Annotated in this window: 107 protein-coding genes (2 of these 107 cut by a window edge); 50 read left to right on the top strand and 57 right to left on the bottom strand. The window is 55.5% G+C overall.

The genetic code is table 11. The annotated features are described in order from the left end of the window. A protein-coding gene (locus ONV78_RS03840) for an NAD(P)/FAD-dependent oxidoreductase (RefSeq protein ID WP_279501257.1) crosses the window boundary here: on the top strand, positions 1–909 show its 3' portion. Its footprint begins 393 nt before the window's first position; the window shows 909 of its 1302 coding nt (coding positions 394–1302); its start codon lies off the left edge, out of view; its stop codon occupies positions 907–909. A gap of 98 nt (positions 910–1007) precedes the next feature. Here ONV78_RS03840 and ONV78_RS03835 read toward each other — a convergent pair whose 3' ends face one another. Further along, entirely contained in the window at positions 1008–1502 is a 495-nt protein-coding gene (locus ONV78_RS03835; protein ID WP_127974045.1) for a TIGR00645 family protein, read from the bottom strand. A 352-nt stretch (positions 1503–1854) separates the two neighbouring features. On the opposite strand from ONV78_RS03835, the gene ONV78_RS03830 reads away from it, so the two are divergent. Together ONV78_RS03830 and ONV78_RS03825 are read left to right on the top strand one after the other, a co-directional pair. After that, complete coding sequence (locus ONV78_RS03830) at positions 1855–2565, top strand: choice-of-anchor N protein (protein WP_279501255.1); 711 nt, start codon at positions 1855–1857, stop codon at positions 2563–2565. Positions 2566–2724: 159 nt separating this feature from the next. Next, positions 2725–3336, top strand: a complete 612-nt coding sequence (locus ONV78_RS03825) for a glutathione S-transferase (RefSeq protein WP_279501254.1) — start codon at positions 2725–2727, stop codon at positions 3334–3336. Between the two features lie 48 nt (positions 3337–3384). Here the strand turns inward: ONV78_RS03825 and ONV78_RS03820 are convergent, their stop codons facing one another. Genes ONV78_RS03820 through ONV78_RS03800 form a run of 5 tightly spaced genes read right to left on the bottom strand, consistent with a single transcriptional unit; the run spans position 3385 to position 8099 of the window. Beyond that, complete coding sequence (locus ONV78_RS03820; protein ID WP_216736098.1) at positions 3385–4152, bottom strand: SDR family oxidoreductase; 768 nt, start codon at positions 4150–4152, stop codon at positions 3385–3387. Positions 4153–4179: 27 nt separating this feature from the next. Further along, positions 4180–4878 carry a phosphoglycerate mutase family protein gene (locus ONV78_RS03815; RefSeq protein ID WP_279501252.1) on the bottom strand — a complete coding sequence of 233 codons (699 nt, stop codon included), beginning with the start codon at positions 4876–4878 and terminating at the stop codon, positions 4180–4182. A gap of 57 nt (positions 4879–4935) precedes the next feature. Beyond that, positions 4936–6003, bottom strand: coding sequence for a phosphotransferase family protein (locus tag ONV78_RS03810; protein ID WP_279501251.1), 1068 nt, complete (start codon positions 6001–6003; stop codon positions 4936–4938). Between the two features lie 5 nt (positions 6004–6008). Beyond that, the gene (locus ONV78_RS03805; protein WP_279501249.1) at positions 6009–6875 is read right to left on the bottom strand and encodes an SDR family oxidoreductase; all 867 of its coding nucleotides are present in this window, start codon (positions 6873–6875) and stop codon (positions 6009–6011) included. A gap of 15 nt (positions 6876–6890) precedes the next feature. Continuing rightward, the gene (locus tag ONV78_RS03800) at positions 6891–8099 is read right to left on the bottom strand and encodes an acyl-CoA dehydrogenase family protein (RefSeq protein ID WP_279501247.1); all 1209 of its coding nucleotides are present in this window, start codon (positions 8097–8099) and stop codon (positions 6891–6893) included. 152 nt (positions 8100–8251) lie between these two features. On the opposite strand from ONV78_RS03800, the gene ONV78_RS03795 reads away from it, so the two are divergent. Beyond that, on the top strand, positions 8252–9184 hold the full coding sequence (locus ONV78_RS03795; protein WP_279501245.1) for a LysR family transcriptional regulator: 933 nt from the start codon (positions 8252–8254) through the stop codon (positions 9182–9184). Positions 9185–9414: 230 nt separating this feature from the next. On the opposite strand, the gene ONV78_RS03790 is transcribed toward ONV78_RS03795, so the two are convergent. Continuing rightward, positions 9415–9945 carry a hypothetical protein gene (locus ONV78_RS03790; RefSeq protein WP_241566918.1) on the bottom strand — a complete coding sequence of 177 codons (531 nt, stop codon included), beginning with the start codon at positions 9943–9945 and terminating at the stop codon, positions 9415–9417. Between the two features lie 165 nt (positions 9946–10110). Next, positions 10111–10815, bottom strand: coding sequence for a hypothetical protein (locus ONV78_RS03785; RefSeq protein WP_279501242.1), 705 nt, complete (start codon positions 10813–10815; stop codon positions 10111–10113). A 216-nt stretch (positions 10816–11031) separates the two neighbouring features. Between ONV78_RS03785 and queC the strand changes: the two genes are divergently transcribed. The 3 genes from queC to ONV78_RS03770 all read left to right on the top strand — a co-directional run bounded on the left by queC (position 11032) and on the right by ONV78_RS03770 (position 13381). After that, positions 11032–11727: a 7-cyano-7-deazaguanine synthase QueC gene (gene queC, locus ONV78_RS03780; RefSeq protein ID WP_216736091.1), complete on the top strand. Its 696-nt coding sequence runs from the start codon at positions 11032–11034 to the stop codon at positions 11725–11727. After that, complete coding sequence (gene queE / locus ONV78_RS03775) at positions 11715–12368, top strand: 7-carboxy-7-deazaguanine synthase (protein ID WP_279501239.1); 654 nt, start codon at positions 11715–11717, stop codon at positions 12366–12368. The genes queC and queE overlap by 13 nt, the downstream gene beginning before the upstream one ends. Before the next feature lie 89 nt (positions 12369–12457). Further along, entirely contained in the window at positions 12458–13381 is a 924-nt protein-coding gene (locus ONV78_RS03770; protein WP_279501237.1) for an AEC family transporter, read from the top strand. A gap of 10 nt (positions 13382–13391) precedes the next feature. Here the strand turns inward: ONV78_RS03770 and ONV78_RS03765 are convergent, their stop codons facing one another. Then, complete coding sequence (locus ONV78_RS03765; protein WP_279501235.1) at positions 13392–15740, bottom strand: molybdopterin oxidoreductase family protein; 2349 nt, start codon at positions 15738–15740, stop codon at positions 13392–13394. A gap of 435 nt (positions 15741–16175) precedes the next feature. On the opposite strand from ONV78_RS03765, the gene ONV78_RS03760 reads away from it, so the two are divergent. The 4 genes from ONV78_RS03760 to ONV78_RS03745 all read left to right on the top strand — a co-directional run bounded on the left by ONV78_RS03760 (position 16176) and on the right by ONV78_RS03745 (position 19385). Next, positions 16176–16853, top strand: coding sequence for a DUF1722 domain-containing protein (locus tag ONV78_RS03760; RefSeq protein WP_164887409.1), 678 nt, complete (start codon positions 16176–16178; stop codon positions 16851–16853). Then, entirely contained in the window at positions 16853–17653 is an 801-nt protein-coding gene (locus tag ONV78_RS03755; protein ID WP_279501231.1) for an alpha/beta fold hydrolase, read from the top strand. Before ONV78_RS03760 ends, ONV78_RS03755 begins: the two co-directional genes overlap by 1 nt. After that, entirely contained in the window at positions 17650–18675 is a 1026-nt protein-coding gene (gene ansA, locus ONV78_RS03750; protein ID WP_216736087.1) for an asparaginase, read from the top strand. Before ONV78_RS03755 ends, ansA begins: the two co-directional genes overlap by 4 nt. 164 nt (positions 18676–18839) lie before the next feature. Further along, on the top strand, positions 18840–19385 hold the full coding sequence (locus ONV78_RS03745) for a hypothetical protein (RefSeq protein WP_216736086.1): 546 nt from the start codon (positions 18840–18842) through the stop codon (positions 19383–19385). Positions 19386–19516: 131 nt separating this feature from the next. Here ONV78_RS03745 and ONV78_RS03740 read toward each other — a convergent pair whose 3' ends face one another. The 4 genes from ONV78_RS03740 to dcm form a co-directional block, all read right to left on the bottom strand. Next, positions 19517–20251, bottom strand: a complete 735-nt coding sequence (locus ONV78_RS03740) for a hypothetical protein (RefSeq protein WP_279501227.1) — start codon at positions 20249–20251, stop codon at positions 19517–19519. Beyond that, positions 20245–21405, bottom strand: coding sequence for a hypothetical protein (locus ONV78_RS03735; RefSeq protein ID WP_279501225.1), 1161 nt, complete (start codon positions 21403–21405; stop codon positions 20245–20247). Before ONV78_RS03735 ends, ONV78_RS03740 begins: the two co-directional genes overlap by 7 nt. A 142-nt stretch (positions 21406–21547) precedes the next feature. After that, entirely contained in the window at positions 21548–21940 is a 393-nt protein-coding gene (locus ONV78_RS03730; RefSeq protein ID WP_216736084.1) for a very short patch repair endonuclease, read from the bottom strand. Between the two features lie 43 nt (positions 21941–21983). Then, complete coding sequence (gene dcm / locus ONV78_RS03725) at positions 21984–23198, bottom strand: DNA (cytosine-5-)-methyltransferase (protein WP_279501222.1); 1215 nt, start codon at positions 23196–23198, stop codon at positions 21984–21986. Between the two features lie 293 nt (positions 23199–23491). Between dcm and ONV78_RS03720 the strand changes: the two genes are divergently transcribed. Beyond that, positions 23492–24373 (top strand): DUF4922 domain-containing protein, encoded by an 882-nt coding sequence (locus ONV78_RS03720; RefSeq protein WP_279501221.1) that lies wholly within the window; start codon positions 23492–23494, stop codon positions 24371–24373. Positions 24374–24396: 23 nt separating this feature from the next. Next, complete coding sequence (locus ONV78_RS03715; RefSeq protein ID WP_279501219.1) at positions 24397–25143, top strand: TerC family protein; 747 nt, start codon at positions 24397–24399, stop codon at positions 25141–25143. Between the two features lie 13 nt (positions 25144–25156). On the opposite strand, the gene ONV78_RS03710 is transcribed toward ONV78_RS03715, so the two are convergent. Further along, positions 25157–25489 carry a hypothetical protein gene (locus tag ONV78_RS03710; RefSeq protein WP_216736080.1) on the bottom strand — a complete coding sequence of 111 codons (333 nt, stop codon included), beginning with the start codon at positions 25487–25489 and terminating at the stop codon, positions 25157–25159. A gap of 369 nt (positions 25490–25858) precedes the next feature. On the opposite strand from ONV78_RS03710, the gene ONV78_RS03705 reads away from it, so the two are divergent. The 4 genes from ONV78_RS03705 (at position 25859) to ONV78_RS03690 (ending at position 30170) form a co-directional block, all read left to right on the top strand. Then, a complete protein-coding gene (locus ONV78_RS03705; protein ID WP_279501216.1) occupies positions 25859–26617 on the top strand; it encodes a sulfite exporter TauE/SafE family protein in 759 nt (252 codons plus the stop codon). 115 nt (positions 26618–26732) lie between these two features. Further along, entirely contained in the window at positions 26733–28172 is a 1440-nt protein-coding gene (locus ONV78_RS03700) for a HAMP domain-containing sensor histidine kinase (RefSeq protein ID WP_279501215.1), read from the top strand. Positions 28173–28187: 15 nt separating this feature from the next. Beyond that, entirely contained in the window at positions 28188–28805 is a 618-nt protein-coding gene (locus ONV78_RS03695) for a hypothetical protein (protein ID WP_216736077.1), read from the top strand. A 24-nt stretch (positions 28806–28829) separates the two neighbouring features. After that, entirely contained in the window at positions 28830–30170 is a 1341-nt protein-coding gene (locus tag ONV78_RS03690) for a sigma 54-interacting transcriptional regulator (RefSeq protein ID WP_279501214.1), read from the top strand. Positions 30171–30304: 134 nt separating this feature from the next. On the opposite strand, the gene ONV78_RS03685 is transcribed toward ONV78_RS03690, so the two are convergent. The 3 genes from ONV78_RS03685 to ONV78_RS03675 all read right to left on the bottom strand — a co-directional run bounded on the left by ONV78_RS03685 (position 30305) and on the right by ONV78_RS03675 (position 32694). Then, the gene (locus ONV78_RS03685) at positions 30305–30571 is read right to left on the bottom strand and encodes a hypothetical protein (RefSeq protein WP_011400347.1); all 267 of its coding nucleotides are present in this window, start codon (positions 30569–30571) and stop codon (positions 30305–30307) included. A 364-nt stretch (positions 30572–30935) separates the two neighbouring features. Continuing rightward, entirely contained in the window at positions 30936–32045 is a 1110-nt protein-coding gene (locus ONV78_RS03680; protein WP_279501212.1) for a PQQ-dependent sugar dehydrogenase, read from the bottom strand. Between the two features lie 103 nt (positions 32046–32148). After that, on the bottom strand, positions 32149–32694 hold the full coding sequence (locus tag ONV78_RS03675) for a hypothetical protein (RefSeq protein ID WP_279501210.1): 546 nt from the start codon (positions 32692–32694) through the stop codon (positions 32149–32151). Positions 32695–32844: 150 nt separating this feature from the next. Between ONV78_RS03675 and ONV78_RS03670 the strand changes: the two genes are divergently transcribed. After that, the gene (locus ONV78_RS03670; protein WP_279501209.1) at positions 32845–33432 is read left to right on the top strand and encodes a GNAT family N-acetyltransferase; all 588 of its coding nucleotides are present in this window, start codon (positions 32845–32847) and stop codon (positions 33430–33432) included. 7 nt (positions 33433–33439) lie between these two features. On the opposite strand, the gene ONV78_RS03665 is transcribed toward ONV78_RS03670, so the two are convergent. Beyond that, complete coding sequence (locus ONV78_RS03665; protein ID WP_279501207.1) at positions 33440–34306, bottom strand: EamA family transporter; 867 nt, start codon at positions 34304–34306, stop codon at positions 33440–33442. A gap of 98 nt (positions 34307–34404) precedes the next feature. Here ONV78_RS03665 and ONV78_RS03660 point away from each other — a divergent pair, with 98 nt between their 5' ends. After that, a complete protein-coding gene (locus tag ONV78_RS03660; protein ID WP_216736073.1) occupies positions 34405–34923 on the top strand; it encodes a MarR family transcriptional regulator in 519 nt (172 codons plus the stop codon). 211 nt (positions 34924–35134) lie between these two features. Further along, positions 35135–36010: a transporter substrate-binding domain-containing protein gene (locus ONV78_RS03655; RefSeq protein ID WP_279501204.1), complete on the top strand. Its 876-nt coding sequence runs from the start codon at positions 35135–35137 to the stop codon at positions 36008–36010. Positions 36011–36034: 24 nt separating this feature from the next. Here ONV78_RS03655 and ONV78_RS03650 read toward each other — a convergent pair whose 3' ends face one another. From ONV78_RS03650 to ONV78_RS03635, 4 genes are all read right to left on the bottom strand, one after another. After that, positions 36035–36793, bottom strand: a complete 759-nt coding sequence (locus ONV78_RS03650) for an AraC family transcriptional regulator (RefSeq protein WP_279501202.1) — start codon at positions 36791–36793, stop codon at positions 36035–36037. 167 nt (positions 36794–36960) lie between these two features. After that, positions 36961–37821, bottom strand: coding sequence for a hypothetical protein (locus ONV78_RS03645; protein WP_279501198.1), 861 nt, complete (start codon positions 37819–37821; stop codon positions 36961–36963). 156 nt (positions 37822–37977) lie between these two features. Then, on the bottom strand, positions 37978–39042 hold the full coding sequence (locus ONV78_RS03640) for a hypothetical protein (RefSeq protein ID WP_279501196.1): 1065 nt from the start codon (positions 39040–39042) through the stop codon (positions 37978–37980). A 326-nt stretch (positions 39043–39368) separates the two neighbouring features. Beyond that, entirely contained in the window at positions 39369–39857 is a 489-nt protein-coding gene (locus tag ONV78_RS03635) for a GNAT family N-acetyltransferase (protein ID WP_279501194.1), read from the bottom strand. A 225-nt stretch (positions 39858–40082) separates the two neighbouring features. On the opposite strand from ONV78_RS03635, the gene ONV78_RS03630 reads away from it, so the two are divergent. From ONV78_RS03630 to ONV78_RS03615, 4 genes are all read left to right on the top strand, one after another. Further along, positions 40083–41072 (top strand): hypothetical protein, encoded by a 990-nt coding sequence (locus ONV78_RS03630; protein WP_279501192.1) that lies wholly within the window; start codon positions 40083–40085, stop codon positions 41070–41072. A 19-nt stretch (positions 41073–41091) separates the two neighbouring features. Then, positions 41092–41916, top strand: coding sequence for an SUMF1/EgtB/PvdO family nonheme iron enzyme (locus ONV78_RS03625; RefSeq protein WP_279501190.1), 825 nt, complete (start codon positions 41092–41094; stop codon positions 41914–41916). Between the two features lie 34 nt (positions 41917–41950). Further along, positions 41951–42262, top strand: coding sequence for a hypothetical protein (locus tag ONV78_RS03620; protein WP_216736065.1), 312 nt, complete (start codon positions 41951–41953; stop codon positions 42260–42262). A gap of 138 nt (positions 42263–42400) precedes the next feature. After that, positions 42401–43024 (top strand): DUF2799 domain-containing protein, encoded by a 624-nt coding sequence (locus tag ONV78_RS03615; protein ID WP_279501188.1) that lies wholly within the window; start codon positions 42401–42403, stop codon positions 43022–43024. 96 nt (positions 43025–43120) lie between these two features. Here the strand turns inward: ONV78_RS03615 and ONV78_RS03610 are convergent, their stop codons facing one another. The 4 genes from ONV78_RS03610 to ONV78_RS03595 form a co-directional block, all read right to left on the bottom strand. Beyond that, positions 43121–44257: a HupE/UreJ family protein gene (locus ONV78_RS03610; RefSeq protein WP_279501186.1), complete on the bottom strand. Its 1137-nt coding sequence runs from the start codon at positions 44255–44257 to the stop codon at positions 43121–43123. 126 nt (positions 44258–44383) lie between these two features. Continuing rightward, positions 44384–44947, bottom strand: a complete 564-nt coding sequence (locus ONV78_RS03605) for a cohesin domain-containing protein (protein WP_279501185.1) — start codon at positions 44945–44947, stop codon at positions 44384–44386. A gap of 56 nt (positions 44948–45003) precedes the next feature. After that, positions 45004–47661, bottom strand: a complete 2658-nt coding sequence (locus ONV78_RS03600; protein WP_279501183.1) for a fibronectin type III domain-containing protein — start codon at positions 47659–47661, stop codon at positions 45004–45006. A gap of 193 nt (positions 47662–47854) precedes the next feature. After that, the gene (locus ONV78_RS03595) at positions 47855–50125 is read right to left on the bottom strand and encodes a winged helix-turn-helix domain-containing protein (protein ID WP_279501181.1); all 2271 of its coding nucleotides are present in this window, start codon (positions 50123–50125) and stop codon (positions 47855–47857) included. 355 nt (positions 50126–50480) lie between these two features. Here ONV78_RS03595 and ONV78_RS03590 point away from each other — a divergent pair, with 355 nt between their 5' ends. Together ONV78_RS03590 and ONV78_RS03585 are read left to right on the top strand one after the other, a co-directional pair. Continuing rightward, a complete protein-coding gene (locus ONV78_RS03590; RefSeq protein WP_279501179.1) occupies positions 50481–51287 on the top strand; it encodes a hypothetical protein in 807 nt (268 codons plus the stop codon). 91 nt (positions 51288–51378) lie between these two features. Beyond that, positions 51379–53004 carry a PKD domain-containing protein gene (locus ONV78_RS03585; protein ID WP_279501178.1) on the top strand — a complete coding sequence of 542 codons (1626 nt, stop codon included), beginning with the start codon at positions 51379–51381 and terminating at the stop codon, positions 53002–53004. Positions 53005–53619: 615 nt separating this feature from the next. On the opposite strand, the gene ONV78_RS03580 is transcribed toward ONV78_RS03585, so the two are convergent. The 5 genes from ONV78_RS03580 to ONV78_RS03560 all read right to left on the bottom strand — a co-directional run bounded on the left by ONV78_RS03580 (position 53620) and on the right by ONV78_RS03560 (position 56401). Further along, positions 53620–53907, bottom strand: coding sequence for a GIY-YIG nuclease family protein (locus tag ONV78_RS03580; RefSeq protein WP_279501176.1), 288 nt, complete (start codon positions 53905–53907; stop codon positions 53620–53622). 343 nt (positions 53908–54250) lie between these two features. Next, positions 54251–55009, bottom strand: a complete 759-nt coding sequence (locus tag ONV78_RS03575; RefSeq protein ID WP_279501173.1) for a tRNA(His) guanylyltransferase Thg1 family protein — start codon at positions 55007–55009, stop codon at positions 54251–54253. Next, positions 54999–55445, bottom strand: a complete 447-nt coding sequence (locus ONV78_RS03570; RefSeq protein WP_279501172.1) for an AAA family ATPase — start codon at positions 55443–55445, stop codon at positions 54999–55001. The genes ONV78_RS03575 and ONV78_RS03570 overlap by 11 nt, the downstream gene beginning before the upstream one ends. Before the next feature lie 65 nt (positions 55446–55510). Next, positions 55511–55939 (bottom strand): NUDIX hydrolase, encoded by a 429-nt coding sequence (locus tag ONV78_RS03565; protein WP_279501170.1) that lies wholly within the window; start codon positions 55937–55939, stop codon positions 55511–55513. Between the two features lie 3 nt (positions 55940–55942). After that, a complete protein-coding gene (locus ONV78_RS03560) occupies positions 55943–56401 on the bottom strand; it encodes an HIT domain-containing protein (RefSeq protein WP_279501168.1) in 459 nt (152 codons plus the stop codon). 217 nt (positions 56402–56618) lie between these two features. Here ONV78_RS03560 and ONV78_RS03555 point away from each other — a divergent pair, with 217 nt between their 5' ends. From ONV78_RS03555 to ONV78_RS03545, 3 genes are all read left to right on the top strand, one after another. Continuing rightward, positions 56619–57689 (top strand): spermidine/putrescine ABC transporter substrate-binding protein, encoded by a 1071-nt coding sequence (locus ONV78_RS03555; protein ID WP_279501166.1) that lies wholly within the window; start codon positions 56619–56621, stop codon positions 57687–57689. Positions 57690–57692: 3 nt separating this feature from the next. After that, on the top strand, positions 57693–60191 hold the full coding sequence (locus ONV78_RS03550) for an EAL domain-containing protein (protein ID WP_279501165.1): 2499 nt from the start codon (positions 57693–57695) through the stop codon (positions 60189–60191). 73 nt (positions 60192–60264) lie between these two features. Beyond that, positions 60265–61248: a calcium/sodium antiporter gene (locus tag ONV78_RS03545; RefSeq protein WP_279501164.1), complete on the top strand. Its 984-nt coding sequence runs from the start codon at positions 60265–60267 to the stop codon at positions 61246–61248. Here the strand turns inward: ONV78_RS03545 and ONV78_RS03540 are convergent. Beyond that, the gene (locus ONV78_RS03540; RefSeq protein WP_279501163.1) at positions 61197–62099 is read right to left on the bottom strand and encodes a metallophosphoesterase family protein; all 903 of its coding nucleotides are present in this window, start codon (positions 62097–62099) and stop codon (positions 61197–61199) included. The genes ONV78_RS03545 and ONV78_RS03540 overlap by 52 nt on opposite strands. An 11-nt stretch (positions 62100–62110) precedes the next feature. Beyond that, positions 62111–63514, bottom strand: a complete 1404-nt coding sequence (locus ONV78_RS03535; RefSeq protein WP_279501161.1) for a sodium:proline symporter — start codon at positions 63512–63514, stop codon at positions 62111–62113. Between the two features lie 494 nt (positions 63515–64008). On the opposite strand from ONV78_RS03535, the gene ONV78_RS03530 reads away from it, so the two are divergent. Then, complete coding sequence (locus tag ONV78_RS03530; RefSeq protein WP_011400375.1) at positions 64009–64611, top strand: hypothetical protein; 603 nt, start codon at positions 64009–64011, stop codon at positions 64609–64611. A gap of 225 nt (positions 64612–64836) precedes the next feature. On the opposite strand, the gene ONV78_RS03525 is transcribed toward ONV78_RS03530, so the two are convergent. Genes ONV78_RS03525 through ONV78_RS03515 form a run of 3 tightly spaced genes read right to left on the bottom strand, consistent with a single transcriptional unit; the run spans position 64837 to position 69361 of the window. Beyond that, positions 64837–65733: a mechanosensitive ion channel domain-containing protein gene (locus tag ONV78_RS03525; RefSeq protein WP_279501158.1), complete on the bottom strand. Its 897-nt coding sequence runs from the start codon at positions 65731–65733 to the stop codon at positions 64837–64839. Further along, positions 65726–68674, bottom strand: coding sequence for a hypothetical protein (locus ONV78_RS03520; protein ID WP_279501156.1), 2949 nt, complete (start codon positions 68672–68674; stop codon positions 65726–65728). Before ONV78_RS03520 ends, ONV78_RS03525 begins: the two co-directional genes overlap by 8 nt. Positions 68675–68707: 33 nt before the next feature. After that, positions 68708–69361, bottom strand: a complete 654-nt coding sequence (locus tag ONV78_RS03515) for a glutathione S-transferase family protein (protein WP_279501154.1) — start codon at positions 69359–69361, stop codon at positions 68708–68710. Positions 69362–69729: 368 nt separating this feature from the next. Here ONV78_RS03515 and ONV78_RS03510 point away from each other — a divergent pair, with 368 nt between their 5' ends. The 3 genes from ONV78_RS03510 (at position 69730) to ONV78_RS03500 (ending at position 73151) form a co-directional block, all read left to right on the top strand. Then, a complete protein-coding gene (locus tag ONV78_RS03510) occupies positions 69730–70236 on the top strand; it encodes a hypothetical protein (protein ID WP_127974103.1) in 507 nt (168 codons plus the stop codon). A gap of 34 nt (positions 70237–70270) precedes the next feature. Next, a complete protein-coding gene (locus ONV78_RS03505; RefSeq protein WP_216736044.1) occupies positions 70271–72070 on the top strand; it encodes an ATP-binding protein in 1800 nt (599 codons plus the stop codon). Between the two features lie 280 nt (positions 72071–72350). Further along, complete coding sequence (locus ONV78_RS03500) at positions 72351–73151, top strand: class I SAM-dependent methyltransferase (protein ID WP_279501151.1); 801 nt, start codon at positions 72351–72353, stop codon at positions 73149–73151. Between the two features lie 41 nt (positions 73152–73192). Here ONV78_RS03500 and ONV78_RS03495 read toward each other — a convergent pair whose 3' ends face one another. Further along, entirely contained in the window at positions 73193–74245 is a 1053-nt protein-coding gene (locus ONV78_RS03495; protein WP_279501150.1) for a PLP-dependent cysteine synthase family protein, read from the bottom strand. A 522-nt stretch (positions 74246–74767) separates the two neighbouring features. On the opposite strand from ONV78_RS03495, the gene ONV78_RS03490 reads away from it, so the two are divergent. Further along, entirely contained in the window at positions 74768–75829 is a 1062-nt protein-coding gene (locus ONV78_RS03490) for a patatin-like phospholipase family protein (RefSeq protein WP_279501149.1), read from the top strand. 110 nt (positions 75830–75939) lie between these two features. On the opposite strand, the gene oadA is transcribed toward ONV78_RS03490, so the two are convergent. The 5 genes from oadA to ONV78_RS03465 form a co-directional block, all read right to left on the bottom strand. After that, positions 75940–77736: a sodium-extruding oxaloacetate decarboxylase subunit alpha gene (oadA, locus tag ONV78_RS03485; RefSeq protein ID WP_216736039.1), complete on the bottom strand. Its 1797-nt coding sequence runs from the start codon at positions 77734–77736 to the stop codon at positions 75940–75942. Positions 77737–77751: 15 nt separating this feature from the next. Beyond that, positions 77752–79224 carry an acetyl-CoA carboxylase biotin carboxylase subunit gene (locus ONV78_RS03480; RefSeq protein ID WP_279501148.1) on the bottom strand — a complete coding sequence of 491 codons (1473 nt, stop codon included), beginning with the start codon at positions 79222–79224 and terminating at the stop codon, positions 77752–77754. 145 nt (positions 79225–79369) lie between these two features. Further along, on the bottom strand, positions 79370–80251 hold the full coding sequence (locus ONV78_RS03475; protein ID WP_279501147.1) for an ABC transporter ATP-binding protein: 882 nt from the start codon (positions 80249–80251) through the stop codon (positions 79370–79372). A gap of 40 nt (positions 80252–80291) precedes the next feature. Beyond that, the gene (locus tag ONV78_RS03470; protein ID WP_279501146.1) at positions 80292–81308 is read right to left on the bottom strand and encodes an ABC transporter permease; all 1017 of its coding nucleotides are present in this window, start codon (positions 81306–81308) and stop codon (positions 80292–80294) included. Between the two features lie 48 nt (positions 81309–81356). Beyond that, complete coding sequence (locus ONV78_RS03465) at positions 81357–82718, bottom strand: CmpA/NrtA family ABC transporter substrate-binding protein (RefSeq protein ID WP_279501145.1); 1362 nt, start codon at positions 82716–82718, stop codon at positions 81357–81359. 256 nt (positions 82719–82974) lie between these two features. On the opposite strand from ONV78_RS03465, the gene ONV78_RS03460 reads away from it, so the two are divergent. Further along, positions 82975–84156, top strand: coding sequence for an ABC transporter substrate-binding protein (locus ONV78_RS03460; protein WP_279501144.1), 1182 nt, complete (start codon positions 82975–82977; stop codon positions 84154–84156). Here the strand turns inward: ONV78_RS03460 and ONV78_RS03455 are convergent. Next, positions 84153–85331, bottom strand: a complete 1179-nt coding sequence (locus ONV78_RS03455; RefSeq protein WP_279501143.1) for a hypothetical protein — start codon at positions 85329–85331, stop codon at positions 84153–84155. The two genes, ONV78_RS03460 and ONV78_RS03455, sit on opposite strands and share 4 nt — an antisense overlap. A gap of 140 nt (positions 85332–85471) precedes the next feature. On the opposite strand from ONV78_RS03455, the gene ONV78_RS03450 reads away from it, so the two are divergent. Further along, complete coding sequence (locus tag ONV78_RS03450) at positions 85472–86434, top strand: isoaspartyl peptidase/L-asparaginase (protein WP_279501141.1); 963 nt, start codon at positions 85472–85474, stop codon at positions 86432–86434. 149 nt (positions 86435–86583) lie between these two features. Continuing rightward, positions 86584–88527 (top strand): methyl-accepting chemotaxis protein, encoded by a 1944-nt coding sequence (locus ONV78_RS03445; RefSeq protein ID WP_216736032.1) that lies wholly within the window; start codon positions 86584–86586, stop codon positions 88525–88527. Between the two features lie 19 nt (positions 88528–88546). On the opposite strand, the gene ONV78_RS03440 is transcribed toward ONV78_RS03445, so the two are convergent. From ONV78_RS03440 to ONV78_RS03430, 3 genes are all read right to left on the bottom strand, one after another. Continuing rightward, positions 88547–89002, bottom strand: coding sequence for a DUF4124 domain-containing protein (locus tag ONV78_RS03440; protein ID WP_216736031.1), 456 nt, complete (start codon positions 89000–89002; stop codon positions 88547–88549). A 113-nt stretch (positions 89003–89115) separates the two neighbouring features. Next, positions 89116–89934: a DUF2310 family Zn-ribbon-containing protein gene (locus ONV78_RS03435; protein WP_279501137.1), complete on the bottom strand. Its 819-nt coding sequence runs from the start codon at positions 89932–89934 to the stop codon at positions 89116–89118. 22 nt (positions 89935–89956) lie between these two features. After that, positions 89957–90178: a hypothetical protein gene (locus ONV78_RS03430; RefSeq protein WP_279501135.1), complete on the bottom strand. Its 222-nt coding sequence runs from the start codon at positions 90176–90178 to the stop codon at positions 89957–89959. A gap of 167 nt (positions 90179–90345) precedes the next feature. Here ONV78_RS03430 and ONV78_RS03425 point away from each other — a divergent pair, with 167 nt between their 5' ends. Next, entirely contained in the window at positions 90346–92253 is a 1908-nt protein-coding gene (locus ONV78_RS03425) for a S41 family peptidase (RefSeq protein ID WP_279501134.1), read from the top strand. A gap of 42 nt (positions 92254–92295) precedes the next feature. On the opposite strand, the gene ONV78_RS03420 is transcribed toward ONV78_RS03425, so the two are convergent. Both ONV78_RS03420 and ONV78_RS03415 read right to left on the bottom strand, forming a co-directional pair. After that, on the bottom strand, positions 92296–92853 hold the full coding sequence (locus ONV78_RS03420; protein WP_279501133.1) for a 2OG-Fe(II) oxygenase: 558 nt from the start codon (positions 92851–92853) through the stop codon (positions 92296–92298). A 141-nt stretch (positions 92854–92994) separates the two neighbouring features. Further along, positions 92995–93648 carry a glutathione S-transferase family protein gene (locus ONV78_RS03415; protein WP_279501131.1) on the bottom strand — a complete coding sequence of 218 codons (654 nt, stop codon included), beginning with the start codon at positions 93646–93648 and terminating at the stop codon, positions 92995–92997. Between the two features lie 104 nt (positions 93649–93752). Here ONV78_RS03415 and ONV78_RS03410 point away from each other — a divergent pair, with 104 nt between their 5' ends. Next, positions 93753–94730, top strand: a complete 978-nt coding sequence (locus ONV78_RS03410; RefSeq protein ID WP_279501129.1) for a YafY family protein — start codon at positions 93753–93755, stop codon at positions 94728–94730. Positions 94731–94749: 19 nt separating this feature from the next. On the opposite strand, the gene ONV78_RS03405 is transcribed toward ONV78_RS03410, so the two are convergent. Further along, entirely contained in the window at positions 94750–95097 is a 348-nt protein-coding gene (locus ONV78_RS03405) for a hypothetical protein (RefSeq protein WP_279501127.1), read from the bottom strand. A gap of 367 nt (positions 95098–95464) precedes the next feature. Here ONV78_RS03405 and ONV78_RS03400 point away from each other — a divergent pair, with 367 nt between their 5' ends. Beyond that, positions 95465–96448: a haloacid dehalogenase gene (locus ONV78_RS03400; RefSeq protein ID WP_279501125.1), complete on the top strand. Its 984-nt coding sequence runs from the start codon at positions 95465–95467 to the stop codon at positions 96446–96448. A 102-nt stretch (positions 96449–96550) separates the two neighbouring features. Here ONV78_RS03400 and ONV78_RS03395 read toward each other — a convergent pair whose 3' ends face one another. The 4 genes from ONV78_RS03395 to ONV78_RS03380 form a co-directional block, all read right to left on the bottom strand. Continuing rightward, complete coding sequence (locus ONV78_RS03395; RefSeq protein ID WP_279501123.1) at positions 96551–97252, bottom strand: DJ-1/PfpI family protein; 702 nt, start codon at positions 97250–97252, stop codon at positions 96551–96553. A 66-nt stretch (positions 97253–97318) separates the two neighbouring features. Further along, the gene (locus tag ONV78_RS03390; RefSeq protein ID WP_279501121.1) at positions 97319–99262 is read right to left on the bottom strand and encodes an AGE family epimerase/isomerase; all 1944 of its coding nucleotides are present in this window, start codon (positions 99260–99262) and stop codon (positions 97319–97321) included. A 339-nt stretch (positions 99263–99601) separates the two neighbouring features. Continuing rightward, on the bottom strand, positions 99602–100117 hold the full coding sequence (locus tag ONV78_RS03385) for a lactoylglutathione lyase family protein (protein ID WP_279501119.1): 516 nt from the start codon (positions 100115–100117) through the stop codon (positions 99602–99604). 247 nt (positions 100118–100364) lie between these two features. Continuing rightward, entirely contained in the window at positions 100365–100730 is a 366-nt protein-coding gene (locus tag ONV78_RS03380; protein WP_253938213.1) for a helix-turn-helix domain-containing protein, read from the bottom strand. Positions 100731–100912: 182 nt separating this feature from the next. Between ONV78_RS03380 and ONV78_RS03375 the strand changes: the two genes are divergently transcribed. From ONV78_RS03375 to ONV78_RS03360, 4 genes are read left to right on the top strand one after another with little or no spacing between them, the layout of a single operon-like run. Further along, the gene (locus tag ONV78_RS03375) at positions 100913–101344 is read left to right on the top strand and encodes a MerR family transcriptional regulator (RefSeq protein WP_279501114.1); all 432 of its coding nucleotides are present in this window, start codon (positions 100913–100915) and stop codon (positions 101342–101344) included. A gap of 27 nt (positions 101345–101371) precedes the next feature. Then, complete coding sequence (locus tag ONV78_RS03370) at positions 101372–103984, top strand: heavy metal translocating P-type ATPase (RefSeq protein ID WP_279501112.1); 2613 nt, start codon at positions 101372–101374, stop codon at positions 103982–103984. Next, positions 103981–104340, top strand: coding sequence for a cupredoxin domain-containing protein (locus ONV78_RS03365; RefSeq protein WP_279501111.1), 360 nt, complete (start codon positions 103981–103983; stop codon positions 104338–104340). The genes ONV78_RS03370 and ONV78_RS03365 overlap by 4 nt, the downstream gene beginning before the upstream one ends. A gap of 39 nt (positions 104341–104379) precedes the next feature. After that, complete coding sequence (locus ONV78_RS03360) at positions 104380–104850, top strand: DUF411 domain-containing protein (protein WP_279501109.1); 471 nt, start codon at positions 104380–104382, stop codon at positions 104848–104850. 6 nt (positions 104851–104856) lie between these two features. Here the strand turns inward: ONV78_RS03360 and ONV78_RS03355 are convergent, their stop codons facing one another. After that, positions 104857–105792 (bottom strand): hypothetical protein, encoded by a 936-nt coding sequence (locus tag ONV78_RS03355; RefSeq protein ID WP_279501108.1) that lies wholly within the window; start codon positions 105790–105792, stop codon positions 104857–104859. 116 nt (positions 105793–105908) lie between these two features. Between ONV78_RS03355 and ONV78_RS03350 the strand changes: the two genes are divergently transcribed. Both ONV78_RS03350 and ONV78_RS03345 read left to right on the top strand, forming a co-directional pair. Continuing rightward, a complete protein-coding gene (locus ONV78_RS03350) occupies positions 105909–106358 on the top strand; it encodes a TerB family tellurite resistance protein (RefSeq protein WP_216736014.1) in 450 nt (149 codons plus the stop codon). 20 nt (positions 106359–106378) lie between these two features. Next, the gene (locus tag ONV78_RS03345; protein ID WP_279501107.1) at positions 106379–106744 is read left to right on the top strand and encodes a DUF393 domain-containing protein; all 366 of its coding nucleotides are present in this window, start codon (positions 106379–106381) and stop codon (positions 106742–106744) included. Between the two features lie 22 nt (positions 106745–106766). Here ONV78_RS03345 and ONV78_RS03340 read toward each other — a convergent pair whose 3' ends face one another. From ONV78_RS03340 to ONV78_RS03330, 3 genes are all read right to left on the bottom strand, one after another. Then, positions 106767–108101 (bottom strand): reverse transcriptase family protein, encoded by a 1335-nt coding sequence (locus ONV78_RS03340; protein WP_279501105.1) that lies wholly within the window; start codon positions 108099–108101, stop codon positions 106767–106769. Positions 108102–108375: 274 nt separating this feature from the next. Next, complete coding sequence (locus ONV78_RS03335) at positions 108376–109251, bottom strand: transporter substrate-binding domain-containing protein (protein WP_216736011.1); 876 nt, start codon at positions 109249–109251, stop codon at positions 108376–108378. A gap of 65 nt (positions 109252–109316) precedes the next feature. Beyond that, positions 109317–110522: an MFS transporter gene (locus ONV78_RS03330; protein WP_279501103.1), complete on the bottom strand. Its 1206-nt coding sequence runs from the start codon at positions 110520–110522 to the stop codon at positions 109317–109319. 114 nt (positions 110523–110636) lie between these two features. Between ONV78_RS03330 and ONV78_RS03325 the strand changes: the two genes are divergently transcribed. The 4 genes from ONV78_RS03325 to ONV78_RS03310 form a co-directional block, all read left to right on the top strand. Further along, positions 110637–111512 (top strand): LysR family transcriptional regulator, encoded by an 876-nt coding sequence (locus ONV78_RS03325; RefSeq protein ID WP_279501101.1) that lies wholly within the window; start codon positions 110637–110639, stop codon positions 111510–111512. Positions 111513–111723: 211 nt separating this feature from the next. Next, positions 111724–113124, top strand: a complete 1401-nt coding sequence (locus tag ONV78_RS03320; protein WP_279501099.1) for a hypothetical protein — start codon at positions 111724–111726, stop codon at positions 113122–113124. After that, a complete protein-coding gene (locus ONV78_RS03315; RefSeq protein ID WP_279501098.1) occupies positions 113124–113858 on the top strand; it encodes a hypothetical protein in 735 nt (244 codons plus the stop codon). The genes ONV78_RS03320 and ONV78_RS03315 overlap by 1 nt, the downstream gene beginning before the upstream one ends. A gap of 144 nt (positions 113859–114002) precedes the next feature. Further along, positions 114003–114117 carry the beginning of a hypothetical protein gene (locus tag ONV78_RS03310; protein ID WP_279501096.1) on the top strand. 617 nt of this gene lie beyond the right edge of the window, so only the first 115 of its 732 coding nucleotides appear in the window; its start codon is at positions 114003–114005; its stop codon lies off the right edge, out of view.

Here is a 114117-nt window from a genome sequence, read left to right as displayed (position 1 = left end):
GCCGCCGAGTACTGCGCGTTCCTCGACAGCCGCAAACAAGCCGACCTGTTCCACAAGAACCTCATCAACACTTACCTCCGCCTCAGCAGTCAGGCGTCGGAAGGTAAGCCGGTAGTATTGGAGATAGGCATCGTCGGCGCCGGCGCCACAGGCGTGGAACTGGCCGCGGAGCTGCACAACACCACGGCGCTGCTGGGCGCTTACGGTCTGAAATTAGGTCCCCAGAATCTGAAAGTGACCATCATCGAAGCCGGTCCCAGAGTCTTACCCGCCCTGCCTACGCGCATCTCCAACGCGGTAGTCGAAGAACTGGGCAAGTTGAACATCGCCATCAAGACCAACACCAAAGTCACCAAGGTCACGGATAAAGGCTTCGAAACCGGCGACGGCGAATTCATCACCGCGGACATGCGCGTTTGGGCGGCGGGCGTCAAAGCCCCGGATTTCCTCCAGGGCATCGACGGACTGGAAACCACCCGCAACAATCAGGTCGAGGTGTTACCCAGCCTGCAGTCAACCAAAGACGACCGCATTTTCGCTATCGGCGACTGCGCCAGCTGTCCCCAGCCTGACGGTTCCAAAGTACCGCCACGGGCGCAGTCCGCTCACCAGATGGCCAGCCATGTTTACGTTAACCTGCGTCACCTGTTGGCCAACAAGCCGGTAAAATCCTATATCTATAAGGATCACGGTTCACTGGTGTCGTTAAGCCGCTACTCCACCGTCGGTAATTTGATGGGGAATCTGACCGGCAAATCCATGATGATCGAGGGACGCATTGCGCGCTTCGTCTACATCTCCCTGTATCGTCTGCATCAAATCGCTTTGCATGGATACATCAAAACCGCGCTGATCATGTTTTCCGCGCGCATCAATAAAATCATTCGGCCACGTCTCAAGCTGCACTGAGACGCCAACGAAAAACCGGGGCTCAAAGGCCCCGGTTTTATCCGACATAAACGTATTTCGCTTAGCTTGCAGGCATTTTCGCCCGGCCGCGATGAGCGTTAGTGTTCCTTACGGGTGATCTTGTCCAGGTATCCCATGCAGAATGCGGACACTACAAAAGTCATGTGGATGATCACGTACCAAAGCAAATAGGTCTCCTCCACATTCTCCGCATTCATGAATATTTTCAGCAGATGAATAGAAGAAATAGCGACAATAGACGCCGCCACTTTGTTTTTCAGCGTGCCGGAATCCACTTTACCCAGCCAACTCAGTTTTTCCTGCCCTTCGGCGATATCCAACTGTGAGACAAAGTTTTCATAGCCGCTGAACATCACCATTACGAGCAAGCCGCCAACCAAAGCCAAATCAATCAGCGACAACACCACGAGCACCAAGTCCGCTTCTTTCATGGAGAAGATCACTGGCATTACATGGAAGATCTCCTGGAAGAACTTCACGCCCAACGCTAACAGGGCCAAGCTTAAGCCCAAATAAATCGGGGCAAGTATCCAGCGCGCTGAATACATCAAATTTTCAATAAAACGCTCCATGATCTCCGCCTAACTCTTACAAGATTGAGAAAAAGTGTCGTGTTTGGAATAACTTCCCGCTTGATGGGGGCTCAGCATAGCAAAAACAAGCAATTTACAGTGAACCTTGCGATAAGTTCATCCCCCACGCCCTTGTATTCCTGAGCTTTATGGATAAGGCCCTGTCAAATTAACAGCATTCAATTTCCGACATGTGTCACAAAAATTTACATTTACAATTTCTTTGTAACATCACGTAACTCGCCAAGTGCCTGTCCATGTTCATTAACTTTTAGTATGGCGAGGTAATTGCCTGTTTTCTGATGTAGTCCACCCTGTCATTAACCACACTCGCAGTACAGGCTCAAGAGTCATGAAACAAACAACAACCTCACTCAAAGCGTTTGTCTTTTCATCTGCCATGCTCGCCTCTACCGGAGCATTCGCTCTTCCGGCGCTGCAAATTGGAATTGAAGATGGAACCTATGACATGGCCTCCGAGGATTCGGTAACCAGCGCCACCGCCTTTACACTTTATGCCTTAGCCGATACAGGTATCGTTGACGCTGGTTTATTTGATTTCCGCCTTAGCATCGCCGTCACGCCCAAACTGTCGACGCCGACTGACTTAGGCAGCATTGTCGTCAATGGCATCACCATTGATATTACCGATGATATGACTTACGGCACTCCTCCTGTAGAGGTAGTCAGCAGCAGCGCTGACCTGCCAGGCCACGGTATTTACGACACTTATTACTACGAAGTCGACTTCTCCTTCGACACCGGTAATAAAGCCACGCCTTACAATGTGCAGGACGATCCCGATGGATTCGCACTGTACGGCGGATCAGGCGACTACCTGTACTACAACGCCTTTGACTTCGACGTTTCCGGCTTTACAGGAACTGGCCTGCACTTTGACCTGTATGCATTCGACTTCGACCTGAAAAAGCCGATAGTGGCGTTCGCTCCGTTCTCTCATGACGGTAGCTACAATCGCCGGGAAGTGCCAGAGCCAGAAACGCTTGCGCTGTTCGGTGTTGCTTTAGCCGGGCTGTTGGTATTCCGCCGCCGCCAAGCCTAATCAGAACTTAGATTTTTACACGCAAACGCCGGCATCCGCCGGCGTTTTTCGTTTCAGCGTCAGTATTTTTTACAGTGAACGAAAACAGTTGACGTCTACAGTCTAAGTTATTGACTATAGAAGACCTCAACGATAGGGAGTTGTTAACGGAGAAATCATATGCAGCTCATCGGCTCACTTACCAGTCCTTTTGTCAGGAAGATCCGCATACAGTTATTGGAAAAGGGGCTTCCGTTTTCCCTGCTGGAAGAGATTCCCTGGAATGCGGATACCTCCGTACCTAAATTTAATCCATTGGGCAAAGTTCCCGTATTAATCGACGAGCATGGCGAGATCTGGTTTGATTCGCCGGTTATCGCCGAATATATCGAGACCCTGGAAACCCGTCATCGTCTGGTTCCAATCAAGTCGATCGACGCAGTCAGAGTACGCCAGTTGGAAGCGCTGGCGGACGGCGTTTGCGAAGCGGCCATCGCCATCTTTCTGGAGAAAAAACGCCCATCGGAACGACAAGGCCCGGAATGGATCGCCCGTCAGGAGCAGAAAGTAGAGCGCGGCTTGGCCGCCCTGGAAAAGGCCACTGTCGGTAAGCATTGGGTATTTGAAGACCACCTTACGCTGGCGGACATCGCCATTGGCAGCGTAGTGGGCTGGTATGATTTCCGTTTCGGCGATTCCGATTGGCGCAATAACCATCCGCACCTTGCGGACTATGTGGATCGTTTGTTCAAGCGCGACTCATTCATTCAGACACAACCGCCTGAATCCTGAGTCGGCAATCCATGGGACGCAGCGACTTGGCGTTGCGTCCCATACGGTTTACGAAATCAGGTAACCGCCGTCCACCGCCAGCACGGAACCTGTCGTATAAGAAGCGGCGTCACTCACCAGATACAGCACGGCGCCCGCCATTTCCGTCGGCTCTGCGATACGATTCATCGGTACATGCTGCAGCAACTGTTTAAGTATTGCTTCATTCTGCGTGAGCGCTGATGCGAATTTGGTGTCTGTGCCCCCTGGCAGCAGCGCATTCACTCGAATCCCCAGGCCCGCGCACTCCTTGGCGAATGTTTTGGTCATGCTGATCACCGCGGCTTTGGTGATGGAATAGATGCCCTGAAAGTGTCCGGGAATGACGCCATTGACCGACGCCACGTTCACAATCTTGCCACTCTTCTGCGCGCGCATGAGTTTGCCGGCTTCCACGGACATAAAGAAGTAACCACGGATGTTCACATCAACGGTCTTTTGAAATACGCCCAGATCCGTTTCCAGCACATGTCCGAAATAAGGATTGGTGGCCGCGTTGTTAATCAGGATATCCAGCTTGCCGTGCTTTTCTTTTATCTGCTCGAACAATGAGGATATTTGCTCCATCTCACCGATATGACAGGCGATAGCCTCAGCGGAGCCGCCTGCGTCGCGAATCGACTGCGCCACGGATTCACAGCCTTCTATTTTGCGACTGGACACAATGACATGCGCTCCATACTGCGCCAATGTCCTGGCGATGGATTCGCCGATCCCGCGGCTGGCGCCAGTGACCAGCGCAATCTGTCCCGTCAGTTGAAATAAGTCTTTTTGCATAATAAGGCCCTTAATATTTGCGTCAGTTCAGCGCCAGGTGACATAACTGCGATCCCTGCCGCACTGCAAGTAACTGTAATTATTGAAATAAGCCAGCGAGCGACGCCCGCCGCCGCTGTACATGATTTTGGTGATGGAGGCGTTCACAATGGACCAGTTCATACTGAACGCCGCGGGTGAAGACAGGCCAAGTACTTTTTGCAGAATCGCAGTAATAACACCGCCAGAAGTCACGATAGCGATATTGCGGCCGCCGCCAACTTCCTCCAGTGTGGATTCAAATGTCTGAGCGGCCCTGTCGCTAAATGTCGACCAGGAATCCACGCCCTCCCATGAGTCTCTTTCCAGCCAGGCGGCAATCACCTTTTCAAACACTTTCTGAAAACTGCGCCGACGGTCGATATTTCCGCTCACAAAGGCCGCAGCATCCGCATCCCGTTGCGCCAGTTCAGGCAGCACTTTGGCCAATACAGCGACATGATCAAACTCATTGAAGCCATGGCTGCGAGCGACTTCCGCCTCTGCGCCCATCTCGTTGAGCGCAATGGAGGCGGTGTCTATCTGACGATTCAGCAAACCGCTTCGCCATGCATCCAGACGCAAACCTTTTTCAGCCAGATAAGTCCCCAGCCTCTGCGCCTGAACACGTCCAAGCTCAGACAATTTGTCGTAATCGTTATCGCCGAAACTGGCTTGTCCATGGCGAATTAAATAGACCGCGCCCATCAACCAATCTCGCCCGTTAAGTCGCGTACAAAATCGTGCATGACCATGTAAGCCAAATCAGGACAGAGAAGACGCATGAATCTTGTCTCGCAAATAGCCGTCCAGATACTGCACGGCCTGTATAAAGCTGGCGAAACGTTTGTCCTGCGTCTGGCCATGGTGGAAGCGGTAATAGATCTGCTGAATGATGACGACCAATCGGAACATGCCGTACACCTCATAAAAATCAAAGCTGGGAATACTCAGACCGGCTCGCTGCAGGTAATAGTCGACAATTTCCGCACGACTCATCATCCCCGGCAAGTGCGTGGGTTGACGCCGCAGCATATGCAAGGGGGCCGGGTCATCCCGTTGCACCCAATACGCCAGACTGTTGCCCAGGTCCATCAGCGGATCGCCAATGGTCGCCATTTCCCAGTCCAGCACGCCGATAATGTTCATCAGGTTATCGGCGTCCAAAACCAGATTGTCAAAGCGATAGTCGTTATGCACCAGGCATCGCCGTATCTGTTTCGGCTTGTGCTGCTGCAGCCAGGCCATCACTTCTTCAAAATCCGGCGCGTCATCCGTCCTGGAGCGTCGATAGCGATCACACCAGCCATCAATCTGCCTCTCGACGTAATCGCCTTCCTTCAATAAATCTTTCAGGGGCGTACTCTCCCAGTTCGCCTGATGCAGCTCGACCAGTCGGTCCACCATGTTATGACACAGTGCGCGCTGATCCGCTTCACTGAACGGCATTCCTGCTGGCGGATCGCCACGCAGAATGACGCCTTTGAGGCGCTCCATAACGTAGAATTCGCCGCCGATAACGCTCTCGTCCTCACAAAACGCCACCATCGCTGGCACGTAGGGATATATCCCTCGCAAGCCCTGCATCACCCGATATTCCCGGCCCATATCGTGAGCGGACTTGGCCTTGCGCCCGAATGGCGGGCGGCGCAACACAAACTCTTGATCGGGATACTGCAGCAAATAAGTCAGATTAGAGGCGCCGCCCGGAAACTGCCGAATCCGCAGTTCGCCAGACAGCCCCTTCATATGCTGCTTGAGAAAGGCGTCTATCGCCGCTGCGTCAAGTTCTTCACCGGCGCGAACCGCACCCGCGCTATCAGCAAATGTCATTGCACTCATCCTACCGCTCGCCCCTTTTCCGTCGTTTCCACGCTGTCATCGCAGTCCTGCCGCTTCGCCAAAAGACGACGCCCCAAGGTCTTCATGCTTCGCAAATAGACTCCGGGCGCATATCTTTTCAACCACCACAACAGCCGGTAATTGGCGTGAGGCAAAATGTAGAAATGCTGTTTATCCACCCCCTCATATAAGCGTTCCGCCACATCCGCCGCGCTCAGCTTGGAGCCTGCGAACAGCTTTTCCATGGTTTCTTTGAGTTTGGGATTAGGAGAGCGCGCCGTACTCGCCAGCCCTGTCGAAAAGAAGCCGGGACAAACGACATTTACGCCAACGCCAAAGGGAGACAATTCACCCACCAGTGTTTCCGAGAGCGCCACGACGCCGGCTTTGGCGGCGTTATAGGAGCCCATTTCCGGGGCATGCACCAGTCCCGCCATGGAAGCGATATTAACGATCTGGCCGGAGCGTTGCCGTTTGAACAACGGCGCGAATTCTTTACAGCCGCGCACCACGCCCATGAGGTCAATATCGATCACCCATTCCCAGTCTTCCAGCGGCGCTTCGCCAATTCCGCCATGAGCCGCCACGCCGGCGTTATTCACCAGGATATCCAGACCGCCCCACAGCTCTACAATTTTGCGCCGCCATGCCTGTATATCCCGTACCTTGGTGACGTCTACATGCTGATAAAAGGCGCGGTTTTCGGGCAGACCCAGCGACGCAACGATGGCGTTTCCGGTGTCGTCCTGCACATCCGCAAAGGCCACCCTCCACCCGCGGCTGAGAAAATGCCGCGCAGTGGCCAGTCCCAATCCACTGGCGGCGCCGGTAATCGCGACGCGCTTTTCTGGAAATCGATGCATATCCCCTCCTCTGGTCTATCGTTGGTATTTCTTAAGTTCATACTTGGCGATCAAAGCCCGATGCACTTCGTCGGGTCCATCCGCCAAACGCAGCACTCGCGCATAGCCAAACAACGCCGTCAGCGGAAAATCATCGGAGACGCCTGCGCCGCCGTGCATCTGAATCGCCTGATCCACAATACGCTGACACAAACTCGGCGCTACAACCTTGATTTGCGAGATCTCGCTCATCGCCGCAAACACACCGTACTTATCAATTTTATACGCCGCCTGCAGCGTCAGCAGGCGCGCCATTTCAGTATCCATACGCGCGTTGGCGATAATGTCCGCATTCCCTCCCAGCTTCGCCAATGGTTTACCAAAAGCAACGCGGCTCAATGACCGCTCGCACATAAGCTGTAACGCCCTCTCCGCAGCGCCAATAGCGCGCATGCAGTGGTGAATGCGACCCGGCCCCAATCGACCCTGAGCGATTTCAAATCCTCGTCCGGGACCGGCGATGATATTGGTTAAGGGGACGCGCACGTTTTCGAAATGGACTTCGCCATGACCGTATGGCTCATCCAGCTGACCGAACACCGGCAGCATGCGCTTCACATTCACACCCGGCGTGTTGCGCGGCACGATAACCATCGAATGACGTTGGTGACGATCGGCGTCAGGGTCAGTAACGCCCATAAAGATAAAAAATTCACAACGGGGATGGCCGGCGTTGGACGTCCACCATTTGCGGCCATTCACCACCACCTCATTCCCTTCAACGACAATGGTCGCCTGCATATTGGTGGCGTCGGAAGAAGCGATGTCCTTTTCCGTCATGGCGAACGCGGAGCGAATCTCTCCCGCCAGCAGAGGCTTTAGCCAGGCGTCCTGCTGCTCGCGGGAGCCATAGCGCGCCAATACCTCCATGTTGCCGGTGTCAGGCGCATTACAGTTGAAGACCTCAGGCGCTATAAACGACCATCCCATTTCCTCCGCCAGCGGCGCGTATTCCAGCGTGCTGAGTCCGGGGCCGTATTCCTCTTCCGGTAGAAACAGGTTCCACAAGCCTTCCTTCTTCGCTTCCGCTTTTAAGGTTTCCATGATCGGCGGTTGGGTCCAGGTCTGTCCGGGTTCGGCCAGATGGGCGTAATATTCTTGCTCCGCAGGTAAGACCCGGTCGCGGATAAAATCGCGAACTCGCTGAATGTAGCCCGCGGCGCGCGGTGAATGATCGAATTCCATTGCTCACCTCAAAATCAGAGTTTGGCCATTACAGACGAGCGTTTCTTTGCGCATCGCCCGCCGCGCTGGAAGCGCTTGAGTGAATGGCTAAACCATAGTCACCGCCATATAATTAAACAAATGAATAATAGAAATAGATAAATATAAAAATCATGCATATTAGCCGCATCGACCTGAACCTGTTTGTGGTGTTCGACGCTATTTATAGTGAAGGCGGCATCACTCGCGCATCGGAAGTGTTGCATTTGACCCAGCCAGCCGTGAGTCATGCTCTCAATCGTCTGCGGGAAGCGCTTGGCGATGAGCTGTTCATCCGCTCTTCCCGTGGTATGACGCCAACCCCTTACGCCCATCAATTAATCGGTACGGTGAGACAGGCGCTGAATCAGTTACAACGCGGTCTGCAACAGGGTCAGGAGTTCGCCCCTGCACAATTGGAAACCAGTTTCAGACTATGCGTGCGGGACCTGTTCGATGTGCTGCTGTTACCGGAGCTGATCAAAAATTGTAGGGCGATCGCCCCGAAAGTGATCTTTAACTGTCTGCGCTCGCCCCGCGAGCAGATCCTGCATGATCTGGCCAGCGGCCGCATTGATCTGGCGGCGGATGTGCTGATCAGTCACGACGACAGCATTTGTCATGAGAAACTGTTTGAAGATCGTTTGGCTTGTCTGTTGCGCAAAGACCATCCCGCCCTGGCCGGGGAATGGAATCTGGCGGAAATGTTGCGTTGGCCTCATGTGCAGGTTTCCTCCCGGGAGCATGGGCCTGGATATGAAGACATCCAGTTATCCCGGCACGGCCTGCAGCGTAAATTGGGACTGCGCACCCCTCACTTTTACGGCGCGGCGTTGACGGCGGCCAGCAGCGATTTGATCCTGTGCGCGCCGGAACAGGTTGCGCGGCGCCTAACGCAAACTATCCCATTGCAGGTCATGCCTTTTCCCCTGACGCTGGCCCCATTGGAGACTTATCTCTACTGGCACAGATCCACAGATCGCGAGCCCGCCCACATCTGGTTACGAGAGCAAACACAACGAGCTTTGGCGCAAGGATTACAGGGGATTGAGACAGGCCAAATCTAACGCCAGGCCTAGGGAAATAAGGGCCTCGGTATTCACCTACAGTAAAAGCAAGGTGGCTGAACCATACTTTTTAGCGTGTCAATTGTAGGGTTTAGAAGACACGGGAACGTTGGATTCCCAACGCACTCCATACCCTCTTGCATTTCCTTAATGTAGGCACAAAAGTGCTCTCCTGAGCGGGTTACTGCAGGCGCAAGCAGTCTCCCGCTTTTTTTGCGCCTGCAGTCAGATCACAAGCCTTGTTCGATGACCATTTTCCAGGTTGTGTAGAGAATCTGCGCGTCGTTGGCGGCGCGGTGAGTTTCCACGCCTAATGTCTCAATAGCGCGACGACGCGTCTCCGCCCAGTTGTTTACCTGTTGCGGAGCCAGAAGTGCGGCGATGGATTCCAGTTTAAAGGCGGGTTGTAGCTTGGCGGCCCGGAACAGACGATGCAGCCAAAAGCTGTCAAAGGTCCAGGCGTCGCAATAAACATGTTCGGGAAGCAATTCGTTGAGCGCATGCGCAACATCGACGACATTGACGCCTTCCTGCTGCAGTTGCTGGCGAGAGATGCCATGAATGGCGCAGGCGTCTTCAGACCAATCCGTCCACAAGGGGGCGGGACGCAGCAGCCAACTATGAATGGCGCCATCCGGCAGACAAACGCCCACTTCAATCGGATAACTGCAAATCAGATCCAAACTCGATGCTTCAAAATCGATAAAGCAGGGCTGTTGTTGTAATGCTTCTATCTGCGAAGCCATTGTCTCAAAAGACATATTCGGTTCGTTTTTCACATACTCCTCACGGCATCCTCTGTGCGGCGTCGTATCCGCCACGATCCCCTGTCGCAAGACGGGGCGCAAATACCGGCCACTTCTACAACGCGCCTTGTGGCGAACGGACCGATGTGGAGGACGTCGATCTTAAACACGGCGGAGCGCCTATCCCGCTCCGGCGTCGGCAAGTTCCTTTTCCAGCAGAATGACTGCGGCTTTAGCCGACGCTCCCGATATGGGCGTGTATATTATTTGGTCGCCGGCTACTTCAGGCCAGTAGACAAGCATACTCTGATCTTTAGCGCCGGAGGTATAGTAAATGACCGTAAGTATTCCAGGGCGCTCATCCGCGATGTACTTGATGGCGGCCTTGTCTGCGCGACTGGAGAGATCGATCAGCACCGGATCGGGATAACGGTCAAATTGCTCAGACTGCACCAACTCACTGGCGAGATAGTTGCGTAGACTGACGAAATCAGGATTATCCGGGAACAACAGCATCTCCTCCGCCAGACTGGCCACTCGCGCGGTCATCAACGCATTGTCTTCGGTGGAGGGATCGCTGAACTCGGGAGGTATGCCTGCCGCTGCGGCGGGCATCATGTTGAGCAGACTGGGCCAATCCTCCGCTTGCGCCGCCACCTCCCAGTTGCTGCGCTCTGGCGTCTGCAAATACGCCAGTCCGCCCCAGACTAATGCGCCGATGATAAACATGCCGCCCTGACGGCGACGCCGCTTTTCTTCCGTTTTGATTTTGATCGGCTGACGGCGCATCTTTTCCGCGCCCAATCCAAGCATCGCCAGAGCGGCGATCAGGCAGAGTACGACTGCAAAGATCTGACCCAACAGAGCTAGCTGAACCGGACTCATATGCGTTCCCCCTTGGTACTTCTCTCGCCCGGGAGCGGAGATCGCGATGAAACGACGCCGGGGCGGGGCGCATCACGGGACGCCGCCCCTTCTTTTCTGTATAGCAGATTTTCCCCAAATTGCCGCTTTTCCAACGTCCGGATCAGGGCATGAACGGACGACAGCCACTATAGCCCGCGGTATAATGCGCTTTTGTTCTCTCACAAGCGGTAGGCAATGAATCAGTCTGATACGTCCCTTATTCCAAATCGCGCCGTCGCCATCTTCTCCGGCGGTATGGACTCATTCACTCTTCTCAACGAGTTAGTGGCGGAAGGTAAAGAAGTTTTCGCCCTCTCCTTCAATTATGGACAGCGACACAGCAAAGAGCTGGAATGCGCCAGACAGGTATGCGAAAGCCTGAACGTCGCCCATAAGATCATCGACATCACCGCCATCAATTCGTTGCTGGCCGGCTCTTCTCTGACTGACGACATTCAGGTGCCGGAAGGACACTATGAAGAAGAGAACATGAAGTCCACCGTAGTACCTAATCGCAATATGATTCTGTTGTCTCTGGCGATTGGCTATGCCGTCTCACTCAAAGCCGAAGCCGTCTATTACGGCGCCCATGGCGGCGACCACGCCATCTACCCGGACTGCCGTCCGGCGTTCGTGGAAATCATGAGTGAAGCGTCCAAACTGGCCAACTACGAGCCAGTTGAAGTCCGCGCCCCGTATTTATACGAAACGAAAATTGAAATTCTGCGCAGAGGTCTGGCCTTGGGTCTGGATTACGGACAAACCTGGACGTGTTACAACGGCCGTGAAAAAGCCTGCGGCAAGTGTGGTTCCTGCGTCGAGCGCCTGGAAGCCTTTGAAAAGAATGACGCGGTTGATCCCGTGGCGTATGAGTCTGTATGTACCGGGTAAAAGAAATTTTCTACACCCTGCAAGGGGAAGGGGCGCACCAAGGGCGCCCCGCCGTGTTCTGCCGCTTCAGCAAATGCAACCTGTGGACAGGACGTGAAAAGGACCGCGCCAGCGCTGTCTGCAACTTCTGTGATACGGATTTTGTCGGCGTGGACGGTCAGAATGGCGGCAAGTTCGCGACAGCGGAGGAACTGGCGGAACGCATTCTGTCATTCTGGCCGCAGGAAGAAGGCGAGCGCTTTGTCGTCTGCACTGGCGGCGAACCTCTGTTGCAACTGGATGAGCCGCTGATTGAGGCATTCCACGCCAAGGGCTTCGAAGTCGCAGTGGAAACCAACGGCACCCTGCCCGCTCCCGCCGGCATCGACTGGCTATGCGTCAGCCCCAAAGGTCGAGCGGAGGTAGTGATAAAAGAGTGCGACGAGCTCAAGCTGGTCTACCCGCAACCGGAAGCGCCGCCGGAACGCTTCGATGATATTCACGCCGGCCGCTATTATCTGTCTCCCATGGCCAACCCGTTGGCGTTAGAGGGCGAAGATGAGCGCAAGATTCACAATACCAAGCTGGCGATGGATTTCTGTATGCGTTATCCAAAATGGCGCTTGAGCGTGCAGCTCCACAAAATATTAGGTATCGATTGATTCCGCCGATTAGCCATTACTGCGTATAGATCAACAGGGCGGACAGCTCCGACAATATTCATTTTCGAAACGCTAACGGACGCCTAACTATGCAGGTCAGCGCCGCCCTCATTCCCGTCTTTATACTTATCCTCATCGGGTACGGCATGCGCCGCCTTAACTTTCCCGGCGATAGCTTCTGGCCGCCGGCGGAAAAGTTTCTTTATTACTTCCTGTTTCCCATGATGCTGGTGGATAAGCTCACCTACGCCAAACGGGACGGGCTGATGCTGGATCGTTTATTCCTGGCGATTCTATTGGCGTTTGTCATCGCATCCGCCTTGATGCTGGCGATACAACACTGGCGGCGTTGGTCAGGCTCTCGTTTCACGTCCGTTTACCAAGGCGCCGTACGCTTTAACTCCTATGTGGGATTGGCCGCCGTGCAGGCGTTGCAGGGCGATCAGGGGCTGGCGCTGGCGGCGTTATCCATGTCCATTATGATCCCCCTGATCAATGTGCTGTGCATCGGCGCCTTCGCGCTTTATGTGGAGCAGTCAGCGCCCGGCTGGCGCGGCGTGGGCAAAGCGATCATCACCAATCCACTGATACTGGGAAGTTTGGCGGGACTGACCTTCAACAGTCTGGGGATTGGTTTTCCAGACGCCGTCAACCAAGTATTAAAGCTGGTGGGTAATATGGCGCTACCATTGGGCTTGCTGTGCGTTGGCGCGGCTCTGGACTTGCGTAACCTGAAAGGCGCCGGCAGCTCGCTCATGATCAGCAGCGCCTTCAAACTGGGTTTGTTCCCGCTCATATTCGTCGGCAGCGCGTTGGCGTTGCAGCTACCGCCGCTCAATGTCGCAGTGTTCGCCATACTTGGCTGCCTACCGACTGCGACAGCCTCCTATATCCTGGCTCGCCAGCTTGGCGGCGATGCGCCACTAATGGCGGGCATCATCAGCGCGCAAACGCTGATGGCCATGCTCACCATGCCGCTGGCGCTTTCCCTGCTGACGGCGGCGCTGCAGTGATGGGATTGAGCTAAACCGCCACAGAGCCGCCCTGCTTCTGCGCGCCAGCGCTTCGGCTTTTGCCTTTGCGACCGGTTGCAGACTTCACTGTCACGGGAACGCCATTCAGCGCCGCATTGCCGGACAGTGGATCAACCCATAGTTCGTCGGTCAGGTCGTTTACACTGACGCCCCCATGAGCACTGGCCGTGCACCAGTTGACGCCGCTGCGTTTGTGTCCCCACCCATGGGGAATACTAACGACGCCGGGCATGATGTCGTCCGTCACCTCCACAGGCAGAACCACAACGCCCACACGAGAGCGCACTTCCGCGTCTTCGCCGTCACGCACGCCATAGCGGCTGGCGTCGCGGGGATGCATTAGCAACGTACACCGGTTTTTGCCCTTCACCAGACGATGACTATTGTGCAGCCAGGAATTGTTAGAGCGGACATGGCGACGCCCGATCAACAGCAATGCGTCGTCCCCGCTTTCATTCAGTAACGCTTTCACCCGGGACAAGTCGCTGAGATAAATCTTCGGCGCCAGGTTAATGCGTTTGTCCTTGGTGAACAGTCGCTGCGGCAGGCAGGGGCGCAGAGGCCCAAGGTCCACGCCGTGCGGATGCTGTAGCAATGTCTTGATTGAGAGCCCTTTCGGCAGATCGCGATTTTCATCGCTTAAGGGGCCCTGTTTCCAGAGCTGTCGCAGCGGATGTCCGGGATGCAGCGCCTGCAACGCTCTCTCCAGGTAACCGGACCAGCGCTCCGACGCCGGCAGGTCGCGGCCATAGGGACCCAGCTGCAGATAGATATCCGCCAGACCATCTGGTCCCAGGCGCTTAAGCAGCTTGTATTTGAATTCCGCTTCGATCGACGAGCGCAAATCGCGACTGCTCAGACGCCGCGACAACTCCAAAAATATCTCCCAGTCGTGCAGCTCGTTGTCCTCTTTGGGAAACAGCGGCGGGGAGTATTTCACGGTGTTGCGCACCGCCAGCGCGGCGAACACGATGTCGATATGGCTGCGTTGCAAAGGGCCAGCAGGCGGGAGAATGATATCCGCATGACGAGAGGTTTCGGTGACGTACATATCAATACTCACCATAAACTCCAGGGACTCGAACGCTGCGTCCAGCCGTCCGCCATTGGGTGAAGACAGCACAGGATTCCCCGCCACCACCACCATGGCTTTAATCTGCTCAGGCCCCTCGGTCAGGATCTCTTCCGCCAGTGTCGCCGCCGGTAGTTCACCGCCAAATTCAGGCAAACCGCGCACGCTGCTGCGATAGCGACCAAAATGCCCTTTATGTCCGGACATCGCGCCGATGGCGGGAAGGTCAATGGCGGGCTGAGTAAACATCAGGCCGCCGCGACGATCCAGATGGCCAGTCAATATATTGATGCAGTAAATCAACCAGACGCACAAGCCGCCATAGCGTTGCACGCTGACGCCCATCCGCCCGTATAAAACCGCCTGACGGGTCTGCGCAAGCTCTCTGGCCAGCTTCCGAATGTCGTCCGCCGCAACGCCTGTCGCTTCCGCGACGCGTTCGGCGGGATAAGCTTCTCCCGCCAATCTGAGTAGCTCCACATCCTCCGTGATATCGGCGAGATGGCCCAGATTGACCAGGTCTTCATCAAACAGGACGTTGATAATAGCCAGCAACAGCAACACATCCGTCCCAGGTCTGATAAAGATATGTTCGTCCGCCACTTTCGCTGTTTCCGCCTTACGCGGATCAATGGTGACGACTTTGCCCCCACGCTCGCGAATGGCCTTGAGTCTGCGCTCAACGCCGCCTGCGCTCATCAGGCTGCCATTGGACGCCAGAGGATTGCCGCCAATGCAGACAAAAAGGTCGCAACGATCTATGTCAGGAACTGGAAACAGGCCCTGATTTCCAAACATCGTAAGGTTGGCCAGCATATGCGGAAGCTGGTCGAGGGACGTGGCGGAAAAGCGTTTTCTGGTGGCCAATGCGCGCAGGAACGGCAGAATAAAAAGAGTATTGCCATGGTCATGCACGTTGGGATTGCCCAAGTAGACTCCCAACGCATTGCGTCCATGCTCCTCACGCACTTGGATCAAGCGCTGCGCGGTATAATCCAGGGCTTCGCCCCAGGAAATTTCCTCCCAACCGTCAGCGGTGCGACGTAATGGTTGGCGCAAGCGGTCTGGATCATTCTGAAGATCCTGCAGCGCCACTGCTTTGGGGCAAATAAACCCCTCGCTGAAGGGATCCTCGGCGTCGCCTTTGATGCTGACCACTTCGTCGCCATGGGTTTCGATGCGCAGGCCGCACATGGCTTCGCACAGCGTGCAATTTCTAAAATGGAGTCGCCGGGATTCTTGTTCGGCGCCAGTATTCACAGTCATGCGCAGACCTCGCTCTTCTTGGTATTGTTATATCCAGTTCGGGTACCAAAGCTTTTTGGCTGACGCCAGCAGCGTCAAGCTGTTACTTTTTGTCTAACCTTTTTTTCATATTTACCGCTCAGGTCCCGATGCTTCAGAGTATGCGCCGCAACGCGGCGTAAAAACCATCATAAAAGTCCGCCACGCAACAGACCAATGGCCGAATAAGACATTTTTTAGGCCGAACCGCGGGACCACGGCGCTTTCACATCGCAACAGCAATACTTTTTTCACATAGTGCGGAAATTAATGTCGTTCTTTGCTGCACATGCGTCTACATTTTGCCTTTGCAAAACGTTATTTTGGGCGTCTGGCGCTGTAAATGACGGACTCATAAGAAAAACGACTATTGAGAACGAGACAACCAACCGAACAAGAGGCCATCTGGCGAACCCTATGCCACAATTTCTTTTTGACATCGATCCAGGCTACCTCAGCCTACCTCAGCTGCAGCACCAGCTAAATATGCTGCAGGGAGCCATCAGGAAACCGGAAAAAATCCAGCAGGATCCCCATCTGAAGTCGTGGCGGGGACACGTTGACGCATTGATGACCATGTATAACCTGGTGGTCAGTGAGATTAATCTGCGGCAGAACAGCACCCTTCCTTATATTCACGCCTCAGGCGAATCCTTGATCTGGCCCGCTCGCCCCGGCATGCCAGTGGAAGAGCAATGGCCGCAAGCGGAAGCCGGCGCGCGTCTTCCCAGTCCTCGCAACGACCAGGCCCTGTGGGCGCAGCATAAATACTCGGTCATGGCGCGTAATCAAGGCATGTATCAATCCCTTGGCCGCGCCGTCGCCGCCCGAGAAATCGCCTTGGGCGATCTGGCGGAAGAACTGGTCGCCGCCCTGCGCGTGCCGCCTCCTCTGGGAGGTTTACGCAACGCGGTCTGGCATATGTGGGGCTATATTTCCCAGTTTTCCCAGCTCAAACCGGACAATACGCCTCTTCCAACCGTATTCCGGGAGATTCAGCTGCTGGCGGGCAAACATCAGTCCGCCTATCTGCTAAACTCCACGGCTTTGGGCGAACTAGCCTATTGGTGTTGGTTATTCGAAGGTAAACATTAATGCTGCAGTTGCATCATCGCGTTCAGGGAAACACTCAGGAATCTGCTGGAGATAAAGCGCCCCTCGTTTTAATCCACGGCCTGTTCGGCTCTATGGAAAATCTGGGCGGCATCGCCCGATTGCTTGCCGACAATTTTGTCATTCACTCCCTGGACATGCGCAATCACGGCCGCTCGCCTCATGCGCAGATGATGGACTACCCCCTCATGGCGGCGGACGTCATCCGCTACATGGACAATGCTGGCATCGCCAAAGCCCACCTGCTGGGACACTCCATGGGCGGCAAGACCGCCATGCAGATTGCGCTGGAATACCCTCAGCGCGTTGAAAAACTGATCGTGGCGGATATTGCGCCAGTCGCCTATCCACCCCATCACAAAGACATTCTCGCCGGGCTCACGGCACTGGACCCTGCGTCGCTGTCCTCCCGACAGGAGGCCGACGAGCTGGTCAAACCCTATGTGCCTGAGTTGCCGGTGCGTCAGTTTCTACTGAAGAATCTGCAGAAAGGCGTAGACGGACGCTTTTCCTGGCGGATGAATTTACCGGCGATTCAGCAGAACTACATGAATATCATGGCGGGCCAGGATGCACAGCAGCCTTTCCCGGGACCCGTCTTGTTTGTCAAGGGTGGAAACTCCGACTACATCCAGCCCAAGCATCGTGAGCATATAGCGCGTTTGTTTCCCGCAGCGGGCTTGCGGGTCATTCCGCATACGGGACACTGGCTGCACGCGGAGAAGCCGGAACTCTTCGCTCGCGTGGCTGAACGTTTCCTGATGAACGAGGATTCCGAATGAGCAAACGCATATTCATCATCTACACCGGCGGCACCATTGGCATGGTGCGCTCCCCACAAGGCTATGTGGCCGTCAGCGGCCTGCAGAAGCTGATCGATGAAAAAATTCCTCCGCGCCTGTCCATGGACATGCCGGATTACGACCTCTTCGAATATCCAGACCCCATCGACAGCAGCAACATCAGACCGCCGGAATGGGCCCGTATCGCCAAAGACATCAGCGACCGCTATGACGATTACGACGGCTTCGTCGTTTTGCACGGCACCGATACCATGGCTTACACGGCCTCAGCGTTGTCCTTCCTGTTACGGGATCTGACCAAACCCGTCATCGTCACCGGCTCTCAAATTCCCCTCAGCGAACTGCGCAACGACGCCCAGACCAACTTGGTGACCGCGATTGAACTCGCCAGTTCCTACACTATTCCTGAGGTTTGCCTGTACTTTAACGGCGTCTTGCTACGAGGGAACCGTAGCAGCAAATTGCTCGCCACGGGTTTTGAAGCTTTCGCCAGCCCAAATTATCCCCATCTCGCCGATGTCGGCATCTATATTGAGCTGAATCAACACGCGCTACTGCCTGTTCCCGATAAGATCTGCTTCGAGCTGCCGGATTATAACTTCGCCCAGGTGCGCGTATTGTCGTTGTATCCTGGGATTGAAGCGGAGGTCATCGAGGCGATGACGCAGACGCCCTGTCGCGCGCTGATATTGCGCACCTACGGCGTCGGCAACGGACCCAGTCTCGATAAGCCCTTCCTGAAAGCGCTGGAGCAAGCCCACAAACGCGGCGTGGTCCTAACGAGCCTGACCCAGTGCACTTCCGGCAGCGTCAATCTGGGTAGTTACGCCGCTGGCTCGGAGCTGGCGAAGACGGGCCTGTTGGGAGGCGGAGATATGACCGTGGAAGCGGCCTTCGCCAAACTGCATCATTTGTGCGCCCTGGGCCTAAGTAGTGACGAAATTCGGACGGCAATGAGCAAGCCTCGCGCCGGAGAAATTACGGCGAAGAAAAATCAATAAAATCAAACAGATAAAGAATAGCTTGCGTAAAGTCCGGTTTTGACACATGCTTGCACACTCAACAGCGGGTACGTAGATCCACGTATCAAACGTTGGACCTAAGGGCCCGAGCAAAATAAGAAGAAGTACATCAAGCCTCACCATTAACTCAACGCGAGGTTGACATGGCTCAAAACCAACCAAAAGCTAGCTTGCCTGCTATCATCGATGTGGAAGCCTCTGGTTTCGGCCGGGGCAGCTACCCCATCGAAGTAGGTTTTATTCGCGCGGATGGATTTTCTTATTGCAGTTTGATCAAACCACAACCTACCTGGACGGATTGGGATGAAAACGCCCAACAGGCTCACGGCGTCAGCCGACAGACCCTGGCCGCCCGGGGTAAAGATGTACGGGACGTGGCCCGGGATCTTAACGCCCAATTAGCCGGGCAAACCATCTATAGCGACGCCTGGGGACAGGATTTCGCCTGGTTGTCTCTGCTGTTCGCAGAAGCTGGCGTACCGATGGAGTTTAAAGTAGAGCCGCTCAGCATGCTGATGTCGGAAACGCAGAAATCAGTTTGGGGCGCGACCCGCGCCAGAGTCGAACAAATGCTGGGACTGCCTCGTCACCGCGCCAGCGGCGACGCCCGTATTCTGCAGATGACCTACCACTGGTCCAGTGGCTCAGAGCAATGCCGATCTCAACACGCCGCGCTAGGCGCAGCCTGAGGTTAACGATCTCTATAAGCCGGCGTAAACCCGGTATGACGACATAAAATCAGAAACGTAAGTGCAGCGGATAGCCTGAATGACCTGAACTCTCAGGTCATTCAGGATTTAACTGACAGCAACGAAAAACCTCACTCCTTGCGCAGTTCAACCATCGACATGATTTTTTTGGCGTCTGTTAGCATGCGCTCCAGTCTTATAGATTTTTCCCCTAGCTCGGGCCTAGCTCTGAAGCCAACCGTAATATAATAGTTCTGGCTTATTGGATATCCCCAATAATAACTAGCGTGGGACCCTGTTGTTCCTTCTCCAACTAACGAATAAGTAAGCCAATCTATTTCATTTATCCGTTCGACTCGATATTCATCAGGAAGTTTTACTAAATATTGAGAAGGAGTGTCTCCATTGGTAAAAATATCATCTTTAAACTCCTGGCGACTTTCCCAGTTAACTCCTTTATCTCCTTCGTAATAGTCCCAGTAATCCTTCTTCAAATAGTCCGCTAAGCTTTGTAAATTATCTTGCTCAACTTGAGATTCGAAATTCGTACGATTCACATCAATATACATGCTGAGCTTCCCAAGAAGACCAAAGTAGCCCTGAAAAAAAGCGCCTCTATACGCCCACCACTCAAAGCCCACTCTCACACATTGCCGATTAGAATCTTCTTGAAGATAGGAATTAAACAAATCCGATTGCAAATTTACACAAGAGAGAAACTGCTCTTTCCTCCGATTCAAATTAATAGCACTCCCTGGCAGTTTGTAACCTATGCTGTATTTTCCAACCCCACACTCATTTTCCCTGAGTTCAGAAAAATCTGGTCCGCCGCCTGAAAAAAATGATGCAAGCCTTTTAGTTAACATTGCCCTAACCTGCTCTGCTCCTGAATGACCATTTTCGCTTTGTTCTCATATCCATTCATTTGGAGGTGTCTAATGCTGCACTCCAAACTAAGAAAAGGAAGTGTATGAGGACTGGTTTCCATTGGATTATTGCTGCTTATTATCATTCTCGCGAACTTATAACAGCGGCGAAAAGAAGACCATGACCAGTTGTTACCGCCAGCTAAATTAGGAACAAAATCAAAAGGGCTATCCCGATCCATATCGACAATATCCAGCCCAGCCATTACAAATGCGTCTTTCGCTCTTCGCTTTTTGTTCCCGCCAGCGTGTATCGCAACTTTTTGTCCTTCTAACTTGACTCCCATGCCATTCACTAGCTCTACCGCGCGAGTAAATATTATTCCACCTTGGCTATGGCAAACCCACTTCACCTTACGCCCTTTCCTTTGACAATCAACAAGAATAGAGGCGAGCTGTCTAGCCAGTTTAGATGCTCCTACTTTGTCCTGAATACATTCGAATACATCCTGAACAAAGCCAACTGTCGGGTTATGGAATAACGTATATCGATCCAGACTATCTCCCCAATACGCCGTATCTACATGTACTCCCATTAACCAGCGCGCTTTTTCGAGATCATTCTGCATTCCATTTACCGCAGCATGCTCGGTATTTACATCCACCACAACTTTGGGCCTTCCCCAGGCTCCCTCCAGCTTCTCAATGTCAGAAGTGGAAGACGTCTCACTGTATCGAACACTCGTCTTTCTATTGATTTCATATAAAGCCGCACGCTCCTTAGAAGCCACGGGCATTGGCCCCACAACGCTCTTATTCAACCCAATCGCATTAACCACAATCTTCTCCGAGTTCACTGAGTAGACCAGATTAAGAATCCCCGCCGCTGCGATGGCGTCGGTCTTTGAGCGCATGGCCATGGGCCGGGTTTTCAGGCCGCCGGTAGTGAGTCCATAACCGCCTTCGGAGACGATTTTGGATAGGGCGCGATAGACTTCATTTTTCTGATAGTCGTTCAAATTGAGTAGAAACTGGTTTGCTTCACGGGTGATGAACACCTGTTTGCCATGACGCTTTCTGCGCAGGCTCCAGCCAGTCTGAGGGTATTCCAACGGGATAAGTTGGTGAGAGGGAGGCAGAGTCCGTTCCTGCATGATACTGTCCTTGTAATAACCAGAAAGGCAATAATTCTAGTTAGTGGACAGTAAATAACCATCGTCTAAGCGCCCGAGGTCTTTGGGCTGATGGGGTATACCCTAGGGAAGTTGTAAATTAGAGACTTATATACAAATGCTATTAATCTTCTTTCAGAAACGTCTGTAAAGTGGCTTGCAACGCTTCCTCGTCCTTCAATTCACACTCCCACAATACCAGGCAACGCCACCCCAGATTATGCAGCGCTTCGTAGCCGCGTCGATCGCGCTCAATGTTGCGACCGATTTTCTTGATCCAGTACTCCGCGTTGGTCTTTGGCATGCGGGCGCCGCGTTTGCAGGGGTGTCCATGCCAGAAGCAGCCATGGATGAAGATCACTTTTTTGCGGGATCGAAAGACAATATCCGGCTTGCAGGGCAGATCGCCCGCATGCAGTCGGTAACGATAACCGAGGGAGTGGAGCAGTTTGCGAACTTTCAGCTCAGGGGTAGTGTCTTTCGACTTCACCGCCGCCATGATTTCGCTTCGCTTCATATCGCTAGCCACCCCGCTCCCTCTGCTGAATCCAGCTCCTGCGTCAGGCAGTACTGGAGGCGAACAAGTCCGCCTGAATACTCTCCTTACGGCTCTCCCGCAACGCCAGCGTGTGATATATCGGCTCCAAACAGTGACGGGCGATCCACTCAATAGCCGGCACGCATACCGCATCGCCAAAGCCGAACAACGCCTGGTTGACGCCTACGCTGATGGGAAAGTCCGACGCGCCTTGAAGTCGCGCATATTCAACTGGAGACATCCAACGCATCTTCAGTTTTCCCTTGCCCGCGACAAACACCATCTGCCGGCTGCTGCCCCCTCTTGGCGTACGCAAACAGCCTGCAATGCCGTCCGTACGTATTTCCGTTCTTGATTCGCCATTACGCACCCGGCGATACATACCGCCGACGCTGAATTCGTCCTGACGCTTCAATTCACTGAGCACATTCTGGTGCCCGGCGCTCATCTCATTCCAGTGTTTCTTGACCTGCTCCGGCTCCCACCACTCACCCGCGTCAACATCGATCAGGTCTCTCAGATTGGTCTTGACCGGCGGCAGGTCTTTAACGTCCTGGCAGAACAGACCGGTGGCCAAGTTCATGCCTAATAAAGCCGCTCTGACACTCTTGGGGCGTATCCCTTCCTGGGCGTCGATGCGGCGACGCCATTCCGAATCGGCGACGCCAACCACATCATCGGGTTTCAGGCTGTGGCCGTCCGGCAGCGCTTCCTGCAGGCAGCCAAGAATGAATATCCGCGGGCGGCTTTGCGGTACAAAATGCTTGGCGTCCACAGAGAAGGCGTCGATCCAGTAGCCCAGATCCGCCAGTTCCTGACAGGCCGCCTGAAAATCCCGCCCCTTATTGGCGGTCAGGAACCCCATGACATTCTCGATCAGCACCATTTTGGGCTGACGGCCTTTTTCCTTCAGCCCCCTTAACGCCGCAGCAAAACCATAAAACGTGCCGGATTCGTCCCCGGACAAACCACTGCGCTTGCCTGCTAATGACAGGTCCACGCAGGGAAAAGAGGCCGTCGCCAACAAGGGAGTCTGCTCGATCCGCTCCACAACCTCGTCGGTCTCCCAGACATCGCCGATGTGATAGTAGCGGGCGTCGCCAAAGCGATCGCGATACATATGGTATTTCTTGGGATCGATATCGTTGGCGTACTCGCACCGCCAACCAGTCCCCACTAATCCGGCGTGCATCAAACCAATGCCGGCGAAAAATTCTATAAACGTCTTATCGCTCATTATTCTGGACTGCTTTGAGGGAAAACCCGGAAAGATTAGGGGAAACACATCGGATAGCCAAGGCCTATCGCTCTGGACAAGCCTGTTTGTTGAATGACGATCTTGTTAATCAGCGCCTTAGCGGTTGCTATTTGCCATGGGCTGCCTTTCAATAATTGCTGAATTCCCGTACGCCACTGCGCGGCGACACGCCGCTGAAGACAGTGCCAGACATTCGCGAGCCGCTTCATTACAGACTAATAGAAGGGCTCTCGTTGTCCATCAGATTAACAGCAACGGAGTCATCGCCGACTATGTCGAGCAAGATTACGCTAACGCCCGGAGCGCTGCCCGAACGGCTGCGGCAAGTTTCAGAAAGCGCCCAGGCCAGCGGCGCACTGGTTTCCCTTCCCACGCAAGAGGAAATCTATCCAGACGAGGGCGTCCCTTTCATTCTGCGGTTGCTGACAAACCTAGAACGTAAAAACGCCAATGCCACCTTGCAGAAAGACGGCTCCGCGCCCAAAACCACCGTCAATCCGTTTCTGCCTTATGACGAGGCGCTATACGTAGGACACATTAACGATGACTACGTCTGTCTCCTCAACAAGTTCAACGTATTGCCGAATCACTTTTTGATGGTGACGGCCCAATTCGAAGAACAAAGCGAAGCGCTCAGCCTGTCTGACATGCAAGCGCTGCATTGGTCGTTGCAGGAGGTGGATGGTCTGGTGTTCTTCAACGGCGGCAAACTGGCGGGGGCAAGCCAAAGACACAAACATTTGCAGACGATTCCGTTGCCGCTGTCCTCCCACTTAAGGGATAACAAAACGCCGCTGGATGCTTTTCTGGCGTCGTCGCCCAAGGCTGAAGAGTCGCTGCCATTTCGCCACAGGTTCGTGCGCTTCTCTGATCCGCTTCCAGAGCCGGCTGCATTGCACGCAACTTACCGCCAATGGCTGCGGGAACTGGGCCTAGTTACTACGCCCAATTCGCCTCCCGCTCCTTACAATTTACTAGCCACTCGCCGCTGGATGATGTTGGCGCCTCGCCGTAACGAGCGCTTTCAGGGAATCTCCATAAACGCTCTCGGGTTTGTCGGCGCCTTGTTGTGCGGAAAGGAAGAGCAACTCGCCACCATTAAGGCGGCGGGTCCCATGAACGTGCTGCGGGAAGCCGCTTTTCCTCCTGACTAACCTTACCGACAAGGAGCAGACTGGTGTTTGAATGGATGTTGGACCCGCAAGCCTGGATCGCCCTGACGACGCTTACCGCACTGGAAATTGTGCTGGGCGTCGACAACATCGTGTTTATTTCCATATTGGTCGGGCGTTTGCCGGCGCACCAGCGAGACAAAGCCCGCATTGCAGGGCTGGGTCTGGCGATGATCACCCGCCTGCTTTTGCTGCTGTCACTCACCTGGATCATGACGCTGACCGCTCCGCTTTTCACCTTGTTGGGCCAGGAAATATCAGGCCGCGACCTCATCCTTATCGGCGGCGGGCTATTTCTGCTGACAAAGAGCACCCATGAGATTCACCATGATCTGGAGAGCGACGCCGATGAATCGGACAAGCCAGCCAAGTCAGCAGGTTTTGTCGCCACCCTCGCGCAAATAGCCATTCTCGATATGGTGTTCAGTCTGGATTCCGTGATCACCGCCGTCGGCATGGTGGATCACATTCCCGTAATGGTCGCAGCGATTATTTTGTCCGTGTTGATCATGATGGTGGCGGCCAAGCCAGTGGGAGAGTTTGTCGACAAACACCCTACCCTCAAGATGCTCGCGCTAAGTTTTCTGATTCTGGTTGGCGTCGCCTTGCTCGGCGAAGGACTGGATTTCCACATCCCCAGGGGCTACGTCTATTTCGCCATGGCGTTCTCAGTGGCGGTGGAGATGTTGAATCTGAAACGCAGAAAAAATCTGCGGCGTCGCCAGGCTATCGCCACTGACAACGCCGATTAAGCCGTGATCGGGATCAGGCGACCACCTGCCCCCGATACATACGCACCGGGCGCTCATTCCCGTCTTCCTTGGATTTGGGCTCCACCAGAATTTCCTGGCCCCGGTACAAGCGCCGGCTCATTTCGCCCGGCGACCGTTCGAGATCGCGACGGCTGAGCGGCATATTGGCGATCTGCGCCAGCTTGAAAGCCAGGTCTTTGGTTTCTCCACTGGTTGATCGCTGCGCCCAGACAATTACATGCTCCAATGCCTCTGGATCGTTCAGATGCAATAGACCGATGTCCTCGTCACGGAACCTGCGTCTTAGTAGTTGAAGTAAGTCGATCGCTTCCTTTGTATAGACCATGCTTCCTCCTGATAGCGTTGGTACTTCCTACATCTTTCGACGGCAATATTAAGCAAGCGACAAGCCAATCCTGGCCCGAGGATGCTGAAGACAGGCTTCACCCAGCCCAACGGGCCATAACAAGACAGACTGTCGCCTTATTGCCGGAAAGCATTATAGGTATTAATACCTAACATGTGCACCCCGATTGCGCATTTACTTAGACCCCTCGTCAAATTTTGCGCTATTCTGCGGCATTCTTGCGGGCTCCCCGCAAAGGTCGTCACCGGCCCAGTCGCATGTATTCGTCGCAAGCGAAGCGTGGCTTCCACGCACTTGTTTCAGGCCTGGCCGGTCATATCCCTCGTCTTCACACAGGTTGTTGAGGTTATGGCTTTCGTTGACTGGTCGTTAATATTTGTGATTCTCGCTGGCGCCGCCGCCATTCAGACCTGGGTAGGTTTCGGGTTCGGCCTGGTATTTCTTGGCGGATGCACTTTATTAGGGTTGTCCGACCTGAAAACACTCACGCTGGCCATCAGTTTGCTCAGTCTGACCAACACCACTACCGCTCTGAAGGGCATGACTCATCATGTACAATGGCGCTCGTTATTCTGGTGTCTGAGCGCCGCCGTCCCCGGTATCGCCGCCGGCGTCTGGCTGCTGGAGCATGCGCAGGCCTATAGCGCCTATATTCAATTGACGCTCGGCGTTGCGCTGGCGGTCAGCAGCCTGATCATCGCCTTCAAGCCTCATGCGTCGCCTCAGCCCAGTCATGACGCAACCTTCGCCGCCACTGGCGCGCTTGCTGGCGTGATGGGTGGACTCTTCTCCACTTTCGGCCCGCCTGCGGCCTTTCTGATGTATCGCCAGCCTCTGTCCCTGGACGCTATCCGCAGCACGTTACAAGCGATGTTCTTTACCTCTTCTATTCTTCGGGTGACCCTGGCTCTGGCGCTGCAAAGTATATCGCCGGAGTCCTGGTGGCTGTGGCTGGCGGGATTGCCGGTAGTATGGCTGAGTACGCTGGCGGCGAAACGTTATCGCCTGCCTCTGGCGGATGCTCAGCTGCGCCGCATGGTGTTTGTCGGGCTATTGCTCATCGGCGTCAGCATTACCCTGTCCAGCCTGAAAACGATTGCGCTCTGATTCTAAACGCAAGATTAAACCGCGGTAGCAACGCTAGACAGCACTGCGGCTTAACGGTAGGCTGCCCTTTGCACGTCTACATCTGTCGGCCCCGCCGCGCGTTTTCCGGAAAATCATGTTCAAGCGACTTCAACCCCAAGCAGTCTGGCAATTGGTGCTTATTTCCCTGATGACAGTGGTCGCGCCATTGGGGCTGTTGCTATACCACACCACCGTCTCGTTACAGACCTTGGCGCTGGATAGTCGCGCAGTGACCGAAGATTCCGTCGCCATGGCGCAGAATGGCCGCAACGCCAAAGCTTCTTTGATCGATATGGAGAGGGTTGCGCGTCAGTACATGGTCATTGGCGATAAAGCGCTGGTGGATCTGTTCAAGTCCGCCTCGGAACAATTCCTGGCGCCGCTGACTGAAATAGCGCAATTGCTGGGCACTCCCGAAGCGCAAGCCTTGCTGGCGGAAGTCAAAGAACAGCAACGGGACCTGCAAACCAAACTGGAGAAAGAGAAGCCCAACAGTCCGGCTTTGACCAAGGAAATGGCGGAGTTCTCTTCTTTGCAACGCTCCGCCGACCGCTTGATCCTGCAGGCCCGCACCTTTTCCGAGGATAAGCTGCATGAGCTGGGCCGAGCCGCCGCCCAGGCGCGAGAAAACGTGATTCAATCCTCGCTGGTGCTGGCGCCGGTGACTCTCGCCCTGATTGTCTTGTTCACCTATCTCATCGTGCGCCCCGTCAGACAACTCAAAACAGCGATTCGCACACTCAGCATCGGACGCCAAAAACCCATCGAGTTATTTGGTCCACAAGAGCTGGTGCAACTGGCTGAAGAACTGAATTCATTGCAGGAACGCTTATCTCAAGTCGAAGATCAGAAGCAGCAGTTCCTGCGACATGTATCTCATGAATTAAAGACTCCTCTGGCGAGTATTCGTGAGGGTGTGGCCTTGTTACAGGAAGAGGTGGTGGGACAGATCTCCCACGGTCAGCGTGAAGTGCTCCATCTTGTGAATGAAAACGGCCGCGCGCTGCAGCAGTTAATTGAGAATCTGTTAAGTTTCAATCGCTTGAATTTTTCCGGCCAAGCGCAAAAAATGACCTTTGATATGTCCGCCCTGGTCGAAGAGCTTCTGCATCTGCATTGGCTGTCGCTGACGCACAAGCGCCAGATTATCTGCGTCGGCGGTCCGCCACTGACGCTGACCGCGGAGCGTCCGCGGTTGCACTCCGCTCTGGACAACCTGATTTCCAACGCCATCGCCTACGGCGCCAGCGAAGGTCGCATCTGGCTGGAGTGGAATATAGAAGACGATCACTTTATATTGCGCGTCACCAACACGGGCGCGCCGATCCCGGAAGCAGAACGCAGCCGCATTTTCGAACCTTTTTACCAGGGCTCGGTCAAACGCAGCGGCGCAGTGAAAGGGTCGGGCATCGGTTTGTCTGTGGCGCGTGACTGCATACAGACTCAGGGAGGCGAGCTCAAGCTGCTGACCACGACTGGACAGTTGGTCAGTTTCGCCATTTATCTGCCGCGGACAGTCGTCAGCGCAATATAGGAACATTCACTACTTATGAAACGCTACTTCTACCTCATACCATTGAGCTTATCGCTGTCGGCCTGTGTCCAGTGGCCGATGGACTGGGAGCGTGGGGGCAAAGTTGATAATCGCCCCGCCAGCCAACCCGGAATCCAGCAGTTAGAGATTGTCGATGCGTCGGTTCAAGAGACGGATGCGGTAGTGGCGGAGTCGCAGGAAGCAAGTCCCGAGTATAACTGGCTGGATTACTATCTCACCGGAGAGCATTTAAGCCAGGAAGAGCGTTCAGCCAGACTACTGGCCCTGGAAAGCCTGCTGGTGATTCCTCAGGACAGCATTCCCGTCTGGAAAGTACACCTGCAACGCGCCACCTTACTCGCCGCCTTGCCTGGCGGTCCCGATAATTGGCGTAAAGCCATGCTGCTTATCGACACCATGCCGGAGTCGGAAGACGCTGTTCCCAACGATTATGTGCGTTGGCTGAAGTCCGAGTTGAAGTTCCGTCTCGACGGCATTTCTTCCACCAGTCAGTTAAGAAGGGAAAACGCACGTCTCGAACGTCAGGTCGATCAATTGCGCAAGAAGATTGAGGCGCTGACCAACATCGAGCAGAATCTCACGGAGAAGAAAGAGACTCAGGACCAGTATTAAATCAGACAAGAACCAGTCGAGCCTATGAAAAATCCCGCCAAACCGAGAATCCTGTTAGTTGACGACGATAGTAGCCTGCTGCGTTTGCTATCGATCCGACTGGAGTCTGCGGGCTATGACGTGTATGCGGTTGAGTCCGCCACGGAAGCGCTGAAGCAACTGCAGCAAAATAAATTCAATCTGCTGATCACTGATCTGCGCATGGACGAGATCGACGGCATCGGCCTGTTCGAACGCGTGCAGACGATCAACGCCAGTCTGCCGGTGATTATCATCACTGCGCACGGCACCATTCCGGAGGCGGTAGCCGCCACGCAAAAAGGGGTGTTCGGCTTCCTGCCCAAGCCAATTGAAAAGGAACAGCTGCTCAACACCATTGAAGCGGCGCTGTCGCAGACTCAGCATCACATGTCGGAATCCTGGTGCGAGGAAATCATCAGCACCAGCAGTCGCATGCAGCAGCTGCTTGACCAGGCCAAAATGGCGGCGCAAACCAACGTCAACATCCTCATTACCGGTCCCAGCGGCACCGGTAAAGAGTTGCTGGCCAGAGCGGTTCACAAGGCCAGCCCCCGCGCCAACAAACCCTTTGTCACCATCAACTGCGGCGCGTTGCCGGAACAGTTGCTGGAATCAGAGTTATTCGGCCACACCAAAGGGGCGTTTACCGGCGCCGTCAAAGATTATCCCGGACTGTTCCGATCCGCCTCCGGCGGCACACTGTTTCTGGATGAGATCGGCGACATGCCGCTGTCTCTTCAGGTGAAGCTGTTACGCGCCATTCAGGAAAAGCAGATTCGCTCTCTGGGTTCCGTGGAAAACGAAGCGGTGGATGTGCGCATCTTATCGGCGACGCACCGCGATCTGGAAAAGGCCATGGAGGAGAATGAGTTCCGCGAGGACTTGTACTACCGCCTGAATGTAGTCAATTTCGCGCTGCCTCCCCTGGAAGAGCGCGCGGAAGACATTCCCGCCCTAGTGAAACATATCCTGTCCACGCGTAAAGATCAGCGTAATGGATTCGTGAAAGGCATTGCCCCGGAAGCTATGGCCTTGCTATGCGAAGCCAAATGGCCCGGCAATATCCGCCAGTTGGTGAATGTTGTGGAGCAGACGATTGCGCTGACCACTAATCCCATCATCAGCGCGGCGCTGGTTAAACAGGCATTGGCTAATCGTGCGCCGGAACTGCCTTCTTTCAACGAAGCGCGGGCGACCTTTGAGCGCGGTTATCTCACCAAAGTGCTGTCAATTACGGAAGGGAGCGTGAGTCAGGCGGCCAGACTGGCCCAGAGGAACAGAACGGATTTCTACAAACTATTGGCTAAGTATGAAATAGATCCGGCCACCTTCAAGAACAGCTAATTCCGCCGAACTGGAACGCTGCGAAGGGGCCGGCAACTCATCTAGAGTTCAAAACGACATCAACAGGGCTAGGAAGACAGTTCTTTAGGTAGTAAAGAACGTGTCACCGGCGCGTAAAGCGCCGGTTGGGTCAATTACTGACCAGCTGCAGTAGCTTCGCCAGTGTACAGGACGAACTCGTCCTTGCTTACAGCGCCGTCTTGGTCAGCGTCTGCTTTAGCGAAGCTTTGCGCCAGACCAGCGTCTGCGGCAGCTTCTTCTTGGGAGATTGAACCATTTTTGTCAGCATCTAATGCGACAAACTCGGCTTCAGATTCCATCATGTCTGTAGTCTGGGTATCTTCAGCCAGAACAGGGCCAGCCAGAACAGATGCTAATGCAAAGGCAACAATCTTCTTCATGGTAAACTTTCCTCTTTCACTTTATGTGGTATATCGCGCGCTCTCTCCGGAGTGCGCTTTTCATTGGCGGTGAATTGAAGCCTTCGGCCTGTTTGCCGCGATCTTTCGCGTCCAGCGATCCGGCGTCGGCCACTTCAGCTTCCCCTCGAAGAGATAAATAACAATATCGGCGCCAACTTAGAAAAGTCTTTTATTTTCAAAAAGATATGAATAAATTCTGGCCTAAGGCCGGATTTTGGGTGCGCAAGATAAGGGATTTCTGTCTCCGATCGGCGACAGGATGATTTACATGTAAAAATAAATACTTAAATATCAAATAGTTACATGTCTGCTATCAGCGACAAAGCCTGCTTGCAGAAGCGGTCTAATCAGCGGGTGACAGCCTTAGCAACTCCGCGTTGCTCCCGTCAGTCAACACATATACGGCGCCATCAGGCCCGACTCTGACGTCCCGGATACGCGACTTACGCTCCTGCAAGGAACGTTCTTCCTTTTGCGCCCGCGCCTCATTCATTTCCACCCGGGCCAACAATTGAAACTTGAGCGCGCCGACCAGCAGATCCCCACGCCACTGAGGAAACATATCTCCCCGATAAACCGCCATACCTGACGGCGCTATAGATGGGTCCCAATACCAGACAGGTTTTTCCACACCGGGCGCTTCCGTCTTCTCAGAAATGGTTCCTCCCCAGTATTCCTTCCCGTAGGTGACCAAAGGCCAACCGTAATTTTTTCCGGCTTGAATCAGATTGACTTCATCTCCGCCTTTGGGACCATGTTCATGCAGCCATAATCGCTGACTGACCGAGTCGTATGTCAGACCCTGAGGATTACGATGGCCATAGGAGAATATTTCCGGCAATGCGTCAGCACGATTCAAAAATGGATTTCCCGGAGCCGCGGCCCCGTCTCCCGTCAATCGCAGGACTTTGCCAGCATGAGACTGCAGGTTCTGCGCATTACGACGATCTCCCCGGTCGCCGATGGTCATGTATAAAAAACCCTGGTCATCAAACGCCAACCGCGATCCAAAATGTCTGCCCTCGCCGCTCACTGCGCGAGCGCTGAGCAGGACTTTCGTTCCCGTCAGCTTATCGCCCTGCAACTGACCTCGCGCCAGCGCAGTGGTGTATCCGTCCGGCTTTTTCTGCGTGAACGTCAGGTAGACCCAATGGTTCGTATCAAAGTCAGGATGCAGCATGACGTCCAGCAAACCGCCCTGCCCATGAACCACGGACTCAGGAGTTCCCTTCACCACGGTGAAGCTTTGCTGCTTGAGGTTTATGTGTAACAGATCGCCGGTTTTCTGGGTGACAAGCAGGCCGCCATCGGGAAGGAACGCCATGCTCCACGGCTGATCCAGGTACTGTAACACCGTCTCGACCTTGAACTTATCTGCGCCTGCAGCGCTTTGCGTCGTCAATAAGGCGATTAACATCAGTCCGCGAAGGGTGCTGGAAGTAATCCCTTTCATTCCTTCCTCAATGTCTAAACCAGGCTCAACGAGACGAAGGCGAGAAAACCAGCTTCCCGCCTGTGTAAGATGGCGGCGCTGTTTTCGCCGCCAATGAAGGGCGTCAAACGATATGAACTTTGCCGTCTTCCGACGTAAAAGGATTGATGATCGTTGAATCTTCGCCTTGTTCGACAGCGTCAGGATGTTGCTGAGCCAATAACGTTTTTACGACAGTCTCGTCTTCTTTCGGCACGTCAATCATCAACAGGTGCATGCCTTTATCAATGGCGTCATGGAAACGACGAATTTTGTAATTCTCCATGTTGACGCCCGCCATACCGCCAATCCAGGTGCCGGCCAACACGCAAAACACTAACAACGCGATCCATACGGCGGCCGGCGCCAAGTCTCCCAACTCACTGAAGATCATTGCGGTTAATACAAAACTTCCGCCCAACAGACCGCCGCATAGCAGACCTCTCTCCATAGAGTGAATCAGATCAAGCTTGTGCAGCACGTTTGCGGAATGTAGACGTCTACGAGTCAAACCCGCCTCGTCCTTGCTGAGGATATGAAAATGCCAGTCAGTAACGCCATGCTCATGCAGACTTTCAGAAACTTGTTCTGCGCTTTGCAACGTGGGCGTCAGGTAATAAAGCCTTTTCATCGAAGACCTCCTTCGCTGAAAAAAATTTACACTCAGTATTAGTGTACGCCGTTTAACCAGCCTAGGATTAGATTAACTGGCAATATACTTGCGGCGCTTGCAACCAATTGGAATAAAAGCCGGCGTCCAACCACCATAAGAGGCATAGCTATGGCAAAAATTACCCGTGTCGCCGGAGCCGCCATTCATCCCTGGCTGGACGAACTCGCCAAACTGCGCATCAGGATATTTCGTGAGTTTCCTTATCTTTACGATGGAGATATGGAGTACGAGAGAAGCTATCTGGCCAACTACGCCGACTCCGCCAACAGCCTGTTTGTGCTGGCGCAGGAGGGAAATAAAGTCATTGGCGTATCGACCGGATTGCCGCTGAGCGATGCGGATGAAGAGTTCCAGCAGCCTTTCCGAGACCGCCGTATTTCCGCCGGAAACGTGTTTTATTTTGGAGAGTCCGTGCTAGAGCCGGAGTTTCGCGGACAGGGACTGGGGCACTGCTTTTTCGATGAGCGGGAGTCTTTCGCCAGAGAACTGGGCTACAGCGTCACCGCGTTTTGCACAGTGGATCGTCCTCTCGACCACCCTATGCGTCCACCGGGCTATCGCCCGATGGATCTGTTCTGGGTGAAACGGGGCTACATCAAGTATCCCAATATGGTCACCCAGTATTCCTGGAAAGATATTGGGGACAGCGCAGCCAGCTCTAAACCGATGATTTTCTGGCTGCGCCCGGGGGCCTGATGCGGGCTCAAGAAGCCTGTTGCGCCAACTTCGGCTGAGGTTTGGCCTTGGCGAACTGCGCCAGCGTCACGCTGAGCAGCACCATCGCGATCCCCGCATACTGTGCAGGCGTAAACCATTCTTCCAGCACCAGACGACCGCTGATGACCGCACTGACCGGACTCAGCAGCGCCAGGAAACTCAAGGCGCTGACAGGCAAACGACGCATGGCGATAAACCAGGCGAGATAGCCCAGAGCGGTATTCACCAGATCCACCCACAGCAGTCCCAGCATCGCTTCACGATTCAGCGTCGGCATGGGTCCCTCCAGTAAAAAGGCCAAAGGCAATAACACCATCCCGCCGAGAAACAACTGTAATCCGGTAAACGCCAGAATGCCTTTGGGCGGAGACCATTTCTTGGCCAGGAAGGTGCCCACGGTCAGGCTGACAACCGCGCCGAAAGAAGCGGCGACGCCAACGGGGTCAACTTGGGAAGAAGGCTGGAATATCACCACTCCCACGCCGATCAAACCGCCGAACGCACACAAAAGCTGAATGGGATTCGGCGCCTGTCGCTGCCACCACCATAGAAACAGCAACGTGGTCAGCGGCGTCAGCGCCATCAACGTGCCCGCCACGCCGCTGGGCAACCGAAGCGCCGCGGTGAACAGGAAAAAGAAAAATACGCTGATGTTCAACGCGCCTAAAATGGCGCTGCGACGCAAGTCCATATGACGCAGGGATTTCAGATCCAGACACATCAACAATAACCCGGCTGGCAATGCTCTCAATACGGAGACCCACAAGGGGCCGAGATCCTGCAACCAAGCCTGAGTGACGACATAAGTGGTGCCCCATACGGCCGGGGCGAGTACGCCAAGCAACCAATACACAACAATTCCTTCAAGTTTTCTGTTTACGCTCGTTTTTAACGTGATATCTTTATGTGGAGATATTCCTCTTTAACTAGCTTAACGTCAAGTATCTTTATATGAAGAAAAATAATCAGAACGATCAAAAAGACCATGTTGACGCTATCCTGCGGCAGTGGAAAACCGAAAAACCCGACCTGCAGGCCCAGCCTATGGGCATTTTCGGGCGCTTACACCGGATACACGCATTCACCCACCAAACGATCAAGGAAACGCTGGCTGGCTACGGACTCTCGATAGATGAGTTCGATGTGCTCGCCACATTACGCCGCTCAGGCGCGCCTTATCGCCTCACGCCCACACAGCTCTATACAGCGGCGATGCTCTCCTCCGGCGCCATGACCAACCGTCTGGACAAGCTGGAACGCAAACAACTGATACAACGCCAGCCCGATGAAAATGACCGTCGCAGCGTCATTGTCGCGCTCACTGACGCGGGCATGGAGCTGATCGACAAGGCGGTGGAAAGTCATGTGGAAACTGAATGGGAGCTTCTCAAGCAGCTGGAAGGGGAAGATCAAGAGCAGCTAGCCGGTCTGCTGCGAAAATGGCTGGTCACCATCGAAAACAAGCAATAGCCCGGTCCCGCGAGACGCAGCTCATCCGGGCTGCGTCGCTATCTATTGTCAACGCCCCCTATCTCAACATCGCCCAAAATGAAACAAATTTTCTTTTTCATTGACCAATAGAAATATTTATTCTAATTTGATGGTCAAATAATAATCTGACCCGCAAGATACTATCCACTTCCTTGCCCAATAAAATAAAAAGTCCATTGGGAGCGCTGTTATGCACAAGCTCGCTTATGTCCTATCTATGGCGATATTCACCGTCGCCACCGCCTTATCGTCTTCACACGCCGTCGCCACGGATGTGTATGTTCACCCTAAAATCGACTTACGGTTTCACGATGTGCTGGAGCTGCTGAAGTCCGCGCTGGAGGCCACTACGGAGAAATATGGCCCTTATGAACTGCGCGCCACCAAAGCGGACCTGATTGAGTCCAGAACGCTGTCTGAGACGGAAAAAAACCGTCTGGTCAACATCGCCTGGAGCTCCACCAGCATCGAAAAGGAAGCTCGTCTGCGCGCCATACGTATTCCGTTACGCAAAGGCATTCTTGGTTATCGCATCAGCCTGGTGACGGACAAAGGACAGAAGAAACTGCGCGATGTCGAGTCACTGGATGCGCTTCGGGCGTTAAAAGTCGGCCAAGGAGAGGATTGGGGAGATGTCGCCGTTTACAAACACAACAAGGTAAAAGTGCTGGGCGTGTTTCAATACAATGATTTATTTACCAAACTGGCGCGCAACCGTTACGACTTATTTCCCAGAGGCATCAACGAAGCCTTTGACGAACTGGCGGCTCATCAAAAAGATTACCCTAATCTCAAAATAGAAGAAGACATCCTGCTGTATTATCCCTGGCCCTATTACTTCTTTATGTCAAAGGACAATGAGCGCCTGGCGCAACGAGTGGAAGACGGCCTCAATAAATTGATCGCTGACGGCCGCTTCGACAAAATTTTCCAGCGTCGCTTTGGCGACGACATCGCCCGCGCCCATATCAAACAACGCCGCATCATCTATCTCGACAACCCCATGTTGCCGGCGGACACGCCGCTGCAAAGGAAAGAACTCTGGTTCAGGCCGGAAGACGCCTGAGCAAAGGCGACAAGGATGTCCTGATTATTTCTCGCGGCTCAGAAAGCGCCGTTTGTAGTCCCCTGGCGACATGCCGAACACCTGCTTAAACACGGCGCAGAAGGTGCTGACGCTTTGATACCCCACCGCAAACGCCGCACTGCTGACAGACTCATTCGCCGCCAGTAATTCCAGGGCGCGCAGGAGCTTGGCGTGTTGCGTCCATTGACTGAGTGACATGCCGGTTTCCTGCATGAATTTACGGGTCAAGGTACGCCGGCTGAAACCAAATTCCAGCGCCAACGCGTCCAGACCAGGATTGCTTTCGGGCGCCCGCCACAGCGTATTCGCCATGCGCAGCAGTCTGGCGTCATGAGGCATTGGCAGTCGTTGCCGTAAAGGCGTCGCCTCTCTCGCCTCAGACAGAAACACCTGTAGCAAGTGCTCATGCCGCTCCAGCCAGTCTGATTCAGGACACAACTCAATCAGTCTCAGCAGCGTCGCCTCCAACAACCGATGCGGCTCCAGGGTCACTGGCTCTTGCGGCATGGCGAACGCCAAATCCTCCCGCAGGTGCAGCAGCGTCCCTCTGACCATTGATAGAGGCCGGGCGCCATGCTGACAACCTGGGGGAATCCAGCTCAGTTGTCGAGGTGCGGTCAGCCAGTGATAGCGATCGCTACGACAGAAAATCGCGCCCTGCTCCAACCAATACAACTGCCCATCGGAATGGGTATGCAGATCGCGGGACTGATCCGCCTCGGCAGCCAGGCGTGACACTTTCAACGGCGCAGATACAGTCATAATGATTGAGCCGCGACCTGCTCTGATTCAAACATAAAAACACCTACTTCTTTAACAAGCCAGCGACCTACTCTGACAGCTTCGCCCGGCAATACATCGACAGGCGGCCGGCTCTTTCCCCATGGACTCTGCGCCAAGGCGTAGAACGGAACCGGCCTTGAACGATGTCATCCCGCCGCGGTCCCCTCGTTGAAGAGAGACTCGCCGCCCAACTCCTGATTGCGATCCTGCAGCTGCTTCTCGTAAAGCTTGGCCATCAGATCCGCCTGCGCTTTTTGCTCATCCGACAAGGTCTGGTATTTGTCCGTACTGCGGAACCAGTCGACACTGAGCTGATCTCCCAGCTTTTCCGCCACGATGTTCCATGCATAGGCTTCAACCATTCGGTCTTCGGAGAAATAAGCCTCGGATAGAATCGCCGCAGCGTGTTTATGCCCTCTTTTCAGCGCTTCGCCAAAATAGCTTTTCGCCAGCGCGGGATAATTCACATCTTTACGGAAGTCAGGGTGTCTGGGATTGTCTTTGATGAAATACAGATAGCGCTCTCCCAAATGCACCATGGCGTTGGTGTCGCCCTGCGTCGCCAGGGATTCCAGCGTAGTGAGATCGTAGCTGTGCAGTTCTGGGGGAATGAGATATCCCATGTCTTCAAGCCACTGTTTGGGGTAGCGCTCCGCCAGACTCATTTCCGCCGCCGGGTCTTCCGCATCGGCTTTATCATCCGCTTTGTCAGCTTTTTTCGCGTCTTTATCCGCGCCGGACTGGGCCGTCGAGGCGCCATTTGCGACGGTTGGGCTGAACGCTGTTGCGTCCATCGCCGCATCCGCCAGTGAATCCTGGTCCGTCATCGTGGCTGTATCAGCCGTTGCGGACTTTCCCGCCGCCTTCTGTTCAACTTCAGATCGGGCGACTGCGCCAGTCTCCGCCGCCAGCCATCCCTGAGTAAAACTGTTATCGGTAGCGAGCACCGCTGCGCCAACGGCCAACATGCCGCCGCTCAGGGCGAATAAGGTTTTCTTCCCTATCATTGCTCCTCTCCATCACCTGTTTTCAGGTTGCGATTGGTTAGGTTTACGCATGGTCCCGGGCCTTCAGCCCGGCGCCCCCAAGCCCAGGGCCGCCGGACTGGGGTCCGGGTAAACGTTGCGTCTCAGCATGCCCGGCTCAAAGCCGGGCTGACTGTCTCAGTGATCGAAGCGTCCGCAAATCCAGGGCGGGCAGCCGGGAACGCTCCCGCTGTTTCCACCACCGCACAACCAGGGCGGACAAGGAATCGTGCCGCCGTCTCCGCCGCACAGCCATTCAGGACAAGGGATACCGGGATCGTCGCCGCCATCGCCGCACAACCAGGGCGGGCAATGGCCGTCGTCGCCACCGTCATCGCCTCCATCGTCTCCGCCATCGCAGATCCAGGGTGGGCAGTCTCCGTCATCGCCGCCGTCGTCACCGCCATCATCGCCACCATCGTCTCCGCCATCGCAGATCCAGGGTGGGCAGTCTCCGTCGTCACCGCCATCATCGCCACCGTCATCTCCGCCGTCGCAGATCCAGGGTGGGCAATCGCCGTCATCGCCGCCGTCGTCACCGCCATCATCGCCACCATCGTCTCCGCCGTCGCAGATCCAAGGTGGGCAATCGCCGTCATCGCCGCCGTCGTCTCCACCATCATCACCGCCGTCGTCTCCGCCAGGATCGTCGCCGCTAATAGCGAAACAACCTTCCTCGCGCTTCTGATAGCCTTCACGGGTGTAGCTTTCGCGCTGTTGCGGCGTGCCGTGTTCAGAGTAATCAGCCGCGTCGCGCGCTGAGCGAACAGCGTTTTCAATGAAAGCGGCGTAGCCTAGGTCCGTTTCCGCATACTTATCGAAATTTCCAGCGAAGCAATCCGCCTGCAATTCCATATAAGGCGCTTGTAAACGGATGTTCTTGGTGAACTGGATAGTGTGTCCCCACTCGTGCGCCAGGATAGACTTGGCCACATACTGTCCGTACTGACTCTCCTGACCGCTCATGAAGCGAGTGCCGACGCTGATGCGGTTGGGAGAGCAGGCTACCGCGCTGGGACTGGGCTCCCCACACGCCTGCTGATCGACGTAGATCTGAGACTGGACATGGCGACCATATAAGCCTCTGATTTCTTCACCGCTGTCCCGCAGATACTGTTCATCCACATCCGCCATGACGCCGGCTGTCGAAGACAGCAGCAACAAGGCGGCGCAATACTTAAGGAAACGATTTCTCCTTATCATTTAAAACCTCGACGTTAATTTAACCTGAAATACCGAGCGTTCCACTTCCCATGGCGGCGCATCAGGCTTGGCCAATCCCACTCACATCCTGGGGACGGCGATGCAGCTCACAGAGGACAACCAAAACGCGGATCAAACCGCGCCTACACACATTCAACTGTTGGATTCGGGAAGATGTTTACAGCTTGATTTAAGACTGCCTTTAAGCTGCAAGGTAATCGTAGGAAGGCCACAACCCCATGTAAATCATGACATTTTCATAATCCAGGGATAGACCGGGGAGTAAAACTGGTGGAAAATTGGCCTACGTCCGCAGGCTTCGCCGGTTAGATTTGTCGTTTATAAAACTTTTTGTCCACCGCCATAACGGGAAAGCTTTGCGGAAGATCTGCAGGGGAAACTTCAGTAAATCTGTTTTTTTCGTAGAAGCGGTGAGCAGCGAGAAATTGCGGTGTCGTCCCCAGGAAAATTTCATGCACTTTTTTCTCTTCACACCATTGCACCAGGGTTTGCAGTAACTTCGCCGCCACTCCCATTTGGCCGCCACGATAGTCCTTATGCACGAACATCTTGCGCAATGCGCCCTGTCCTGCGCCAATGTCGAGCAGCGACACCGTGCCGACCACAAGGCCCTGCTCCACGTCCATGGCCACCCAGAAATTGCCGGAGCCGGACTGGTAATACTCCTCAATGCGCACCAGGTCGGGCTGTTCTTCCGCTGTAATCGGCACGCCGAACTCGTTTCGCTGAATATTGACGATTAAGGACAGGACGCCGCTTTGATAGCGCGACTCATAGGGAAGTACTTTCAACATCGCCGGACCTCGTTATTTTTCTCTCTAAACGTAATCGGGGCGCCGCCGGGGATTTCAAGCGACAGCCGCCATGACGTCCCGAAATCTTAATAAAAACAGCTCAATATTGACGGGTTTTCACGCAGATTAACGCTTTCAGTTCGTTTGTCATCAATTTCGAAGTCCCTCGCAGGCTATCCCTAAAGCCTGCGATTTTAGTTCATGCAAGAACGCAAGGAGTTTTATATGGGCGCTGCAAATCTGGCGAATTCTCTCTTCGTTGATTCCACCGAAAGTAAGGTCAGACGCTATTTTCCAGACTCTAAACTCGCTCAACTTTACCTAGCGCTTGACGCTACGGATGAATTTTACGGCGCCGGCGTCACCTTTATCGCGCTGCGTCCCGTTACCTTTGTCGTCGGCGGCGATCCATTAAATCCGCCTCCCCTGTTTGACGTCAGAGTGCTGCGCCAAAGTTGCCGCGCTGATGGCAAAACGGTCTACATTCGGGAAGTTCAGCTTCCACCCAAAGCCAGTAAGGAAGAGGTCGTAGCGACGGCCAAGTCTAGCCTTGGCAAAGAGCTCACCAACGCAGGTCTGAGCTGCGCCGGCGCAGCCATTGGCTGGATACTGGTGATCGGAGAAGCCGGCGGCGGCACAGTGTCCGCAGGCGCAGCCTGGGCCGCCATGCCGCTGACTATGGCCGCCACCAGCGCCGCCACTTTCCAGTGCGGGGTCGCCATCGGACGCACAACCAACGTGGTGCGCGGCAACGCTCACTACAATGAGTGGCTGGACGAATCCCCAGAGTTCGGCGCGCTTATGATCGCCCTGGACGTCATTCAGATCGCCGACGTCGTCAAAACCCTGGGGAATCAGGCCGTCCTCTATCGCTTCCTGTCCAACAAAGGCATTGGTAGCGGCAACCTCTTGAAGATGTACCAACAACTATCTCGCGCCAGCAGAAAACGCCTGGCGGAAGAGCTGCTGAAGTTTGACCATCCCGAGTTGTTGAAAAGCCGCAAGCTGCTCAAGGAAATTCTCAGCGGCGCCAGAATGCTCGACGACGGCAGCAAGGCGGTGAAAGTGTACACCCAGACCCAAGTGCAGATTCTGATGCGCACCAAGTTCCTGGAGCTGCTGGGCTCCGCCATCACGGTCAATGGGAGCAGCGCCGGCGCAATGACCGCAGCGCAAGGCGGCATCGGCTTCATCATTGGTTTCGGGCAAAAATAATCAGACAGGAAGGCGAACGATGCGCGCAATCACTTGGACCGGTTGCGCCCTGCTTGCGTTAGCGACGGGGTGCTCCCAAATGACCGCGAAGAGCGCACCGCCCTGGCTGCAGGACTCACTCAGGGACGGCGGCGAAGGCCCTCGCATGGTTATCGCACCAGCGGGCGTCGGGGTGGTCGGAGACCAGCCCAGTGGCGTCTCCACCGACGAAGGGCCTCGTCATAAAGTCGTGGCGCAACATTCTTATGCAATCAGCGCCACAGAAGTGACATTCGCGGACTACGACCGCTTCGCCCAGGCCACGCACCGCGCCTTACCTTCGGATGAAGGCTGGGGCCGCGGCGAGCAGCCAGTCATCAACGTCAGTTGGGATGACGCCGTCGCCTACACGCGCTGGCTGAGCGAGCAAAGCGGGCGCCGCTACCGCCTGCCCAGTGAAGCGGAGTGGGAATACGCCGCTCGGGGTGGAACCCAAACCCACTACTGGTGGGGCGACGCTTACGTTCAAGGCGTCGACCATTGCGACAAAGACCTCGACGGCTGTCCTCCTGGAACCGCGTTATTCCATCCGGGGCCAGTGGGGCGCTTCAGCGCTAACCCTTATGGTCTGTACGATGTCTCCAGCAATGTGGCGGAATGGACGCTGGACTGCTATCACAACAGTCATGAGGGCACGGGGGAAAGCATGGCGCCCAGAATGGACGGCGACTGTAACGCCAGGGTGGTGAAAGGCGGGACCTGGATGAACACCAGTCCTTATGTGCAACCGTCCATCAGAGCCGGCGTCGAGCCGGAAGAGCGAGTCAGAACCATCGGTTTCAGGGTTTTACGAGAAGTCCCCTGACCGGTGCGACAACCCTCTCAACAGGAGCGCAAAAATGAAAACCACCTGCCCCCGCTGTAAAAGAGCGTTTTCAGCCAGACAGTTTATCCAGACGCATCGCAGCGGAGTGAATGTAGAGCGCAAATGCCCGAGTTGCGGCTGCTGGTTCCGCCTTACATCACAAATGGCCTGGCTGCATATCGCCGGATTGCTGGGCCTGTTGATTCCCAGTCTGGCGAATCTTGCGCTCGGTTCCGGCCCTCACCAGATTCCTCTGGCGTTGGCCTCCTTTCTCGGCGGATGCGTAGCCCTCGGCGCTATGCTGTACGGAAAAATGGTGGTGGTCAGGCGTCGCGACCACCACTGATGTCGCCGACTGCTCACAGTTCGTTACAGTCATTGACAGCAACACCGCCGATTATCAACTAAAATTATCTCTATCCTCAGGGTTGCATGACTTGCTGTCTGCAACCGCCTTGTTTTTCAGAAGTTTGGGATTTAACAAATGGTCAGACGCATTTTTGTCGTAGCTGCGCTGCTGAATCTTTCCGCATGCGCCACCATGAACGAAAACGAATGCCGCAACGCAGACTGGCGCGTTATCGGTTATGAAGACGGCGTAGCCGGCCGTTCAGCCACTTACCTCTCGCAACACAGAGAGGCCTGCTCGGATTACAATGTTTCGCCTGACCTGGACGCTTATCGCGCCGGTTTTGACGACGGCGCCCGCAATTACTGCAAGCCGCAGAATGGTTTTGACCTGGGTCGCGGCGGCAATGCCTACAAAGGCCAATGCCCGCCTGATCTGGAGCCAGTATTTATGCGCGCTGTGGAAAGCGGGCAATTCGTCCGTTATATGGAGAAGGAAATCAAGGACTCGGAGGGCATGCGCTCATCCGCCGAGAAAGATCTGGATAAGAACCGCGATAAAATTGACGCCATCGAGAACGAATTGGTTAACGGCTCCGGCGACGCGCAGAAGCGCCGCGACTTGCTGAAGCAGATGCGCGAGCTGGAAAACCATCGTGACGACCTGAATTACGAGCTGCGTCACCTGGATGCGAAGATACGGGAATACCGAAGCGTGATCGACAGCATTATTGTCGAACAACCCTGGATGAAACCCTAAGCCGTTCGCGGCGAATCATCCATTGATTTGCTTCAACTGAACAAGGGCGTCACTGCGACGCCCTTTTTTATTGCCTTGATCCGTCTAATAGCCGATCTAAATCCGCTGCGCCAGCCAGATCAGTCCCACCAGACTGGTCAGTAACGAGGAAACGCCGCCGAGCTTCAGACCATGGCGCCACTTAAACATGGCGTAAGCCGGTATCAGCAGCAGCGCGATGATCGCCACCTGCCCTATCTCCACGCCCAGGTTGAACATGAGCAACCGCCCCCAGACGCCTTCCCCGGAACTCAGCTCCCGCAGCAGGTAACTGAAGCCCACGCCGTGAATCAAACCAAAGCAGAAGATCACCCACCAGCGATTGCGATATACCTTGTCCCAGTCCACGCCTGCACGATTTTGCCGCGCCAGGTAATACAGATTCTCCAACCCCAGGAAAACGATGGTGAGGGCGATCAGAGGCTCTGTAACAGAGGGTGGGATGGAGATGACGTCAAACGCGGAAAGCGCCAGGGTAATCGAGTGCGCCAGGGTGAACGAGGTCGCCCATAACAGAATTCGTCCCAACGAGGCTGGCACTAATAGCAGACATAACAGAAACAGAATATGATCCGCTCCCTGCCAGATGTGCTCCATGCCCACCCACAGGAACGCAGGATCGATAACGCCGCTTTGCGCCGCGCTGGACTCATCTTGCTCGTCCTGATCATTCGCCAGCGGATTCTCCCAGCCCTCCACATCCAGGCGTCGATGCGGGTCCATGGCCAGGAAATCTGGCGTCAGACGCGCCCCCCATTCCCGCAGCAGTTGCGCCACGGGCAGATCGAGTTTCTGTCGATCAAAGGTGAAACGCATGCGCATGCGGTTGTCCGCCATAAACACCCGCACATAATTCTGATGTCCGCGCCACTGCTCATTAAACAGCTCGTAGCGGATGCTGACCGCCTCCATGCCCTGCGGGCACTGGTAGGTCAGGGTGTATTGGTAGGAGGCGATTTCCGGCAACGCCTTCGCCTTGCGATCCCCCAGAAAACAGGCGCGCTTACCCGCCGCAACGAACCAGCCGGCGGCGACCTGCGTGATGTAATCCTCCGGCGGCGCCACACGCATCTCTAGGTTGGGCTCCAGTTCCAGAAGGTTGTCGCTGGGCAGCGTGTAGATGACCTTCACGCCCGGCTCGGCGATCTGAATAGAAGTATCGGTGAATCCGCTTAAATGCGCGGACGTTGTCATGGACAGCATCCACAAACTGACTGAGATTATTATTTTCCTTAGCATAATAAACGCCTACGGCTGGTTTCCTTCAGTATTCAGGCTCCGCCGCCGCATTTACCGACGGCAGACGCCATGATTTCCCTGTTAGCGGACGCCGGCGGCTTTCCTTCTCACCAGCAGTCCCAAGCCTCCCAACGCCAACATCCACATTGAAGCAGGCTGCGGTACGGAATAGATGCGCATATCCTTGCGCGCATCGATCACATCGCTTCCCGACAAATACAACAACCCCAGATCTGGATTCGCAGCGCTGTCGCCAGACAGACCCAGCTGGGACAGTCCTGCCGCGACGGCGCTGAAGCTCAGGCGCGCCAGTAGCAGGCCTGCGCCGCTGTCGCCCGTCACGCCGGGAAATGCGGACCCCGCCACATCGATCCCGGGAAATAGCGCGGAATCATCGTCCCAAGGGACTCCTACCGTGCTGTCGATGAGCTGGAGCACACCGGCGTCATAGCCAAGATTAAAACCAAACGCCAATAGCTCATCGCCATCGAACAGGCCGTCAAACGGCTTCTCCAGGATCACGTCCACATAGAACGCATCGCCCACCACAATATGGTCCGTCGACGCCTGAAACGAAATGTATGAGGCCCGCGCGGAAGCCGACAGGGCAAGCAGAATCACAGCGAAAAAATGCAACAACTTCATGGAGTACTCCTGACTACTGAATAGTAAAAGCTATCGAAACCGGAGGAGCCGGGGCCTCAGCCCCCGCTCTTGAACATCGCGTACCACAACCGGTAATCCTGACGACCAATGCAGCCGTCTCCGTCGTAGTCCGCGTCCGTCTGATACCCAGCGTCGCCATCGCATTTTCCGAACATGCTCCGCAGCAGATCCCGGTCGGCGCTGTCCGCTACGCCATCGCCGTTCAGATCTCCCGCCACCGCCGCTTCGCCGACACTGAAAGTCACCCGATTGGAGACTTCGGTGTAGGAGTCGTTGGTGTACATGGCCATAAAATACTCGCCGTCAGGTAAATCATCGGTAAAGGTGACGCTGCCGCTGGCGGCGCCGTCGAAATACAGATACGCCACCAACTCACTGCCAGTCTGACCCGGCACGGCGCCCTTCTCGAAAATGCCGAGGTAATCCTTAGCGACGCCAGGGCCGCCGCTGAAATTGGCGACGATGTCCTCACCAGACTCAAAGTGGGTTTTCAATAGGCTCAGTTCCGCAATACGATCGCCGACCGAGAAATAAACCCGGTTGGAGGCTTCGGTATAACCGTCGTTGATAAAGAAAGCGGCGAAGTAATAGCCTTTGGCCAGGCCGGAAAAGTCCACGGTTCCTGAGGTTTCCGGCGCATATTTCCAGACGCTGGAAGACTGTTGACCGGGAACTTCGCCCACGCGATACACGCCGATCCAATCCTTGGCGCCGCCGCTGGAGCCGCTCCAACTGGCTGTCGCGACCTCTCCTTCATCGTATTCCGTGTCCGCCATGGACAGCTCCGCTACCGGACCAATGTAGAAGTAGGCGCGCTCCGCCATTTCCGAATAACCGTCGTTTTCGAAGAAGCCCACAAAGTACTCGCCATCGGCAAGGCTGCTGAAGGTCAGACTCCCCGTCGGGCCGTCCACGTAGGACCATTTGGTGGCGCGCACAGCGCCGGGAATCTGGCCTTTTTTATACACGCCCACCCAGTCTTTGGCGTTGCCATAGCCGTTCTGATGATGGGCCACCACGTCTTCGCCGCTGCGGTATTTGTCTTTGCTGACGCTGAGTCCCGGCTCTCCATCCGTGCTGCCGCCGACGGTGAAGGCTTTGGCTTCAGACCAATCGGACCAGAGGATATTTCTATCGCGATGACGCACGCGGATGTAGTAGTCGCCATTGGGCAAGCCATTGGCGGGAATTTCCCAGGCCAGGATATCCACACCGGCGTGGATATCCACCGGCTCATATTCCGGCGCGCCGGTGTCCCCAAAGATATTTTCAAAGTCGCGGATTTTGTCGATTTTCAGATCGCTGAACTCTGCGTCAGCGGCGATCTGAAACTGGGTGCTGTTCATCTCTTCCGGCTCGCCGCTGCTGAAAGGCGAGCTGTTAAATACGAAAGGCAGGCTGACAGGCCCTTTCACTTCCGTGGTGATGCTCGGCTGATAGGGCTTCTGCAAATCCAGTTTGCGATGGAAGGAATCGATAAGCCGGCTGTTGTAGTGAAAACCTTTGGTTTTGTATAGCAGCGGATGCGCTTCCGCATAGGTTTCCACCGTCATTTCCCGAGCAGGCAGATCAAGGTCGATGACTTGCCATGCCCAGTTGGCGATGGTCTTCTGCACGTCGTCGAAGTCTTTCTCCGTGGACTGTCCCCAGTATTGATCCCAGGCGGTGCCGCCGGAAATCATGTGATAGGACGGCCACTCCCGGGTTTGACCACGGGCGTACAGGTGATGGTGTCCGCCAATATTAAGCACATGTTTTTGCGAGCTGGACAGAATCGCCATCCAGGCGTCGCGCAGCGGATGGGAGATGTCGCCAATGTACTGCTCAGCCTGGTAGGGGTGGTGAATAATGCTGATAATCCAGTCCACGCTGGCGTCCGCATCCGCAGCGGCGACCACCTGGGTTAACCAGTTCTGCTGCACGGCGTCCGCCTTCATGCTGTTCATGTGGATGACCACCAGCCGCCCCACCTGATAGGCATAGTAGCTTTCGTTGGGCGCGCCGGAGATGCCCTGATAACTCAGACCGTCGTAAAAGAAGTGGGCGCGATAGTTGTTGAGATCGCCGTCATAGTAGTATTCATGGTTGCCCACGGTGGTCATGATGGGCACATTCGGAGAAATCGCCGCCGATTGCGCAAAGTGCAGGTTGGCGTAGTGATCCAGCGTGCCGACGTCCACTTGGTCGCCGTCATTGAGAATCAGATTAACGGCCTCTTCAATCGGCTCAGCGTACTTGTTTTCCAGTTTAGCTTTCGCCGCTTTCACCAGCTGCTCATAGCGGTTCTCATTGCGAATCTGGTGGTCGCCCATAACCAGAATGCGGTAGTGGCCAGAGCCATCGCCCCGCGCCGGCTGGGTTTTAAAGCGATAGACAGAGGAGACGTCAGCGCCGGTTTTCACCCGATAGTAATACAGCGTATCCGCCTGCAGCCCCTGTAATTGCACGCCGTGATACTGGTAGTCCGAGCTTAACGACTGCACGCCGCCGCTGACGCTTTGATCCAGACGATCCGCCGCGACGCCATATTCGACCTTCGACTCGGAGCCGGTTGCGGTCTTCCATGAGATCCAGATTGATGTGTCTGTCGGACTTTGCAAATAAGGTTTGATTTCCGCCGACGCCGCTCCAGCGAGCAGCGCCAATAAAAACGCCAGGCATGCCGCAGCAAACCTGTGATGACTGGGTTGCATGTTTCCCTCCCCCTCGTTGCCGGATTGTTCAGGCGACTTCCGCTTCACCTCCGGGACAGTTTAGTCGCTGGAAGGGAATCAGCCTGTTTTTTCGGAATTTGATGTTTTGAAATGAAAAATCCCGGCTATTAGAGAGGGAGCGCGTTTCAACTTAAGGTCAGTTAAGTGACGCTTGTGCGACAGTTTTATGAATTCAAAAAGATTCGACTACGCTGGTTCTCACCAGCTCCGCCGAGTCAGAATGGGCGACGATTCGCTCCGGCGCCTCCAGGTTGCGGCGTTGCAGCGCGTCTCTCACGCTGCCGCAGAGCGCCTCGCTTTTGCGTCGGCACAAGCGCATGCTGCGGTCGGCGACAAATTGCAGATCCGGCCTCACGAAATAACGGTTCAAACGCAGGTAGTCGTCCAAAAACAGATTGAAGGTGTCCATATAGCGCGTTTCGTCCAGCCAACCGGGCTCCTTGCGTAACAACAGGGTCTGGTACTCATGCTCCACCACCGCCGTGGCGAAGGTATTTTTCGCCTTCAGTCCCAGCATACGATTGAGTTTAATGTCCTCCATCAGTTCATCCAGGCTGCTTTCCTGCGCCAGCGTTTCCGATTTTACCCGCATCTCCACCGCTTTCATTTCCTGCAGCAGATAATAGGGCGGTGTGATCTGATGGGTGGCGATAATATCCATCGCCTGCGCAATAGCGCGCTCCGCCAGAGGTAGCTTTTCCCTGTACAGATAGGCTTTCGCCAGCCACATCAGCGCTTCCAGGTTTTCCGGGTCGCCGGCGCCTTTCACTGCGCCGATCACCGTGGAGGCTTTGGCGAAGTATGCGGCGGCAAGCTCCGGCTGGTTCATGAACATGTATTGTTCGCCCAGATAGCGATAGGTTTTACCCACTTGGTAATGATTTTCGGGATATAACTTCTGCCGGATCGCGAGGGCTTTCAGCATGTAGCGCTCCCCGGACTCCAGATCGCCGCCCCAGGTGGCGAGGGTGCGACTGAGTTCCGCATAAGCCGCAGCGGTTTTCTCGTCCAGTTCCCCCAGATTATTCAAATAGATATCCAGGGCGCGGCGACTGATTTCCACCTTGCGCGCACTGTCCCTGACGAACCAGTTCAACAGCCAAAGCGCGTCGCCGGTCTCCGTGGCGTCTGCGCCCAGGCTCTCGGAAAATAGAGCAATGGCGCTCTCCGCATTCTGTTTCCCCGACGCCAGCGCTTTCGGGCGGTCGCAGTAGGGATAGATGCACTCCAGTTGCGCCATGGCCATCCAATAATGCCCTCGCCCCAGCAGCTCATTATTCGACTCATGCGCCGTGCGGATAAGGTCCAGGGTATAACGCGCCGTGTCGTACGCCGCCGGTCTTTCGTTCATCGCCACCAGAGTTTCCACCAGCGCGAACTTTATACGAATCACTTCTTCGGCGTCCTTGCCGTGAATCTCCTCCCCCATCCTGACGCTTTGGTCCAGCACCATACGCGCGTCGGCGTAATGCCCCCCGGCCAGATAACAGGCGGCGAGAAAACGTAACTGACGCAGACGTTCCGCCGGAGACAGTTTACGTTGGTCAATGCGAGGGCGCTCTTCGTCGAGCATCGCTTTCAGCGCGCTTTCATGGCGACTGCCCGTGGTCTTGTATCGCGCCAGCATATCCAGCATGAAACGGTTCATTTGCGCTGAGCCGTTCTGGAGCTGTAGATTCTCATCCTGCGCCTGTCGCAACGCCTGCTTTTGCGCCATTCCCCAGATCAGCAAAAATAAAAAGAAACCGCCAACGGCCAGACGCTTGAAATCAAAACGGGAACGACGTGGACTGGGAGGCTCTATCTCGACTGGCGCAGGCGAAACCGTAGCGTCGGACGGCGCTTGTTCCGCCTCTGCGCTGATGGGTGCGCGCGGAGCCGTCGTCTCCGGTTCAGAAGGTAGTTGTGGCTGAATTGGTGGTTGTGGGTGAGCTGGTGGTTGTGGGTGAGCTGGTGGTTGTGGGTGAGCTGGTGGTTGTGGGTGAGCTGGTGGTTGTGGGTGAGTTGATAGCTGTGGCTGGATTTGCAGTTCCGGCTCCGGTTGATCTGGACGCACCCGCGCCACCGCCGCTTTCAGCCGGTAACCGCGTTTGGGCGCAGTGGCGATGTAGTCGCGGGATTTATCCTCGAAAATATGGCGCAGTTCGAAAATACTGCGCTTAAGGACGTTCTCACCTACGAAACGCCCTTCCCAGACCTGGTCGAAAAACTCTTCCGTCGTCACCACCCGGTCGTGATGGCGAATCAATAAGACGAGCACGTCGCAGGTTTTGGCGCGCACCTGGTGAACCAGGCCATTGGCCCGGGCGATAGTTTGATTGCGAGGGTTGAATAACCAGACGCCGGCGATGTTGTATTCTTCCACCGCGTCGTCAAAGGCGTCTTTACCGCGCGTATTTAGAATAGGAGAAGCGACTTCCAAGTCCGTCCCTTTGCCGTCCATTATCCATTTCCTTGTTATTCCTTTTCTATGCTGAGACCACTAGTTGATTATGGGCGGACAGCCGCCGTCATGACTTGCCGCCAGTCATGGTTTGATGTCACGGGCCTCTTTCCAACGCCGTGGTTGGAACGCGCCATTCTATCAGTATTTTTTGCGCTACCGCTTACTTCTTTTGGCTATCGCCAACGCTTCGCTCCCCCGCGTTAACAGCAAATTCAACAAAAATTTCAGTTTTTTTCCTTGCTTTTACAAAACTTTTTCAGGTTTTCACAACGACGAATCATTAGTTTGTGCTGGCGTCTCAAGGGCGCAGATACAACAACAATTTTTACGGCATATAGGAAAAGGAAACTTCATGAAAAAGTTAACTTTGGGCGTTCTTTGCGGCGCCGCGCTACTAGGCTCCATGGCGGGAACCGCAGCGGCGGATACCCGCGGCGTGCTCTTATTCGATAAAACCGGTTCGATGGCTTCTCCACGTTGGGACGGAGCCAGTCGTTGTGAATTCGGCAAGACGTTGATGGTCTCCAAGGCCGCTTCCTTCGTCAGCAGATTCAACGGCGATTATCTGGACATCCGCGTGTTCGACGGCCGCGGTTCACTGCGTTCCATCAGCGGCGGTTATCAGCATGTAGCGTCTGTGCTTCCGGTTGGCAGCACCCAGTGGAACACATTCCTCAATAAGCTTCGCTCCGACCTGAGCGGCGTCTCCTGCTCCGGCAACACCGCCCTGGGGGATGCGCTGTGTGAAAGCGCCGACTCTCTGCGCAGCCTCTACGCTGACGGCGACAAACTGATGATGACCATCGTCACTGATGCGGGCGAGAACGCGTCCGGCACATGCGGCGGCGCCAACTATGTGGACAACAAGGTGAAGCCGAAGATCCTGGCTAACCCTGTCATCCAGTTCGACGTGGATATTCTTGTCAGCGGCAACGTGGGCCTGCGTGCAGCCAGAGCCGACAGAGATCTGGTTGAACTGGGCAATCTGGAAGAAATGCTGGCGGTGTCGGATATGGAGCGCAGCTCATTGGCGCGCACCATGCCCACGGATGAAATCAGCCAGTTGAAATCGCTGGCGGTGCAAAGCGGCGGTACGGCGAAAACCATCGCCGACAAGGACACCTGCAACGGCGAATGTGATCCGGACGGTCCCTGGTGAGCAACGGCGCTAGCGCCAGTCATCCTGACTATTAGTCATTACCCCGTACGGGCGCGCCTTGTCGCGCCCGAACTTTCCAAAGGAATTCATTATGTCCGCACACCGTTCCCTGGCCGGCTTTTGCAAAAAGCTTGCGGTCGCCGGTTTTGTATTGTCTTTCCTGATCTCCGGCGCGGCGAGCGCGGAGACGAGCGTCAACGAAACCGTTTTGATATCCGGCGACGGATTCGAACTTAAACAGATCACCACTACCGACGATCAGGGCCTGTCCCGCAACGTCGAACTTTACTATATCCACAGCAGCGAAGGCGTTGAAAACGCCTATTTATACGGCGGATTGCCACAGGCGGAAAAGGAAGAGCTGGAGCAGGAAATCCGCGAGGATAACGGCAACTGGCTCACCGCTAACCGCACGGGCGAAGAGCGCCCCTTCGCTGACACCTTCGACGCCTGGATCATCGACCGCCGAGGAGCCAACCTGACCTCCCAGGCGGAAGCGCAGCTCTATATGGATGAATTCGGCCTGCAGCCGGACACAGACGAGAGTCCTTTAGGCGCGCGCTCCGCACGTCTGTTCGGATGCGGCGGCTGGAAGGATAAAAGTAAGTCCTTCGATAAGAGCATCGACAAGACATTCAGCCACAACAAACGTTTTGGGCAGGACAACGCCTACATTGATTTCGCCGGCAATATGAATGTGGACGCCGACGTGCGCCTGGAGCTGCATTACAAGTACAAGCGCAAGTTCTGCATCCCCTACAAGTTCAAAGTGCGTCATGTGGTGGCCAAGTCCAACTACGACGTCTCAGGAGAATTCAGCCTGACCGGCGTGGCCAAACACGACTTCGGCAACCTCAACTGGGAGATCGCCGAACCCAAGCTGATGGAAACCGTGTTCTTTGTCGGCCCGGTTCCGGTTCTGGTGAAACTGAAGCTGCCTATCGAAGTAGGCACCGGCAATATTCAGGTGCAAGCCACCGGTAAGATCGCCGCCGTGAAACCCCTTCGCTACAAGGGAGATTTTGACTACACCTGCACCACCCATTCATGCACCAAGAACAGCGCGCATCACCAGAATCTGAGCGGCGATCTGCGCAACAGCCTGGGTGCGGAAATCAGCGCCAAGATCAACCTGGAGCCCTATCTGCAAGTGGCGGCGAAAGGCATCGTCTACGGCGAATGGTTCCTGTACGCGCAAGTCGGCGCCAAACCCTCCTTCCCCATTGAGCTGTTCGGCTACTACGGCAACCTCTGTGGCGATGGCGACAACAACGGCGTTCGCGAGACAGTCAACGCCGCACTGGGCGCCGTGGATTTTCGCTTCGGTCTGACCGCAGAAGCCAAGGTATTCGGAGCCTATATCCTGCGCCCGCAATACTGGCAGATCTGGCGCACCGGACTGGTTTTCTTCGACTTCCTGAAACCCTATAGCACCGCCCTGTCCCCGGAACTGCGCCCCGCCTACGACACCGCCGTTCCGACCAAGGTGAATATGCCGGTCTCCATCCGCAGCTGCGTGGGCGACATCGTCTCCAGACATCCCCGCGACTACACCGTAGACTGGGGCGACGGAACCCGCACCGCGCTCAACAACCTGGGCTCACAACAAACCGTCTCCCACAACTACACCGTCAACGGCTACTACCTCGTACGCGTCACCCAAAAAGGCGGCGCCTATACGGAAGTACCGGTGATTATTGACGATGATGAATGGTGAAATAGGCGCTGAATAGCTCGTCCCTCTCGTAACAACACCGCCAGCCTGTTTGATACAGGGCTGGCGGTGTTCTTTTATGGGACGCTCTGGGAAGTCCTTCGACAGGCTCAGGACGAACGGTGGATACTGGATAACATGGCTCAGTGGGACCCTTCGACAGGCTCAGGACGAACGGTAGATACTGGATAGCATGGCTCAGTGAGGTCCTTCGACAGGCTCAGGATGAACGGCGGATACTGGATAGCATGGCTCAGTGAGGTCCTTCGACAGGCTCAGGACGAACGGTGGGTACTGGATAGCATGGCTTAGTGAGGTCCTTCGTCAGGCTCAGGGCGAGCGGGGGATGTTGGTGTGGACGGAGTTATATTGGGTAAAGTCTGGAGGAGCGGAGTAACCTCCAAATATCCCGACGCACTCCTTTTGAAGATCCCAATCCCTTTCGTCATAGCAATACACTGTTGAATCCTCATGATGCACCGTTCGTCCTGAGCTTGTCGAAGGCCCCCCAGAGCACCACAAAAACAATTCCAAGGCCCAAAAGAATAATCCTACACTCCCAGCCACACCCCGTTCGTCTTGAGCCTGTCGAAGGACTTCCCAGAGCGTCCACCAATACTATTTACCCCTGGACTTGGACAAACGCACCACCGCCTCCCAATCACCATTAATCAACGCTTCCTTCTTCGCCCGACTCCATCCCTTGATCTGTCTCTCCGAGGCCAAGGCTTCTTCACGCGTGGCGAACGTTTGGGAATAAACCAGCGTCAAAGGTCTACGGTTAAACGTATAACAATCAGGAAACACGCCCTCATTATGTTGGTAAATACGCGCTTCAAGATTCTCCGTGTGTCCGGTGTAGTAACTGTTATCCGCACACTTCAGGATGTAAGTGAAAAAACTCAATCTCAAACTCCTTTTTGATATTCATCGCGCTGGGAAGTCCTTCGACAAGCTCAGGACGAACGGGGATACTGGATAACATAGCTCAGTGGGGCCCTTCGACAAGCTCAGGGCGAACGGTGGATCATTAGGGCGCCAGCAAGTATTACTAATAGAATGGGCGGTGTTCGGGAAGCGCCTCAGAACATTCCGAATGGTATCCATTCATCATATCTACCCCTCTTGCTCTGCCATACCCCGTTCGTCCTGAGCTTGTCGAAGGACTTCCCAGAGCGTCACCACCCAATATCCCATCGTCCCAGGCTTGTCCGAATCTCGATGAATAAGCCCGCGTCCAGTTTCTCTATTATTGCAGGATCACTGTTTCGATAAACGCGCTGTACTTATCTTTCATAGGCAGTTCGTAGTCGACTTTGAGTCGCTTACGCATAGCCGTTACGGTCTCGCCGGTCTTTGGGTTGAGGGCTGCCTTCTCGTACTGTTCCCAGTACATTCCCACGCCTCGCTTTTGCCAGTTGGGCAGTTCATTGAAGTTAACGCCTTTTTGAAACAGGAGTTCGTTTTTATTGGCGATGGAAACTTTGCTTAATCTCGCTGCTGCGGTTTCCGGGTCTACGCCCTCTTTGCGCATGGCCCAGTAACAGTGGGCGTTCAATGCATTGCGGTGGGCGTCTTCGTTGCGCCAGCGAAAGTAGTCCACCACCAGACGCGGATTCGGTAGTTGGCAGATACGGCTGTCAAAGGCGCCGATGTCTCCCAGCATCAGACTGAATTTAGCGCTGGCTTCTCCAGCCAGCAGGGAGTTGAGTTTGCGCTCCTTGCGGTTGAAGCTGTTGTCGTCAGGGTGAAACAACAGCGAAATTTCATCGCTTTGCGTGTAGCCATAAACAATGTTGAATCCGCTGTTCATCAGATGATCCACCGTCGCCACCATCATGTCCCGAAAGCGCACATCAAAGGGCGCTTCAAAGTCATGCGTTTCCTTGGTCAATTTGGTGAAGCCCCTGCCGTCAATTCGCGCCACTATGTACATGCCCGGCAATACGCAAAAATCATGAGCGGTCTCATACACCCGCATCTTTTTATCGAGATCGTTAAATTTCACTGCGCCACTCTTCCACTATAAATTCGCCATCGTTGAGCCGGACGTAATACAGGGCGTCAAACCCTTCCGCATATTCCGGCAGTTCCATCTTTGCGTATACGCTGCGCAGTCCGGCGTCGGGAATTCGCTCCTTGCCTTCTCTGCCACTATTGCGGGCCATACAGTCCGCCAATGAGGAGCTGAAGTAATAACCCGCCACACTGAAACGTCCACGCCGAAACAGGTCGATATATTTGCCGCGCCCTTCCCGGGTCGGGTTGGTATTGTCGATGACCACCGACTGCTTGGCTTCAATGCATGCGCTGAGCAGGATGTCCTCCCGTCGCCGGGTTTTCAGCATATCCATATTCAGACGCAGATGAGTCCGGTAAAACTGCTGCAGATAAAACGAGGACTTTCCACTCGCCTGCAACCCAATAAAAATCACACCCTGCACGGTTCCTCCCGTTTTTCGTCCGCATCAGACGAACCTACCGTTATCGCATCGACTCTCTGGGCGACTTAAGATTCTTCATCCGCCGCGCCAAGATTCACGTCGTAACCCAGACTACTTAACAGAGGTCCCACAATTCTGAAGTTCATGATAGTTCCCAGCCCGGACAACCGCTGCGGCGCCGCCCAGGCATAGTCTACGCATTCGTTCTGTTTCAGTTGAACGACCGGCGGAAGCGCCTCCAGAGCACAAACGAAGTAGCACTCCCCGCCGACTTCCGCGACCAGACGCTGAGCCTTCACCTGCAGGCCGGTTTCCTCTTGCACTTCACGCACGCAGGCTGCTTCCGGCGTTTCCCCACGCTTAACGCCTCCGCCGGGAAAACACCACTGTCCCGCCCTGGTCGTCCGCGCGCTGCGCTGCACGAAAAGGAGTTCCGCCTGATATTCAATAATCGCCCAAACCGCCATATCACCTGCTCGCACTGCATTCTGCATCTGTCATGAATCATCACCTTCGCGGCAAACAACGCCGCGGAATCGCTCCGCTTCCGCCAGCGCTACCCGCGCCGCCGCTTCAGGACATTGGTTTTCTCCATAAACCCGGTTGACGTAAAGCATGACGTCATTACCGTCAGGTTCGTTAGCGTAGTCGGGATGGCGCTCTATTTCCCGCAAAACCCAGGCGTGAACCGGTACGATATGGAAGTGGCAATTAAAGCCTGGGCTAAAGCCCAGTTTACTGATAAGCACCTTATAGGGCTGATAGATCTGTTTCAGAGTCCGCTCCATTCGCGCCAACACTATCCCTAACTCGGACAGGGCGTCCGTTTCGAGCTCTGACAGATCAGTGACGTCATACCTGGACGCCGCCATCAGATATCCCGGATAAGTGGCTCCCATCCGGTGATTGACCACCCAGTGCTGCGCCTCCAGCACAATATATTGCTTCGCGATCATGCCCCTCCCTTAACGCCTCAAACCGCCATAACAAAGCGCCTATCTTACTGATTTGGTGAGGCATGTCAGCCAGAACGCCTTCGCCCTTGCATGAAAAAAGAGCGCCCGCCAACGCCATCTTCACGGACTCATCTATACTCACTATAACCAAGAAAAACACCAGCGCCCGCCTTTCCCGGGTTTACGGCGGAGCTGACGGGGACTTTCAGGAATCAGCATGCGTCTTTTCACGCCCTTGTTAAGAGGCGGCCTCGCGCTCACTTTATGCCTTGTGTTATCAGGCATTGCGGCCAGTGCGACGGCAGTTGCGGAGAATACTTTGGTGATTCTCACCTGGGAAGATTACATGGCTCCCGAGGTGATTGAGGCCTTTGAGGCCAAATACAACGTCAAAGTGCGTCAGGTCTATTATGAGGACGATGACGAACGCGACCTGATCATGGCCAACACCGGGGGAGCCGGATTTGATCTGCTGGTCTTTGATGAGCTGATGCGCGAGCCCTACCACGCCAAAGGCTGGCTGGAAACTTTCCGCAAATCCGACCTGCCCAATCTGAGATACGTGCGCTATCCCCTGAAAAAGCAGGATCTCCCGCAGGAGCTGCAGACCGTTCCCTACGCCTGGGGCAGCATCGGCATTATTTATCGCAAGGATCTGGCGCCGCGACCGCCGACCTCATGGATGGACCTGTTTCGCCCGGTGGCGGCGCTGAAGGGCAAAATCCTGGTCATCAACACCGCCACGACGGCCTTCAGTATGGCGTTGAAGTCATTGGGGTATTCCGTCAACTCCGTCGATGAAACTGAACTGAACGCCGCTGCGGACCTGCTGCGTAAGCAGCGTCCTTACGTTCGCGCCTACCGCAACCCGCTGGCGGGCGAAGGCGCAGACTTGTTCAGCGGCGAAGTATGGATGGCGATGGCGTACAACGGCGACGCGTTGAACCTGATGCAGCGCAACGCCAATATCGACTTTGTTTACCCCATGGAGGGCAGCGGACTGTGGCTGGACTCCATCGCTGTTCTGACCAAGTCGGACAGCAAGGACCTCGCGTTGCAGTTCATCAACTTTATTCACGACCCGGAGATCAACGCCCGCAACACCAAAAGCATCTTTTTCGCCACCGCCAATATTGGGGCGGAGCAGCGACTGCCCAAAAGCTTTCTGAATAACCCCGTGATTTACCCCTCCGCCAAGAGTCTGGCGCGCTTTGAGCAATTAGAGCGCCTTCCCGCCTCGACGATGCGGAGGGTGATCGCAGACTTTGTCACCATCACGTCTCAGTAACGCATGTTCAGACTCAAAACCCGAATTACATTGATGCTGCTGCCATTGATCATGTTGCCATTGATCGTCGCCGGGCTGCTGCTGTATCACCGCCAGTCGGAAAACTTTCTGGAGCAGGTGAATGATCAACTGGTGGATCAATTGATAGTGGCCCAGACGAACCTGCAACGCCGGGTCGATGTCGCACAGGGCAATCTGCGTCTGATCTCCAAATCAAACCTGATCCGTCAGTACTTCATGACCGATGACGAGGAGCAGCGCTTCTTCCTGTTTTACCGCCCGGTGCTGGAGCTGTTCCGCTCTTACCAGGAGATATTCCCTGAATACATCGACATGCGGATACTGGACACGGACGGCAAGCCACAGACCAGCCTTCCCCAGGCGGCGTACAAAGACAACGCCGACGCCATAACGCAGGCCTGGATCAACGCGGACAAGGGACAGCCTGAAAAAGAGAAGACCTGCGTCATCCGCGCCGTATCAGGAGCGCCGCTGCTGTTGGTGGGCGCGTCCATTTCGCTATCCACTTTCACGGACTGGAGAACCATCGACGAAAGCGACCGCGCCGGCAGTCTGGTGATCGCCAGCCGCCTGGACGATATCGCCAGAAACATTCAATCCACCCATATCGGCAAGCACGGCCACGTGATGCTGGTCGACGCCTCAGGAACCCCCTATTTGCCGGAAGATGGCGAGCATCACTCTGGCTATCGCGAAATATTCAAGCATCTCCCCCCTCCTTCTGAAAACGGTGAAGCGGTCGTCATTGGCGAGCCGGGCAATTACTATTTGACCTTGCAAAAAGAAGTGCTGCCCGACTTGCGTATCGTCGGCGTCTGGCCGATGAGCGAGCTCAAGGAAAACGCCTTCTATCTGGCCAATCAAGTCGCCTGGCTGACCCTGGTGCTGATCGTGATCACCAGCGCACTGATATTCAGCGTGGTGCACGGTCAGTTGATCAAGCCGATTTCGCGGGTCACTCAGTTAGCCCAGCTGCTGGGAGAAAGCCACGCTGACACGCCGCCGGAAGCCGCCCGGGATTTCCAATCCACCCTGCGACGACGGGATGAAATCGGCGAGCTGGCCAGAGCCTTCAAAAACATGGACGGCAACCTGCGCGCTACAGCGTCGAAACTGACTTTCATCGCTTATCACGACAGTCTGACCGGGTTGGCCAACCGGCACACGTTCGGCGCATTTCTGCATCGCGCCATCACCGAAGCGGCGCGGCATAACTTCCGCCTCGGCCTGCTGTACATCGACATCGACGGCTTCAAGGACGTTAATGATTCTCTTGGCCATGAAGCTGGGGATCTGGTGCTGAAGGAAATTTCCCAGCGTCTGCACAACGTTTTGCGCGCCGAGGATCTGGTGGCGGATATGTCCGCGCAGCATGAGGCCATGGAAGCGACCAAAATGTCGCGCATCGGCGGCGACGAGTTCGCTATCGTGGTCAACCATCTGCACTCGCCCATGGACATTTCCCACATAGTGAAACGACTGCTGGACGCCATGCAGGCGCCGTTCCTCATCGAGTCCCACAGCTTTCTGCTGGGCGCTTCTGTGGGCATCGCCGTCTATCCAGAAGACGGCAAGGACGCCCATGAGCTGCTGAAATGCGCGGATATCGCCATGTATCACTCCAAGCGTCAGGGCCGTAATGGCTTTGAGTATTTCGACAAGAAAATGAATCAGATGGCGGTGGAGCGGCATCAAATTATCAGCGACATCCGCAGCGCTTTGCAGAAAGGACAGTTCGAGCTGTACTACCAACCGCAGGTGTCCGCGCTGGCGGGCAATGTAATGGGCTGCGAAGCGCTGCTGCGCTGGCGTCATCCCGAGCGCGGCTTCGTCTCTCCGGTGGAGTTTATTCCCATTGCGGAGGAAACCGGTCAGATCATCGAAATCGGCAGTTGGGTGCTGAGAGAGGCCTGCCGCCAGTGCCGGCAATGGCAAGCTGAAGGCCTGGATGAAATCCGCATGTCGGTCAATATTTCCGCGCTGCAGTTCGGCAGCGCCACCGATATCGTCGCCGTCACGCGGGAAGCGCTGGCCCAGAGCGGCCTGAACCCGGACTGCCTGGACATGGAAATCACCGAGACAGCCATGATGCAGTCCGGCAAGGTGGGCGTGGACAAACTGAACGCGCTGAAGAACCTGGGGGTGAGCATCTCCATGGACGACTTCGGCACCGGTTATTCTTCCCTCGCATCGCTGCGCGACCTGCCGATCGACCAGCTCAAAATCGACAAGTCCTTCGTCGACAAAATCAATCACGACAGCCAGGGGCGGGCGATCATCAAGGCGATTCTGGCGCTGGCCAAAGAGCTCAGTATCGAGGTGGTGGCGGAAGGCGTGGAAGAGCGCACGCAACTGGATTTCCTCAGTCTGCATCGCTGCGATCTGATCCAGGGCTACTACGTCGCCAAGCCGCTTCCGGCGGACGGCATGCGCGATTTTCTGCGGCAACATACCCAAGTGGAGTCGAGCTGGCGCCCCTGATCCCTCCCCTTGGGCTGGCGCTAAGTATCTGATAGATTACGGCCCTCAACGTTAACGCCGCATTGAGGAGCCTATGCTGATCGCCGCAGCCGCTATTTTCGTCGGGTTAATCGTCCTGCTATGGAGCGCGGATCGTTTTGTGGACGGCGCCGCCGCCACCGCCAAACACGCCGGTATGCCCGCCCTGTTGATCGGCATGGTCGTCGTCGGCTTCGGCACCTCTGCGCCGGAAATGGTGGTGTCCGCCCTGGCGGCGCTGGAGGGCAGTCCCGGTCTGGCGCTGGGTAACGCCGTCGGCTCCAACATCACCAATATCGCTCTGATCCTCGGCGTCACCGCCCTGTTAAGCCCTATCGCCGTTAAGTCCGGCATCGTGCGGCGGGAACTTCCCATCCTGATCGGCGTCAGCGCCGTCGCCATCTTACTGTTGCTGGATAAACACCTGAGCAGAACCGACGCCTTCATCCTGCTCGGCATTTTCGTGGTGGTGATGGGCTGGTCGATCATGACCGGGCTAAAGGGAGATGGCGACGCCTTGGTAGGCGAGCTGGAATCGGAATACGAGCAGGATCATATGAGTCTGAAGATGGCGCTGTTCTGGCTCGTCATCGGCTTGCTGCTGCTCACCGCCAGCTCCCGCTTGCTAGTGTGGGGCGCAGTAGAGACAGCCTCGTTTTTTGGCGTCAGCGATCTGATTATCGGCCTGACCATCGTCGCCATCGGCACCTCGCTGCCGGAGCTGGCCTCCGCCATCGCCGCCACCCGCAAGGGAGAACACGATATCGCCCTGGGCAACGTCATCGGCTCCAACCTGTTCAACACCCTGACGGTGATCGGCATCGCCGGCGCCATCCACCCATTGACCACGGAATCGGATATTCTCTATCGGGATTTCCCGGTCATGGGTTTCCTCACTATCACCCTGTTCGCATTCTGTTATAGCCGCGCCAACCAGGGCCTGATCAACCGCACCAAAGGCGGGTTACTGATCGCCTGTTACGCCGCCTACACAATCTGGTTAGTGCAGTCGGCGCTGTCGCAGGCGTCTCTCGCCTGAAACACCAGCTCCTCGGGAAAAGAGAGAGACTCGCCTTGCTGCGCGCGCTCCGCGGCGGGCAACACGTCCATACTGGGCCATAATCCACTGGACAGCGCGCTGGCGTAGCCATTATCGAGACCACTGCGGCGCATCCTCTCCTGTGCGACACGATAATCGTAACTCAGCCGCTGGTGGCGAATACGCAACCGTCCTTCGCTATCCACCCGCAGCAACGCCCACCACACATCCGGGGAGCCATCATTGGCGGGCATGCCGATGACGCCCGGGTTATGCCAGACCGCGCCATTCACCGCCTGAGTGAACGGAATGCCGCAATGGCCGGCGATCATCAGATCCGCATCGCAGTGCGCTATTTCTTCTTGTTTGATCTCCAGCGGCGTGGACGCGAAGATAAATCGATTCAGCCTCTCAGCGCCGCCATGTATCACCGCGGCGCGCCAGGGACCCAGCCGAAACTGGATACGACGGGGCAACGCCCCCATCCAGGCCCTGGCCTCCGCGGTCAAAGCCTGACGACAGTAGCTGTACCAGTCTTCCGAGAACACCGCGCACTGGCTGCCAGCAGTGAATCCGCACCCGCAGTCGGCGGCGTCTGCAGCCAGCGACTCCTCGCAGTTTCCCATCAACACCTGTACGCCCCAATCGCGTAAGGCCTCTACCACCTCCTGCGGTTCCGCGCAGTAGGCGGCGACATCCCCGGTGCAAATGACGCGATCCGGGGTGACGCCCAATGCCTCCGCCTGCTTTCGCAACGCCAAGGTCGCCTGAAGATTGCCGTAGGGACCGCCAAACACCAAGACAGTGTCATCGAAGGTTCCGAGATCAAGGGTCTTTTGCATCAAAGTCATGTGAGCCGCCTTCACTCCAGCGCCGGTTGCGGCGTCCGGGACGAACGAAACGGAAAACGCGCCCCCACCCAAAAAGCCGCGCACCCCACCGCCATCACGACCAGAGAAATCAGCAACAGTTTGCTGTATTTATGGCTAACGCCGAAAAGCGGCTCAATCAGGTTGCTGTAACTGGACGACTCCGTGAAATACAGCGCCGCGCCCCCCACCGCCACGCAGAAGCTGGTTAAATAGCTCCATAGCGGCACATCACGCCAATCCCGCCACAAAGAGAAAAACACCACAGGCGTCAGATACATGGATGCGGTTCCGCTCACCGCCACGGCGGCGAACAGGTCCTTGCTGCCAAAAAAGACGCACAGCAAACCGGCCGCCATAAACAACGCCATCGCGACACGGCCGTTAGCCAGCGTTGGGCGCAACAGCCCCATGTCCACCGCCGCCAGCTTCGCTGAGCTGGCCAGTGTGGAATCCAGTGTAGACATCGCGGACACCACCAGCGCGGCGCTGAATATCAGCATCGGCGTTTCTCCCAGCAACCGGGTCAACGCCGCATTCATGTCTTCGCCCTGCAGCGCCTGCGCGCCGGCGAACACGCCCAGACATCCAAACAGCGTAATGCACAGACTGCTGATCCAGGCGGCGTGAACAAAGCTCTTCCGCGTAGTTTGCCTGTCCGCCAGGAAGCCGCGGTCCATCATGACCGGGTCATGCATGGGATAACTCCATACCTGCAACAGCGCCACCGCCAGCAGGACAGGACCGGGATCGTCAATGACGAAGGGTTTGAACAACAGCGTCGCGAAACTGAAGTCGTCCGCAGTGAGCGCCACCGCCACCAGCGCGGCGAGCACAACCAGAAAAACGCCCATCTGAAAGACATCCGTGCGCAAAGAGGCATGCAGGCCGCCCAACGCGGAATACAGAAGCGTGATGGCGGAAAATCCGAGAATAGCGATCACATAGGCATGACTGCCATCGGAGCCGAAGAGAATGCCGATCACCAATAAATTGGCGAATACTTCGCTAACTAAACGAATTGCAATCACCAGGTTATAACAAGAGGCGCCTGCGCCACCGAAGCGCAACCGTAAAAATTCCTGAACGCTCTCGCAACCGTGACGAAATCGCAGACTGTCGATAATGGCCGCGCCAGTCAGAAAAGAAAGGTAATAGGCCGCGTAGGCCAACGCGCCCCACAGGCCATAGTAATATCCCAGGATCGCCGCATTCATCAGGGATCTGGCGAAAATCCAGGTGGTGACCTGTGAAAATATCAGCGTTATTAAGCTGGGTTGGCGGCCATCCGGTGAGAGGCCTTTGAAGAAAGCGCCGTCACTTTTGGCGCGCGGCGAGAGAAAAATACTGAAAATGGCGATGATCGCCACGAAAGCCGGCAAAAACGTCGCTGCCATGAAGCACCCCTACAGGCCTGTAATTACATGCGAATATAGGACCAATTATTTGCATTAAAGTTTCCTTAACTTTCTAAAATTAGCTTGATTTCGAACGAATAGACATTATTTACATATGTACTCATGAAGCCTATTTGAAAAATCACGGAGTGTGGTTATATTGATAGGTGTGACGTTATTGTAGTCGTCTCTTATAGTGGGTCAGGCGCATTCCGCGCCGCCGATCACCAGCAGTAATCGTGCGTTATGAATGAAGATCCGAACAAGGACTTATCGGAGCGGTATCATTTGTGGCGCCCCTCGGTTTGGTATCAACATCTTTAGGGAGATTGTATGGACTGGGAAGCGTTATCTGATAGATAGTTGCCAAGGTTGATCCAATACCACCGCTTTAGCGTATTGATATTCAATTCTTCGAAAACTATCCAATTCTGAATTCGTTATACGAAATCAGCTTGATAAAGCTCCTCATTCCTCAAGCAAAGTGAATTGATATGGGCATTACCGTTTTCAAAGACAGCAGCGACAGCACTCGTACCTACCTGCGAATTACCCGCGCCATCAACGGGCGCGAGCAACAACGCTACGTGCGGGTTGAAGGGGCCTCGAAATCAGCCATGAAAAGGGCGATGAAAGAGGCGAAGGAAATCGATCAGCGGTTGGAACAATGGCAGTCCGCCGTTCGTCAGCTCATGATGTTGAAAGGCGATACATTGATCCACGAGGATGGCACCATCCTCGGGTTGCAATTGCAAACCCGGCATCGGGAGGGCCGCAAGCCCGCCACGGAATTTAAACTACGGGTGAAGCTTCCAGGGCGGAAGCCGTTGTTTAAATCGGTATCGGTGGACAAGCATGGCTTTGAGAAAGCGTTTGAGCTATCCGTGAAACGCATCTGCGAATTACGGGGCATAACCGAGGATTCGGAGGCTTATGGCAAGATGCTGATGTGCATCGACGCCTACAAGGAGAAATATGACCTTCCCCCGGGTCTGTCGGAAGCGACCGCCATGCATTTGGACCGAGAGGATTCGCCGGAGAAAGCCGCCAACGAAAAAGGTTGGCTGGACCAGATCTCAGGCTGGTTCAAACGCTGATCCCAGTTTTCCGTAACTGATGTGGCGCGCCGCAACTGCATTGCGGCGTTTCCCGCACACACCGCCAGGCACAGGCGGGGCAGCCGTCCAGGAGGACCTTTGCGCCCGACACGCAGCCAAGCCTGACCGGCGGTTGGAAACACGCCGGGCTATGCTCCGCACCAACCTCTTTATCACCGCCAGTGACAAAGCTTAACGCTGGTCGCCTCGTTGCGGCCATTGCGCTCAGTCTGCGACGGGCGCCTCAGGCGGTTGATAAGACGTGCTCTGTATTGCGGATGCGACGGCGTTACGCCCGGCTTCGCTTTCACGCATGCCATCCCGCTGCGGACGGGCGATATGGTGCGCGCGAAACTGACGCTCCACCCGCATCACCACATCACTTTGGAACGCCTTCTCAAAGCGAACGTCCAACACATAAGCCTTGGCCGTCAGGCGCACCGCCAGACGATCCGCCAGCGCTACTTCCGTCATGACGCAACTGATCGGCTTCTTCAGAAAAATGAAGCGGCTGGTGGCCAGCACTTCGTAAACCAGGTTTTGCGCCAGTTCCAGATCTGCATCAAGGGACAGATAAAACTCCGTCACCACCATCATGTCCAATGCGCCAGTGTTGCCGCTGGAGACAGTCTCCGTGATAAAGCGGGAGTTGGGAATCGTCACCATGTTGTCATCCAGCGTGCGCAGACGCACTGAGCGCAGGCCAATGCTGACTATCTCACCGTAGTCGTCGCCGAACGCCACCCGGTCCCCTACCTGAAAAGGCCGGTCAAACAGCAACATAATGCCGGCGATCATGGACGCGGCGATGTCCTTCAGCGCGAAGCCAATGGCCACCACGGCGCTGCCGCCTATAGCCAGCAGGAATTCTTTTGGCGGTTCGATCACCGTGACCAGCAGCCAGTAGGTTCCGCCGATGTACCAGATGAAGCTGAATAAGGTGATCACCTGCAAGGTCAGGAAACGCTGGCTGGGCAGCTTGTCCATCAGGCTGTCGGACAGATGCCGGGCCGCCCGGTTAACCCCCCAAAGGATAAAAATACCCAGGGCCAGCAGCGCGATTTTGCCGGGCTCGAACAGCCCGCCCAATTGCAACAAGTTTTCGACTGATTGGTTATCCATGCAGAATATTCTTCCTGCCCAGGTAAGTGGTTAAAGCCGGATACCAAAGCGCATGCACGCGATATCTGTCCTTTTCATCTCCCCACAAAATACCCGCCGCGCAGCCGGATTTCAGCGTCTGCCGCACCATCGCCAACGGCAGAGTCGTGGCCGCGGCGATCTCCTGCGGGGTGAGATTCTCATGCTGAATCACCGCCGCCAGCATAAAGCACTCATCGTCCTGCAGAGCGTTCAGCACGGAGGTCGCCACACGCTGGGGAATGCCGATCTCCACCGTGCGGTGATCGAAACGGGCGGATTCCAGCCACAAATGCAACGCCGTCAGTGGATTGCCCGCGCTCAGTTCCCACATCAGGTTGAAGACGCGCGTGTCAGCGGCTTTGAAGGACGCAGACTCCGTGCCCGCCAGCGCCGACAGCAACAATTCATCGTAACGCAAGCGTCGGTGTGAGGCATGATGACGGGACAACAGCAGTTTGCGAATGTCTGTAGGACTCCACTTGGGCATGGCGATGATTGTGGAGAACTGATGATGACGCTGGAAAACCCGACTGAGATAACGCCAGGTCGGCGCATGCATGACGACAATCCAGAAGGTGTCTGGAGAAGCGTCGTTGAGATGCTGCAGGAAGACTTTGACGCCCTCCAACGTCCCTACTTGCGCCAGTAAAAAGTTTTCCGCCTGATCGACAATCACGACTTTTTTCTGCGCAGCCGGCGCCTCCTCTTCCTTTCGCTCGGCGCCCGCGGCCGCAGAGTCAGCGAGAAAGGCCGTCACCGCTTCCACGGAAGTCAGCTTCGGCGGCGCGCTGAGAAAACGCACTGGCGTCTTGTCCCAATGTTTCTCAAACTGGCTGACCAGAGACGTCTTGCCGCTGCCGTGCTCACCCACCAGCAACAACATATTGTCCTCGCCCGGCTTTTCCGCCCAGTCGGCGGCCGGTTTGGTCAAGGTCGCCAGCAGTGCGTCCTGAGCAACAACCGCCTGCTCCTCGCGAGGACGGTCCAGCATCCAATAACGATAAGAGCGGGCCTGATACTCATCCGCCTCCGCGTCGTCGCCCTCTGTCTCCGCGCTGGTGGCGGTTTCCAGATGCAGGCGCAGAATACGCACGCTGAGAGAGCGGTAGGCGTCGAACTGTCCCAGCAGTTGATGCAAACGCAGCAACAGATCCCAACCCTGCGCGACAATGAACAGCAGCGGCCACCAGGGGATGATCCAGGAACGGTCCAGCAGAAGCGAACAGGACTCCCGCGAGTTCACCTTACTCAACCGGCAAATGAACTTGCGGCAGACATCGCCATGACGACGCAACGACAGCACCGCCAGCCCCCACAGATACAGAATCACGGCGCTCTGTACGATGAAATAGACGTATCCGCCTCCCGTGGCTAACGCCATTTCCCGCAACGCCCAACACACTACGGCGCTGACCGCCAAACGTCCCGCCTCAGCCCGCAACAGTTCGCCGGTTTGCTGAGTAACGAACACGCCGCTTTGCCCATACATGCGGGAAAACAGCCACTCGCTCATGACCCGGATACCGCGGAACAGCGCGTAAGCCACGCCCAAGGGGCGCAGCAGATGAAACAGATACCAATGGGAAGGAGACAAATTGCTGAGGGTGACGGACAGCCACCAGATCATCAGCCAGGGCGCATTGGGTTTCAGCACCCAGAACAGACCGTTGACCAGCCGCATGGCGGCGGTCTGTCCCAGCAGTCGCAACAGTCGTCGCTGCAACTGCGACAGCGCCTGGGTCGACCAGGCTGCGGCCCGCGCCATCAGCCAGGCGGCCAGAGCCAGCAAAATCACCTGCAACGACCACAGCGACAACAACGTTATTTGCTCGTGGCGCTCTTGAGCCAGTCTGTATTCTTCCACGACCGGGCCGACCAATGCATTCAGGGTCATTTCCGGCAGCATGATCAACTCCTGCCGCAACCCGGTCCACTCCCGCTGCGGCTCACGCCAGGTGCGCAACGCAGCTCTCACGCCATCGTCCGCAATGCGGTGATTGCGCAGATAAGTCGCCTGTACCCGCAGAGACTCAATAGCTTCAGCCAGCGCCTGGGGCCGCGCTTGCAAATCCGGCAGCCGCGTCGCCAGTTCCCGCACGGGATTGCCGCTCAGCGCCAGGATCTGCGGCCACAAGTCGTCCAGGCTCCCGGACGCTACGTCTACATATAAATGCGCAGCCAATTCCGCCAGCAATGTCTGCGTGCGTTGACTCATCGCCGCCAGACGCTCTACGGCGGCGGCGCGTCGCACCGCTTCGGCCTGGGCTTCAGGGTCGGTTGCGGGTTTACCTGCCTCCGGTGAAGACGGGGTTGGGCTCGCTACCGCTGCGTCAGGCCCAACGTTTTGCGACGCCGCCTGACGTTGCGCCAGTTCCGCCGTCAGTGGTTGCAGGCGCTCCAGCTTCAACAGCAGACGCTGCAACGCCCATCGGATATCCGCGGATTGAGTAAGCAACGTCAGCCGCGCGTCCCGCAGTTGGGTTAATTGAGCGGTCAGCTCCCCCTGCAGCGCCTGCATCGGTTTGAGCAGGCGCGCGCACTGATCCAGTCCCGACGGTGAGATAGGCAGATAGCCGTCAGAGCGCAGCACTTGCAGGTAATCCGCTACGGAGGAATCATCATCCAGCGCCACCGGCGTTAAATGCGATAGTTGAAATCCAGGCTCCACCTCGCCCCGTCGCAACGCGGCGAAAGACGCCAAATCCCGTTGCGACTCCGCCAGACGCACGCGCCATTGTTGCTCCAACAAAGAAATGGCGTCGCAGGGATCACGGGCGAGAGCAGGTTGATGCATCGCCAACAACGCAAAAAGCCCCATCAGGGCCCAGCGCCATCGCGACAATAAGACGGCAGGAACAGGAATGCCGCAGCGGCGGCTGGCGCCGCACGCTACGGAAAGAAAGGTGCGCATCGAAGACATCAAATTTCGATTACGTCCGCAGACAGGAGGGGGTTATCCCGCCTCCCCTTTTTCGATGACTTGCGTTTCCTGCTGGGCATGGGTCAGCCACTCCTGCATTAACGGATCGCTCCAGGTCGTTTCAATATAGCCTGCGCAAACCGCGTTGACTTCAACGCCATAGGTGCGGAAACGGGACGCCACCGGCGCATAGAAGGCGTCGGCGATACTCCATTCTCCAAACAACCAGGGGCCGCGGTCCGCGAAAGCCTCCCGACACTGGGTCCAGATTTCGCAAATACGTGCGACTTCGTCCCGGGTCTCCTCATCCAATTCCACCCGACGGCCGCTTGCGCGACAGTTCATCGGCATGGAGCCGCGCACGCCGAAGAAACCGGAGTGCATTTCCGCGGTCACAGCGCGGGCCCACGCCCGGTCCAGAGAGTCCCTGGGCCAGAATTCAGGCGTCTGTTCCGCCACCCATTCGGCGATGGCCAACGAATCCCATACCGGACGGCTGTCAATCAACAGCGCCGGTACTTTCCCAGCCGGAGAGTATTCCAACAGTTTTTCTTTGTAACCCGGCGTCATCAGGGGGACAAACACCTCTGAAAACGCCAGCCCGCTGCGCTTCAATGGCAGCCACGCGCGTAAAGACCACGACGAGTAATTCTTATTGCCAATAACGAGAGTAAGTTCAGTTTGCATAAGTCCTCCTTTGACTGGACAACTTTAGATCAAATTATCCGGCAATCCTAGATGGCGAGTGAAAGAAGTATTAATTTCATAGAGTTGCGTGTGTTTGGCCGGAAAAATCTTTTTACGCAGGCGAACTATGAAAACGGCCGCTTTTCTGTCAATTTATGGGGCCGGATAAGAAACTGACTCAGCATTTAATGCGAATCCGTCTATTATTATTTAATTACAACTGTTCCTTGAACGGCTGCAGCATGCTTCCGAGGCGTTTCCGCAGGGAGAATTCGAGGTCCAAAGCCCGAAAAAAATTTGCCTGTCCGTCATTCAAAGCTCATGCTTGTCGGTTATTTTTATGAAGGAAATGGTCATTTGAGGGCGTCATGAAAGCACTGCGTCTTATTTTGGTAGTATTCGGGCTGGGATTGATTTGCGCCCCCGCCCTCGCAGAGGGACTCAATGCGCCACAGGGAAGGGCCGTGCTTACCGTCAGCGGTAAAATCGCCAACACTAACGGTAGGAACGTAGCGAAATTCGATCTGGCTATGCTCGATCAACTGCCCCAGCACAGCATCAAGACCAGTACGCCCTGGTTTGATGCGCCGAAGACATTTTCCGGCCCGCTGGCGCGTGATCTGATGAAACTGGTGGGAGCGCAGGGCGGCAAAGTCAAAGCCATCGCTCTGAACGACTACGCCACCAACATCCCGATTCAGGATTTTCAAACCTATGATGTCGTGCTGGCCACGCGTATAGATGGAGAAACGTTAAACATCAGGGAAAAAGGTCCGGTTTTCGTCATCTATCCCTTCGACCTTGTCCCCGAAACCAAAAATGAAATTTTCTTTCAACGTTGCATATGGCAACTTGTTCAGATAAAAGTCGAGTAACCCGCGTAACGCGTCATTTTCAGAGTAGATATTTTTGGTAAAGCGAATTCGGTCGATTCTCGGTGTTGTATTAGCCGCCGCCACAGTCATACTCGCCATCGCCGTTACCGCCACCATAGTCACGTTACGCGAAGGTGCGTTGGAGGTGCGAGTCGCGAAGGACGATTTGTATTGGTCTATTCATCAGATCGAAGTGGAAGTGATGAATATGCTGATCATCGCCCATGCGCTGCAGCATGGCGACCACCTGCCGGAAGATCTGGATATCCGTTACTCGGTGCTGCTTAGCCGCACCGATCTGTTCAAGAAAGGCGAGTTTCGCGAGGCCATCAGTCTGCTGCCAAAAACTCAGGCCCTGATGACCTCCGTCACCTATCAGATCGAAGCCCTGTCGCCTTTATTCGACAACGCCGTCAATGACCCGGACCCGATACTCCCCGAACTGATCGACAAGCTCGACGAAACCCGCCGCATCGCCCATGAGCTGACGCTGATCGCCCACCAGGAGCAGGTGACGCTGCGAGTGGCGAAGCGAGACGAACTGGCCAATATCTTCTTCTATGCGGAAGTGCTGCTGTCCGTGCTGGCGGTAACCGTATTGATCGGTTTCATTTCCCTGTACTGGCTGATGTATCTGGCCAAACAGGCCAAGGTCGAAGCCGATTTCCACCGCCGCCGGGCGGAGGCCAACAGCGACGCCAAGAGCCGTTTCCTCTCCAACATGAGCCACGAACTGCGCACGCCGCTGAATGCGGTCATGGGCTTCGCCCAGCTCATGCAGATGGAAAGCCGCAATCTGTCCCGGGAACAGATGCAGAACATCGACGAAATCTACAAGGCCAGCGAACACCTGCTCTCTCTTATCAACGACATCATGGATCTGTCCAAGATCGAGAGCGGCCAGCTCAGCATCAGCATCGAGCCCTGCTCCGTTCAGTCTCTGGTTAATGAGTCCGTATCCATGATTCGCTCCATGGCGATGATGAACAACATCAGCGTCTATGAGCCGGAAGTGCGCCTGGATTATCTGATCAAGGTGGATCGCACCCGCATGGTTCAGGTGCTGACCAATTTCCTCACCAACGCCATCAAGTACAATCGCAAAGGCGGCTGGGTGAAGGTCGAGCTGGAGCACGAAAGCCGCAGCGGCATGCTGTGCCTGAGCGTGGCGGACAATGGCATCGGCATTCACAAGAAAGATCACCACAAGGTATTCAAACCCTTCGAGCGCCTGGCTCAGGATATGGCGATCGAAGGCACCGGCATCGGACTCGCCCTCAGCCAACAGTTGGTGCTGTTGATGAACGGGCAAATCGGCTTCAAATCCAAGGAAGGCCAAGGCAGTCTGTTCTGGGTGAAATTCCCGATTCTCGATGTGGTCAAAGCCCAGGACCGCAGCGCCGTCAAAGCCGTGTCGCCGCGTCCGCCGGATTTGGAGATTCTGGCTGCGCCCAAAGCCACGGTGCTCTATATCGAAGACAACTACTCCAACATTCGCTTGATGGAGAGCCTGTTCGCCAGTCTACGCAACGTCCAGTTGCTGACCACCAACAATGGCGAGCAAGGTATCGCCATGGCGCGTACTTATCGTCCGCAACTGGTGCTGCTGGATCTCAACCTGCCCACTACTTCCGGGCTGGATGTCTGCTCCCGCTTTCAGGAAGACCCGGAACTCGCCGACATCCCCATCGTCGCCGTCACCGCCAATGTGAACGGCAGCCAGGAAGCCAGTCGGCTAGGCCTCAAGTTTCAGGAGTTCATCCTCAAGCCCATCGACGTGGAGCTGATGAAGTCCACTATCTTCAAATACCTCGGTCGCCCACAGGCGCACTAGACGCGCCTGGCCCTCCAGCCACATTCATACCTGCTTTACGTTATCGCGCTGCGCTGTTTCCAACGAAACTTGGATATTTTACGGCTTTTCGTTTTATATTAACGGCATAGGTCTATTCACGCTGGCGCAGCCCCTCGGGCCTGAGGCGCGGCTGGCGTGCGCGCTGCAGCGCTTGCTGTGCGGGTAGGCCATCAAAAAAGAAAAAGGGTTCAGGACGGCGTCGGTCGGATGCGCTCCGGCAGCGCCGACGATACTAATAAGCATAGAAATGGATGCGATTATGGACAAAGCAGTACACGCCTGCAGGATCTGCATGGGCGGTGTGAATTATATGGGAGCCACGGACTTCAACAAATCCGGCAGTGATCATTTTGAAGGCCGCCGGGTCTTTCCCCCGTCCCTCATTCAAGTCGATTACTACCGTTGCCGCGAGTGCGGCTTCATGTTCACGCCCTATTTCGACGATTGGAGCGATGCGGACTTCGAGCGGCAGGTGTACAACAGCGACTACCTGAAAGCCGATCCGCCCTTCGCCGGTGAGCGCGCCGCTCGCCTGTCGCAATTCCTGACCCGCGCCCTGGATGATGATCTAAGGAATGAGTCCCTGCTCGATTTCGGCGGCGGCGAAGGGCATCTGGAGCGTCTGTTGCGTCGTCAGGGCTTCAGCGATTGCGCCACCTACGACCCTCACCATCACGCCAACTGTAAAAAGCCTTCCCGGATTTACAACCTGGTCACCACCTTCGAAGTGGTGGAGCATGTCAGCGATCAGCACAACCTGTTCAAAGAGCTATGTTCGTTGGTGGCGCCGAACGGCGCGCTGCTGCTGAGCACGCTGTTGCAGCCCAGAGATATTGAAATGCAGGGAGTGGATTGGTGGTACGCCTGTCCGCGCAATGCGCACATGGCGTTTCATACCCGCCGCAGTCTGCAGCGCGTGCTGCAAACTCACGGCTTTTATCTGGAATCGCTCAGCGATGAATTGCACATCGCATTCCGCCGCCCAAACGTGATCAGCGACAAGTTCCTCAGTCTGGGAGCCGCATCCGTGCAGGTCAACGATAGCGTCTGCGCGGGCTAGTCGATGATGAGAACCGCCGCATCCACTGCGGCGGAAGCCGCTCAGTTCAACTCGCCGCTGCATTCAAAACGCTTGAGTTGTTCCTCATAGGGAGCCGTGTTGAAGCCTTTGTCCTGCAGCCATTGAGGATTGTAGTAAGTATCCAGATAACGCTCGCCGCCGTCGCAGATCATACTGACGACCGAGCCGGATTCGCCCCGGGCGCGCATCTCCGCCAGCAATTGTACGGTGGCGTACAGGTTGGTGCCGGTGGAGCCGCCGCAGCGACGATTCAATAAATGCTGCAGCCAGCTTAGCGACGCCATGGAAGCCGCATCCGGCACCTTGATCATGCGGTCCACAATACCGGCGATAAAAGACGGCTCCACACGCGGACGACCAATGCCTTCAATGCAGGAGGGTTGCGCCAGAGTCAGTGAGGCGTCCCGGGTCTGGTAGTAATCGTAGAACACCGAATTTTCCGGGTCCGCCACGCACAGCCGGGTGGCGTGTTGTTGATAACGCAGATAGCGCCCGATCGTGGCGGAGGTGCCGCCAGTGCCCGCGCTCATCACAATCCAGGTGGGAATAGGAAAAGGCTCCGCCCGCATCTGCTGGAAAATGGATTCGGCGATATTGTTGTTGCCGCGCCAGTCCGTCGCCCGCTCCGCGTAAGTGAACTGGTCCATATAATGGCCGTCGACTTCCCGCGCCAGTCGCTCCGCCTCGTCATAAATGCTGCCCGTGCTGACCTTATGGCATTTGCCGCCGTAGAACGTAATCTGATCCAGCTTCTGCTGCGACGTGGACGCCGGCACCACCGCGATGAATGGCAGTCCCAGCAAGCGGGCGAAATAGGCTTCGGACACCGCCGTGCTGCCGGAGGACGCTTCAATGATCGTCGTCCCCTCGCGAATCCAGCCGTTGCACAGCCCATATAAAAACAGGGAACGCGCCAGTCGGTGTTTCAGGCTGCCGGTGGGGTGGGTGGATTCGTCTTTCAAATAGAGATGTATATCTGGAATGCAGGGCAGATCGACCTTGATCAAATGCGTGTCCGCCGAACGTTGGAAATCCGCCTCAATCTTCTGAATCGCCTCACTGACCCAACTCATGCCCGATTACCTCTTAGTTCTGTGGTTAGTTTTCAGAGTTATAAGTATATAGCCTTCAGCTATTAAACCCACTACTCAATTTGTCGAGTCTTTTTGTCCAAACCTTATTAAACATACACCAGAGCAGGTGAGTCGTTCCGTTATCTTACATTCAGTTACAAACGCTGACATTTTAACCGCTGCGGCGGATGGGATTTCCTTGTAAATGCCAGGGGCTTTCTGTAGCATTCGCGCCCTCCCAAATCCTGCAGCAATTTTCCGGCCAGTTCCCGTTGTGCGCCTACGTGCGTGGCGATTGGCAGCGCGCGCGTTATCCCCAGATGTCGCCGGGAACCGGAAAGTCGTATGCTCAGGCGCTGTGGAGCGAAAAGTATTTCGTCGCCAGGGACGGCATAGGCTTAACCGCCACCCCGGGAGCCGGTCGCAACGCCGGCCTCCCACCCTTTTTCCTGGCGTCTGCACGCTTGTCGCTCTTCCTCTGCTTTGGCATGATGCCCCACTGTCTTATCACGGGAGCCCGCCATGTCATCCGCCCTAACCCTGATCGCCGGCCCAAAGGCCTTGCAACACATCCGCAATCGCGGTCTGAAAGCGAATGACTTCAATCTGCTGGCGGGAGCGTCCGGGGGCCCCAAATGGTTCATCCTGTTCGGGCTGGACAAGTATCTGTCTGGTGAGTTTTTCAAAGATCGCGGTACGCCGCTGCACACCATCGGCTCCTCCGCCGGCGCCTGGCGCATGGCCTGCTTCGCCCAGAACGATCCAGTAGCGGCGATTACCCGGCTGGCGGAGCATTATTCCCAGGAGCGCTATTCCGACAAGCCCGACGTGGCGGAGATCACCGCCAAAGCCAGACTGATGGTGCAAACCACGCTGGGCGCCAATGGCGCAGCGGAAGTCGCCGTCCATCCTACTATTCGTACGCATATTCTGGCGGACCGCTGCCGCGGCCCCGCCGCTTCGGAAAAAGTCTGGCTGCAGTTATTCGGTCTGGCGCTGGCCGCCGGGGCCAATGCGCTAAGCCGGCGAGCGCTGGGATTGTTCTTCGAGCGCGTGCTGTTTCACACCGGCGCAGAACCTGCGTTGCAGTTAAAGGATCTGCCTACCCGCACCGCTCCTCTCCATGCGCAGAATCTGGAGCAGGCGCTCATGGCGTCAGGCGCGATTCCGCTGGTGCTGTCCGGGGTTTCCGACATTACGGACGCTCCTAAAGGCGTCTACCGGGACGGCGGTATTCTGGATTACCACTTTGATCTGCCTTTTAATCAAAGCCAGGGGCTGGTCCTCTACCCGCACTTCAGTCAGCAGGTGACGCCGGGCTGGCTGGATAAAAAGCTGCCTTATCGACGCGTCGATCCCCGCCATTATGACAACGTGCTGATGCTGGCGCCGTCCAGGGAACTGGTGGCGAAACTCCCCTACGGCAAAATCTCCGATCGTAATGATTTCAAGCATCTGGACGCAGACAGCCGCCTCAAATACTGGCGTACGGTGTTGCAGGAAAGCGAGCGTATGGCGGACGCCTTGCACGAAATGGTCGCCACTGGCAAAGGTCTGGACGACATTCAGCCCTTCCAACCCTGACGAGCGGGGCTTATTGGCGAGGAAACGGGCAAGGTCAGAAAAAGCTAAGCGGGGAGAAACCACCGCCGCCCCCTCGGGGACGACGATGGCGAATGACTGTCTAGGCGGGATCAGGCGGTCTCGATATCCACCAGGATTTCTCCCGGCGTAACGCGGTCGCCCTTCTTGGCGAAAACACCTTTCACCACACCGGCGACGCCGACTTTGATCTCGGTTTCCATCTTCATGGCTTCGATAATCAACACCGCGTCGCCAACGGCCACGGTCTGACCTTCCTTGACCAGCACATCGACAATGTTGCCGGGCATGGCGGTAGTGATATGTCCAGGTGCGGAAGCGCGCTGACGCTTGCCGCCGCCTTCAGCCGGCGTATAAGCGCCAGTGGACTCGATCATGATCTCTTCCGGCTCGCCGTCTACCGTCATATAGAAACGACGCTCGCTCTCGCTGCCGGGGCTGACGCCAGTGACATGAATGTCGTAGGTTTCGCCGTGAACGGTGATCTTGAACTCGGTCGCCACGCCCGCCGCCTTGGCGTCCGCCTTCGGCTGCAACGGCTCCGGCTTGAGAGTGCCCGCTTTGCGCCCTTGCAGGAACGGCTTGGCCACTTCCGGGAACATGGCGTAAGTCAGCATATCTTCATCCGACTCCGCCAGATCGCCCACTTCTTCTTTCAATTTGTGCAACTCGGGCTGCAACAGATCAGCGGGACGACAGTCGATCACATCTTCTTTGCCGATCGCCTGCTTCTGCAACTCCAGATTCACCGCCGCCGGAGCCTGACCGTACCAGCCCTGCAGATAGCGCTTCACTTCGTTGGTGATGGTCTCGTAGCGCTTGCCGGTGATCACGTTGAGCACTGCCTGCGTTCCCACGATCTGTGAGGTCGGCGTCACCAGCGGCGGATAGCCAAGGTCTTCACGCACCCGTGGAATTTCGGCGAATACGTCGCGAATGCGATCCAGCGCGCCCTGCTCTTTCAACTGGTTGGCCAGGTTGGACATCATGCCGCCAGGCACCTGATTGATCAGCACACTGGTGTCGACGCCGTTGTACTCGCTTTCAAACTGGTGGTACTTCTTGCGCACTTCACGGAAATGCGCCGCCACCTCGCCCAGAAGTTTCATATCCAGGCCGGTTTCGTAGCCCGCCGCTTTCAGGGTCGCCGCAATGGTTTCCGTGGGCGGATGGCTGGTGCCGCCAGCGAAGGAGGAAATACAGGTGTCGAGGTGATCCACGCCGGCTTCCACCGCCTTCAGCTGGCACATGGACGCCATGCCGGAGGTGTAGTGAGAGTGCAGGAAGATCGGCAGCTTCAGGGATTGCTTGAGCGCGCTGACCAGGTCGAAAGTCACTTGTGGAGTCAGCAGACCCGCCATGTCTTTGATGGCGATACTGTCCGCGCCCATATCCGCCATACGCTTGGCTTGATCCACAAACGCCTCGACAGTATGCACCGGGCTGGTGGTGTAGCAGATCGTGCCTTGAGCGTGCTTGCCGGTTTTCTTCACCGCCGCAATCGCGGTTTCCAGATTACGCACGTCATTGAGGGCGTCGAAGATGCGGAATACATCGATGCCGTTGCTGGCGGCCTTTTCCACAAACGCCGTCACTACGTCATCGGAGTAGTGTCTGTAGCCCAGCAGGTTCTGGCCGCGCAGCAGCATCTGCAGACGCGTGTTGGGAATGGCTTTACGCAGTTGACGCAGTCTCTCCCAGGGGTCTTCCTTCAGGAAGCGCACGCAGGCGTCGAACGTGGCGCCGCCCCATACTTCCAGAGACCAGTAACCGGCTTTGTCGAGTTTTTCCGCCACCGGCAGCATATCTTCCGTGCGCATGCGGGTGGCGATCAGCGACTGGTGGCCGTCGCGCAGGATGACGTCAGTGATGTTTATTTTCTTACTCATACTTAATTCGCTCCCTTACATGCCCGCCTGCGCGGCGACCGCCGCTGCGAGCGCGGCGGCCAGCGATTCCGGCCGACGTTTGATGGAATAGTTGATCAGTTCAGGATGGGCTTCGACGAAACCGGTATTAAAGTCTCCCGCGCGGAACTCAGGATGCCGGAGAATCTCGCGATAGTAGGGAATCGTCGTGCGAATCCCGTAAATCTGCATGTCCTCCAGCGCCCGCTCGGCGCGCTCCAGCATGTCCTCCCAGGTGAGATTCCAGACGATGAGCTTGGCGCACATGGAATCGTAATAAGGAGGAATGGTGTAACCGGTATAAATCGCCGCATCGGTCCGTACGCCCGGGCCGCCGGGAGAGTAGTAGCGGCTGATGCGTCCGAAGCTGGGCAGAAAACCGTTTTTCGGGTCTTCCGCGTTGATGCGGAACTGGGCGGCGAAACCGCGATAGCTGATGTCCGCCTGCAGGAACGGCAGGGGCTCTCCAGCGGCGATGCGGATCTGGGTTTTGACGATGTCGATGCCGGTGATCTGCTCGGTGATGGTGTGCTCCACCTGCACCCGGGTGTTCATCTCCATGAAGTAGAAGCTGCCGTCATGATCGAGCAGGAACTCCACCGTCCCCGCATTTTCGTAACCCACTTCCCTGGCGACTTTCACCGCCAGTTCGCCCACATAGTGGCGCTGTTCGTTGGAGAGCTGCGGCGAGGGCGCCAGTTCGATCAGTTTCTGATTACGGCGCTGGATGGAGCAATCCCGCTCGTACAGATGCACGACGCCGCCATGGGCGTCCGCCAACACCTGCACCTCAATATGGCGCGGGTCGACGATGCACTTTTCCAGGAACACTTCCGCACGGCCAAACGCCTTAGTGGCTTCTGAAATAACCCGTTGGTAGTTGCTGCGCAGGTCTTTCTCGTCGTTACAGCGGCGAATGCCGCGTCCGCCGCCGCCGGAGGTGGCTTTCAGCATGACCGGGTAGCCTAAGCCCGCGGCGACTTCCACCGCGTGCTCCAGATCTCTCAGATTGCCTTCACTGCCGGGAGTCACAGGCACGCTGGCGCGCTTGGCGCTGTTGCGAGCCTCGGTTTTATCGCCCATTTGTCGAATGACGTCGGCGCTCGGACCGATAAATTTCACCCCCCGCTGGGCGCAGATTTCCGCCAGCTCAGCGTTTTCGGAGAGAAATCCATAGCCCGGATGCAGCGCGTCACAGCCTGTCTCCACCGCCAGATTCACGATCTGATGCGGGTTGAGATAGCCCTGCAACGGATCGGACCCCAGGCAATGGGACTCGTCCGCTTTCTTCACGTGCAAGGCGTAGCGGTCGGCTTCCGAATAAATCGCAACAGACCGAATGCCCAGTTCGCGACAGGCGCGGGCGACCCGCACCGCGATCTCGCCGCGGTTGGCTATCAATACTTTTTTGATCGACAGCTTGGGTCTCGATGATGATTGTGGTTGTGATGATGTAGAAGTTACAGGCACTGGAATTATCCCTCTTCTTTTCTTTAGTGACTAAATGAGAGTCATTTAGCCGCCGATAAGTCTAGCGGGAAATACGTATGTCTGTGAAGAAAAGTAACGCCATAGTGTCGATAAAGTTTATTAATCGCCTCTCTGAGCGGCCTGATCAGGCCGCTTCTTGCGCCTTTCGCGGCGACTTAGAGGGTATTTTTACGCCGTTTTCAATCACTGTACTGGAGTCCTCTTCCACAGCGGGCGCTGTTTTATTCCCGCGCCGCTCATGCAGGAAACGCAGCACTTCGGCCCTTAAGTGGTTATAGCGGCTGTCATCCGCCAGCGCCAGTCGATCGCGCGGACGCGGCAGGTCCACGGACAGCACTTCGCCAATGGTCGCCGCCGGCCCGTTGGTCATCATGACGATGCGGTCCGACAGCAGCACCGCTTCATCCACATCGTGCGTGATCATGACGACCGTGTTGTTAAGCGCATTCTGGATTTCCATCAAGGAGTCCTGCAAATGCGCCCGGGTTAACGCATCCAGGGCGCCGAAAGGTTCATCCATCAGCAGCACCGAGGGCTCCATCGCCAGCGCGCGGGCGATACCGACCCGCTGCTTCATGCCGCCGGAAATTTCCGACGGCTTCCTGTGCATGGCGTGATCCATATGCGCCAGACGCAGGTTGTGCTCAATCCATTCTTTCATTTCCCGCTTATTCTTCTTGCCGCGGAACACCTGACGCACCGCCAGCTCCACGTTTTCATAGGCGGTCAGCCAGGGCAGCAGGGAATGGTTCTGAAACACCACCGCCCGCTCCGGCCCCGGCTCGTTTACTTCCTTGCCGTCCAGCACGATGCCGCCTTCCGTGGCCTGCAACAGCCCTGCGATGATGTTGAGCACCGTGGACTTACCGCATCCCGAATGCCCGATCAGGGAGACGAACTCCCCTTTCCCAATGCGCAGATTGACCCGATCCAGGGCTCTGAATTTCCCTTTTGGCGTATCGAATTCTATGCTGACATGGTCGATCAACAAATGTTCAGCGGACATAGGCGACTCCTCTTGGTTAAAGCTCACAGGTTCAATTTGTTCAGCGTATGTCCGCTGTTTTATCCCAGGCGATGCGCCGCTGGATGGCCAACATGCCGCGATCCAGCGCAAAGCCGATGATCCCGATGGTGAATACCGCCACCATGATGCGCCCCAAAGAATTGGAGCTGCCGTTCTGAAATTCGTCCCACACGAATTTACCCAGCCCCGGATTCTGCGCCAGCATTTCCGCGGCGATCAGCACCATCCAGCCCACCCCCAGTGACAAGCGCATGCCGGTGAAGATCATCGGCACAGCGAACGGCAACACTACTTTGCGCACCTTGGTCATCCAGGACAGGCGCAGCACCAGACTGACGTTGTTCAGGTCCTTATCCAGTCCGGACACGCCCACGATAGTGTTGACCAGGGTCGGCCACATGCAGCACAGGGTGACGGTAATGGCGGAGTTGACGAAGGATTTCTCCAGCAGTGGATCGTCGGTGACATAGACTGCGCTCACCACCATGGTCACCAACGGCAGCCAGGCCAGCGGCGACACGGGTTTGAAGATCTGAATCAGGGGGTTGACCGCCGCGTACATGGTTTTGCTAAGCCCGCATACGACGCCCACTGGCACGGCGATCAGCACCGCCAGACTGAAGCCGACGAAGACGGTATAGAGGCTGGTGACGATCTGGTCCAAGTAGGTCGGACGTCCGTTATAGGAGCGCCACTTCACGTCCGCCGCGGGGTCTTGCGCCAGCTTTTTCGCGTTGCGTTCTTCCTGACGTTGATAGAACGCCTCCGCCTTTTCCCGCTCTTGTCGGTGCTCCAGCCAGAGCCCTAGCGCCTGCTCCCAGACTTGCGCCGGCCCCGGCACCGCGCCCAGAGAAGTCTGAATGCGCGACGCCGCCGCGTCCCAGACGCCCAGAAACAGCAGAAAAGCCAGTAACGGCACGCCAACGCCCCGCACAATGGCGGAGACCTGCTCACGGGGATTTTCCCCTTTCAGCAGACGCACCCAGGGCGCCAGCCAGGCGGCGCTTTCCAGTCGTTGAGAAATTTGAGCCATCATTTTCCGTCCTCACGCCAAGAAGCGTCGGGCGCGCCCGACGCAGGGCCGTTATTCCACCGTCTCGTCGCCTTTCAAGCCAATGCTGAAACTGGAGAGATAAGCGTTGGGCTGGCGTCCGTCATAGGCGACGCCGTCAATGAATTCCGCTTGCGGCGGCCGGAAGCCGTCTTCACTGGCGAAATCAGGGAAGTCGGATTTCGCCATCTTGCCTTCCGCGATCAATGCTTCCGCGGCTTTGCGATAGATATCAGGGCGATAGACCTGCTTCGAGGTTTCCATATACCAGCTGTCAGGTTTGGCTTCGGGAATCTGGCCCCAACGGCGCATCTGGGTGAGATACCAGATGGCGTCGGAGTAATAGGGATAGGTGGCGTGATAGCGGAAGAACACGTTGAAGTCCGGCAGAGCGCGCTTATCGCCCTTCTCGTACTCGAACGCGCCAGTCATGGAGTTGGCGATCACCTCGTAGTCCGCGCCGACGTAATTGGATTGGGACAGGATTTTCACCGCTTCCGGGCGATTGGCGTTGTTGTTTTCATCCAGCCATTTGGCGGCGCGGATCATCGCCTTCACCACAGCGATATGGGTATTGGGATATTTATCCGCCCAGGCTTTGGAAACGCCGAATACTTTCTCAGGATTATTTTTCCACAGTTCGTAATCGGTGATGACGGGCACGCCGATGCCTTTGAAGACCGCCTGCTGATTCCAGGGTTCGCCCACGCAATAGCCAAAGATCGTACCCGCCTCCAATGTTGACGGCATCTGCGGCGGCGGCGTCACCGACAACAGGGCGTCGGCTTTGATCTGTCCGGTGATGTCTCCTCTGTGGGGCGCGTAATAGCCCGGATGAATCCCGCCCGCCGCCAGCCAGTACCGCAGTTCATAGTTATGCGTGGAGACGGGAAACACCATGCCCATCTTGAAAGGCTTGCCCTCGTTCCGATACTTCTCCAGAACCGGCTTGAGGTAATCCGCCTTGATAGGATGCACGGGTTTGCCGTTCTCCATCGGGATATGCTTTTTCATCTCCCGCCAGACGTCGTTGGACACGGTGATGCCGTTGCCGTTCAAGTCCATGCTGAAGGCGGTGATAATATGCGCCTGAGTGCCGAAGCCGATGGTGGCGCCCAGCGGTTGCCCCGCCAGCATGTGCGCGCCGTCCAACTCACCAGTGATCACCCGGTCCAGCAACACTTTCCAGTTGGCCTGCGCCTCCAGTTCGACATACAAACCTTCGTCTTCAAAAAATCCCTTTTCCCGCGCAATCGCCAATGGCGCCATATCCGTCAACTTGATGAAACCGAACTTCAGATCTTCCTTCTCCGGTTCCGCTGCAAACGCGCCGCTTACGCAACAGGACAGGACAATACCCTTCACCAGATTCTTTAGCGTTATCGTGACTTTCATGGTCCGCTCCGAGGTTAAGAACTGACCACATCAATCCAACATTCATACCATTGGCGGATTTTTATCTTTTAAATCATTTAGTTGATATTCAATCACTTTAACGGCGCACTTTTTTGGCGCTGGCGAAAATCGTATAACGCACCAAGTTATCCCAACACCATGCACTATGCCCGCGGTATATCGCACCATTTGAGTGAGCAATGACCACTCCGCTCGCCTCCACTGCTTTGGCTTTTCCTCAGAGGTAGGCGATACTTTGTCATATTCCTGTCTTGAATTGCTGAACGGCAAAAACTGCATGTATTGCAAGTATCGAGTGGCATCTGTGGTCAGAGGCGCGTCGTTATGGGTCGCTCTGCTGTTTTATTGCTGCGCAGCAAACGCTGCGCAATATCGCTTCGCCCTGTTGATTCCCAATGACACCCCGTTTTGGAGCCGGGTGGCGCTGTTCGCGCAAAGCGCCGCGGAAGATCTGAATGTGGAACTGCACGTGCTGGACGGCGACGCCGACCGCCATCTGATGCTGCGGCAGTTCGAGCGTCTGCTGAAAGAGCGGCGTAAGTTCGACGCCATCATTTTTCCTAACTTTCTGCAGACGGCGGAAACCTTCATCCCCCTCTGTGAAAGCTCGCCGGTGATTTGTGTGCTCTATAACAGCGGCCTCGAAGGAGAAGCCGCCGAAAGGCTGGGGAGTCCCAAGCAGCGCTTCGAACACTGGATCGCCCAACTGCTGCCGGACGACATCGGCTCCGCCACCGCCGTCACCGTGGCGTTGATTCGCGATGTCAGAGCCAGCGCTCCCGGACGCCGGGTCAATATGATCGCCGTCAACGGATTCGCCGCCGATGGCCCGGCCATCGCCCGGGAGAAAGGGTTGCGCACGGCGGTAGGCTTATTCGACGACGTCACGCTTAATCAGGTGGTGTATACCGACTGGAGCGCCGAGGACGCAGAAAGCCGCACCATGGGCCTGTTGGAGCGCTTTCCTGACACCAACGCCATTTGGTCCGCCAACTATCGCACGACTGTAGGCGTCCTGGCCGCGCTGGAGAAATACCAGCGCACGCCGGGCCGGGATGTCTGGGTCAATTCCTATGACATCAACCCGACCTCTCTGCGCCAGGTAAGCGAAGGCGCGCTCACAATCACCGCCGGCGGCCACTATGTCGAAGGGGCCTGGGCGGTCATCCTGGCCTTCGATCATTTACAGGGTAAGCCCCGCCCGGTGGCCACCAGCGTGTTTCACACCCCTCTGCTGCTGGCCAATCACCGCAACGCCGGCAAGATCATCGCCGTGCTGAAGCGCCTGGAAGACTATCCACAGACCCTGCGCAAAGTCGACTTCTCCCGCTATTCCCTGGCCTTGAACCCAACCATCTCCGCCTACAACTTTTCCCTTGAATCCGTCATTGAACAAATGGCGCTGACAAGCAATTAGTCATCCTGTTTGATAAAGGTGACGCCAGCGATGCCCACCACGGTGAAGGATTTGCCTTCCTTGCTGTCGAAATGATAGAAGCTGACGCGCTCGGTGCGCCCATCATCGAACTGGAGGGTGAGCGCGTATTCGCTCAAGCGATATTTCCCGGCGGCGCCAGCGTTAGCGTAGGTGGAGACGCCCGCGCCTGCAGACGCCACGGAGCCGCCGGAAGACCGGTTCAGCTCAAAGCGTCCGTCACGGGTGAAAGTGATGGTTTGCGCTGAGGCGATGACATCCATCATGCCCATTTCAGCACTGGGCATGATCATGGTTGAACCGGCTTTCCAGGTTCCCTCCAGTTTCGCGTTCTTGTCTGCAGGCCATACTGGATAAACTTGGGGAACCTCCCAAGGATCGTCTCCGGGAATGCTAAAGACGTAAGTGTCGCCCTTCTCCTTCCAAGTACCCCAGGCTCTGGGCCGGACGCGCCGCGAAGCTTCCACATCCAGATCTTCCAACGCCAGGTCGAAATCACGATACAGATCGCCGTTACTGAACAGAAGCTGAGGTTTAAATATCAGGCTGAAGCCGTTCGACGAGTCGGTCAGCACCACCTTTTCCACCTCATCCCAATCCGGGCCGCCGTCCGGCTTCAGATACTTATCCATCTCAGCGGAAATAAGGGACACCTTCACCGCAGGCTTACTTCCTTTTTGCTTGGGGGTTTGCGCAGCATCCGCGTGTTGCGGGGAAGCCTTAAGCGTCCGGTAAAATGCGGGATAACTGTGGATTAGATTAAATTCATCGCTGGCGATCGCACCCGCCATCGCCTGACATAACCCCGGCATCTTACTTTCCAGGGAGCGGCGCAGTTTGAGTTTGGCTGACTCCAGTATGTGTTCCACTTTAGCGCTATCCTCAATGCGCCGTTTCACTACTGCATCAACTTGCGCCACCTGATTATGTTCCGCCCATTCACGAAAAGTCGCTTCGCTGACTACGGACAATTTCGCCTTGTTACAGAGCTCACGACTGATGCGCATGGCCTCAATATGTTGATAAACATCCGCCAGCCCTTCCGCAGCGCGCGCTGACGACAGCGTCAGCAAAGGCGCAGTGAGGACGGCCAGCGCCATGGTCAGCACAGAGCGCCGATAGCGTATGGCGAGAGACGATCGGCAAAGGTTTAACATGATGATTGATCCCCTGACTGGAAAATTGGAATATTGATCTGCTGTTAAAACGCTCCAGTTAAACAAGCCCCGCCTGGGGCGATAACTGGGGAAAACCCCAGGCGCCAGCAGTATTTCATCAGGAAAACCAGGAAACTTTTATGACGCAGCCGAATCGATACGCGATCGCCATTCATGGAGGAGCGGGGACCTTGTCCAAAGGAATGCTCACAGAGGACCAGGAGAACGAAGTACACGCCGCCCTGCGGCAGGCGGTCATGGCGGGCAAACAGATATTAGCCCAGGGAGGAACCAGCCTGGACGCCGTCGAAGCGGCGGTGCGCGAGTTGGAGAACAGCGAGTGGTTCAACGCCGGCAAAGGCTCCGTCTATAACTATGATGGCGATCATGAGCTGGACGCCTCCATCATGGACGGCGCCACCCTGAAAGCCGGCGCCGTGGCGGGCATCCGCAACAGCCCGAACCCTGTGACAGTGGCCCGCGCGGTCATGAACAAATCCGAACACGTCCTGTTGGCGGGTGAAGGCGCTGATCGTTTCGCCAAAGCGATGGGATTGCCCCAGGTGGAAAACTCCTGGTTCGGCACGCCCATGCGCCATAGCCAGTGGCGTCAGGCCCAGGATAAAGCCAAGCCCAGCCTGGAGCCGGGCGCGGAGGACTATAAATTCGGCACCGTGGGCGCTGTCGCCTTTGATCAGGCCGGCAACCTGGCCGCCGCCACCTCCACCGGCGGCATGACCAATAAAAAGTACGGCCGCGTCGGCGACTCTCCGCTGATCGGCTGCGGCGCTTACGCCGACAATCGCAGTTGCGCCGTGTCCACCACCGGGCACGGGGAATACTTTATTCGCCATGTCGTGGCCCATGAGGTGTGCGCCCGTTATCGCTATCTTGGCGAATCGCTGCAGCAGTGCGCGCAGCAGGTGTTGTTCGAGGAGTTGCAGCCAAGAGGCGGCGAAGGCGGATTGATCGCCATCGATCATACCGGCGCAGTGGTGTTGAATTTTAATACGGAAGGCATGTATCGGGGCTGGAGCGAAGGCGACGGCGAGGTTTTCACCGGCATCTACGGTGACGACGCGGTGCGCCCCAGTAAGGCTTAACGGTCAAAGCCACTAAGATTTAGCATTATTTTTAGCCAAAACAGTGGGATAGACTATTCTTAAAGAAGGTTTTTGACAAAAGTCCCCTTCTCTTCCGTCAGGACGCGAGGGGGCTTTGCGCCGTTTGTCAGTACTTTCTGGGGATGTCTATGCCTAAATTGCTGCGTTTTTTCACCACCCGGCTGTTGCGGCCGGTGCTTATCGTGTTGTGCGTTGCGGTGGCGCTGCAGATTGTCGCCAATATTCTGCTCGGACAATTTCAGTTAAACAATCTGGTCAAAGAGGTCGAGTCCGGCCTGCGTGACAGCCGCCAGAAGGTCAGCACTGAGTTGAGCGCGGCGGAAAGCACCGTCGCCACGCAATTACAGACCATGTCCGATAACGCCCAACAGCAACTACAGAGCAAGCTGGGCGCGCAGTTGGAGACTCAACGCAAAGATATCGCCCAGAATCTGCGACAGACCCTGGATGAAGGGGTTAAGAACCTCACCGGCATCGTCGCCGCTATCGCCCCCCCCGCTATCTGGGACCGGGACACTCCCGAATTGACGCGCCTGGCGCAGTTGGTGGACAACAGCGATTCCATCGTGTTCGCCGGCTTTTATGGCTTTTTCGGCCAGGAGCCGGAGCAGTTGACCCGCTATGTCGACCGCACCGATGAGAAAGTGCAGGAGCTGATCAAACAGGGCGAAGGCAAAGGCTCGCTGGCCAAGGTCATCGATGCGGCGGAGAAAGATCCCGGCATCGTCGTCATTCGTACGGATATCGCGCCCCAGGGCGCCGTGATCGGCCAGTTTGTAGTTGGCGTCAGCACTTCCCGCATCGACGGACAAATGGAGCGCCTGAAAGGCCAGTTCTCAGATCTTACCAACCAGAGCAAAGTGGCGGTGGCCAATGTGCTCGGCAGTGAATTGTCGCGGGTATCAGAGGCGCTACGGTTATCTCTGAAAAACACCGAAACGCAAACGGACGAATCCATCTCTTCCGCCGTCCTGCAGATTCGCGAAGGGGCGGAGTCGTTAATCGGCAGTCTGACTACGGCTTCTCTTGCAGCGGGAGTTATTTTGGTCGTGCTCATATCACTGGTGCTGGGCGTACGGGTGGTGTTGAAGGTGGATGTGCTGAGCAAAGCCATCTGGAACATCGCCGAGGGTGAGGCGGACCTGACGCAACGGGTGAGAATTCAGGGCAATGACGAAATCGCCGACGTGGGCAAAGGCCTCAACGTCTTTATCGAGCGGATACAGAAAATCGTGTTGAACGTGAATAAATCCGCGGAACTGGCTTCGTCGCAATCTGATGAATTAAAGCAGAACACCCAGCACGCCGATGAAGCCGTGGCGCATCAAAAGCAGGAAATCGAACAGATCTCTTCCGCCATCTCAGAGATGTCCAGCAGCATTCATCATGTGGCGGAGCATGTGCAACTGGTGGCCAACGACGTCGATCACATCAAGTCGGAAACCAAGAAGTCCGGCTCTATCTCGCATAATCTGCGCAATATGTTGCACTCGCTGCAATCAGAGATGAGCAACGCGGAAGAAGTCGTCAATCAACTCGACTCTCACAGCAAAGAAATCGGCTCCGTATTGCTGGTGATACGCACCATCGCCGAACAAACCAACCTGCTCGCGCTTAACGCCGCCATCGAGGCTGCGCGGGCGGGAGACAGCGGGCGCGGTTTCGCGGTGGTGGCGGATGAAGTGCGCACTCTCGCCAATAAAACCCAGCAGTCCACCACAGAGATTCAAAACCGCATAGACAGCCTGCAAAGCGGCAGTCAGAGCGCAGTGCGCTCCATCAGCGCCGCCTCAGAGCGGGCCAAGCGCTCCAGTGAGGCATTCACCGAGTCGGACAGCAGTCTGGAGAACATCAACCAGTTGGTGATTGGTCTGTACGATCGCACTACCGAGATCGCCTCAATGGCAGAAGAACAGAGCGGCGTTGCGGAGGAGATCAACCGCAACATCGTCAATATCGCCGACGCGTCAGAGCGCACCCAGCAGTCCGCCGCCGAATCCGCCCAGGCCGGAGCCAGTATCCAGCAGTCCGTGTCGGACTTGCGGCGGCAGGTGTCTGAATTTGTAGTGTGACGCCCGACGTTTTAAGGGATTAATAAGGCCGATAGGTGCTCATGCACTGGGCGATGTGATTGGACGCGTCATTGATACACTCGAAGAACTGGCGTTGCTTACCTTTTGCCTGCGAGCATTCGCGCTGGGTCAACTTGCTTTCGATGCGCTTCAATTCAGGCATGCCCTGATCGTATTGCGCCTGCGTCATGTGGCCGGAGTTCAGGTTTTTCCTGGCGACGTCGCGCATGCTCGAGAGCCAGTCTTTGCCATTGCTGATGGATTTAGAACAGAAATCAGACCCTAATGCTTCCCCGGACGCAGAACCCTCATCGTCTGTAGCAACAGGCGCCGCATCCTTTTTGATTTGCTCCTGCTTCTGCCCCGGACAGGGACGATCCGAAAACGTCATATTGCCCGACGCATCCGTACACTTATAGATACCCGCATTCGCCATCCCTGAACACAACAAGAAAATCACCGCCAACTTCCGCATTTCCAACTCCAAAGGCTCAGTCCACGCCGCTCCTAACGAGCAGCCTTACAAACTAACCAGAATAGACCATCAATCCCAGGATACAAATAAACGCGGAAACACTCGCCAAACGGCTACTTAGCGCCCTTCCATTCACCAATGGAAGCACGACGCTCATCGTCATCCGCTAACGCGTGACTGCCGACCAGCCTGCAGGGTTCGCATTGGTAGGGGAATAACCAGAGGTCGCCGCCCCTCTCAATAGAATGACCTGTCCGCCAATCTCCACCGCACCCTGGACACCTGCGTTTTTCCTCATGTTTGCGTCGGCCCCAATACCGAAAGAGAAAGTAGTATGTAGGTACGCCAGTGGCGGCTTCAATGATCCCGCACACCTCTTTCCCAGCTAAAGTCAGCGCGCTATTGGCGTCGGCAAGTTCCTTGTAGGTTTCTGACTCAAGCACAGCGGATCTCATCCAAATCGAGTCACACTGGCGGTAATTCCGCTGCCAGAAATAAGCCTGCTCACGTTCGTCTGCATCGCAAGGGACGGTGTACAGGGTGATATTTTCTCCATTGTCGCCCCGATATAACGGCGACTCGCCGCCATTATCGAGCGTATGCAGGTACAGGAATGGCGCGCCTTTCCATAGGGCTTCTTTCTTTGGCGCATTATCCTCCAACATTTCCCAAACCGGTTCACCACCAAAATACCGTTTAAGCGCTTCCAATGAACTCAAACCATAACGGTTAAAAAAACTCAGCTCCGTGGCGCTTGGTCCAAGTGTATTAACATATGCGCAAACAATGCCTTGCTGAACTGCACAAACATAATCGTCTACATTCACTTGCCCATTATGTGCAAGCGTAGAGAGAAAGCTGAACGCCAGCTCCAGCGCCTCATCTTTATCATCATTAACCAGCGAACCGAAGGTTACTTTACGTAGAATCAATGTTTATTCCCAATCCCTGAACTCAAACTAGGCGATATATAAAATACGCTCCAAATCCAACCACAACCCAGAACAATATCCCAAATACGAATGCAAACAACCCTTCCGGGTCGGCATGTTTACCGGCGGATAGCCGATGGATCAGATACCCCGGGCCTTTGATCAGAAACTCCATCACGAAATAGAACACGCCTTGCGCAATGACGCCCAGCAGTCTAAGGAGTAGGACTAATAGATCTTCCATCTAACAAACCGACCAGGTTAAAAACATTCTGGCATTCTGCCACGCTGAAACCATTCTATAAACAATAGGTCGGATACGGTGGCTATTTGAAACAGCGGCGGGCTTTCCTTCTCCGGTCTTATGTTTAATGTAAAATGCGTTCTATTTTTCTCAGCTGGAAATAAATCATGACAAACAAAAGGAATAACCTCATCCCATTCGCCTTTTTAATGGCGGCTGTATCACTAGGGGGGTGCGCAACGAACGAAGGCTACCGTCCAGAGTCCTCTACTCAGCAGGTATCGAGACAAATCTCCACGGAGCAGGAAGAGTTTCTTCAAGTGCTTTCCCAAGTCAAACAAAGCCACATTTTTAATACGAATATAGAGGCTGAGAAATTTTGGCAAGGAAGTCTGAACAGATATCTTCTGCAACTCGATCCCGAGAGACTGGCACTCTCTCAAGCCGATATTAACGAGATTGAAAAGCAGCACCCAGAGTTCTCAACTTTGATTGCTGCAGGGGCAATCTCCTCCGCATATCAAGTTGGTGAACTGTATAAACAGGCTGCAACCATAAATTTAGAGACCGCGCAAAATTTAGTTCACGATATCAGTCTCGCGGATTTTTATGGACCGCTGAACTCTCAAGAGTGGGCCGCCGATGCAGGTCAATTACGCCTTCGCTGGAAACAGCATTTAACCCATGACTTACGCAAACTGACAAGAAGTGGGCTGACTAATAGCGAGGCGACTCATGTTCTGGAAAAAAGCCTGCAACACCAGATAGAAAGATTAAAGCACTCAGATAACGACCAATACTTCAACACATTAGTTTCATCCATCATGAAGCACCTTGATCCTTGGTCGAGATACTTCCCTGCACCAAGCAAAGACTACTCTGACTCTTCATTGGTTGGTATTGGGGTAGCCCTCAAAGAAGACACTGGCTTGGTTCAGATAACTAAAATTTTACCCGACAGTCCCGCGCCCACCAGTACGCTAAAAGTTGGCGATAGGCTTGTCAGTCTCAGACATGATCAAGGTCCCGTCGTAGACTTGGCAGGCATTAATCTGGACGAAGCAGTGGAAACCCTGGCAGCGAAAAAGGGCGCCCATACGGAGCTTACGGTTATACGCGATGGGGCTAAAATTCCCATCTTAATTCAGCATAAGGAAGTAAAAATCCCTCTGGATCGGGTATCGCGGTACATAGAGGTCATAGGGTTAGAAAATCAGAACTTCAAAATAGGCGTTGTGAAGGCGCCTTCATTCTACAGCAGCCCTGTTTCATCAGCGGATGATATTAGGGCTGCGCTTAAGTACATTCAAAACAATCACGCAGATGGGCTCATTATCGATCTCCGAAACAATGTCGGATCTATCCTTGCTGAGAGCCTAAAGACCAGTGACTTATTCTTACCTCTGCATTCTCCCATGGCCATCGTTAATACAGACGAGCGCTGGAAGGTCTACGATGCTTTTTCTGAACCTCAGATACAGCTTCCAACTGTGATCTTGGTAAATGAAAATACCGCTTTCGGCTCAGAAACGTTAACGTCTGCGCTACAAGAGCATGGTTTGGCGGTCGTTATTGGGAGACGCACATCAGGAAATGGAATCTTTTGTCAGAGCAAAAAAACGAAAACGGGCGCCGTTTGTATCGCCTCCGCCGCCTTATATAAAATTAACGGAGAGAGTTTGACTGGAAAAGGCATTGAGCCAGACCTGTCATTAAAGCTCTATCCCGCTGATATATTGTCAGCAGAAAAGGTAACTAGTCCCTACAACGACTATCTGCTGGACTCGACAGACTCTGTCTACTCCAATGAATCGCCAAGATTTGATTATTCTCATTTACAAACCCAACATGAGCAAAGAGTGAAATCAGATCCCACGCTCCAGCTCTATAACCAATATCAAAATGCTCTGGCTGAGAGAGAATTGAAAGGATACCTTCTGGACGACGCCAGTTACCTGCGTCTGCAAAACCAAATCAACGAGTTGGAGCTGCGTTGGAACGAAATGGGTCAGCCAGATGTGGAGATGCAGGAAACTCTTCGCTTATTCGCCGAATTGCTCGCACTGAAAAAATAGGGGATAGCGTAAAATCATCAAGGTAGGGCGGCATCCGCCGCCTCACTTCGTATCGAGAGCCTCCTGATACATCACATCCGTGCGCAGCACATATTTAACGCCGCTTTCGACAGTGGAGCCTTGATGCATTGTGGCATGGGGAAATACTACCACGGAGCCTTTTTCGGGTTTGATTTTGTCCCAGCGGAAGGCGATTTCTCCGCCTTCGTAGTCTTCATTCAGAAAGATCAAGAATGACAGTAGACTCGCTTCTTTCTCGCTGCGGGCGTATGAGCCGTCGCGATGCCATTTGAAGTACTGGCCGGGTTCATAGCGATAGAAGCGCAAGCGTTCGTTCAAGCCGATCAGTTCCCAACCGTCCAACTCCTGCGGCAGCATGGCTTTGATTCGGTTGAAGATATTATCCGCCATGACGGCGTCGTCAAAAATAACGCGATCATTATTACGGATATCTTTGTACATCTGCGATCCGCGCGCGGTTTGAATCTCCGCTTCGTCGTATCCCATCGCTTCACTGTCGGAAATATAAGCGTCGCACTCTGGCGCCGTTAGAAACCCTTGAATGGCGAAAACGCCTGCGCCGTATTCGATTTTTTTCATGTCGCCAACTCACTCCTATGACTACGCGGCGAATGCCCAAATGGGCGGTAGGAGTCTGTATTATCCTGTGGCGGACAGGGAAAACCATACGCATAAGCCGCCCACAAAGGGCGGCGATAGGATGAGAAATAAGAAGAGTAATCAGTCTGCCGATGCTTCCGTTTTCGCCTGCAGTTGCGCCGCTATCTCCATGTCTTTGGCCAGCACTTCGCTGAAACTGCGGCGACCTGTGACGCGTTTGATATAAGCGTCGATGACCTCCGTGCGCGGAACCAAACCAAACTGAGTACACCAGTGGAAAGCCATTCCCCACAATACATCCGCCGCCGAGAACTTCTCGCCCAGAATATAGGGCCCGCTGGCGACACGCTCGACGATGGCGTTCAACATGACGTCATAATCCGCATAGGGACTGGTGTCCCGCGGCGCGGGGTCTCTTTGCATCGCTTTGTCCACCACCGCCGGCTCAAAACAGCTGGCGTAATACACCATCCAGCGTAAATAAGGCCCGCGCAACCGATCATTCAACGCTGGGGCCAGGCCTGCCTGTGGAAACAAGTCAGCAAGATAAAGAAAGATCGCCACCTGCTCCGTGATCAGCGCATCGCCATGCTGCAGTGCAGGGACTTTGCCCAAGGGGTTCACCTGCAAATACTCATCCCGGCGATTGTCGCCATTACGAATGTTGATCAGTTTCACTTCATAAGCCGCTTCCAGCTCCTCCAGCAATACCATGGAGCCTGTGGAACGGGTCTGTGGGCAGTGAAACAACGTGATTTTCGAATCAGAAGCCATGACGCATATCCTTTTGGTTGGGAAATAAACTCAGTGGCATAATACGACCCCATACCTGTCAACTTTTGTCAGGTTTAAAATAAAAAATTTGCAGCAGGTTTGTTATGCGCGCCAGCCGTCTCCTGACCATCCTTATGACCCTTCAAGCCCGCGGCCAGACCACCGCGCCGGTGCTGGCGAAGGAGTGCGGCGTGTCTCTGCGCACGGTCTACCGCGATATAGAAACCCTGAGCGCGCTGGGCATCCCGGTTTATAGCGAGCGGGGCACTGAGGGCGGATACCGTCTTCTGGACGGCTACCGCACCCGGCTCAACGGACTGTCGTCGCAAGAAGCAGAGGCCCTGTTCCTGACCGGTTTATCCGGCCCAGCCAACGATATGGGTCTGGGCGCCGCCGTCTCCGCCGCCCAGACGAAACTGTTGGCGGCCCTGCCCCAGGAACTGCGTTCCGGGGCGGAACGCATGCAATCCCGGTTTCATCTGGACGCCCCCGCCTGGTTCGCGGAGTCAGAACATCCAGATCACCTTCGGGACATCACCCAGGCAGTCTGGGAACAACGAACGATCGAGATGCGCTACCAAAGCTGGAAAGGAGAAAAGCAACGTCGCGCCGAACCACTTGGCGTCGTCCTGAAAAGCGGTTCCTGGTATCTGGTGGCGCAAGTCGATGGCGACCTCCGCACCTATCGCATTTCCCGCATTCAGGAGTTAAGCGTCTCCACCACTCGTTTTGAACGCCCAGTGGAATTCGATCTGGCCGATTATTGGCGCGCCAATACCCTCCGCCTGGAAGAGGAACTGCACACCTACGTCGCTGAAGTGCGCCTGTCCGAAAAAGGCGTCTGGATGATGGACGCGCTCAACTCTCCCTATGTGCGCGCCGCCACTATGTTAGACCCCACTCCAGACGCACAAGGCTGGCGTAAAGCCACTCTGCCCGTTGGAGCCCTGCGTCAGGCTTGTGTGGAACTATTGCGGTTCGGCGCTGATCTGGAAGTGCTGGGACCACTGGAGTTGCGGGAAAAAATGGCGAGTATCGCAGAGGAGATGGCGCAGTTGTATGCGCCGAAAAAGCGCCAATAGGTCTCGCGCCTGCTTAGTGTTACCCAACGTCATTGGCGCGTTGACGAATATCGGCCAGCGTCCCATAAATATCCGCATTATCGCTAACGACTAACGTATTCTGTTGCAACGGGATGGGAAGCTGCGCCACGCCCTTAAGGAACTGGCGAATCTTGATCGGATCGCTCGCCAAAGCTTCCTCTCTGCGATACACCACAATGATTTGCGGACCAAAATTGCTGGCGACTCGTCCCCTTAAAAAGCCGCCGTAATCCGGCGCCAGATGAGTGAAAGCCTTAATCGCCTTCCGTCGCCCGCGGTAATGTTGCGTCAGGAAAGGAAAGTCCTCACTGGCCTTTTCTCTGGAAATAGAGCCGATTGTGATCATGAATCGTAAGTCGCTGGTGACGTAAAAGGGTTGCCTGGATCTTAAAGCCAATCTGATCTCAGGCGATGAATTAGGTGAAGTATACGTTCAGTTGCCCACATCATGGCTACTTTTAAGCTTCCAGCTCCAGCTGAAATAGCAAGTGTAATTAAAATTATCCAAACCCAAAAACCACCCAAACCCCATCGGATATAGTCTGTATTAGGGATACTCCACTCCTTCCTCAGCATGCACAATTTCCCGACGGCTTTAATCAGTTTTTCATATTGCTGTGAAAGATTAGGGCCGCGTTCACACCCCATTTACTGAACAGGATGAAATGGGGACGCCTCATTGAACAATAATTAGAAAAGGACTCTTTAAAATCATGCATAAACTCTCATTTCTGACTGGCGGCTTGCTCGCCGCTTCGCTCAGCCTGACCGCTAACGCTGAATATTGCCCTGACTACGACAGCGTGCTGCACGCGCCCGGTTTGCAAAAGCCGGCGCAGAAGTCGTTTCACCATTGGGGCAACCGTCTGCTCGCTTCTTTGAACAAGCCGTTCCATATGGTTCACGACCAGATCGTCAAAGCCGGCGACTCCGCCACCATGGTGGGCAAATTCGATTACTCCGCCCTGTTCCACAAAGATCTGGAGGACGAGGACATTCATGTCTACGTCTACGGTACCGGCATGTCCGGTTGGGAATACCTGGGAGAACATCGCACCAATAGCGACGGCAAGATTTACGTCAACATCAATAAGCCGGAGGGCGACTATGTGGTGCGCATGGTGGTGGAAGGCGACCATACGGAAGCGTCCGGTTACCTGACGGTGGTGCAACCCGGCCGTAAAACCGTGCTTTTCGACATCGACGGCACGCTGACCCTCAACGACTTCGAAGCCATTGGCGACTACCTGGGCACAGACACTGCGGAAATGCACAACTACGCGGCGGAAGTGGTGTGGGACTATGTGGAGAAAGGCTATCAAGTGGTGTATCTCACCGGTCGCCAGTACTGGATGGCCAAAACCACCCGCAACTGGTTCAACACCAAAGGCCTGTTTCAATGGCACCTGCGCACGGACAGCAACGCGGAAAACCCCGCCAGCCCACAAACTCAGGCCTATAAAACCGCTTATATCCGCCACCTGCTGAATGACGTGCAGTTGGATATCGTGCGCGCCTACGGTAACGCCGCCACCGATATCGCGGCCTACTCCGACGCCGGTTTGTCAAAGGCCGAGACTTACATCATCGGGCCGGAAGCAGGCCAGGAAGGCACTCAGGCGATTGACGGCGATTACGCCTATCACTACTCCACCGTCGTGACGGAAACGCCCGCCGCAGGATGCGAGTGGCGATAGTCAACGATCCCTAAGCAGTCATAAGCAGGGAAGCCTTTGCTTCCCTGCTTTCATCTGATCAGAGTGGGAACGAAAACTCCTATTCCTCCCACGCCGCGAAAGTCAGGACTTATCCAGCTCCCGCAAAAAAGTCTCCATAAAAGCGTCCACCACCGCCGGGTGCTTGCCGGTAATCAGATTGCCGTCCACGAAGGTGTCCACCGCCTGATTATTCTCCACCTGCAATATCCCGCCTGCGTTACGGACATCGGCGACAATATTGTGCGCGGCGGTGACCTTGCGACCCTGCAGCAGAGCTGGATCTGCCGTGAATAGCCAGAGCGAGTGGCATATAGCGCCGATTTTGATGCGATCGGTGGCAATAATCTGGCGCAAAAACTCCACCGCCGGGGCATGGGAAACGCCATCTTCGCTGAGCTCGGTTTGATAGCGCAGGCGATCCATGGCGTAACCGCCGATCAGGATAACGCCAGCATATTGCGACAGATCCGCTTGAGTGATATCCGTCTTCACCACCACTTGGCGCTGGTGATCGTTGCCGTTAAAAGTGAGCTCAGACTGCCCCCACAAGTATGACATGAACACCACTTCGTAGCCGTGGGCGGGAAAATATTGCTGGAACGCCACCAGCTCGGTTTCATCAAAATGTTCTTCCACCAGTACGCCGATTTTACCTTTGTAGTCCCCCGTCACCGGCGGCGTCTGCACTGTGACCTGCGGTATTTCTACAGAGGAAGCGGATGAAAAAAACGAGGCGGACAGCATCAGCGCCGCCAGCAGTATGGTCGTCGACCTTAAAAACATGGGTTAATTCCTTTCTATCCAAATATGCGGACGAACGCCCCGCACTTAGGGCGCTCGTAGAGAGCATCAGGCGGGCGTCAGCCTGACTTTGACACTCATTTCCTGATGATCGCGAGGCAGCGTCACCGTCAGGTTGGCGGGGTCGAAATCCTCATAGAGTTCGCCGTTCACCCACACTTTATCGATCTTCACGCTGCCTTGGGGCAGGATGTCCGGCTGCACTCGCAACAGGTTTCCGGTAAAACCGTTCGCCTGCGGCCTGAAGTAAAGATCCATGGGTTGCTTCAGAATCAGCAGCTTGTTGTACACCGCCGACAGATAGGCCAACTCAAACGCGTGATATCCCGCCATGGAGTGGCTGCCCTTGCTGCGCTCCATCCCTTCCACATAGGGCTGTCCGCCCGCCAATACGTTGAAGTACACACCGCCGTCTGCGCGATCCAGGAACCAGGCGTTGTAGAAAGCGGAAGATTCCCGCGCCAGTTGCAGATAGTCAGGATTGCCGGTCACGCCCGCCAGAATCTGATAGGCCAGAATGCCCTGCTCCTGCTGCCACCAGGCTTTGCGATCATGGAAAGCGAAACGGTGCTGACTCTGACCGTCATCACGCTTGCGCTCCACCACGTCATACCAGCCGCCGCGCTGCAAGTCCGCGCCGTATTTCGGCATGGCGTCGCCCAGGGTTTGCGCCAGCTCGGAGTAGGACGCCTTCGGGCGCAGGTTGTTCATGCGCATCAGGTTCCAGGCGATTTTCAGATCATGGCCGATCACCGCCCGATCCTGCTGCCATTTATAGCCGGCGTCCACGGACCAGTCCGCGAAAAAGCGCTCGTTGACGAAGGGACTCTCGGTCACGCTGGGGAAGCGGGCGACGATAGTGTCGAAGGTATCTTCCAGAAAGTCTGCGTATTCCGTCCTGCCGGTGGCCAGCCACAGGTTGATCAGATACGCCGGCGCGTGATCGCCGACGGAGTTCCAGTTCTTCTTGCTGCGATTATCGCCCAGAGACTCCGCATGAGGACTGAACGTGTTTGAGTCGATATGGGAAAAATAGCCGCCCTGAGCGCTCTGGTCCCGATAGCGATCTTCAAACAGAGCGAGCGTTTTCTCCACATCCTGCAGAATGGCGCTATCGCCGGTGATCCGGTAGGTCTGCACTGGCCCCGCCAGATCATAGATCTGCTCGTAACAGGGAATGGCGTTGTAATCGTCGGAAAAACGCGAGCCCGCAAAGGTTTCAACGCCGTTTTTGCCATTAACGTCCAACGCATGCAGCCAATAGAACTGCTCGCCCTTGTTCACCTGAAAGTTGGCGCGCAGGTACGCTGTTCCCTTCTGCGCCGCCTCCCAGTAGCGGTCCTCCCCCGTCATCAAGTACGCAGTGGCGAAACCGTATATCAGGCGCGATAAGGTAGCGGCTTCCTGAATGCCGTCACCCAGTTTATCCCCTTCCAGAGACAGGTTGGTGCGATAGCGCGTGTAATCGATGGGACCATCGCCAAACTCCGCCTGCAGATAAAAATCCGCCAGTTCACGGATCTGACGGCTCCACCAGTCGCTTTGTTCAAAGACGTATTGGTTATCCTGACTTGTGGGGAAAACCAGATGGGTCGCTTCCAGAGCATACTGACCGCCATCGGGATAAAACACGCCATAGGCGTATACGTAGCGGCCCTGGGTCAGCATGACGTCCAGCTTATCCGTGGCGTTCTTGAACTCCTCCCCGAGGTTGCGCACGAATTCCGCATAAGCGTTATCGCCGATTTTCACGGACAGCTCGTGGCCATTGCGGGTTTTCATGGCGAAGGTCTTATTCGTGCGGTCATATCCGGTCACGTAACCGGCGACCAGATCGGAAAAAGTAAATCCCGTGCGTTCCGCCATGGATGACGCAGAGACTACAGCGCTTGCCGCCTGCGGCTCATTCGCCGCCACGGCCAGGCTGGATGTGAATAGTAATGGAGAGAGTGAAGCAGTAACAACGCAGGCCAGTATCTTCTTCTTAAACATATTATTCTTTCGTTTTCTTTTCGTTTAACGTCAACAACTACCAATGTGCTATAAACAAAAATCCCTATCGCTCCATCTCCCTGGAAGCGCCTGAAAACTGCCTGTTTTCACCGGCTGAACCGGTCTGATCCCCCTGTCTGCGCACCCACGCAGGCGCTTGTTTGAAGATATGAATTGCTTACAACGCAGAAATAAGTCTGTGAGGACAACGCGCTCCACCACCGACCGGCGCAACGCGTCGCTTATGTATTTACTAATCCTGGTATTAACCAAGCATGGTAATAACCAAACCTGGAATTAACCGGTCTAAAGTCCCAGTGTCAGCGGGGCTATAGCCCTTTACGCGGATTGATTCTGGTACGCTCCAGCGCTGTAGTGCAGCTCGTAGGAATGCGAATAAATTTCCACGATGTTGCCGAACGGGTCTTCCATGTAGACCATTCTGTAGGGCTTTTCACCCGGAAAATATTCCCGGATCGGCATTCTTTGCTTGCCGCCTAGTTCGACGATGCGCTGCGCCAGCCCTTCCACATCCGGGTCCTGTACGCAGAAATGGAACACGCCAGTCTGATAGGGGTTGAACTCGTGGCGAGGCGTTTTATTTTGCGGGAATTCGAACAGTTCTATTCCGATGCTGTCGCTGGTGGACAGGTGGGCGATTTTGAAGGAGCCCCAGCCTTCGCCGAATACGTCGATGCACATGGCGCCAATCGCGGTGTCCTTTTCTTCCTTGACCTCCGTGACGTCCATGATGACGTACCAGCCCAGCGCCTGTTGATAAAACTCCAGGGCTTTGGCGATATCGGGAACGGATATCCCAATGTGGGAAAAGGCTCTTGGATATCTTTTTTCCATCTGTTGACCTCAATGTTTTGTTGCTCGCGCCCGCAGGCGCATTTCACATAGAAATGAGAAGCAGAAAAACAAGTCGGCCGAACTTTTTCTCTTGGCTATATCGCAGAGCGACTGCGATCTGGGAGCATCATAGGCAGGGCTAAGTGGCTGATCAAGTAGGCACTTTTTGGTAAGCACCCTCTCTTCCGCCTGCGGTTCCGACTTACAGAACAGGCATGATCGCCGTTAAACCCGCGACTCTGCTGACTTAAGTGGAGATGGGTGGGAGCGACTCTGTTTGCGCCGATTTTTTCAGATCGAACTGCGCGATGGCCCATTCATGCATCTGCTCCAGAATGGGAAAGATACTGTGACCACGCTCCGTCAACTCATACTCCACCTTGGGAGGCGCTTCCGGGAAAACTGTCTTCACGATGAGTCCATCTCGCTCCATTTCTTTGAGCTGCTGCGTCAGCATTTTCTGGCTCACTCCCGGCACGATTCGCTCCAGTTCCTTGAATCGCATTTTGCCCAAATGCAGGTGCCACAGTATCAGGCACTTCCATTTGCCGCCCACCGCCGCAAAGGCGATCTCCACCGGGCATCGATAGGGTTTGTCATTCCAGGTATACATGCGTCCCTCGGCGAACTCTCTCGGTAACCAAAATCCGAATGGTAATACAGGGTTAGCGCGATCACATCCTCCTAAGGCGGTCTCTTTTCAATCATTTTCTACTCCCCCTTGACCTATGTGTTACTCCCAGGTTTTACACTAAGCTTAAATTCATCGACGCAGACAATGGGAGATGCCGGAACATGACGGGTTTACAACTGAAAGTCAGCGAGATGGCGAAACGCAGCGGGGTCACCGCAGACACTGTGCGCTTCTATACCAAACAGGGTCTTTTGAAGCCCAGGCGCGATCTGGACAATGGTTACCAACTCTATGATCGGGACGACCTGCAAAAGCTGATCTTCGCCAAAAAGGCGCGGCAATTAGGGTTCAGCGTCAAAGAGATCAATCAAATCATGCTTCAGGCGGAGGATCATCACTCCCCCTGCCCGATGGTGCGACGCTTGTTTGAAGAGAAGTTCGCCGAAGTGGAACGCCAGATCGCCGAACTCACTCAGCTCAAAGTCCGTATGCAGGAGGCGATGAGCGCCTGGGAGCACATGCCTGACGGCGACCCCAACGGCCACACCATCTGCCGGCTGATCGAATATTGGGAACAAGAATCCAACGTATAAGACTAGGCTCTGATAACGGAGGCTGACATGAACCAGACACTATCGGAACAAGGCGCGCTTATCGCAATCCAAGGCGCCGGTTGCCAAAGCTGCGTGAAGAAAATCAAACACGCGCTGGCCCCTCTGACCGACACAGACAAGGTGTCGGTGGATCTGCAACAACAAACCGTCGCCATCGACGCCGCCGTGGATATTCCCGCCGCATTGGAGGCGATCCGCCAGTTAGGCTATCCGGCGGAGCTGAAAGAGAATCAACAGGATAAAGAGAACAAACGGAATAACGATGGCGCCGCTGACGACCATTGCGAGCTCAGCGCCGAGAAACCGGAAGCCTCACCGGAACAAAACGCTTCACCAGCGTCGACAGGTCAGGCTGGCGTCATCCAATTAAATATCACTGGCGCCAAGTGCGCCGCCTGCGTCAGTAAAATCGAGCAGGCGTTGCAGAACGTTCCCGGCGTCGCCAGCGCCTCCATGAACTTCGCCGATCGCACCGCTGCAGTGGAAGGCGATGCCGATACGGACGCATTGATTCAGGCGGTCGAGCAGGCCGGATACGGCGCCACCCCGGCGACGGATGACGCCGCTGATCAGGAAGCCAAGGAGAAGGCGGAGCAGGCCTACTACAAGCAGTTGCTGCAAAATATGTGGCTGGCCCTGGGCCTGGGCGCCCCCTTGATGGCCTGGGGGCTGTTAGGCGGGGAAATGATGGTGCAGGCGGGTCTCAGCCAGTTCGCCTGGTTGGCGGTCGGCCTGATCACCTTGGGAGTGATGGCGAAATCCGGCGGCCACTTCTACACCGGCGCCTGGAAAGCCTTCAAGAATCATTCGGCCAATATGGACACGCTGATCGCCACCGGCACCGGCGCCGCCTGGCTGTACTCCATGGCGGTGGCGGCTTTACCCCAGGCTGTGCCGGAAATGGCGCGGCATGTCTACTTTGAGGCCTCCGCCATGATCATTGGCTTGATCAACCTGGGTCTGGCGCTGGAAGTGCGCGCCCGCGGTAAAACCTCCCAGGCCATAAAACGACTGCTGGACTTGCAGCCCAAAACCGCCCGCGTCATTCGCGGCGGCGACGAGAAAGACATTCCCATTGAGAACGTCCGTAAAGGCGACCTCCTGCGCGTGCGCCCCGGAGAAAAAATCGCGGTGGACGGCGAGGTGCGCGACGGTAAAAGTCTGGTGGACGAGTCCATGCTGACCGGCGAACCGATTCCTGTGGAGAAAAAACAGGGGGACAAGGTGTCCGCCGGCGCGCTCAATAAAACCGGCTCCATGACCTATGTCGCGGTGAAAGTCGGCAAAGACACGGCGTTGGCGCAAATCATCGCCATGGTGAAAAAAGCTCAGAACGCTAAACCCCCGCTGGGACGACTGGCGGACAAAATTTCCGCCGTGTTCGTACCAGTGGTGCTGATCATCGCCGTCATCGCCGCCCTTGCCTGGTATAACTTCGGCCCCGATCCCCGGATCGCGCATATGCTGGTGGCGGCGACCACCGTGCTGATCATCGCCTGTCCCTGCGCTCTTGGGCTGGCGACGCCCATGTCGGTGATGGTTGGCGTCGGCAAGGCGGCGGAGGCTGGCGTACTGATCCGCAACGGCGGCGCCCTGCAGCAGGCGGGCGAGCTGGCTACTCTGGTGCTGGATAAAACCGGCACTATCACCGAGGGCAAGCCTTCCGTGCTGGAGATTCAGGCGGTCGACGGACGCGATAAAACTGAACTATTGCGTCTCGCCGCCAGTCTGGAGAAGGCCTCCGAGCACCCTCTGGGCATGGCGATTGTGGAATCCGCTCGCGAACAGTCCCTGACCTTGAGCGATCCCGTCGACTTCCATAGCGAATCCGGTCAAGGCGTGACCGGAGTGATTGATGGCGTCACCGTGCTGCTTGGCAATCGCCGCTGGATGGAGACCAATCACATTGACGCCAGCCCGCTCAAGGAAGCGGCGGATAAACTGGCGGAACAGGCCGCCACACCGCTGTTTATGGCGACCGATGGCGCGCTGGCCGGGGTCATCGCTGTGGCGGACAAGATCAAATCCGACTCCCGCGACGCCATCGCCCGTCTGCGCGAACGCGGCCTGCGCGTCATCATGCTGACCGGCGATGTGAAACGCTCCGCCGAGGCTATCGCCAAACAGGTAGGCGTAGATGAAGTTATCGCCGAAGTGTTGCCGGAAGATAAAGCGCGCGTGATTCGCGACCTGCGCCATAAAGCCGCGCAGGGTGAACTGGTGGGCATGGTGGGCGACGGCGTCAACGATGCTCCGGCGCTGGCTGAAGCGGACGTGGGCTTCGCTATCGGCACCGGTACAGACGTGGCGATTGAAAGCGCCGACATCACCCTGATGCGCGGCTCCCTGCATGGTCTCGCCGACGCCATTGAGGTTTCCCGCGCCACCGTGCGCAATATCAAACAGAACCTGTTCGGCGCTTTTATCTATAACGCGCTGGGGATTCCTGTGGCGGCCGGATTGCTGTATCCCCTGCTCGGCGTGCTGATGAGCCCGGTGCTGGCCGGAGCCGCCATGTCCATGTCGTCGGTCACGGTGGTCAGCAACGCCAATCGCCTGCGCCTGTTCAAAAGCAGCGCCGCCAACGCGCAGCATCAACAAGAGGAGAAAGCGGCATGAGTATTCTGGTCAATCTGCTAGGTCTGGGCGCTATCGCTTTTGTGATTTATTGGTTCTGGTTGTGGCGGCCGCAAAACGCCGCGCGCAGCGCTGGCGGCGCCATCGAAATCACGGTGGCGGACGGCGTGTACAGTCCCAGTCATATCGAAATACCCACTGGGGAAAGCGCCACCTTGCGCTTCCTGCGCAAAGACCCCAGCCCCTGCGCCGCCATGGTGATTTTCGACGGCCTGAATATCAGCGAGGAGTTGCCGGTTGGCCACGCCAAGGACATCCGCATTCAGGCGCAGGAAAAAGGCGTCTATAAATTTAACTGTCAGATGAACATGTACCAGGGATCGCTGAAAGTTGTCTGATCGCCAGCGATGAATAGCATGAGCCACAAGGAGCCAATCATGATCTCAAATATCTCAACCTTGCCGCGCCGCCTCAGCGGCGTCCTGCTCGCGCTGAGCGCTGGATTCGCCGGCGCGCAACAGGCCGCAGCGGAAGAAATGACCGTCTACAAGTCGCCCACCTGCGGGTGCTGCAAAGTATGGGTCGATCACGTCAAAGCCGCCGGGTTCGACGTCACTGTGCATGAAACCCGCGATGTGTCGCCAGTGAAGCAGCAGGCGGGATTGGCGCCGCAGCTCGCTTCCTGTCACACCGCATTCGTCAATGGTTATCTGATCGAGGGCCACGTGCCAGCGGCGGATATTCAGCGTTTATTGCAGGAAAAACCTGACGCCCTGGGCCTCAGCGTTCCAGGAATGCCCGCCGGGGAAAATGTGCCCGGCATGGAGGTTCCCGGCGTCAAAGCCAAGTTTGACGTATTGCTGGTGAGCAAGGACGGCGGAGCCGTTCCCTACAGTCACTACGAATAAGCCGCGTCACTCGCCAACGGGGTGATAATACAGCCGCACGGTATCGCTGCGGCTGGCGATGATGCGCCCGCCGTCAAAGGGCTGCGCGGGCGTGGAAATACGTTCGCGCAACAGCGACAAATCAAACTCGCAGGACTGCAACTCGCCGTTGCGCATGTCCACTTCCGGGGAGCCAAACGTCAGCGCATCCACCACCGCGCCGACCAGACGCGCGCTCATATCGGCGAGGAAGCCGCTTTCTGCGCCGTCCTGTGAAGCGATGATGTCCCCTACTTTGATTTCCGCGTACCCTTCCGCCGCGCCGGCGCCGTCTTCCCGTCCCAATACTTCAGAGCGGGTGTAATACTGCCGGCGGCCGTTGCTATAGTCGCAGCGTCCGCGCACGGTGTAACGGATCTGATCGTCTTCGCCCAGAGGCGCCCACTGCAACGCGATACGGTCGCTACGCGAGGCGTATTCCATCTGCGCGGCGGGTGAAGCCAAATGAATCGCGGGAGGGAATTCGATAGAAGTGGTCAGACCCACCAATTCGCCGGGTCTGGCGCTGACATCAGGCAGGCCGGAGGTGAACCAGCTTTTGTCCTGCGCCGCGGCCACATCGTATTCCACGCTGAAATAAACGGTGTCGAATTCGGACGCCACATCCAGGAGACCCTGGTAGTCGCCGCTGAGGTTTTCCAGCGCATTCAGGCGCACCTTGTCGATGTCGCTCTCGGCGACAATCACATCGCCGCCCACCAAGGGCTGCCGTACGCTATCCTTGAAAATCACCGCGCCTACCTGCGCCTGCGCGCCGGAAGCGGGTAAGTTCGCCTGCACCAGCGCCGCGATTCCTTTTTCCGGAATCTTCGGCGGCTGCGCGGTTGATTCATCGCCTCCGCAACCATACATCATAGATATGGCCGCGACGATGACAGCTCCGCGTAGTATCCCTGAACTCATAGCCTTGCCTGTTGTTAGCGGAGTATCCATCAGTTAATGATGGTATGAATTCCGTCAGGGGCAAGCCGAAAAGCGCCCGACGGCGATAAACGCCACATCATATCATGGGAGTATTCATGCTGAAAAAGTTACAGGCGATCTTTCAGGAACTGGCCGCTGACGCGCGCATGCCGATCAAGCAACCGGCGTTGGAGCGGGTCACCGCGGCCCTGTTGATACAACTGGCCAGAGTCGACCAGCACGTGGATAACGCGGAACTGCAGGTGGTGGAAAAGTATGTGCGGCAGGCCTTCAATGTGGACGGCGCCGAGTTGACCGAGCTGATGGAAGCCGCCGCCAAAGAAGCCGAGAGCGCCACCTCTTTGTATGAGTTCACCTCGCACATCAACGAAATCTGCTCGCCCCAGGATAAATACAGCATCATTCTTAACTTGTGGCGCGTGGCTTTCGCTGATGGCCAGTTGGACAAGTACGAAGAGCATTTTGTTCGACGGGCGGCGGAACTGATCTATGTGCCCCATGCGGAGTTCATTCGCGCTAAACTGGAGGCGCAAGAACAAGCCTGAGCCGCATGGGAGGGGAAATAATGACCCAACCTAAACTGACGGTTTACTACGACGGCGCCTGTCCCCGCTGCGTCCGCGACCGTCGCAATTATGAAAAGCTGGCGGGGGACCGCGCCGCCGATGTGTGTTGGCTGGACATCACCGGCCGCGATGACGACCTGCGCCGCGAAGGCATCGATCCCCACGCCGCCTTGACAGAGCTGCACGTACGCGATGAAAACGGCGATGTTCATCGGGAACTGGACGCCTATATCCTGCTTATGCGTCGCACTCTGCTGCTGCGTCCCCTGGCCTGGCTGTTGAGCCTGCCTGGTTTGAAGAGCTGGTTGTCCCGCTGGTATCACCGCAGTGTCATGCAACGCCTGCAGAAAAGCGGACGTGTTTAAAGTTCGGCTTTAGCGATGACGCTCAGACGGATTCCTGCGGCCAGACAATACGCTGATACAACGCCAGCAACCTGCGCCCTTTTTCTGGATTGATTCCCGCCATATACGCAATGCGCCCCCTCAAGTGCGCCGCCCAGTCCTCGTGGCTCTGGCGATTCTGTCCAACGGGACCGAAACGCACGCAGTTATGCAGCACCGCTTTCAGTGCATCGTAGTCCTTGCGCGGAATATTGGCCTTGGCGTTCACCACCACGCCTCCCACCTGCTGACGCGCGCCCTGCCCGATCACCGCGCTTTTGCGCGTGTTCAAAACAAAGCCTTCGTCCAATGCGATAGCGCCGACCAAAGCTTGTAAGCGCTCTATCGCGCCGGGACTCATCGTCGGCCCCGATAAAACGAAATCATCGGCGTATCGACTGTAACGCCGCCCCATCCTGTCAGCCAGCGCACTCAGGCGCCGATCCAGATGAGCGGCGGCGAGGTTGGCGAGCGCCGGTGAGGTAGGCGCGCCCTGAGGCAAGTGCGCGCGACGAAATAGTTCATCGCCGCGTTCAAGATGACGCGCCGCCGGATGGCGAAGTATCTCGTTGGGCGTGACATGAGAGCACAGCTTACTGAGCAGGCGAGCGACCTGATGACCATATCCAAGACGCCGGAACGCGCGATAAATCTGCGCATAAGTCACCGACGGAAAGAAGTCCTTGAGGTCAAACTTAAGCAACAATGGCTGTCCGATATGGACGCGGGCGTGAGTCAGGCTGGAGCGCTCTGCACGAAAACCATGAACAGCGTCGTGCAGAGGAAGCGGAGCGAGAATCTCCTGATGAATACGCCGCTGCACTGTCTTCAACCAGGATTTAGGGGCTTCCAGCAATCTGGCGCCGCCACGGGGTTTATCCAGCCAGCGATAACAGTAATGTCCCAATCTGGATGACGCCCTACCCGGTTCCCCACGGGCCTGCGTCAGCCAGTTCAGGTCCTCCGGGGTCAAATGCAGCCAGTCCAGCAGGTCGCCAGCGCAACGCAACGCCGGCAATCCCCATTGCGCCGCCGGAGAGTCTGGCGGCAGTTCCTGAGGCGACGGCAAAAATATATGTCGCACCTGGACCGGGTCGGAAGATAAGGCAAGCCCTCGCTGAAAGCCCCGGTCAGCCAGAATGGCTTCAGTCAGAGTATGGGCGGAGGTGGTTTCCCAGGCCCGATGGAACCGCGCCCGCATTCGGCGCGTCAACGGCGAAAGCCAGTCAGGGTGTTGCGCCAGGGACAGAGCGGCGCGTTGATTCATTTCCCGCGTTATCGGCGGGCCGGATTGGTATGCGTCGGCAAGGCGGGCGGCCAACCAGCGGTCATATCTCATCGCCAAAAAATCCCTGGAGAGTATTGGGCGCTAAAAAGGGAAAGGGGACGACGCTCCAACCCTCCTCCCGTGGTCGATACCGTTCTACGCCTTGGCGTAGGGCGGTATCGACGGCGATATGTTCAGTCAACATGTAACCCCGGGGTAGCCCCGGAGCAACGGATCAGGCCCGGTCGCGCCGGTTTCGGATCACGCTCGCTTGAAGCGTCGTCGCAGAGCAAGGTAGAGGACAACAAACGCCCTTGTCAACGCTGGAAGCGCGACGCTAGGGGGATCAACGCACCCGTGGCGAGTCCTCGTAACCTTGATACCAGAGTCCTTCGCGATGCAGAGGGGTTCTTTCAGGCAGGATAGGGTTGGTCAGCATGTACACTTCGCGGTGCGCCAACTTGGCTTTATTCAGCAGTTCGCCATGATAGTAGAAAAACATATCGTCGAAGGAGCCGTCCGCCAAGGCGCGCAGCAGACCTTCTTCGATCAGCGCCTCCAGTTCCTTGTTATCCGGAGCGACGAAGTAGTAAAAGGCGGTGGGATAGCGCAGTAGCTTGGTCTGTTCAATGGCCAGCCCCATTTCCCGATGGTTCTCCAGCTCCGCCCAGATTTCCACAATGGAGCGGGGAAACAGATCCACGCGGCGGCGCGCCAGCATATCGAAGATGGTTTCGTAGTTGGGCGTGCCCAGCACTTTGTAGCCGTTCATCTGCAGGATTTTGGCGTCCGGCCAGTCGTGGCCCTGCACCATCAAAAACTGTTTCATGTCCTGCGCGGTCATGGGGCGGCTGAGGCGCTCCACGTCGCTTTCATTGATCAGAAAGATGCGCCAGCCGATCAGGCCTTTGTAGATGGGGATGCGCACCGGCAGCAATTCCTTTTCGCGCTCGTCGGAAGTCATACTCCAGACCACATCCAGATTAGAGCCGGAACGCAACAGTTGCAGGGCGCGCCCCTGATTCATCAACTGATCGGTGGGAACCAGACTGTAGTCGACTTTCATTTTCTGAAAGGCGAGCTCAAGCAGCTTCAGCGGATACTCGGTCCGCTTATCCACATCCGCCTCAGGTCGCGGATATCGCACCACTATGGTTTCCGCTGCAACCGCGAGCGTCATCAACAGTAACGCGGACGCCACCGCCCAACGTAATGTACGCACAAACTTTTCCCCGTCCGGCTAGACTAAAAATCCCCATAGTTAAGCATAGACAAAAGAGGAAGGCATCACACGCAGACGTCAGGTTCTCCAACTGGTTCGCATTCCCGACGATATAACCAGATAGCGGCGCCCAATACGCCGGTCAGCACCAGCATGGAGCCCAGCACGACCCCATCCCAGCCCATGGCGCTCCAGAACGGATGCAGATAAAAACCGCCGCTGCTGGCCCCAAGATAATAAAACACCAGATACAGAGAAGATGCGCTGGCTTTGGCCCCGCGGGCGCTGCGATTGACCAGGCTACTGGCGGAGGAATGCGCCAGGAAAAAACCGAAGCTGTTAATCAGCAGTCCCGCAATAATCGTGGGCAGCGTTTGCGCCAAAGTCAGCAGTGTTCCGCTCATCAGAATGGCTACGCCCAGGGCGATGCACAGGGGCTGAGGGACTTTTAAGGCAATCTTGCCGGATAGGGACGATCCCACCGTGCCGGCCAGATAGGTCAGAAACAGCAGCCCCAGATACTGAGCGGACAGGTTAAACGGGGCGTCTTCCAGCACGAAAATGATATAGCTGTACTGGTTGATGAAGATGAAGAAATTCAGGCCGCCGATCAGGTAGCAGGTGAGCAATATCGGGTTACGCAGGTGGCCACCCAGGTCCGCCAGCATCTGCCGCGGCCGCAGAGGTTTACGGGTGAAGCCGCGAGAATTGGGCAACATCAGAGCGAACACGATCAGGCAAAGAACACTGACGATGGTCATCGCCACAAAGGCGGATCGCCAGGAAAACGCTTCTCCCACAAAACCGCCTATCAGGCGTCCGCCAATACCGCCCAGACTATTGCCGCCAATATACAACCCCACGGCGAACAGCAGCGCCTTGGGCGAGAACTCGTCCCCCATGTAGGCGATGGCCACCGCTGGAAGTCCGCCGAGGAAAAAGCCCTGTGCGGCGCGTAGCGCAACCAGGGCGGAATAGGATTCAACCTGCGTCAGCAACAAGGTGCACGCTGTAGCGCCGACCAGTGAAATGAGCATGATGGGCTTGCGGCCAACAGCGTCGGAAAGCGGCCCGTATATGAGCAGCGACAAACCCAGCATCAGAGTGGTGATGGTGAAGCTGCCGTTGGCTTCCAACACGGTCAGGTCGAAAGCGTCGGCGATCATCGGCAGCAGTGGCTGGGTGATGTAGACGTTGGCGAACGTCATAAAGGAGCCGATACACAGCGCCAACGTCGCCAACCAGAATTGTCTGCCGCCCGATTCGATCATTACTACTGCCCCTCAACCGCCTTTCCTGAAATGAAGCTGGATGCAGGATCACTATAGAGCTACAGTTATCATCAATAAAATATATGCTGCTTATACAGTTAATAACGATTACTTATGGATATTAAAAGCCTGCGTTACTTTTACGAGGTCGCCCGCCTCGGCAGTTTCACCCGCGCCGCCGAATCCCTCGGAGTCGCGCAACCGGCGGTCAGTATGGCGTTGCGCAAACTGGAGACGGAGCTGACATTAACGCTGCTGCACCGTAACGACCGTCGCATTTCTCTTACTGACGAGGGCGCGATTCTGTATCGCCATGCGGAAAAGATACTGAGAGCCGCAGACGACGCCGCGCTGGAGATGAGTGAGTTGAAAGGCCTGACCCGCGGCGAGGTGCGCGTGGGAGTGCCCAGTATGTTGGGGTCTTTTTACTTCCCGCCTATTCTGATGGCTTTTCGCCATCGTTATCCCACCCTGAATCTGTCGGTCATCGAAGGCGGCACCTGGCGTTTGCAGCAAATGCTGGAGCAAGGAGAACTGGACCTGGGCGTCATCGTGGCGGAATTTGTGCCGGAGGAGTTGGAAGCTCGCTCTTTTCTAAGAGAGCAAATGCTGGTGACCGTGTCCCAGGAACACCCGTTCGCCAAACAGCAAAGCGTTACGCCGGAGCAGTTTTTCCAGGAGGAACTGGTGATGTTCAAGGAAGGCTATTTTCACCGCAAAGTGGTCGACAGACTCGCCAAAGCCGCTGGCGTCACCCCCAACATCGGTTTCGAAACCAACCTGCTTCCACTGATCAAATCCATCATCAAACAAGGCTTCGGCATCTCCACCCTGCTGGGAATGGTAGTGGAGGAAAACGAAAGCCTCGTCACCATCCCCTTCGATACCCCCATCTGGCTCGACCTCAGCATCGCCTGGCGCCGCAACGGCTACCTCTCCCGAGCAAACCAAGCCTTTGTGGAGTTTTTGTTGGAGCATAGTGGGCGTTGAGGGGGAAAGTAGCGCCCCTTAAAACGAAGTTATTATATATGCACCTTTCAACGGCCTAAGTTCCTCACAGACTGGACTTTTAGCGTCGTTTTAGACAGTAAAATTGACCAGAAAAACTTATGCCATTAGGCTGATTCAGCGTCTGCCTCGACTTGGCTACTATACAGGCAGTTTTACCTTCCTGAGACACTCTAAATAAGGAGATTTACCCTTGAACGCCCCCGCAAAGAGACCCAAGCCTTCAATCAGTCAGAACAGCCTCACTAATTTCGGCTTTAAACGTGCTTTTGGTAATGCCGCATCTGGTTATATCTTGATGTTTGATGGCGTTGGCAATGAATCGGGCCGCAAAATTTATGTGCCCGGCGGTTCGTTGGGAATGCACTTCGCCAAGCTGGTGAAGATGCAGGGCAGTCATACTGAACAACTGATCCTATCCAGGCTTTCGCGCTTGAGATCTTGCGCAGGCGGTTTTCAATCCTATTCGAATAAACGTGATGCATTTGAGCATGTAGACATCGTTGAAAACCTCAGAATCAGCTACATCATTCGGCAAGACACGGTTGGCGGATTAGGCCCTGGAATTTATATCACTGATATTGAGTTTGTGAATCATGCTGAGGGACATGCGCCTGGTTTGTACCATGTAATTAAAGCGGACCCAGAGTGGCTGCCTGCAACAAATACTGGAGCCTCAGTTACAACTGAATATGCTGCAATTAATGGTATGGCAGAGAATATGCAGTATGCTGCGTCTAAAACCATGCCAAATATAATTGCTGGTGGTTATAGTGATGGTCAGACGACTATAGAAGAGAAAGGCTATACCCTCGCTTACAACCCAAGGCCGCTATACACGCGTGGAACAGAATGGACGACTCCAGAGGAAAAAATTACATCGGCGGACTTTACTGCTCAGCTAGTTGCAAAAGCCCTGTATGACTCCCAGGTAGCTGGTAAGGAAGTAAAATGGAGTATACACGGTGATGGTGCAGAGCTAATGCTTAATGCTCTTAATAAGCTTCCCCGTCACTTTAAGCTGGACATGCACACTCTGTATTTTGGAGCCCCATCAAAAGCTATACTGGGAGTTCTTGATCACATTAAAATAAAAGAGCTGAAATTGGCGAAAGAGCTTATCAAAAATCAGTCGGATGACTTCCGAGACACATTTGCGAGAACTCAACTGTTATTCCAAGTGGCCGAGCGTGTCAAGGGTTTAGGACCAGAATACAAGCTCTACTCTGTTAAGTTGAGAGGAGATGCACGCAAATCCCGAAACACGGCAATTACCCAGGGATGGATGGCTCTTGCTACGGGCTTATCCATGGGAGGAATTATTGCAGCTATTACAGCAGATATTCCTGTTTATGCAGCAATTGCCGCAGGAGTCGGCGGTGCTGGCGGCATATGTAACACTATATTTCGTATATATAAAAATGCCGAGCTAATTAGAAATCTATTCGCAACCCATACAATGAACCCTGAAATCAACCCGCATATGAATCCGCATATGAGCAGCAGCGATTTCAACACTATGATTGAGGCTAAATACGAAGGGCTCGGAAAATCCTTTATTGGCGTAATGAAAGAACTTGGGAGACGTTCTTGATGCACTGGCTCAATAAGCTAAAGGCATCAAAAAAGAACCCTCTAGGGCCGGACTTTTCAAGCGCGCCTATGGTTAAGTTCAGTCTATCTGGCAAAGAGTTAAGTTTTCTGTGTCCACGCCACGAGATGAGTGGCCCTTTCAATAAATTCTCAGATGCAATAATAAATATATATGATGACAATATATATAGCAGATGGAAAAAGAGTAAAACTGGGATGTCATTAGACCTAATAGATACCGGCTGGAAGTTTTGGGACAGACCATTTGGAGAGGGGGCAATAGGTTACGTAACACTGGATGCCAGGTTACAACGCCGGGACCCTCATTACCGAGTAATTGATTCACTTTTAAATCCAGATGATATGAAGTGCTGGATTATTACATACACCAATAATATATGGGGATATGTTAATAGGGAGTTAGCGGCTAACCCAGAGAGACAAGCAAGACCAGTCGATTCGGAAAGAGATTTTTGGCGTTATCCAAAAACATATGAAGAAATCAGTACGACGAATATAAATGGTATAGACTGGTTTAGTTATATAGTAGACAAGCCTTATGAAGCAAAACGTCGTTTATGGCATACGCCAATTTCAGAAGACCACGAAGTTGCATTCTCTTTTAATGCGTCAGCCCTAGGGCGCAACTATTATAATGATGATCATGATCTAGATGGCGCAGTAGAGCGAACAGTCCATGAGTTTATGGAAAACGTTCATATTAAGCTCGGCTAGCCCTCTTCCTCCCGCATAGCGCTCACAAGCGCTATGCGTCTATCACTACACCGACGATTACATTTTTAACAGAATGGTTAAAGCTAATTACGAATATCTAGGACTACCCACTGTCAATGTAATAAAGGATCTAGGGAGACGCTAATGCGATGGCTTAAAAGGCTAAAAGCGTCAAAAATGAATCCACTAGGTCCGGACTTTTCGTCGGCTCCATGGGTTGAATTTAACCTTTCAGGCAAAAAGCTAAGGTTTCTATGCC

Origin of the sequence: Hahella sp. CR1 (genome assembly GCF_029813005.1) — a bacterium.
Classification (GTDB): Bacteria; Pseudomonadota; Gammaproteobacteria; order Pseudomonadales; family Oleiphilaceae; genus Hahella.
The sequence above is the reverse complement of the archived record's forward strand: the minus strand, read 5'-3'. Positions and strand labels throughout refer to the sequence as shown.

Excerpts from the sequence above, each read along its gene's own strand:
- ONV78_RS03475 (WP_279501147.1), bottom strand. The coding sequence starts at position 80,251 with ATGTCCGCTGAACATTTGTTGATCGACCATGTCAGCATAGAATTCGAT.
- ONV78_RS03685 (WP_011400347.1), bottom strand. The coding sequence starts at position 30,571 with ATGAAGAAGATTGTTGCCTTTGCATTAGCATCTGTTCTGGCTGGCCCT.
- ONV78_RS03815 (WP_279501252.1), bottom strand. The coding sequence starts at position 4,878 with ATGGGCGCGGTCTATTTAATTCGCCATGGACAAGCCAGTTTCGGCGAT.
- ONV78_RS03765 (WP_279501235.1), bottom strand. The coding sequence starts at position 15,740 with ATGACTGTGAATACTGGCGCCGAACAAGAATCCCGGCGACTCCATTTT.
- ONV78_RS03710 (WP_216736080.1), bottom strand. The coding sequence starts at position 25,489 with ATGGTCTATACAAAGGAAGCGATCGACTTACTTCAACTACTAAGACGC.
- ONV78_RS03495 (WP_279501150.1), bottom strand. The coding sequence starts at position 74,245 with ATGAGTTGGGTCAGTGAGGCGATTCAGAAGATTGAGGCGGATTTCCAA.
- ONV78_RS03515 (WP_279501154.1), bottom strand. The coding sequence starts at position 69,361 with ATGCAAACTGAACTTACTCTCGTTATTGGCAATAAGAATTACTCGTCG.
- ONV78_RS03445 (WP_216736032.1), top strand. The coding sequence starts at position 86,584 with ATGCCTAAATTGCTGCGTTTTTTCACCACCCGGCTGTTGCGGCCGGTG.
- ONV78_RS03600 (WP_279501183.1), bottom strand. The coding sequence starts at position 47,661 with ATGCAACCCAGTCATCACAGGTTTGCTGCGGCATGCCTGGCGTTTTTA.
- ONV78_RS03800 (WP_279501247.1), bottom strand. The coding sequence starts at position 8,099 with ATGGAATTCGATCATTCACCGCGCGCCGCGGGCTACATTCAGCGAGTT.
- ONV78_RS03405 (WP_279501127.1), bottom strand. The coding sequence starts at position 95,097 with ATGATCACAATCGGCTCTATTTCCAGAGAAAAGGCCAGTGAGGACTTT.
- ONV78_RS03340 (WP_279501105.1), bottom strand. The coding sequence starts at position 108,101 with ATGAGATATGACCGCTGGTTGGCCGCCCGCCTTGCCGACGCATACCAA.
- ONV78_RS03520 (WP_279501156.1), bottom strand. The coding sequence starts at position 68,674 with ATGTCTTCGATGCGCACCTTTCTTTCCGTAGCGTGCGGCGCCAGCCGC.
- ONV78_RS03630 (WP_279501192.1), top strand. The coding sequence starts at position 40,083 with ATGGGCGCTGCAAATCTGGCGAATTCTCTCTTCGTTGATTCCACCGAA.
- ONV78_RS03675 (WP_279501210.1), bottom strand. The coding sequence starts at position 32,694 with ATGAAAAGGCTTTATTACCTGACGCCCACGTTGCAAAGCGCAGAACAA.
- ONV78_RS03355 (WP_279501108.1), bottom strand. The coding sequence starts at position 105,792 with ATGAGTTCAGGGATACTACGCGGAGCTGTCATCGTCGCGGCCATATCT.
- ONV78_RS03330 (WP_279501103.1), bottom strand. The coding sequence starts at position 110,522 with ATGATCGAATCGGGCGGCAGACAATTCTGGTTGGCGACGTTGGCGCTG.
- queE (WP_279501239.1), top strand. The coding sequence starts at position 11,715 with ATGTACCGGGTAAAAGAAATTTTCTACACCCTGCAAGGGGAAGGGGCG.
- ONV78_RS03395 (WP_279501123.1), bottom strand. The coding sequence starts at position 97,252 with ATGTTTTTAAGGTCGACGACCATACTGCTGGCGGCGCTGATGCTGTCC.
- ONV78_RS03525 (WP_279501158.1), bottom strand. The coding sequence starts at position 65,733 with ATGGATAACCAATCAGTCGAAAACTTGTTGCAATTGGGCGGGCTGTTC.
- ONV78_RS03535 (WP_279501161.1), bottom strand. The coding sequence starts at position 63,514 with ATGGCAGCGACGTTTTTGCCGGCTTTCGTGGCGATCATCGCCATTTTC.
- ONV78_RS03540 (WP_279501163.1), bottom strand. The coding sequence starts at position 62,099 with ATGACTTTGATGCAAAAGACCCTTGATCTCGGAACCTTCGATGACACT.
- ONV78_RS03585 (WP_279501178.1), top strand. The coding sequence starts at position 51,379 with ATGTCCGCACACCGTTCCCTGGCCGGCTTTTGCAAAAAGCTTGCGGTC.
- ONV78_RS03370 (WP_279501112.1), top strand. The coding sequence starts at position 101,372 with ATGAACCAGACACTATCGGAACAAGGCGCGCTTATCGCAATCCAAGGC.
- ONV78_RS03760 (WP_164887409.1), top strand. The coding sequence starts at position 16,176 with ATGCCACAATTTCTTTTTGACATCGATCCAGGCTACCTCAGCCTACCT.
- ONV78_RS03820 (WP_216736098.1), bottom strand. The coding sequence starts at position 4,152 with ATGCAAAAAGACTTATTTCAACTGACGGGACAGATTGCGCTGGTCACT.
- ONV78_RS03755 (WP_279501231.1), top strand. The coding sequence starts at position 16,853 with ATGCTGCAGTTGCATCATCGCGTTCAGGGAAACACTCAGGAATCTGCT.
- ONV78_RS03420 (WP_279501133.1), bottom strand. The coding sequence starts at position 92,853 with ATGAAAAAAATCGAATACGGCGCAGGCGTTTTCGCCATTCAAGGGTTT.
- ONV78_RS03615 (WP_279501188.1), top strand. The coding sequence starts at position 42,401 with ATGGTCAGACGCATTTTTGTCGTAGCTGCGCTGCTGAATCTTTCCGCA.
- ONV78_RS03560 (WP_279501168.1), bottom strand. The coding sequence starts at position 56,401 with ATGATCGCGAAGCAATATATTGTGCTGGAGGCGCAGCACTGGGTGGTC.
- ONV78_RS03565 (WP_279501170.1), bottom strand. The coding sequence starts at position 55,939 with ATGCAGAATGCAGTGCGAGCAGGTGATATGGCGGTTTGGGCGATTATT.
- ONV78_RS03735 (WP_279501225.1), bottom strand. The coding sequence starts at position 21,405 with ATGCAGGAACGGACTCTGCCTCCCTCTCACCAACTTATCCCGTTGGAA.
- ONV78_RS03805 (WP_279501249.1), bottom strand. The coding sequence starts at position 6,875 with ATGCATCGATTTCCAGAAAAGCGCGTCGCGATTACCGGCGCCGCCAGT.
- ONV78_RS03640 (WP_279501196.1), bottom strand. The coding sequence starts at position 39,042 with ATGATAAGGAGAAATCGTTTCCTTAAGTATTGCGCCGCCTTGTTGCTG.
- ONV78_RS03705 (WP_279501216.1), top strand. The coding sequence starts at position 25,859 with ATGGCTTTCGTTGACTGGTCGTTAATATTTGTGATTCTCGCTGGCGCC.
- ONV78_RS03590 (WP_279501179.1), top strand. The coding sequence starts at position 50,481 with ATGAAAAAGTTAACTTTGGGCGTTCTTTGCGGCGCCGCGCTACTAGGC.
- ONV78_RS03550 (WP_279501165.1), top strand. The coding sequence starts at position 57,693 with ATGTTCAGACTCAAAACCCGAATTACATTGATGCTGCTGCCATTGATC.
- ONV78_RS03410 (WP_279501129.1), top strand. The coding sequence starts at position 93,753 with ATGCGCGCCAGCCGTCTCCTGACCATCCTTATGACCCTTCAAGCCCGC.
- ONV78_RS03645 (WP_279501198.1), bottom strand. The coding sequence starts at position 37,821 with ATGATAGGGAAGAAAACCTTATTCGCCCTGAGCGGCGGCATGTTGGCC.
- ONV78_RS03770 (WP_279501237.1), top strand. The coding sequence starts at position 12,458 with ATGCAGGTCAGCGCCGCCCTCATTCCCGTCTTTATACTTATCCTCATC.
- ONV78_RS03470 (WP_279501146.1), bottom strand. The coding sequence starts at position 81,308 with ATGATGGCTCAAATTTCTCAACGACTGGAAAGCGCCGCCTGGCTGGCG.
- ONV78_RS03375 (WP_279501114.1), top strand. The coding sequence starts at position 100,913 with ATGACGGGTTTACAACTGAAAGTCAGCGAGATGGCGAAACGCAGCGGG.
- oadA (WP_216736039.1), bottom strand. The coding sequence starts at position 77,736 with ATGAGTAAGAAAATAAACATCACTGACGTCATCCTGCGCGACGGCCAC.
- ONV78_RS03810 (WP_279501251.1), bottom strand. The coding sequence starts at position 6,003 with ATGACATTTGCTGATAGCGCGGGTGCGGTTCGCGCCGGTGAAGAACTT.
- ONV78_RS03595 (WP_279501181.1), bottom strand. The coding sequence starts at position 50,125 with ATGGACGGCAAAGGGACGGACTTGGAAGTCGCTTCTCCTATTCTAAAT.
- ONV78_RS03795 (WP_279501245.1), top strand. The coding sequence starts at position 8,252 with ATGCATATTAGCCGCATCGACCTGAACCTGTTTGTGGTGTTCGACGCT.
- ONV78_RS03425 (WP_279501134.1), top strand. The coding sequence starts at position 90,346 with ATGACAAACAAAAGGAATAACCTCATCCCATTCGCCTTTTTAATGGCG.
- ONV78_RS03635 (WP_279501194.1), bottom strand. The coding sequence starts at position 39,857 with ATGTTGAAAGTACTTCCCTATGAGTCGCGCTATCAAAGCGGCGTCCTG.
- ONV78_RS03785 (WP_279501242.1), bottom strand. The coding sequence starts at position 10,815 with ATGAGTCCGGTTCAGCTAGCTCTGTTGGGTCAGATCTTTGCAGTCGTA.
- ONV78_RS03625 (WP_279501190.1), top strand. The coding sequence starts at position 41,092 with ATGCGCGCAATCACTTGGACCGGTTGCGCCCTGCTTGCGTTAGCGACG.
- ONV78_RS03670 (WP_279501209.1), top strand. The coding sequence starts at position 32,845 with ATGGCAAAAATTACCCGTGTCGCCGGAGCCGCCATTCATCCCTGGCTG.
- ONV78_RS03360 (WP_279501109.1), top strand. The coding sequence starts at position 104,380 with ATGATCTCAAATATCTCAACCTTGCCGCGCCGCCTCAGCGGCGTCCTG.
- ONV78_RS03450 (WP_279501141.1), top strand. The coding sequence starts at position 85,472 with ATGACGCAGCCGAATCGATACGCGATCGCCATTCATGGAGGAGCGGGG.
- ONV78_RS03500 (WP_279501151.1), top strand. The coding sequence starts at position 72,351 with ATGGACAAAGCAGTACACGCCTGCAGGATCTGCATGGGCGGTGTGAAT.
- ONV78_RS03825 (WP_279501254.1), top strand. The coding sequence starts at position 2,725 with ATGCAGCTCATCGGCTCACTTACCAGTCCTTTTGTCAGGAAGATCCGC.
- ansA (WP_216736087.1), top strand. The coding sequence starts at position 17,650 with ATGAGCAAACGCATATTCATCATCTACACCGGCGGCACCATTGGCATG.
- ONV78_RS03510 (WP_127974103.1), top strand. The coding sequence starts at position 69,730 with ATGAAAGCACTGCGTCTTATTTTGGTAGTATTCGGGCTGGGATTGATT.
- ONV78_RS03835 (WP_127974045.1), bottom strand. The coding sequence starts at position 1,502 with ATGGAGCGTTTTATTGAAAATTTGATGTATTCAGCGCGCTGGATACTT.
- queC (WP_216736091.1), top strand. The coding sequence starts at position 11,032 with ATGAATCAGTCTGATACGTCCCTTATTCCAAATCGCGCCGTCGCCATC.
- ONV78_RS03345 (WP_279501107.1), top strand. The coding sequence starts at position 106,379 with ATGACCCAACCTAAACTGACGGTTTACTACGACGGCGCCTGTCCCCGC.
- ONV78_RS03655 (WP_279501204.1), top strand. The coding sequence starts at position 35,135 with ATGCACAAGCTCGCTTATGTCCTATCTATGGCGATATTCACCGTCGCC.
- ONV78_RS03745 (WP_216736086.1), top strand. The coding sequence starts at position 18,840 with ATGGCTCAAAACCAACCAAAAGCTAGCTTGCCTGCTATCATCGATGTG.
- ONV78_RS03545 (WP_279501164.1), top strand. The coding sequence starts at position 60,265 with ATGCTGATCGCCGCAGCCGCTATTTTCGTCGGGTTAATCGTCCTGCTA.
- ONV78_RS03465 (WP_279501145.1), bottom strand. The coding sequence starts at position 82,718 with ATGAAAGTCACGATAACGCTAAAGAATCTGGTGAAGGGTATTGTCCTG.
- ONV78_RS03690 (WP_279501214.1), top strand. The coding sequence starts at position 28,830 with ATGAAAAATCCCGCCAAACCGAGAATCCTGTTAGTTGACGACGATAGT.
- ONV78_RS03430 (WP_279501135.1), bottom strand. The coding sequence starts at position 90,178 with ATGGAAGATCTATTAGTCCTACTCCTTAGACTGCTGGGCGTCATTGCG.
- ONV78_RS03695 (WP_216736077.1), top strand. The coding sequence starts at position 28,188 with ATGAAACGCTACTTCTACCTCATACCATTGAGCTTATCGCTGTCGGCC.
- ONV78_RS03385 (WP_279501119.1), bottom strand. The coding sequence starts at position 100,117 with ATGGAAAAAAGATATCCAAGAGCCTTTTCCCACATTGGGATATCCGTT.
- ONV78_RS03350 (WP_216736014.1), top strand. The coding sequence starts at position 105,909 with ATGCTGAAAAAGTTACAGGCGATCTTTCAGGAACTGGCCGCTGACGCG.
- ONV78_RS03660 (WP_216736073.1), top strand. The coding sequence starts at position 34,405 with ATGAAGAAAAATAATCAGAACGATCAAAAAGACCATGTTGACGCTATC.
- ONV78_RS03620 (WP_216736065.1), top strand. The coding sequence starts at position 41,951 with ATGAAAACCACCTGCCCCCGCTGTAAAAGAGCGTTTTCAGCCAGACAG.
- ONV78_RS03700 (WP_279501215.1), top strand. The coding sequence starts at position 26,733 with ATGTTCAAGCGACTTCAACCCCAAGCAGTCTGGCAATTGGTGCTTATT.
- ONV78_RS03650 (WP_279501202.1), bottom strand. The coding sequence starts at position 36,793 with ATGACTGTATCTGCGCCGTTGAAAGTGTCACGCCTGGCTGCCGAGGCG.
- ONV78_RS03530 (WP_011400375.1), top strand. The coding sequence starts at position 64,009 with ATGGGCATTACCGTTTTCAAAGACAGCAGCGACAGCACTCGTACCTAC.
- ONV78_RS03680 (WP_279501212.1), bottom strand. The coding sequence starts at position 32,045 with ATGAAAGGGATTACTTCCAGCACCCTTCGCGGACTGATGTTAATCGCC.
- ONV78_RS03400 (WP_279501125.1), top strand. The coding sequence starts at position 95,465 with ATGCATAAACTCTCATTTCTGACTGGCGGCTTGCTCGCCGCTTCGCTC.
- ONV78_RS03610 (WP_279501186.1), bottom strand. The coding sequence starts at position 44,257 with ATGACAACGTCCGCGCATTTAAGCGGATTCACCGATACTTCTATTCAG.
- ONV78_RS03440 (WP_216736031.1), bottom strand. The coding sequence starts at position 89,002 with ATGCGGAAGTTGGCGGTGATTTTCTTGTTGTGTTCAGGGATGGCGAAT.
- ONV78_RS03415 (WP_279501131.1), bottom strand. The coding sequence starts at position 93,648 with ATGGCTTCTGATTCGAAAATCACGTTGTTTCACTGCCCACAGACCCGT.
- ONV78_RS03390 (WP_279501121.1), bottom strand. The coding sequence starts at position 99,262 with ATGTTTAAGAAGAAGATACTGGCCTGCGTTGTTACTGCTTCACTCTCT.
- ONV78_RS03740 (WP_279501227.1), bottom strand. The coding sequence starts at position 20,251 with ATGTTAACTAAAAGGCTTGCATCATTTTTTTCAGGCGGCGGACCAGAT.
- ONV78_RS03720 (WP_279501221.1), top strand. The coding sequence starts at position 23,492 with ATGTCGAGCAAGATTACGCTAACGCCCGGAGCGCTGCCCGAACGGCTG.
- ONV78_RS03325 (WP_279501101.1), top strand. The coding sequence starts at position 110,637 with ATGGATATTAAAAGCCTGCGTTACTTTTACGAGGTCGCCCGCCTCGGC.
- ONV78_RS03315 (WP_279501098.1), top strand. The coding sequence starts at position 113,124 with ATGCACTGGCTCAATAAGCTAAAGGCATCAAAAAAGAACCCTCTAGGG.
- ONV78_RS03490 (WP_279501149.1), top strand. The coding sequence starts at position 74,768 with ATGTCATCCGCCCTAACCCTGATCGCCGGCCCAAAGGCCTTGCAACAC.
- ONV78_RS03790 (WP_241566918.1), bottom strand. The coding sequence starts at position 9,945 with ATGTCTTTTGAGACAATGGCTTCGCAGATAGAAGCATTACAACAACAG.
- ONV78_RS03605 (WP_279501185.1), bottom strand. The coding sequence starts at position 44,947 with ATGAAGTTGTTGCATTTTTTCGCTGTGATTCTGCTTGCCCTGTCGGCT.
- ONV78_RS03380 (WP_253938213.1), bottom strand. The coding sequence starts at position 100,730 with ATGTATACCTGGAATGACAAACCCTATCGATGCCCGGTGGAGATCGCC.
- ONV78_RS03830 (WP_279501255.1), top strand. The coding sequence starts at position 1,855 with ATGAAACAAACAACAACCTCACTCAAAGCGTTTGTCTTTTCATCTGCC.
- ONV78_RS03365 (WP_279501111.1), top strand. The coding sequence starts at position 103,981 with ATGAGTATTCTGGTCAATCTGCTAGGTCTGGGCGCTATCGCTTTTGTG.
- ONV78_RS03455 (WP_279501143.1), bottom strand. The coding sequence starts at position 85,331 with ATGTTAAACCTTTGCCGATCGTCTCTCGCCATACGCTATCGGCGCTCT.
- ONV78_RS03555 (WP_279501166.1), top strand. The coding sequence starts at position 56,619 with ATGCGTCTTTTCACGCCCTTGTTAAGAGGCGGCCTCGCGCTCACTTTA.
- ONV78_RS03730 (WP_216736084.1), bottom strand. The coding sequence starts at position 21,940 with ATGAAGCGAAGCGAAATCATGGCGGCGGTGAAGTCGAAAGACACTACC.
- dcm (WP_279501222.1), bottom strand. The coding sequence starts at position 23,198 with ATGAGCGATAAGACGTTTATAGAATTTTTCGCCGGCATTGGTTTGATG.